The organism is Agarivorans sp. MS3-6 (assembly GCF_054112545.1).
In genome coordinates, this window is sequence record NZ_CM134202.1 from 1,035,618 (window position 1) to 1,150,960 (window position 115,343).

103 protein-coding genes and 1 riboswitch (1 of these 104 only partly in view) are annotated in these 115,343 nt (G+C 44.4%); of the genes, 49 read left to right on the plus strand and 54 right to left on the minus strand.

Annotation, left to right across the window (positions count from 1 at the left end; translation table 11 throughout):
* The first annotated feature begins 166 nt into the window (after window positions 1-166).
* From ACVFI8_RS04780 to ACVFI8_RS04810, 7 genes are all read left to right on the plus strand, one after another.
* Window positions 167-2,482 carry an efflux RND transporter permease subunit gene (locus ACVFI8_RS04780; protein ID WP_457873168.1) on the plus strand — a complete coding sequence of 772 codons (2,316 nt, stop codon included), beginning with the start codon at window positions 167-169 and terminating at the stop codon, window positions 2,480-2,482.
* Window positions 2,451-3,269, plus strand: a complete 819-nt coding sequence (locus tag ACVFI8_RS04785; RefSeq protein WP_457873170.1) for an outer membrane lipoprotein-sorting protein — start codon at window positions 2,451-2,453, stop codon at window positions 3,267-3,269. The genes ACVFI8_RS04780 and ACVFI8_RS04785 overlap by 32 nt, the downstream gene beginning before the upstream one ends.
* Window positions 3,269-4,462: a hypothetical protein gene (locus tag ACVFI8_RS04790; RefSeq protein ID WP_457873172.1), complete on the plus strand. Its 1,194-nt coding sequence runs from the start codon at window positions 3,269-3,271 to the stop codon at window positions 4,460-4,462. Before ACVFI8_RS04785 ends, ACVFI8_RS04790 begins: the two co-directional genes overlap by 1 nt.
* 173 nt (window positions 4,463-4,635) lie before the next feature.
* The gene (locus ACVFI8_RS04795; RefSeq protein ID WP_457873174.1) at window positions 4,636-5,517 is read left to right on the plus strand and encodes a LysR family transcriptional regulator; all 882 of its coding nucleotides are present in this window, start codon (window positions 4,636-4,638) and stop codon (window positions 5,515-5,517) included.
* A gap of 101 nt (window positions 5,518-5,618) precedes the next feature.
* Window positions 5,619-6,701, plus strand: coding sequence for an efflux RND transporter periplasmic adaptor subunit (locus ACVFI8_RS04800; RefSeq protein WP_457873176.1), 1,083 nt, complete (start codon window positions 5,619-5,621; stop codon window positions 6,699-6,701).
* 1 nt (window position 6,702) lies between these two features.
* Window positions 6,703-9,786, plus strand: coding sequence for an efflux RND transporter permease subunit (locus ACVFI8_RS04805; protein WP_457873178.1), 3,084 nt, complete (start codon window positions 6,703-6,705; stop codon window positions 9,784-9,786).
* Window positions 9,773-11,245, plus strand: coding sequence for an efflux transporter outer membrane subunit (locus ACVFI8_RS04810; protein ID WP_457873180.1), 1,473 nt, complete (start codon window positions 9,773-9,775; stop codon window positions 11,243-11,245). Before ACVFI8_RS04805 ends, ACVFI8_RS04810 begins: the two co-directional genes overlap by 14 nt.
* A 171-nt stretch (window positions 11,246-11,416) precedes the next feature.
* Here the strand turns inward: ACVFI8_RS04810 and ACVFI8_RS04815 are convergent, their stop codons facing one another.
* The 3 genes from ACVFI8_RS04815 to ACVFI8_RS04825 all read right to left on the minus strand — a co-directional run bounded on the left by ACVFI8_RS04815 (window position 11,417) and on the right by ACVFI8_RS04825 (window position 13,799).
* Window positions 11,417-12,022, minus strand: a complete 606-nt coding sequence (locus ACVFI8_RS04815; RefSeq protein WP_457873182.1) for a YiiX/YebB-like N1pC/P60 family cysteine hydrolase — start codon at window positions 12,020-12,022, stop codon at window positions 11,417-11,419.
* Between the two features lie 115 nt (window positions 12,023-12,137).
* The gene (locus ACVFI8_RS04820) at window positions 12,138-12,650 is read right to left on the minus strand and encodes a PEP-CTERM sorting domain-containing protein (RefSeq protein WP_457873184.1); all 513 of its coding nucleotides are present in this window, start codon (window positions 12,648-12,650) and stop codon (window positions 12,138-12,140) included.
* Between the two features lie 270 nt (window positions 12,651-12,920).
* Entirely contained in the window at window positions 12,921-13,799 is an 879-nt protein-coding gene (locus tag ACVFI8_RS04825; protein WP_457873186.1) for a LysR family transcriptional regulator, read from the minus strand.
* A 92-nt stretch (window positions 13,800-13,891) separates the two neighbouring features.
* Between ACVFI8_RS04825 and ACVFI8_RS04830 the strand changes: the two genes are divergently transcribed.
* Both ACVFI8_RS04830 and ACVFI8_RS04835 read left to right on the plus strand, forming a co-directional pair.
* Complete coding sequence (locus tag ACVFI8_RS04830; RefSeq protein WP_457873188.1) at window positions 13,892-14,404, plus strand: lactoylglutathione lyase family protein; 513 nt, start codon at window positions 13,892-13,894, stop codon at window positions 14,402-14,404.
* Between the two features lie 139 nt (window positions 14,405-14,543).
* Entirely contained in the window at window positions 14,544-16,007 is a 1,464-nt protein-coding gene (locus ACVFI8_RS04835) for an SLC13 family permease (protein WP_457873190.1), read from the plus strand.
* Window positions 16,008-16,055: 48 nt separating this feature from the next.
* Here ACVFI8_RS04835 and ACVFI8_RS04840 read toward each other — a convergent pair whose 3' ends face one another.
* The 3 genes from ACVFI8_RS04840 to ACVFI8_RS04850 all read right to left on the minus strand — a co-directional run bounded on the left by ACVFI8_RS04840 (window position 16,056) and on the right by ACVFI8_RS04850 (window position 18,550).
* On the minus strand, window positions 16,056-16,544 hold the full coding sequence (locus tag ACVFI8_RS04840) for an anthrone oxygenase family protein (protein ID WP_457873192.1): 489 nt from the start codon (window positions 16,542-16,544) through the stop codon (window positions 16,056-16,058).
* A 60-nt stretch (window positions 16,545-16,604) separates the two neighbouring features.
* Window positions 16,605-17,504: an EamA family transporter gene (locus tag ACVFI8_RS04845; RefSeq protein ID WP_457873194.1), complete on the minus strand. Its 900-nt coding sequence runs from the start codon at window positions 17,502-17,504 to the stop codon at window positions 16,605-16,607.
* A 125-nt stretch (window positions 17,505-17,629) separates the two neighbouring features.
* On the minus strand, window positions 17,630-18,550 hold the full coding sequence (locus ACVFI8_RS04850) for a LysR family transcriptional regulator (protein WP_457873196.1): 921 nt from the start codon (window positions 18,548-18,550) through the stop codon (window positions 17,630-17,632).
* Window positions 18,551-18,721: 171 nt separating this feature from the next.
* Here ACVFI8_RS04850 and ACVFI8_RS04855 point away from each other — a divergent pair, with 171 nt between their 5' ends.
* The 3 genes from ACVFI8_RS04855 to ACVFI8_RS04865 are packed head-to-tail and all read left to right on the plus strand — an operon-like array spanning window position 18,722 to window position 21,268.
* Window positions 18,722-19,411 carry a type 1 glutamine amidotransferase domain-containing protein gene (locus ACVFI8_RS04855; protein ID WP_248714585.1) on the plus strand — a complete coding sequence of 230 codons (690 nt, stop codon included), beginning with the start codon at window positions 18,722-18,724 and terminating at the stop codon, window positions 19,409-19,411.
* A 32-nt stretch (window positions 19,412-19,443) separates the two neighbouring features.
* The gene (locus ACVFI8_RS04860; protein ID WP_248714584.1) at window positions 19,444-20,601 is read left to right on the plus strand and encodes an iron-containing alcohol dehydrogenase; all 1,158 of its coding nucleotides are present in this window, start codon (window positions 19,444-19,446) and stop codon (window positions 20,599-20,601) included.
* A 58-nt stretch (window positions 20,602-20,659) separates the two neighbouring features.
* Window positions 20,660-21,268 (plus strand): glutathione S-transferase family protein, encoded by a 609-nt coding sequence (locus tag ACVFI8_RS04865; protein WP_457873199.1) that lies wholly within the window; start codon window positions 20,660-20,662, stop codon window positions 21,266-21,268.
* 17 nt (window positions 21,269-21,285) lie between these two features.
* Here ACVFI8_RS04865 and ACVFI8_RS04870 read toward each other — a convergent pair whose 3' ends face one another.
* Window positions 21,286-21,549, minus strand: coding sequence for a DUF1127 domain-containing protein (locus ACVFI8_RS04870; protein ID WP_248714582.1), 264 nt, complete (start codon window positions 21,547-21,549; stop codon window positions 21,286-21,288).
* Window positions 21,550-21,767: 218 nt separating this feature from the next.
* On the opposite strand from ACVFI8_RS04870, the gene ACVFI8_RS04875 reads away from it, so the two are divergent.
* Window positions 21,768-23,189 carry an aminotransferase-like domain-containing protein gene (locus ACVFI8_RS04875; RefSeq protein WP_248714581.1) on the plus strand — a complete coding sequence of 474 codons (1,422 nt, stop codon included), beginning with the start codon at window positions 21,768-21,770 and terminating at the stop codon, window positions 23,187-23,189.
* A 29-nt stretch (window positions 23,190-23,218) separates the two neighbouring features.
* On the opposite strand, the gene ACVFI8_RS04880 is transcribed toward ACVFI8_RS04875, so the two are convergent.
* Window positions 23,219-23,443, minus strand: a complete 225-nt coding sequence (locus tag ACVFI8_RS04880; protein WP_248714580.1) for a hypothetical protein — start codon at window positions 23,441-23,443, stop codon at window positions 23,219-23,221.
* Window positions 23,444-24,000: 557 nt separating this feature from the next.
* Here ACVFI8_RS04880 and ACVFI8_RS04885 point away from each other — a divergent pair.
* The 6 genes from ACVFI8_RS04885 to ACVFI8_RS04910 all read left to right on the plus strand — a co-directional run bounded on the left by ACVFI8_RS04885 (window position 24,001) and on the right by ACVFI8_RS04910 (window position 29,798).
* Window positions 24,001-24,363 (plus strand): hypothetical protein, encoded by a 363-nt coding sequence (locus ACVFI8_RS04885; RefSeq protein WP_248714579.1) that lies wholly within the window; start codon window positions 24,001-24,003, stop codon window positions 24,361-24,363.
* A gap of 78 nt (window positions 24,364-24,441) precedes the next feature.
* Window positions 24,442-25,188 (plus strand): sugar nucleotide-binding protein, encoded by a 747-nt coding sequence (locus tag ACVFI8_RS04890; protein WP_457873202.1) that lies wholly within the window; start codon window positions 24,442-24,444, stop codon window positions 25,186-25,188.
* 107 nt (window positions 25,189-25,295) lie between these two features.
* Entirely contained in the window at window positions 25,296-25,838 is a 543-nt protein-coding gene (yjjX, locus tag ACVFI8_RS04895) for an inosine/xanthosine triphosphatase (RefSeq protein ID WP_457873204.1), read from the plus strand.
* Window positions 25,839-26,274: 436 nt separating this feature from the next.
* On the plus strand, window positions 26,275-27,285 hold the full coding sequence (locus ACVFI8_RS04900) for an RNB domain-containing ribonuclease (protein WP_457873206.1): 1,011 nt from the start codon (window positions 26,275-26,277) through the stop codon (window positions 27,283-27,285).
* Window positions 27,263-28,612, plus strand: coding sequence for a ribonuclease R family protein (locus tag ACVFI8_RS04905; protein ID WP_457873208.1), 1,350 nt, complete (start codon window positions 27,263-27,265; stop codon window positions 28,610-28,612). The genes ACVFI8_RS04900 and ACVFI8_RS04905 overlap by 23 nt, the downstream gene beginning before the upstream one ends.
* A 316-nt stretch (window positions 28,613-28,928) precedes the next feature.
* Window positions 28,929-29,798: a glycoside hydrolase family 16 protein gene (locus ACVFI8_RS04910; protein WP_248714575.1), complete on the plus strand. Its 870-nt coding sequence runs from the start codon at window positions 28,929-28,931 to the stop codon at window positions 29,796-29,798.
* Here the strand turns inward: ACVFI8_RS04910 and ACVFI8_RS04915 are convergent.
* Window positions 29,795-30,697 carry a LysR substrate-binding domain-containing protein gene (locus ACVFI8_RS04915; RefSeq protein WP_457873210.1) on the minus strand — a complete coding sequence of 301 codons (903 nt, stop codon included), beginning with the start codon at window positions 30,695-30,697 and terminating at the stop codon, window positions 29,795-29,797. The genes ACVFI8_RS04910 and ACVFI8_RS04915 overlap by 4 nt on opposite strands.
* A 153-nt stretch (window positions 30,698-30,850) precedes the next feature.
* Between ACVFI8_RS04915 and ACVFI8_RS04920 the strand changes: the two genes are divergently transcribed.
* Window positions 30,851-31,834: an aldo/keto reductase gene (locus ACVFI8_RS04920; protein ID WP_248714573.1), complete on the plus strand. Its 984-nt coding sequence runs from the start codon at window positions 30,851-30,853 to the stop codon at window positions 31,832-31,834.
* Between the two features lie 313 nt (window positions 31,835-32,147).
* Here ACVFI8_RS04920 and ACVFI8_RS04925 read toward each other — a convergent pair whose 3' ends face one another.
* The 3 genes from ACVFI8_RS04925 to ACVFI8_RS04935 form a co-directional block, all read right to left on the minus strand.
* A complete protein-coding gene (locus ACVFI8_RS04925; protein WP_457873212.1) occupies window positions 32,148-33,611 on the minus strand; it encodes an alpha/beta hydrolase in 1,464 nt (487 codons plus the stop codon).
* Between the two features lie 301 nt (window positions 33,612-33,912).
* Window positions 33,913-34,566, minus strand: coding sequence for a 3,4-dihydroxy-2-butanone-4-phosphate synthase (gene ribB / locus ACVFI8_RS04930; protein WP_457873214.1), 654 nt, complete (start codon window positions 34,564-34,566; stop codon window positions 33,913-33,915).
* Window positions 34,567-34,722: 156 nt separating this feature from the next.
* Window positions 34,723-34,913: riboswitch (FMN riboswitch) on the minus strand.
* A 125-nt stretch (window positions 34,914-35,038) separates the two neighbouring features.
* Window positions 35,039-36,754, minus strand: coding sequence for an NAD-dependent malic enzyme (locus ACVFI8_RS04935; protein ID WP_457873216.1), 1,716 nt, complete (start codon window positions 36,752-36,754; stop codon window positions 35,039-35,041).
* A gap of 215 nt (window positions 36,755-36,969) precedes the next feature.
* Between ACVFI8_RS04935 and ACVFI8_RS04940 the strand changes: the two genes are divergently transcribed.
* Window positions 36,970-38,193, plus strand: coding sequence for a threonine/serine ThrE exporter family protein (locus tag ACVFI8_RS04940; protein ID WP_457873218.1), 1,224 nt, complete (start codon window positions 36,970-36,972; stop codon window positions 38,191-38,193).
* A 183-nt stretch (window positions 38,194-38,376) separates the two neighbouring features.
* Here ACVFI8_RS04940 and ACVFI8_RS04945 read toward each other — a convergent pair whose 3' ends face one another.
* Window positions 38,377-38,628, minus strand: a complete 252-nt coding sequence (locus ACVFI8_RS04945) for an EF-hand domain-containing protein (RefSeq protein WP_248714566.1) — start codon at window positions 38,626-38,628, stop codon at window positions 38,377-38,379.
* A gap of 375 nt (window positions 38,629-39,003) precedes the next feature.
* Here ACVFI8_RS04945 and ggt point away from each other — a divergent pair, with 375 nt between their 5' ends.
* The 3 genes from ggt (at window position 39,004) to ACVFI8_RS04960 (ending at window position 46,696) form a co-directional block, all read left to right on the plus strand.
* Window positions 39,004-40,743 carry a gamma-glutamyltransferase gene (gene ggt / locus ACVFI8_RS04950; RefSeq protein WP_457873220.1) on the plus strand — a complete coding sequence of 580 codons (1,740 nt, stop codon included), beginning with the start codon at window positions 39,004-39,006 and terminating at the stop codon, window positions 40,741-40,743.
* 96 nt (window positions 40,744-40,839) lie between these two features.
* Complete coding sequence (locus tag ACVFI8_RS04955; RefSeq protein WP_457873222.1) at window positions 40,840-46,128, plus strand: PKD domain-containing protein; 5,289 nt, start codon at window positions 40,840-40,842, stop codon at window positions 46,126-46,128.
* A complete protein-coding gene (locus ACVFI8_RS04960; RefSeq protein ID WP_457873224.1) occupies window positions 46,115-46,696 on the plus strand; it encodes an Lcl C-terminal domain-containing protein in 582 nt (193 codons plus the stop codon). Before ACVFI8_RS04955 ends, ACVFI8_RS04960 begins: the two co-directional genes overlap by 14 nt.
* 40 nt (window positions 46,697-46,736) lie before the next feature.
* Here the strand turns inward: ACVFI8_RS04960 and nqrM are convergent, their stop codons facing one another.
* The 12 genes from nqrM to ACVFI8_RS05020 form a co-directional block, all read right to left on the minus strand.
* A complete protein-coding gene (gene nqrM, locus ACVFI8_RS04965) occupies window positions 46,737-46,973 on the minus strand; it encodes a (Na+)-NQR maturation NqrM (protein ID WP_137672093.1) in 237 nt (78 codons plus the stop codon).
* Between the two features lie 15 nt (window positions 46,974-46,988).
* On the minus strand, window positions 46,989-48,014 hold the full coding sequence (locus ACVFI8_RS04970) for an FAD:protein FMN transferase (protein ID WP_457873226.1): 1,026 nt from the start codon (window positions 48,012-48,014) through the stop codon (window positions 46,989-46,991).
* 3 nt (window positions 48,015-48,017) lie between these two features.
* A complete protein-coding gene (nqrF, locus tag ACVFI8_RS04975; RefSeq protein ID WP_248714561.1) occupies window positions 48,018-49,241 on the minus strand; it encodes an NADH:ubiquinone reductase (Na(+)-transporting) subunit F in 1,224 nt (407 codons plus the stop codon).
* A 32-nt stretch (window positions 49,242-49,273) separates the two neighbouring features.
* On the minus strand, window positions 49,274-49,882 hold the full coding sequence (gene nqrE, locus ACVFI8_RS04980) for an NADH:ubiquinone reductase (Na(+)-transporting) subunit E (RefSeq protein WP_248714560.1): 609 nt from the start codon (window positions 49,880-49,882) through the stop codon (window positions 49,274-49,276).
* 4 nt (window positions 49,883-49,886) lie between these two features.
* Window positions 49,887-50,519 (minus strand): NADH:ubiquinone reductase (Na(+)-transporting) subunit D, encoded by a 633-nt coding sequence (locus tag ACVFI8_RS04985; protein WP_248714559.1) that lies wholly within the window; start codon window positions 50,517-50,519, stop codon window positions 49,887-49,889.
* Window positions 50,512-51,297: a Na(+)-translocating NADH-quinone reductase subunit C gene (locus ACVFI8_RS04990; protein WP_248714558.1), complete on the minus strand. Its 786-nt coding sequence runs from the start codon at window positions 51,295-51,297 to the stop codon at window positions 50,512-50,514. Before ACVFI8_RS04990 ends, ACVFI8_RS04985 begins: the two co-directional genes overlap by 8 nt.
* Window positions 51,287-52,504 (minus strand): NADH:ubiquinone reductase (Na(+)-transporting) subunit B, encoded by a 1,218-nt coding sequence (locus ACVFI8_RS04995; RefSeq protein WP_248714557.1) that lies wholly within the window; start codon window positions 52,502-52,504, stop codon window positions 51,287-51,289. The genes ACVFI8_RS04990 and ACVFI8_RS04995 overlap by 11 nt, the downstream gene beginning before the upstream one ends.
* Before the next feature lie 2 nt (window positions 52,505-52,506).
* Window positions 52,507-53,847 (minus strand): Na(+)-translocating NADH-quinone reductase subunit A, encoded by a 1,341-nt coding sequence (locus tag ACVFI8_RS05000; RefSeq protein WP_248714556.1) that lies wholly within the window; start codon window positions 53,845-53,847, stop codon window positions 52,507-52,509.
* 285 nt (window positions 53,848-54,132) lie between these two features.
* On the minus strand, window positions 54,133-54,744 hold the full coding sequence (locus ACVFI8_RS05005) for a TRAP transporter substrate-binding protein (protein ID WP_457873228.1): 612 nt from the start codon (window positions 54,742-54,744) through the stop codon (window positions 54,133-54,135).
* A complete protein-coding gene (locus ACVFI8_RS05010) occupies window positions 54,698-55,204 on the minus strand; it encodes a hypothetical protein (protein ID WP_457873229.1) in 507 nt (168 codons plus the stop codon). Before ACVFI8_RS05010 ends, ACVFI8_RS05005 begins: the two co-directional genes overlap by 47 nt.
* Before the next feature lie 50 nt (window positions 55,205-55,254).
* Complete coding sequence (locus ACVFI8_RS05015; protein WP_248714554.1) at window positions 55,255-55,560, minus strand: BolA family protein; 306 nt, start codon at window positions 55,558-55,560, stop codon at window positions 55,255-55,257.
* An 18-nt stretch (window positions 55,561-55,578) separates the two neighbouring features.
* Complete coding sequence (locus ACVFI8_RS05020) at window positions 55,579-56,166, minus strand: alpha-ketoglutarate-dependent dioxygenase AlkB family protein (protein ID WP_248714553.1); 588 nt, start codon at window positions 56,164-56,166, stop codon at window positions 55,579-55,581.
* Window positions 56,167-56,265: 99 nt separating this feature from the next.
* On the opposite strand from ACVFI8_RS05020, the gene ACVFI8_RS05025 reads away from it, so the two are divergent.
* The 4 genes from ACVFI8_RS05025 to ACVFI8_RS05040 are packed head-to-tail and all read left to right on the plus strand — an operon-like array spanning window position 56,266 to window position 59,978.
* Window positions 56,266-57,408 (plus strand): methyltransferase, encoded by a 1,143-nt coding sequence (locus tag ACVFI8_RS05025; RefSeq protein ID WP_457873230.1) that lies wholly within the window; start codon window positions 56,266-56,268, stop codon window positions 57,406-57,408.
* Window positions 57,409-57,430: 22 nt separating this feature from the next.
* A complete protein-coding gene (locus tag ACVFI8_RS05030) occupies window positions 57,431-58,012 on the plus strand; it encodes a YajG family lipoprotein (RefSeq protein ID WP_457873231.1) in 582 nt (193 codons plus the stop codon).
* Window positions 58,009-58,587 carry a peptidylprolyl isomerase gene (locus ACVFI8_RS05035; protein ID WP_248714550.1) on the plus strand — a complete coding sequence of 193 codons (579 nt, stop codon included), beginning with the start codon at window positions 58,009-58,011 and terminating at the stop codon, window positions 58,585-58,587. Before ACVFI8_RS05030 ends, ACVFI8_RS05035 begins: the two co-directional genes overlap by 4 nt.
* Before the next feature lie 29 nt (window positions 58,588-58,616).
* Window positions 58,617-59,978, plus strand: coding sequence for an AmpG family muropeptide MFS transporter (locus tag ACVFI8_RS05040; protein ID WP_457873232.1), 1,362 nt, complete (start codon window positions 58,617-58,619; stop codon window positions 59,976-59,978).
* A 6-nt stretch (window positions 59,979-59,984) separates the two neighbouring features.
* On the opposite strand, the gene ACVFI8_RS05045 is transcribed toward ACVFI8_RS05040, so the two are convergent.
* Window positions 59,985-61,241, minus strand: a complete 1,257-nt coding sequence (locus ACVFI8_RS05045) for an RNA polymerase sigma factor (RefSeq protein WP_457873233.1) — start codon at window positions 61,239-61,241, stop codon at window positions 59,985-59,987.
* Window positions 61,229-61,570 carry a YciI family protein gene (locus ACVFI8_RS05050; protein WP_248714547.1) on the minus strand — a complete coding sequence of 114 codons (342 nt, stop codon included), beginning with the start codon at window positions 61,568-61,570 and terminating at the stop codon, window positions 61,229-61,231. Before ACVFI8_RS05050 ends, ACVFI8_RS05045 begins: the two co-directional genes overlap by 13 nt.
* Window positions 61,571-61,838: 268 nt before the next feature.
* Between ACVFI8_RS05050 and ACVFI8_RS05055 the strand changes: the two genes are divergently transcribed.
* Entirely contained in the window at window positions 61,839-62,822 is a 984-nt protein-coding gene (locus ACVFI8_RS05055; protein ID WP_457873234.1) for a TDT family transporter, read from the plus strand.
* Between the two features lie 49 nt (window positions 62,823-62,871).
* Here the strand turns inward: ACVFI8_RS05055 and ACVFI8_RS05060 are convergent, their stop codons facing one another.
* Window positions 62,872-63,354, minus strand: a complete 483-nt coding sequence (locus ACVFI8_RS05060; RefSeq protein WP_248714545.1) for a YajQ family cyclic di-GMP-binding protein — start codon at window positions 63,352-63,354, stop codon at window positions 62,872-62,874.
* Window positions 63,355-63,435: 81 nt separating this feature from the next.
* Here ACVFI8_RS05060 and ACVFI8_RS05065 point away from each other — a divergent pair, with 81 nt between their 5' ends.
* From ACVFI8_RS05065 to ACVFI8_RS05075, 3 genes are read left to right on the plus strand one after another with little or no spacing between them, the layout of a single operon-like run.
* Window positions 63,436-63,795, plus strand: a complete 360-nt coding sequence (locus ACVFI8_RS05065) for a VanZ family protein (protein WP_248714544.1) — start codon at window positions 63,436-63,438, stop codon at window positions 63,793-63,795.
* Window positions 63,777-64,676, plus strand: a complete 900-nt coding sequence (locus tag ACVFI8_RS05070; RefSeq protein ID WP_457873235.1) for a 2-dehydropantoate 2-reductase — start codon at window positions 63,777-63,779, stop codon at window positions 64,674-64,676. Before ACVFI8_RS05065 ends, ACVFI8_RS05070 begins: the two co-directional genes overlap by 19 nt.
* Entirely contained in the window at window positions 64,669-65,229 is a 561-nt protein-coding gene (locus tag ACVFI8_RS05075; protein ID WP_457873236.1) for a DJ-1 family glyoxalase III, read from the plus strand. Before ACVFI8_RS05070 ends, ACVFI8_RS05075 begins: the two co-directional genes overlap by 8 nt.
* Before the next feature lie 74 nt (window positions 65,230-65,303).
* On the opposite strand, the gene ACVFI8_RS05080 is transcribed toward ACVFI8_RS05075, so the two are convergent.
* From ACVFI8_RS05080 to prfB, 7 genes are all read right to left on the minus strand, one after another.
* The gene (locus ACVFI8_RS05080) at window positions 65,304-66,050 is read right to left on the minus strand and encodes a carbonic anhydrase (RefSeq protein ID WP_248714541.1); all 747 of its coding nucleotides are present in this window, start codon (window positions 66,048-66,050) and stop codon (window positions 65,304-65,306) included.
* Between the two features lie 198 nt (window positions 66,051-66,248).
* Window positions 66,249-68,903, minus strand: coding sequence for an alpha-amylase family glycosyl hydrolase (locus tag ACVFI8_RS05085; RefSeq protein ID WP_248714540.1), 2,655 nt, complete (start codon window positions 68,901-68,903; stop codon window positions 66,249-66,251).
* 175 nt (window positions 68,904-69,078) lie between these two features.
* Window positions 69,079-70,503 carry a helix-turn-helix domain-containing protein gene (locus ACVFI8_RS05090; RefSeq protein ID WP_457873237.1) on the minus strand — a complete coding sequence of 475 codons (1,425 nt, stop codon included), beginning with the start codon at window positions 70,501-70,503 and terminating at the stop codon, window positions 69,079-69,081.
* Window positions 70,504-70,806: 303 nt separating this feature from the next.
* Window positions 70,807-71,799 (minus strand): substrate-binding domain-containing protein, encoded by a 993-nt coding sequence (locus ACVFI8_RS05095; protein ID WP_457873238.1) that lies wholly within the window; start codon window positions 71,797-71,799, stop codon window positions 70,807-70,809.
* Between the two features lie 103 nt (window positions 71,800-71,902).
* Complete coding sequence (locus ACVFI8_RS05100; protein ID WP_248714537.1) at window positions 71,903-72,358, minus strand: DUF1499 domain-containing protein; 456 nt, start codon at window positions 72,356-72,358, stop codon at window positions 71,903-71,905.
* Between the two features lie 113 nt (window positions 72,359-72,471).
* A complete protein-coding gene (gene lysS, locus ACVFI8_RS05105) occupies window positions 72,472-73,953 on the minus strand; it encodes a lysine--tRNA ligase (protein ID WP_371923128.1) in 1,482 nt (493 codons plus the stop codon).
* Window positions 73,954-73,993: 40 nt separating this feature from the next.
* Window positions 73,994-75,092, minus strand: a protein-coding gene (prfB, locus tag ACVFI8_RS05110; RefSeq protein ID WP_248714535.1) for a peptide chain release factor 2 whose coding sequence is annotated in 2 segments (ribosomal slippage) — window positions 73,994-75,016 and window positions 75,018-75,092 — 1,098 coding nt in all. Because the reading frame shifts where the segments join, the coding sequence is not laid out codon by codon here.
* A 315-nt stretch (window positions 75,093-75,407) separates the two neighbouring features.
* Here prfB and ACVFI8_RS05115 point away from each other — a divergent pair.
* Both ACVFI8_RS05115 and ACVFI8_RS05120 read left to right on the plus strand, forming a co-directional pair.
* A complete protein-coding gene (locus tag ACVFI8_RS05115) occupies window positions 75,408-76,634 on the plus strand; it encodes a right-handed parallel beta-helix repeat-containing protein (protein WP_457873239.1) in 1,227 nt (408 codons plus the stop codon).
* A 162-nt stretch (window positions 76,635-76,796) separates the two neighbouring features.
* Window positions 76,797-77,225: a hypothetical protein gene (locus tag ACVFI8_RS05120; RefSeq protein ID WP_248714533.1), complete on the plus strand. Its 429-nt coding sequence runs from the start codon at window positions 76,797-76,799 to the stop codon at window positions 77,223-77,225.
* A 59-nt stretch (window positions 77,226-77,284) separates the two neighbouring features.
* Here ACVFI8_RS05120 and tyrA read toward each other — a convergent pair whose 3' ends face one another.
* Both tyrA and ACVFI8_RS05130 read right to left on the minus strand, forming a co-directional pair.
* Window positions 77,285-78,409: a bifunctional chorismate mutase/prephenate dehydrogenase gene (gene tyrA / locus ACVFI8_RS05125; protein ID WP_248714532.1), complete on the minus strand. Its 1,125-nt coding sequence runs from the start codon at window positions 78,407-78,409 to the stop codon at window positions 77,285-77,287.
* Between the two features lie 13 nt (window positions 78,410-78,422).
* Window positions 78,423-79,496, minus strand: coding sequence for a 3-deoxy-7-phosphoheptulonate synthase (locus tag ACVFI8_RS05130; protein WP_248715597.1), 1,074 nt, complete (start codon window positions 79,494-79,496; stop codon window positions 78,423-78,425).
* Window positions 79,497-79,786: 290 nt separating this feature from the next.
* Between ACVFI8_RS05130 and ACVFI8_RS05135 the strand changes: the two genes are divergently transcribed.
* The 3 genes from ACVFI8_RS05135 (at window position 79,787) to ACVFI8_RS05145 (ending at window position 83,839) form a co-directional block, all read left to right on the plus strand.
* Window positions 79,787-81,442: a sensor histidine kinase gene (locus ACVFI8_RS05135; protein WP_305883152.1), complete on the plus strand. Its 1,656-nt coding sequence runs from the start codon at window positions 79,787-79,789 to the stop codon at window positions 81,440-81,442.
* Window positions 81,439-82,188 (plus strand): two-component system response regulator BtsR, encoded by a 750-nt coding sequence (btsR, locus tag ACVFI8_RS05140; protein ID WP_248714531.1) that lies wholly within the window; start codon window positions 81,439-81,441, stop codon window positions 82,186-82,188. Before ACVFI8_RS05135 ends, btsR begins: the two co-directional genes overlap by 4 nt.
* Before the next feature lie 154 nt (window positions 82,189-82,342).
* Entirely contained in the window at window positions 82,343-83,839 is a 1,497-nt protein-coding gene (locus ACVFI8_RS05145; RefSeq protein ID WP_248714530.1) for a carbon starvation CstA family protein, read from the plus strand.
* A gap of 47 nt (window positions 83,840-83,886) precedes the next feature.
* Here ACVFI8_RS05145 and ACVFI8_RS05150 read toward each other — a convergent pair whose 3' ends face one another.
* The 3 genes from ACVFI8_RS05150 to ACVFI8_RS05160 form a co-directional block, all read right to left on the minus strand.
* Entirely contained in the window at window positions 83,887-84,573 is a 687-nt protein-coding gene (locus tag ACVFI8_RS05150) for a TIGR01621 family pseudouridine synthase (RefSeq protein ID WP_248714529.1), read from the minus strand.
* A 67-nt stretch (window positions 84,574-84,640) separates the two neighbouring features.
* Complete coding sequence (locus ACVFI8_RS05155; RefSeq protein WP_457873240.1) at window positions 84,641-88,426, minus strand: DUF748 domain-containing protein; 3,786 nt, start codon at window positions 88,424-88,426, stop codon at window positions 84,641-84,643.
* Between the two features lie 30 nt (window positions 88,427-88,456).
* A complete protein-coding gene (locus ACVFI8_RS05160; protein WP_248714527.1) occupies window positions 88,457-89,083 on the minus strand; it encodes a LysE family translocator in 627 nt (208 codons plus the stop codon).
* A gap of 281 nt (window positions 89,084-89,364) precedes the next feature.
* On the opposite strand from ACVFI8_RS05160, the gene ACVFI8_RS05165 reads away from it, so the two are divergent.
* Complete coding sequence (locus ACVFI8_RS05165; protein WP_248714526.1) at window positions 89,365-90,609, plus strand: diguanylate cyclase; 1,245 nt, start codon at window positions 89,365-89,367, stop codon at window positions 90,607-90,609.
* Between the two features lie 113 nt (window positions 90,610-90,722).
* Here ACVFI8_RS05165 and ACVFI8_RS05170 read toward each other — a convergent pair whose 3' ends face one another.
* Window positions 90,723-93,644, minus strand: coding sequence for an HD domain-containing phosphohydrolase (locus tag ACVFI8_RS05170; RefSeq protein WP_248714525.1), 2,922 nt, complete (start codon window positions 93,642-93,644; stop codon window positions 90,723-90,725).
* A gap of 286 nt (window positions 93,645-93,930) precedes the next feature.
* Between ACVFI8_RS05170 and ACVFI8_RS05175 the strand changes: the two genes are divergently transcribed.
* The gene (locus ACVFI8_RS05175; RefSeq protein ID WP_248714524.1) at window positions 93,931-95,286 is read left to right on the plus strand and encodes a DEAD/DEAH box helicase; all 1,356 of its coding nucleotides are present in this window, start codon (window positions 93,931-93,933) and stop codon (window positions 95,284-95,286) included.
* 104 nt (window positions 95,287-95,390) lie between these two features.
* Complete coding sequence (locus tag ACVFI8_RS05180; protein ID WP_457873241.1) at window positions 95,391-97,184, plus strand: ABC transporter ATP-binding protein; 1,794 nt, start codon at window positions 95,391-95,393, stop codon at window positions 97,182-97,184.
* Here ACVFI8_RS05180 and ACVFI8_RS05185 read toward each other — a convergent pair.
* The 3 genes from ACVFI8_RS05185 to ACVFI8_RS05195 form a co-directional block, all read right to left on the minus strand.
* On the minus strand, window positions 97,181-97,654 hold the full coding sequence (locus tag ACVFI8_RS05185) for a TIGR02444 family protein (RefSeq protein ID WP_248714522.1): 474 nt from the start codon (window positions 97,652-97,654) through the stop codon (window positions 97,181-97,183). The genes ACVFI8_RS05180 and ACVFI8_RS05185 overlap by 4 nt on opposite strands.
* A 228-nt stretch (window positions 97,655-97,882) precedes the next feature.
* Window positions 97,883-98,095, minus strand: coding sequence for a cold-shock protein (locus ACVFI8_RS05190; protein ID WP_248714521.1), 213 nt, complete (start codon window positions 98,093-98,095; stop codon window positions 97,883-97,885).
* Between the two features lie 272 nt (window positions 98,096-98,367).
* Window positions 98,368-98,610 (minus strand): DUF3820 family protein, encoded by a 243-nt coding sequence (locus ACVFI8_RS05195; RefSeq protein ID WP_457873242.1) that lies wholly within the window; start codon window positions 98,608-98,610, stop codon window positions 98,368-98,370.
* Between the two features lie 102 nt (window positions 98,611-98,712).
* Between ACVFI8_RS05195 and ppnP the strand changes: the two genes are divergently transcribed.
* The 3 genes from ppnP (at window position 98,713) to ACVFI8_RS05210 (ending at window position 100,634) form a co-directional block, all read left to right on the plus strand.
* Entirely contained in the window at window positions 98,713-98,994 is a 282-nt protein-coding gene (ppnP, locus tag ACVFI8_RS05200) for a pyrimidine/purine nucleoside phosphorylase (protein WP_248714519.1), read from the plus strand.
* Window positions 98,995-99,000: 6 nt separating this feature from the next.
* On the plus strand, window positions 99,001-99,279 hold the full coding sequence (locus ACVFI8_RS05205) for a hypothetical protein (protein ID WP_248714518.1): 279 nt from the start codon (window positions 99,001-99,003) through the stop codon (window positions 99,277-99,279).
* Between the two features lie 167 nt (window positions 99,280-99,446).
* A complete protein-coding gene (locus tag ACVFI8_RS05210) occupies window positions 99,447-100,634 on the plus strand; it encodes an OmpP1/FadL family transporter (RefSeq protein ID WP_457873243.1) in 1,188 nt (395 codons plus the stop codon).
* A 63-nt stretch (window positions 100,635-100,697) separates the two neighbouring features.
* Here the strand turns inward: ACVFI8_RS05210 and ACVFI8_RS05215 are convergent, their stop codons facing one another.
* The 6 genes from ACVFI8_RS05215 to ACVFI8_RS05240 all read right to left on the minus strand — a co-directional run bounded on the left by ACVFI8_RS05215 (window position 100,698) and on the right by ACVFI8_RS05240 (window position 106,215).
* Window positions 100,698-101,102, minus strand: a complete 405-nt coding sequence (locus ACVFI8_RS05215) for a MerR family DNA-binding protein (protein WP_248714516.1) — start codon at window positions 101,100-101,102, stop codon at window positions 100,698-100,700.
* Complete coding sequence (locus tag ACVFI8_RS05220) at window positions 101,095-103,446, minus strand: heavy metal translocating P-type ATPase (RefSeq protein WP_457873244.1); 2,352 nt, start codon at window positions 103,444-103,446, stop codon at window positions 101,095-101,097. The genes ACVFI8_RS05215 and ACVFI8_RS05220 overlap by 8 nt, the downstream gene beginning before the upstream one ends.
* Before the next feature lie 58 nt (window positions 103,447-103,504).
* Window positions 103,505-104,953, minus strand: a complete 1,449-nt coding sequence (phrB, locus tag ACVFI8_RS05225) for a deoxyribodipyrimidine photo-lyase (protein WP_457873245.1) — start codon at window positions 104,951-104,953, stop codon at window positions 103,505-103,507.
* 133 nt (window positions 104,954-105,086) lie between these two features.
* Window positions 105,087-105,470: an SMU1112c/YaeR family gloxylase I-like metalloprotein gene (gene gloA2, locus ACVFI8_RS05230; RefSeq protein ID WP_457873246.1), complete on the minus strand. Its 384-nt coding sequence runs from the start codon at window positions 105,468-105,470 to the stop codon at window positions 105,087-105,089.
* Window positions 105,471-105,472: 2 nt separating this feature from the next.
* Window positions 105,473-105,832, minus strand: a complete 360-nt coding sequence (locus tag ACVFI8_RS05235; protein WP_457873247.1) for a hypothetical protein — start codon at window positions 105,830-105,832, stop codon at window positions 105,473-105,475.
* A gap of 8 nt (window positions 105,833-105,840) precedes the next feature.
* Window positions 105,841-106,215, minus strand: coding sequence for a hypothetical protein (locus ACVFI8_RS05240; protein WP_457873248.1), 375 nt, complete (start codon window positions 106,213-106,215; stop codon window positions 105,841-105,843).
* Between the two features lie 502 nt (window positions 106,216-106,717).
* On the opposite strand from ACVFI8_RS05240, the gene ACVFI8_RS05245 reads away from it, so the two are divergent.
* Both ACVFI8_RS05245 and ACVFI8_RS05250 read left to right on the plus strand, forming a co-directional pair.
* The gene (locus ACVFI8_RS05245) at window positions 106,718-107,968 is read left to right on the plus strand and encodes an OmpP1/FadL family transporter (RefSeq protein ID WP_457873249.1); all 1,251 of its coding nucleotides are present in this window, start codon (window positions 106,718-106,720) and stop codon (window positions 107,966-107,968) included.
* Between the two features lie 166 nt (window positions 107,969-108,134).
* Window positions 108,135-108,842 carry an SDR family NAD(P)-dependent oxidoreductase gene (locus ACVFI8_RS05250; RefSeq protein WP_457873250.1) on the plus strand — a complete coding sequence of 236 codons (708 nt, stop codon included), beginning with the start codon at window positions 108,135-108,137 and terminating at the stop codon, window positions 108,840-108,842.
* Between the two features lie 135 nt (window positions 108,843-108,977).
* Here the strand turns inward: ACVFI8_RS05250 and ACVFI8_RS05255 are convergent, their stop codons facing one another.
* A complete protein-coding gene (locus ACVFI8_RS05255) occupies window positions 108,978-109,556 on the minus strand; it encodes a TetR/AcrR family transcriptional regulator (protein WP_248714508.1) in 579 nt (192 codons plus the stop codon).
* A 185-nt stretch (window positions 109,557-109,741) separates the two neighbouring features.
* Between ACVFI8_RS05255 and ACVFI8_RS05260 the strand changes: the two genes are divergently transcribed.
* Entirely contained in the window at window positions 109,742-110,392 is a 651-nt protein-coding gene (locus ACVFI8_RS05260; protein WP_457873251.1) for a peroxiredoxin-like family protein, read from the plus strand.
* A gap of 8 nt (window positions 110,393-110,400) precedes the next feature.
* Here the strand turns inward: ACVFI8_RS05260 and ACVFI8_RS05265 are convergent, their stop codons facing one another.
* On the minus strand, window positions 110,401-111,243 hold the full coding sequence (locus ACVFI8_RS05265; protein WP_457873252.1) for an AraC family transcriptional regulator: 843 nt from the start codon (window positions 111,241-111,243) through the stop codon (window positions 110,401-110,403).
* Between the two features lie 11 nt (window positions 111,244-111,254).
* Window positions 111,255-111,848 carry a LysE family translocator gene (locus ACVFI8_RS05270; protein WP_457873253.1) on the minus strand — a complete coding sequence of 198 codons (594 nt, stop codon included), beginning with the start codon at window positions 111,846-111,848 and terminating at the stop codon, window positions 111,255-111,257.
* Window positions 111,849-112,056: 208 nt separating this feature from the next.
* On the opposite strand from ACVFI8_RS05270, the gene ACVFI8_RS05275 reads away from it, so the two are divergent.
* The 3 genes from ACVFI8_RS05275 (at window position 112,057) to ACVFI8_RS05285 (ending at window position 113,914) form a co-directional block, all read left to right on the plus strand.
* Window positions 112,057-112,311 (plus strand): TIGR02647 family protein, encoded by a 255-nt coding sequence (locus ACVFI8_RS05275; protein WP_248714504.1) that lies wholly within the window; start codon window positions 112,057-112,059, stop codon window positions 112,309-112,311.
* Between the two features lie 162 nt (window positions 112,312-112,473).
* Window positions 112,474-113,361 carry a hypothetical protein gene (locus ACVFI8_RS05280; RefSeq protein ID WP_457873254.1) on the plus strand — a complete coding sequence of 296 codons (888 nt, stop codon included), beginning with the start codon at window positions 112,474-112,476 and terminating at the stop codon, window positions 113,359-113,361.
* A gap of 10 nt (window positions 113,362-113,371) precedes the next feature.
* Complete coding sequence (locus ACVFI8_RS05285) at window positions 113,372-113,914, plus strand: hypothetical protein (protein ID WP_457873255.1); 543 nt, start codon at window positions 113,372-113,374, stop codon at window positions 113,912-113,914.
* Window positions 113,915-114,467: 553 nt separating this feature from the next.
* Here the strand turns inward: ACVFI8_RS05285 and ACVFI8_RS05290 are convergent.
* Window positions 114,468-115,343, minus strand: a protein-coding gene (locus ACVFI8_RS05290; RefSeq protein WP_457873256.1) for an IS3 family transposase; it runs 311 nt beyond the window's last position. Within the gene, window positions 114,468-115,343 belong to an annotated coding region that runs on past the window's edge; the region does not span the whole gene.

Below are 115,343 nucleotides of genomic sequence, written 5' to 3' on the forward strand. Positions count from 1 at the left end.
CTACCTTTATTTAAGTAGTTAAAACAAAAGCACCATAGGCAAGCAAGGAAAACCGCGGTAACTAGCGGTTTTTTAAACAACACAAGTGACGATTCGTCAGTTTTAGACCAATCGTCACAATTAACTTTCAACCAACTGAATGGTTCAATTGGTAAAGGACAGGGCTATGGAACAGAAATTTTTTAGTCAAGTAATCGCGCGACCTTGGTTAACGCTAATGCTATTGATGTTAACAGTAATGGCGATGGCATCTGGTGGGCGTTTTCTCACCTTTGTGGGGGATTATCGAATATTTTTTGGCGAAGATAACCCGCAGCTCCAAGAATTTGAAAGCATGCAAAAAGTCTTTAACAAAACCGACTCGGTGACTTTTGTTATTGCCCCAGAACAAGGCGATGTGTTCAACCATCAATCGCTAAGCCTTATCAAAGAACTGACCGATGAATCTTGGCAAATTCCCAACTCAACCCGCGTAGACTCTATTACCAACTACCAACATACCGAAGCGGTAGAAGACGACCTATGGGTAGAAGATCTATTGCTGGAAGCGGATATGTTAGATCCGCAAAAAATCGAAAAAATAAAACAAGTCAGCTTAAACGAGCAATTACTAGAAAGCCGCCTAATCAGCTTAAATGGTCACGTAGCGGTAGTGGCCGCCACCATTACCATCTCTGAAGATGATATGCAGACCGAGGTGCCTAAAACCTCGCAGTTTGTTCGAGACTTACAAGCTAAATACCAACAAGCCTACCCACAACATAAGATACTGCTGTCTGGCATGATCATGATGAACAATAGCTTCATCGAACAGAGCCAAAAAGACATGTCTACCCTTGTGCCGTTAATGTTTCTGCTGATTTTGGTGATGTTAGCCATTTTGCTACGCTCGGTACTTGGCATGTTAGCGACCTTAGTGGTGATTGTGGTGACTATTGCTAGCACCATGGGCATGGCAGGTTGGATGGGATTTGCTCTCAATACGGTTACCGTTAATGTACCCACCATGGTAATGACTTTGGCCGTAGCCGACTGTGTACATGTTATCGCTTCAATGCTCTATGAAATGCGCCAAGGAAAATCAAAAAATGAAGCCTTGGCATTTAGCTTAAAAATTAATAACAGGGCTATTTTCTTAACCAGTGCCACAACCGCAATTGGCTTCTTAACCTTAAACTTCTCCGACTCACCGCCTTTTCAAGCTTTAGGGACGATTGTAGCGGTAGGGGTAATGCTAGCCTATGTGTATGCACTGACTATATTGCCTGCACTGTTAAAAATTCTACCGATTAAGCAAGTCGCCAATACCGCGAGCCGCTCTAACTACGATCGCTTAGCCAACTTTGTGATTGATTCACGCAAGTGGCTAATGCCAGTGACCATTGTGGTAATCGTTGGGTTTATAGCCATGATCCCAAGAAATCAACTTAACGATGTGGCCACCGAGTATTTCAGCAAGCAGGTAGATTTTCGTCAATCTACCGACTTTATGGAACAGAATATATCTGGCATTACCACTATCTCTTACGAAATAAGAAGTGGCGAAAGTAGCGGGATTAACGAGCCCCACTACATGCAAAAAATCGCAGACTTTAGTGCTTGGCTGCGGGAGCAACCAGAAATTGACAACGTAAACAGCATCTCCGACATCATGCGCCGTTTAAACAAAAACATGCATGCCGACGATGCCGCATACTACCAGGTGCCTGAAGGGCGTGAGTTGTCAGCGCAATATTTGTTGATGTACGAAATGAGCCTACCCTACGGCTTAGATCTTAATAATCAAATCAACGTAGATAAGTCTGCCACTCGCTTAACCATTACCACTAAAAACATGGGCTCTATTGGTATGATCGCGCTAGAGCAACGCTCATTAGCATGGTGGCAAGATAACGCCCCCGAATACCGAGTAATAGCCGCCAGCCCTAACCTTATGTTTGCCCACATTGGCGAGCGTAATATGCCACAAGCCTTAAAAGGTGCATTTTGGGCTTTAGTGCTCATCTCGGTACTGATTGGTATTTCACTACGCTCGCTGCGCCTAACCTTTATTAGCTTGTTGCCGAACTTAGTACCAGCAGGCATTGGTTTTGGTATTTGGGCGCTGATAGACGGCAATATCAACCTAGGTTTGTCGATAGTGATCAGCGTAACCTTAGGCATTGTGGTAGATGATACGGTGCACTTTCTCACCAAATATCAATATGCGCGCAAGCAAGGGAAGTCGGCAGAAAACGCCGTACGCTACGCCTTTGTAAGTGTGGGTAAAGCCTTAGCCATTACTACCGCAGTGCTAGTGGTTGGCTTCTCGGTGTTAATAGGTTCAACCTTCACCATTAATTCGAATATGGGGCTACTCACCTCTATTATTATTGCCGTGGCCTTAGTCATCGACTTCTTACTTTTACCATTACTTTTGATCACTTTCGACCGTGCAAAGGGAGCAGAAAATGCAGCAGCACTTCAACAAAAAACCGCCTAACATGTGGATAAACAGAACACTCATTCTTGCGTTAAGCCTGTTGCTACCGCAGCAAGTGTTAGCCGAAAGCCCAGCGGAAAAAGGCCTACGGATAGCCCAAGAACGAAAAGCCTTTGATTTAGGCTGGGTTGATTCGAAAGCCGAAACAGAAATGGTGCTATACAACGCCCAAGGGGATACCAGCACGCGCTCTATTCGCATTCAATCGCTAGAAGTAGACGGTGATGGCGACAAAGCCTTAAGTGTGTTTGACCACCCAGCAGACGTAAAAGGCACCGCCTTTTTAAGCTTCTCTCACGCGCTAGAGCCCGACGAACAGTGGTTATACTTACCGGCATTAAAACGGGTAAAACGTATTGGCTCTCGTAATAAGTCGGGGCCTTACATGGGCAGCGAATTTGCCTTTGAAGACCTAAGCTCATTTGAAGTAGAAAAATACACCTACACCTACCTGCGCGACGAAACCATAGCAGGCCAAGACAGCTACGTAATAGAAAATGTGCCAGTAGACAAATATTCCGGTTATACCAAACAAATAACCTGGATGGATAAAGAGGCTTATAGGGTACAAAAAGTAGAGTTTTACGACCGTAAAGGTCAGCTACTTAAAACCCTCACCATGAGCGATTACCAACTGTATGCCAACAAGCATTGGCGCCCGTCTAAAATGCTAATGGTGAATCACCAAACCGATAAAAAGACCGAGATGTTTTGGAACAATTATCAATTTAAAACGGGCGTAAGCGAGGCAGCCTTTAACAAAAACAAGCTTAAGCGAGCACGCTAATGAAGCCAGCAGCTTATCGAATTCTTAGCCTCGCTAGCAGCCTAGCGCTGGCCAGTTTTAGCAGTAACGCTATGGAGCTACGCGGTAACATTGCCGCGCAGTACCGCGGCTTTTTTGAAGAAGGCGCATTTCCTAACCAACACCAACAGCATCAGGGCTCTATTAGCGTAGAACCAGAGCTATATTGGGAGTGGAATGACGGCATCGACAGCATTACGTTTACGCCATTTGCCCGCGCCGACTCTATGGACAGCGAGCGCAGCCATGCAGACATTCGCGAATTAAAGTGGCTTCATCTAGCCGACGAGTTTGAACTAGAAATAGGTATTGCTAAGGTGTTCTGGGGAGTAACCGAAACCCAGCATTTGGTCGATGTAATTAACCAAACTGACTTTATAGAATCGCCCAACGGCGACGAAAAACTCGGCCAAGCCATGCTGCACTTTAATACTTATCAAGACTCGGGTATTTGGGATGTATTTATTTTGCCAGGGTTTAGAGAGCGCACATTTGCAGGGGTAGACGGCCGTTTTCGCCCGCCTTTACCGGTAGACCAAGACAATGCTAAATATGAATCGGGCGCGGGGAATAAACATGTAGATGTTGCCGCGCGCTGGGCACAAACCTTTGGTGATTGGGATGTAGGTACTGCATATTTTAAAGGAACCAACCGTGACCCCTTGCTAATACCTAGCCAAAACGGCAGCCAGCTTACCCCTTACTACGAGCAAATGGATCAGCTCGGCGTAGATTTACAAGCTACCTTAGGTGATTGGTTATGGAAGTTTGAAGGTTTATATCGCAATACCTCAAGCAACAGCTATAGCGCAGCAGTAGGCGGTTACGAATATACCCTTGTAGGGCTATTTAACAGCAGTGCCGATTTAGGTTTACTCACCGAATACAACTGGAACAGCGACGGTAAAGAGGCCACCTCCACCTTTCAAAACGACCTCTACTTAGGCGCGCGTTGGGTATTAAACGACGCCCAAAGTACCGAGTTTTTACTAGGTGGCGCTATCGATTTAGACTACGACACCAATGTAGTCACCCTAGAAGCCAGCCGACGTTTTGGCGAAAACTGGAAGGGCGAACTCGATCTTTGGTACATCGACGCCGATGATCTCGCCGACCCCACTTATGCCTTTAGCAAAGACAGCTTTGTACAAGTAAACATGGCCTACTTTTTCTAAGTTCATAGGAGGCCTCCGTGGGAATCATTTCCTACCGAAACATCGGTAGGTTGTTTTCCCTCATCAAAACTCGGCAATGATTCATTCCCTCCAATCAGCTGCTAACACTTGAATTGGTCAGAAATGTTGTTAGGCTGCAGCTAGTTTGTATCTAATTTGGAGACAATGAGATTATGCGTGTTGAAGACTTGTCGTTATTTATCAAAGTGGTTGAATCAGGTAGTTTTAGCGCCGCTGCTCACTCATTAGACTTGCCTCGCGCCAACGTAAGTCGGCGTATTAACGAGTTAGAACAGAGCCTTAATACCCGTTTATTCGTACGCACTACCCGTAAGTTAAACTTAACCAATCAAGGCCAGCAATACTACGAAAGCGTGCAAGACATAATGCGTCGCTTAATAGACGCAAACAGCGCCTTACAAAGCCATACATCTACACCCACAGGTCAGGTCAAGGTGGGAGTAAATGTAGGGAGTGATTATTATCTTATCGACATAACTAAATCATTTAAAAAGCTCTACCCCGATATTGATATTGAAGTACGTTATTCTAACGAAAGCTATCAAGGGTTGTTTGAGCATGGGCTTGATATGGCGATGTATATTGGCGATTTAACCGACTCAAGCTTTGTCGCTCGAAAACTCGGCGGATTTAGTAAAATAGTGGTGGCTAGCCCCGCTTACTTAAAAGCACATAACACGCCAAAAACACCGCAAGACTTATTACAGCACAGCTGTATTGTGTATCGCCGTCACGACCAAAAATTAGAAAATCGTTGGCAATTCTCTAATCAAGATATTGAAGTAAACCATCACCACATTAGTAATAACTACACCCATATTGCTCAAGCGGTAGAATCCGATTTAGGCATAGCCTTATTGCCCTATATTTTGGCTTACCCGATGCTTGAAAAAGGCAGCGTATGCCACTTAATGCCCGAGTACTTGTCACCGGCCGAAGACGCTTGGATGGTTTACCCAAGCCGTAATGGTTTAACGCATGCTGCGCGTTTACTCCTAGAACATATTATATCTCGGATCCCTGCCTACATTTAATTGTCATGAAATTCATGACACACATGTTCTGTTTAGCTAGCAGATAGCCACAATCAAACTGTTTACTATGCTCGCTCTAAATTTATCTTTCGGGGCAAGCTATGAAACACTCCTATATCGCGATAGCGTTAAGCGCAACATTACTTAGCGCTTGTAGTAACGAACAACCAGCAGAAACCATTCACACCAAGTTGCGTCCGGTTAAAGTCATTAGCCTAACTGCTGCTACCCAGCTGGAAAATCAACACTACAGTGGAGTGTTAAGCTCTAGCACCAGTTCAAAACTGGCCTTTCGTGTGCCGGGCACAATAGAAGAAGTGCTGGTTTCTAGCGGCGAATCGGTAACTAAAGGCCAACTACTCGCCCGCCTAGACCCACATGACTATCAAGTAAGCTTACTGGAGCTACAGGCAAAACTCGCCGAAGCGACTGCTGCGCAAACCTTGGCACACAATGAGTACCAGCGTGTAGAACAAGCCACCAGAGACAACGCCATTGCTCCGGTAAACTTAAACCGCGCCTTAAGCGGTAAGCAACGTGCTGACGCTATGGTAGAAGTAGTAAACCAAAATATTCAACGCGCTAAAGACGCCCTGCGTTATACCGAACTTCACGCCCCATTTGATGGTGTAATCGCTCAGCGATTTGTGGAAGACTTTGAACAAGCGGTACCAGCGCTTCGCGTATTTACACTGCATAAGCCAGAGCAACTAGAAGCGGTAATTGATGTCCCAGAGAATCAAATTGCCAGCTTTAAACTTGGCCAGAATGCGCAAATCACTTGGCATAACCAAGAGCAAGCCTTACCAGTAGAGCTAACTGAAATTGCCACCGTGCCAGATTTAGTCAAGCAAACCTACACCGTAACCTTCACGCTAAAGCAAGCGGCTAAAGACATTTACCCAGGTAAGTCCATTCACTTATCATTGGCTCAAGATGCCTCTCAACAAACCCGCTACTGCTTGCCTCATTCAGCTTTATTACTGGATGGCTCTAGAGCCCAAGTATACCGTGTTGAGCAACAGCAAGTTAAAAGTGTACCCGTAGAAATTGTTAATCAAACCCAGCAACAAGTATGTGTATCAGGCGATTTACGCCAACAAGACAAAATCATTGTGGCAGGAAGCCATTACCTTAAACACGGACAACAGGTAGGTAAATTGCTTGAAGTGAAGGGGGCTTAAGATGAATTTAGCTGAATTTGCTATTAGGCAACGCACTTTTGTGTGCTTCTTTACCGTGCTTTGCATTATTGCTGGTATAGGCTCTTACATTGGTTTAGGCAAACTAGAAGACCCGTCTTTCACCGTAAAAAGTGCTGTTGTCGTTACCCTTTACCCGGGGGCCTCGGCGCAAGAAGTTGAACAACAAGTTACCGACAAAATTGAAACCCGTTTACAAGAAATGGGCGCGGTGTGGAAACTACGCAGCTTATCTCGCCCTGGTAGCTCGATGATCTTTGTCGATCTAAAAGAAAACACCGCATCAGAAGAGCTGCCCCAGCAATGGGACTTACTGCGCCGTAAAGTAAACGACGTAAAATTAGATCTCCCTGCCACTGCGCAAATTAGCATCGTGCAAGACGAGTTCTCTGAAGTGTACGGTATGTTGTTTGCGGTATACGGAGAAGGGGTAGAACCCGCCGAGCTTAAGCAGCAAGCTAAAGAACTACAACGCCGACTAAAAGCTGTCGACGGCATTAAAAAAGTTGAGCTACACGGTCTGCCACAACAAATAGTTACTATCGACTTACCAAACGAACGTTTAGCCGAAAACAACCTTTCTAGCCTCCAGGTGTTTAACCAGCTTACTACCCAAAACATGGTGCTTGATTCAGGCAGTTTTAAAGTGGGTGAAGAACGCATTCGAGTGAGCCAAAACGGTACATTCAGCAATGTTAATGACATTAAAAACTTACTGATAAAAACTGGTGTAGCCAATGTAGGTAGTGGCTTAATCCGCTTGGGTGACATCGCCGACATTTACTTGGACTACCAAACACCCGCGCTATCGCAAAGCCGCTTTAACGGACAACCAGCAGTTACCATTGCAGTAAGCCCAGTTGACGGTATCAACGTAGTCGCCTTAGGCGATACCTTAAAACAAGTATTAAATGACTACACCAGTGAACTACCCATTGGCAGTGAAATAGGCACAATTGCTTTTCAACCTGACGAAGTAAAAAAATCTATCAATAACTTTGTGAGCAACCTGGTTGAGAGTATTGTTATTGTCGTCGCAGTTTTGTGGATCTTTATGGGTTTACGTAGCGCTGCCATTGTTGGCTCTAGCTTACTGGTTACGCTACTTATAACTCTAATTTACATGCTCTTGGCTGGGATTGATTTACAACGCGTATCGGTAGGCTCATTTATTTTGGCCTTAGGCATGCTGGTAGATAACGCCATCGTCATTACCGATATGTTTAAAGCCAAACTTGCTCAAGGTATCGACCGTTTTCAAGCCGCCACCAGCAGCGTAAAAGAAACAGCTGTTCCTTTATTGGCTGCTACTGTCATCGCTATTGCGGGCGCAACGCCGGTATTACTATCACAAACTGACGCCGCAGAATTTGCTGGGTCGGTATTCCAAATATTGTGTAGCTCACTATTGCTTTCGTGGCTAATTGCCATGACCTTAACGCCACTCATGTGCTGGACATTTATTAAAGTAGACCCAACACAAACAGAACGAGCAGAGTCAAAGTTAGTAAAAATGTCTCGCCGAGTATTAACGTGGGTAGTGGCAAAACCGTTTAGCGCTATTGCCTTAGTGATTCCAGCGCTGTTAGTTACTGCTTTAATCGTGCCAAAAATTGCCATTAACTTTATGCCAGGCTCTGACCGCCCGATTGTATTTCTCGATTATTGGCTACCCAATGGCGGACAAACTGAAATTGTTTCTCGCGATATGCTAGCAATTGAAAAGTGGTTACTAGAACAGCCAGAAGTGACCAGCATCTCTAGTTACATTGGTGCCAGTGCCCCGCGCTTCTCGGTTACCGTTGAGCCAGAACCTTATGATAGTAGCTATGGGCAAATACTCATCAATACCCGTGACTTTGAATCTATTGACAGCTTAGTGGAACGCGGTGATCGCTGGTTAATGCAACAATACCCCAATGCAGAGCCACGCTTTAGAAATCTAAAACTAGCGACCAAAGATAAATTTGCCCTTGAAGCCCGCTTTAGCGGCCCAGATCCAAAGGTATTACAGCAGCTGTCTGAGCAAGCGCAAGCCATTTACAACGCTCACCCCAATACTAAGTATGTTCGTGACGATTGGCGCCAAACTAGCAAACAGTTAGTGCCGTTAATGAATCAAGACAAAATGCGCCGTGCGGGTATTAACCGTAGCGATGTTGCATTGGCTATTCAACGTGCCTCTAGTGGCGTTGTAGTAGGTGCGCTGCGCCAAGGTGATGAAACCTTGCCGATTAAATTACAAAGCACTAACACCGATATTGCGCATTTAAACAATTTGCCAGTGCGCTCACTACTTGGTTTACATAGCGTCCCCCTTAGCCAAGTGATTGACGGTTTTGAAACCCGCGAAGAACAAAGCCTAATTTGGCGCAGAAACCGCGTGCCTATTATCACCGCACAAGCCGCAGTATTTGGTGCCACACCATCAGATGTGCGCAAAGAGATAGCAGAGCAAATTTTAGCCATAGAATTACCTCACGGCTACAGCTTTGAATGGGGCGGCGAATACTACGACGAAAAACGCGCGCTAGACGATACCATTAGCCAAATTCCGAAAGCTGTAATCATTATGGTGATTATTATGGTGGCTTTGTTTAATGGTCTTAAACAGCCCGCTATTATTCTCGTCACGCTGCCTTTAGCCTCTATTGGTTGTGCCTGGACCCTGTTCTTATTTGATAAGCCCTTTGGTTTTATGGGCTTAACCGGCGCAGTGGCTTTATCGGGAATGATTATTAAAAACGGTATTGTACTCATAGACCAAATTGAACTGGAGCGTAAGCAAGGTCGTAGTATTAACGATGCCATTATCGAATCTACGATTAACCGTACTATGGCTATCTCTATGGGGGCGCTAACCACCGTATTAGGTATGGTGCCGCTACTTACCGACCGCTTATTCGACCAAATGGCAGCCATTATTATAGGTGGGTTAGTCGTCGCCACCTTCCTGTCGCTAGTTATTATGCCTGCTTGGTATCGTATCTTTTACCGTAACGAAGAACAAAGCCAACCTGAGCCTGAAGCTGAACCATCTGTGGAGCTTAGCCATGAAAACAACTAAACCTTTTACTTTTAAACCCAGCAAAGCAACGCTGTTACTCGTGTCGGTATTTGCTACAGGCTGCTCAATGGGGCCTGATTATCAAGCGCCAAATCCAGCTATGGACACCGCATACTCGGCACAAACTGAGCAGCTAAGTACGCAACAAACGGTAACCAGTGGTTGGTGGTTACAATTTAACGACAACACATTGAATAGCTTGGTTGAGCAAGCCCAGCAGCAAAACCTAAACATAAAGATGGCAGCCAATAGAGTACAGGCTGCTCAATCTTACCGAAATGCCGTTGCCTCGTTTAAAGTGCCAACGGTAAGTTTAGGGGGCGGCTACACGAGCTACCAGTTAAGTAAAAATGATCCGCTAACTGGTCCAGCTTTTGGCATCGACAACCCATTGGGAGGTGGCCAGCTTGATTTACTGGAACGGCAAAATGGCGGCTTCTTTGCTGGCGCTAACGTTAGCTGGGAAATGGACTTATTTGGTCGTATAAACAAGCAAGTAAGCGCCGCTGAAATTCGTGGTGAGCAAGCTGAAATATACCACCAAGGTATGCACACTTTGGTCACTGCTGAGATAGTTAATAACTACCTGCAGTATCGCGGTGCGCAGCAACGTATTGTTATTGCCCAACGAAATATTAACGAGCAAAAAACCGTACTTAAGTTAGTTAAATCGTTAAGTGCTAGCGGTTATGGTTCTGAATTAGATGTTGCCAAAGCGCAAAGTGCTTTGGCCCTTAGCCAAGCAGCCTTACCGCAGTTAAACAGTGCCGAAAATGTGCACTTACATCGCATGGCATTAGTACTAGGGCAAAGCCCTTCGCAGCTAACCCAGCAGCTTAGTGGCAACAGCGAACTGCCTAACTTTAATGGCCTAATTCCGGTGGGTTTGCCGTCGGATTTACTGACTCAACGTCCCGATATCAGCATTGCTGAGCGCGAGATGGCAGCAGTAAATCAAGAGTTAGCGGCAACGGTAGTGTCAGACTACCCTCGGTTTTTCTTAACCGGTGGACCGGGTTTAAGCGCAGAAAACTTTGATGATTTATTCAAAGCTGATTCAGGTGCTTGGTTAGCTTCGGTTGGCGTGCAATGGACATTGTTTGATGGTGGTCGTCATGACGCAATGGTAGAAATACAGCAACAGCGCTTTGATAATAGCGCGCTGCATTACCAGCAAGCAGTAAACGCCGCGTTTATTGAGGTTGAAACCATGCTAATGGCTTACGGCAATAGCCAAGAATTTGCCGTCAATATTGACCACGCTAGCCAGCAAGCAAACATTGCACTAAGTAAAGCTAACTCGCTATACCGTGCCGGTTTGATTGATCACTTAGCAGTGCTCGATGCCCAGCGCCAGCAAAACCTATTAGAAGATGCGCAAGTGTTAGCCAAGCTACAAACTGCCAACATCATTGTGGGTTTACATAAAAGCTTAGGGGGCGACTGGACCATTAATTAACACCTTTTCGGTGCCTTGGCTCTTTGGATTAGCCAATCGGTTCTCACTCTTGACACTAAGAGCTAAGGCACCACCGCCAACTCATATTCATCACTATCAATCTCATTTAGGCGCTTGGCGAAGATCTTAATATACTGTCTCGCTGATTGTATTTAAAAGCCAAGCGCCCTTTTAATCGCTAGAAAACAAATCAATTTCTTTGGACAGGTAAAATCCGTTGTTAAGGTGTTTAAGCTGATCTTCAGAAAAATCAGCTGGCGTATATTCATTGGAAGGTTTACCGCCAACCAATAGGCCCATCGTTTGATAAGCCGCCGCCACCAATTCACTACAAAATAACGAAGCCAAGTTTTCTTGATTCTCACCCCATGGCCCCTGCCAGCCAGCACGCGCTAACTCCCAGAAGCTCTGCTCATAATGGCGCCCTTGAAAATTTTCCAGCAATTGCATTAATTCAATTAAGGATGCTTCTGTCAGTTCCCCGCCTAACAGTTGGCGAACCGAAACACTGCCCGAGTGCCGATTGATCTTTTCATCTAAGGCTACCACCTGCACACCGTTACTCATTTGTTTACTGTATAAACATCGTTCGCCGGTCATTGGAACGGCTTCCCAAAGGGTGACGAAATCGTAATCGTCAAGTAGTAACACCATGCCTACATGTGACCACTTGCTAAAGGTGCCGTAACGAATGATGTCACTGCTAAAGCCTTTACCTGAAAAAAAAACCAAGTCTCCTGTTTTGAGTTCTGTGGCTAAGTGTTGGTACTTCAGCATTTTGCCTACTCTTCAAATCATCCTTAAGATTAGTTTTATATGATAAAAACCAAAAGCCTGCAATGATGCAGGCTTAAATCAATAAAAATAGAAATGGTTTAGTACTAAGCGCTTATTAGCTGCGACGGCGTAAAACCAAACCAAATAATGCTAAAAACATCATAGCAAAGCTGGCAGGTTCGCTCACTTGCGCAGCAAGCGGCAAGTTATTAAAACGCACTAACAAGGTTTCCTGAAATCCGCCATTAGGCACTCGCTCAATCGGGTTAGAAAAATCACAGTGGTCATGTCGATTATCAAAGTATTGAGCGCCACACTTACCTGTGTCACTAAATAGGTTTGATGCAGGGATATTGGCAAACTCTTCGATGCTAGCAAAACGCCAAATGCTTACGCCTAGCGCAGCATTTAGTACATCATCATATAGTCCACCTGCATATTCCCAGTTATCCACTAACTGACTACAGCCACCTGAACAAGGTGATGCCCATACCCAATCAAAAATATCGCTGGTGACAATCACTTCTTCGAGAGGGTCTATGACAATCACGCTGGCTGTAGATTGTAGGGAAAACAGCATGCTTGAGATAAACATACTTAATAGTGCAACTTTCTGTAAAAACTTCACTTTGTTAACGTCCTTGCATATATATTATTAAAAAACTCACTAAAGCAATAAATATGCCTATTTATTAATATATTAAATTACATGCACTTACAAAAAACAAAGCGAACGTTCTTTTTTTAACTGTAAAAATATCTGACAAAAAAATTATAAAGTTAAAGTAAAATTCATTTAAATCAATACATTAATAATTTACCTGTCAAAATAATGCAGTTAAATATGAACGGGCACCGTAATGCGACATAAATCGCACTTTAGCTGCGCTAGGAAAACTTATTGTTGCGTTAAACATTGCTGCATGTGCTCTGCCACCAAGGTAAACCTAGAAGCCAACAGCTGATAGCGACGCTGCACCAAATAAATGGTCTCATTAACTGGGTTAGCTAAACGATGAATCGCTAACTTTTCAGGCATGGCAAATGCCGCTACCGCATGAGCGGGCAATACCGTAAACCCCAAGCCACGCGATATAGGTTCAAGAATCAAAGATATTTGGTTGGAAAAACCACGTAAGCGAAATTGCTCTAGTTGCTCAAACTCGGGGTAATTTGCTGACAACAACAAATTTGAATGGTGAGCACCATCAGGGTGGCCCATGTAGCCAAGATCTTGCAAAGCTTGCCAGCTAGGTTTGGGGCAACTAGCGGGAGTCACCAATAGCAAAGCTTCTTGAGCAAACGCTTGAGCACTGAGTTCAGCTAACTGTGCTGGCCGCGTAATGAATCCTAAGTCAAGTTGTCGCTCTGCCAGTTGCTGCTCAATACGCGCGTTTGGCGCAAATTGATAATCGAATACCAAATCTGGATGCTGTTGCTGTAGTGCCAATAAACTCGGATAGAGCTTTAAACCTACACTACCAGGGCTGGCAATTCTGCATAAACCTGCGTGAGGGTCGTCTTGCTTCAAGCTCATCTCTAAACTGTTTAACTGAGCCAGTGTGCGCTGCGCCTGGGTATACACTTGATTGCCGGCCTCGGTTAAACTGAAACTTTTCCCCTCTCTTTGCAGTAACGCTGTTTGGTAATACTGTTCTAGCTTACGTATTTGTTGACTGACTCCCGGCTGAGTCATTGCCAGCTTCTCGGCGGTGCGAGTAAAGTGTCCCGTTTCCACTAGGGTGCAGTAGGTTTGTAACCAATCAATATTAATCATAATAAAACCTTATCAAACTAAACCATAAGATAATCTAATATTTTTATTATGCTGCACTACACTTTAAGCATCAAATTTAAGGTGGAACAAAGATGAATTTAACCAATAACCCCTACCCACGCACATTCTCACACATTGGTATTTCGGTGCCCGATTTAGCAGCAGCTGTAAAATTTTACACTCAAGTACTCGGTTGGTACGTCATCATGGAACCCACTGAAATTGTTGAAGACAACAGCGCTATTGGTGAAATGTGTACCGATGTATTTGGCAGTGGTTGGGAACGCTTCCAGATTGCTCACTTGTCAACGGGTGACCGTATTGGCGTAGAGTTATTTCAATTTAACAACCAACTAGATCCAGAAAACAATTTCGAATACTGGAAGACCGGGGTATTTCACTTCTGTGTACAAGATCCAAACCTAGAAGACTTAGCTGAGAAAATTGTCGCCGCGGGCGGGAAAAAACGCATGAAAGCTCCGCGTTACTACTACCCGGGAGAGAAACCTTATCGCATGATTTACATGGAAGACCCTTTTGGTAATATCGTTGAGATATACTCACACAGCTATGAGCTTACCTACTCAGATGGCGCTTATAAATAAGTCCTAAAGTGAACATTAAGAACGCGCATTAATGGCTAGACATTTGGCTTGTTTATCAGGCAATTTGTGACACAGGCTCAATGCTAGTTAGCTGTAATGCACTATGATTAAAAGACCCTTTATTTAGTAGGGATTAATCATGTGCCCGCATGCAAGCCACCCTAAATACCAGCACCAACATTTAGCTAAACTCAGTGGTTTGTTGCTAGGCCCCTTAGTACTTTTTGGCACCCTTATTTTGCCTTCACCTTTTCAAGGCTTATCAGCTCAAGCATGGCATACGATGGGTTTAGCCACCATGATGGCTATTTGGTGGATTAGTGAAGCGGTGCCTATTCCAGTCACCTCATTTTTACCGATGGTGTTATCACCACTGCTTGGAATAACCAGCCTAAAGGCCGCCACCGCTTCTTTCGCCCACCCGTTGATCTTCCTATTCATGGGCGGTTTCATCTTAAGTCTAGCCATGGAGCGCTGGAACTTACATAAGCGTATCGCCTTAATCACCATGTTAGCGGTAGGCGATAAACCGGCACAGCAGGTAGGAGGATTCATGCTCATCACTGCATTTTTAAGCATGTGGATGAGCAATACAGCAACCGCAGTGATGATGCTACCGATTGGTTTATCCATTATCAAAATGATGTCTGCTGGGGATCAACAAAGCGACTTCAGTACCGCTTTGCTACTCGGTATCGCCTATTCAGCCAGTATCGGTGGTCTCGCCACCTTAATTGGCACACCGCCCAATGCGCTATTGGCCGCATACCTAGCAGATTCTTACGATATTCATTTAGGATTTGGCCAGTGGATGCTAGTAGGCCTGCCTATCTCTCTGGTAATGCTAGTCATTACTTGGTTTTGGCTAACAAAAATCAATTACCACCTGCCTAACTGCAGCCAAGGTAATAGCGAGCAAATGCTCCAGCAACAGCTTCAAGGATTAGGCCCCATGCAAGCCCCAGAAAAAGTAGTGGCAAGTGTGTTTATACTGGCTGCTGCTGCATGGATTTTTCGGCCATTAATCGCCAGTTGGAGCGGTTTGCCTCTTACTGATACAGGGATAGCCATGTTCGCAGCTGTTACTCTGTTTATCATTCCGGTAGATTGGCGTAAACAAGTGATGGTTATGGACTGGGAAACCGCCAGAAACCTCCCTTGGGGGGTATTAATGCTATTTGGTGGCGGCTTAAGCCTAGCCGCGCAAATTAAAAGTTCTGGTATGGCCGATTTTATAGGCATGAGCCTTAGCTCAACCTCCCATTTGTCTCCTATTTTAGTGATAGCCATTATCACTACTGCAATCATCTTTTTAACCGAAATAACCAGTAATACCGCCACTGCAGCAGGCTTTCTTCCCTTGTTGGGGCCGATTGCTGAATCTATGGGGCTTAATCCAATGGTATTGGTGGTACCTGCTGCACTGGCCGCAAGTTGCGCATTCATGATGCCGGTTGCCACACCGCCGAATAGTATTGTGTTTGCCTCGGGTCAACTAAAGATTAAACACATGGCAAAGGCCGGTTTTGCCCTAAATCTTGTAGCCAGTATATTGATTACCCTGTTCAGTTATTACTTGGTGGCTAAGATTTTAGTTTCTTAGACGCTCACTAAAGCGTTGTTATCCTCAGCACGTGCTGTAACCGCTGCTTTAGTTTATTCCAACAACGAAAAACAGCATGGCGAGAGCAGATGCCGCTGTACGTATGTGATTCCAAAAAGTCCATGACTGCAAATACTCCTGCCATTGCGCTATATCTGATGCACTTAGTGTTTGCTCAGACTTTGAATTTAGCAACACTAAAGCCTTATTACGTGGCACATTGGCAATGGCGGTAACTGCAAAACATCCCAGCAGATAACTTAAAGCACCAGCCATGAGTAGATACGAGGGAGTAGATGCTTGCCACAACTGTAAGCCAATAATCACTACGCTCAGTACTGCTGTCCCCATAAATGTACCCAAAAAGCCCGGATTAAGCACCGTAATGTTAATGCTTTGCATCGCTGATAAGCCTTGCTCGGGGCTGATTCTGGCTAAAGCTGGCATCACAAAATTAGAAAAAGCAAAAAACACTCCTGCTATTAACCCGCTTCCCAATACTGCCAGTAACACTAAACTGAAATCTATCATTGCCATGGCGACATCCCTAATATTGATCGCTTAAGCTCAGCAGCACACTAAACTTTCATTCCACGTTTAGGCCACCAGCTTAAGGCCAATCACACTGAAACACACTAAACTCATGGTCACCCATTGCTGCATACTGGGCTTTTCTTTTAAAAACCACCACCCCAGCAGCATGCTAAATACCATCATAGTACTTAATATTGCCGCCGCTATAGCCAATGGCCCTAGGGTCATTGCCAAAGCATAACAGGCGGTACCTATTACCGTTGGTGAGGCATACATTAAGATCTGTTTAAAGTTGGCCATGGAGAGCGATTGAAAGCCGCCTTTTGAACTAAACAAACCTCGCCCCACAGCGATGAACATGGCCACTACGCCAATCATTACTTCCCAAGCGTACCCCACTAAAAACGGATGACTACTGCGCGACATACTAGCCACTAACACCAAGGCATAGGACATTAAGCCACCGTAACAAGCGCTAGCCACAATCCCAGTCAGTGGTTTGTATTGAGTATAGGCGGCTTGAGAGGCAACTTGCTTGGCTTTACGCGCTTGGCTGGCGCCCAATAGCAATACTGCAACCAATGTTATGCCACCCATTAGCCACTGCTGCAGACTCAGTTGTTCGTTTAAAAAAAACTGCCCTAACAAAGCAACAAATAGGGCCGTAAATGCCATTGATAAGGCACTGGCAATGCCCACAGGCAAGCGAACAAAGGCAATCGCATTCGCCCAATTTGCCACCGCGGCTAAACTGGCAGCTAATAGTAACCACGCCAATTGGCCTAAAAAATCTGCATAGGCAGAATGCGGTACTAACAGCAATAACGGAGACATGCTTATCAACAAACTTAAACCACGATAAGCCACTGCGCTGAGTTGATCGGATTGACGATATACTTTTGCCATTAAAACACCCTGTAAGGCATAAGCAAAAGTGGCACATAAGGCGATGATAAAAAACAAAGTAACAATCTCTAGCGGGTTTTAAGCGAAGCCTACGCAACTATTTATTGCGCAACAAGCCCTTAGAGAAGCATCAACATAGCCCAACTAAAAAACGTTACAAATACCTGCACTGGTCGGCGAATTTATTGCTGCAATAAATTACTGGCTTGCGCCTGTTTGGCCAAATACTCTTTTAAGTAATCAATGAGCAAACGAAGTTTTTTCGCGTTGGTTGCTCCCTTAGGAAATACGCAGTACACGTCGATATTTTGTAAGAAATAGTCGCTCATCACCACTTCTAGTTTGCCAGCTTTTATCTTTGGTAAGGCATCATATAGAGGGACTCGACCTAAGCCATGCCCGCCTTCGATAAAGGCAGTTCGCGCTGCTGCATTATTGGTACTCATTCCGCCCTTAATTTTAATACTAAACGAGCGAGAACCTTTGGTTAGCTGCAAGGTACTAGAGCCAGCGGTATATATCACCCATTGATGGGCGTCCAAGTCGACCGGGTTAAGTGGCCTACCATATTTATTAAGGTAGTCAGGTGATCCACACAAGCAGGTACTCAAGGTGGTGAGCTTGGACGCTTGTAAACCTGAGTCTTCGAGGGCGGCGCCACGGATCGCCAAGTCAAAGCCATCTTGAATTACATTCACCACTTCATCTGTCAGTACCACTTCAATATTGATTTTTGGGTACAAGCCACGAAACACGTTAAGTGCAGGCACAATGGTTTGTAAACCCGCATTGACCGGGCAGGAAACTTTAAGCGCACCTTCAGGCTCCTGCTTAATGTTCTCTATTTGCTGGTTTGCCGCTTTAGCTTGCTCGGCAATATTATGGCAACGCTGATAATACTGCTCTCCGGCCTCGGTAAGGTGCAAACTGCGGGTAGAGCGATTAAGTAAGCTAACGCCTAAATGTTGTTCGAGTTTTTTGACGTGGTAACTCACTACCGCACGAGTAATACCAATATGTTTAGCTGCAGCACTAAAGCTGCCCTGCTCTACCACCTGGGCAAACACGACCATGCTTTTTAACTGCTCAAAAGAAACGCTCACCCTAAAACCTCATTCTAGTTGCCCATCACTCACACCATTGTATCAATTAATCAACCAATCATGTCTATTTAATCTGCATTGTCGCAATTCGTATTGAGGTCTAGACTGCTTGCCATGGCTACTATTGTTATGCAGTAGTAATACCCAATAACGCACTCAAGGATTAAAGCAATGAGCACAGCTAAAAAGATTTTGATGGTTCTTACTTCACACGACCAACTAGGTACTACCGAGCACAAAACAGGTTTTTGGGTAGAAGAGTTTGCCGCCCCTTACTATGTATTCTTAGATGCCGGTGCCAACATCACTTTGGCTTCACCTAATGGTGGCCAGCCACCTATCGACCCAAGCAGCGAACTTGAAGACTTTCAAACCGATGCAACCCGTCGTTTTGATAAAGACGATACAGCCAAACAGCAATTAGCCACGACTTTGAAACTAGCCGATGTAAACGCCAGCGATTACGACGCCGTATTCTACCCTGGCGGTCATGGCCCACTGTGGGACTTAACCGACAACCCACAGTCGATCGCTTTACTAGAAAACTTCGTACAACAAAACAAGCCTGTAGCTGCCGTTTGTCATGCCAGTGCAGCGTTACTGAATGTTAAACAAGCAGACGGTCAGCTGTTAGTGAAAGGAAAAGCGGCGACCGGTTTTACCAACAGCGAAGAAGCCGCAGTACAACTTACTGAAGTCGTGCCATTTTTACTGGAAGATGAGCTAAAAGCCCGTGGCGCTGATTACCAATCAGTAGCTGATTGGAACCCGTTTGCTATTCAAGACGGGCTAATGATTACCGGACAAAATCCGGCGTCATCAGAAATGGCGGCTGAAAAACTGCTACAACACTTAGCGTAAGCACACCTAACCCGTTTGTTGAAGGAAATATAATGTTGAACTTTTCATTTCAAAATACCACCCAAATCCATTTTGGTGAGGGACAAATCGCTTCGCTAAGCAATGAGATCCCCGCTGATGCCAAGGTATTAGTAACCTACGGTGGCGGCTCTATCAAAAGCAACGGTGTTTACGACCAAGTGGTTAAAGCCTTAGCAAACCATCAGTGGTCTGAGTTTTCAGGTATTGAGCCAAACCCCAGCTACGACACCCTGATGCGTGCAGTCGCTCAAATTAAAGCTGAAAAACTCGATTATATTCTGGCGGTTGGCGGCGGTTCGGTGATTGATGGCAGTAAGTTTATCGCGGCGGCAGCTGAGTATCAGGGGGATGACCCTTGGGACATTATTGCTAAACAACATCCGGTCAACTCAGCGCTACCTCTAGGCGCAGTGTTAACCTTACCCGCTACAGGATCAGAAACTAACCCTGCAGCCGTAGTGACACGCGATGGTACTAAACTGCCATTTTACGCGCTGGCAGTGCGACCTAAATTTGCCGTGTTGGACCCAAGTGTAACCCTGAGTTTATCGCCTCGCCAAGTTAGCAACGGTGTGGTTGATGCCTTTGTTCACGTAATGGAGCAATACCTTACCTATCCCGTGAACGCTAAAATTCAAGACCGTTTTGCTGAAGGCATTTTGCTCACTTTGATTGAGGAAGGGCCAAAAGCGCTGGCCAAAGACAGCGCTCAAGATCTAGAAGTACGCGCTAATATTATGTGGGCAGCGACTATGGCATTAAATGGGTTAATTGGTGCAGGCGTGCCGCAAGATTGGGCAAGTCACATGCTAGGCCACGAGCTCACAGCGGCTTACGGAGTAGACCACGCACGTAGTTTGTCGATTACCTTGCCAGCGGTAATGAAAATTCGCCGTGAAGCCAAAGCCGCCAAATTACTGCAATATGCAGAGCGTATTTGGGGCATAACAGAAGGGAACGAACAACAACGTATTGATAAAGGTATTGCCGCAACTGAAGCATTCTTTAGCAGCATGCAAGTCCCTGTAAGGTTGAGTGAAATTGACTTAGGGACGAGTGACGTTGAGGTGCTATTGAGTAAATTAGAACAGCACCAAATGGTCGCCCTGGGTGAAGACCAGAAAATCACCCTTGAGGTAAGCCGCAACATACTAAGTACCGCTTTATAAGCCGGTAAACAGAAGACAAAGGGCCGCATGGGCCCTTTTTACTGTAAAGGAAGCCACTATGTTAACCGTACATCACTTACAACAATCACGATCTAAACGCGTATTGTGGCTGTTAGAAGAACTCGCCATACCTTACCAGCTAGAAATTCACCAGCGAGATCCCGTCACCCGCTTGGCACCAGCAAGTTTAAAGGCAATCCATCCTTTAGCTAAAGCGCCAGTGATCGTCGATGGCCAAGTGACGCTATGCGAATCAGGTGCGGTGATGGAGTATCTGCTGGATAAAAGCAGTAGCAATGACTTACGCCCAGCTAAAGACAGCGCCAATTATTACCTTTTCTTAGAATGGCTACACTTTGCCGAAGGTTCATTAGCCCTGCCAGTGATCACTAATATGCTGCTGAGTTTAGAGACGAGAGGTGGCAAACAGGCTATGGATGGCTATATCGCCAAAGAGATAGCACTAGATTTTTCATATATTGAAGCACACTTAAACACTCACGATTACTTTGCTGGCGAAGCATTTACAGCCGCCGATATTATGATGACCATTGTTCTTGAGTTTGCCGAACGCCAAGCCCTACTAGCGACGCGCCCCGCAACCCAAACTTACTTAGCTAAAGTACAACAGCGCCCTGCCTATATATGCGCAGCCAAACAAGGCTAGTGTTTACACACTTAGCTTTAACAGTTATCGGCCCGCTGGCGGCGAGTATAATTCGCCGTTTGCTCAAGCTTATCTTGTTTGGCTTTCTCACTGGCTGCACGTTGTTGCCAAAATACCTTCGCCCCTTCGGCTTTAGCTTGTGCTCGCGTTAGACCAATATCTTTTAATAAGTCATCACTCAAGGCAAGTAGCGCTTGGCGACTGCGACGGCGAGCGCGGTATATAGCCGCAGTTTGCAGTAGTTGAGAGAGTATTCCTTGGCAATGGTTAATAATATTCATCTGTCTGCTCCTGTTCCTTGACTAGCGACCTTATTAGCTTAAAATTTAGCCAAGCAAGCATACAGATTCAGAATAATTATATTTTCCCATTACAGATGACAGATTAAGCCATCTGTCATGCTATCTAGCCGATAATCTGTAACGCTACAGCGCTTAGCTTTGCTAATCTGTATTTTTCTGTGATATTACTAATAAATATTTCGGCAATGGATCGGCCCATGACTCTATATGAACAGTTTGCAGAAGAACTCAAAGAGCAAATAAATCAAGCTTATTATCCAATCGGACAAAAGCTCCCCTCGATTCGTGAAATGAGTAAGACCCGTGGACTAAGTATTTCTACAGTGCAAGAAAGCTATCGCTTACTCGAAGACGCAGGCCTTGTCCGCAGTAAACATAAATCAGGCTATTACGTTAAGCAGCCCGCTAATGCCGCATTATTGCCCGAGATAAGCCAACCAGAACAACGACCTGTTCCTATTGATAACTGGCAAGCGGTGTTAGCGCTCACCATGACCGAAAGCAGCAATGGCTTCTTAGCATTGGGGCGTGGCTCTCCTGATACTAGTTTCAGCAGTTTAAAACCTTTACAGCGATTAATGGCCGACAGTATCAAGCACCAAGCCAAGCAGATATTTAGCTGCTCCAAAGGCAATGGCTTGTTCAAGTTACGAGTACAAATAGCGCGTTTGATGCAAAACTCAGGCTGTCATATTCACCCTGACAATCTACAAATTACCGCGGGCTGCCAAGAAGCCCTGTCACTCTGCCTTAAGGCGCTAACTCAACCTGGAGATATTGTGGCCATTGACTCGCCTAGCTTTTATGGCTCTATGCAGGCGATTCGCTCTAATCAACTTAAAGTATTGGAGATCCCCACTCACCCAGAAACTGGCATTAGCTTGCCCGCCCTTGAACTGGCTTTAGAGCAATGGCCAATCAAAGTATTACAGTTAATCCCTAGCTCCAATAATCCGCTAGGGTATGAGATGCCAGAGAAAAACAAACATAAACTGCTCGCACTAGCAGAAAAACATAACTTTGCGATTATTGAAGATGACATTTTGGGCGATACTATTTATCGCACACCCAGACCACGCAGCTTAAAATCTTACGACAGCAACGAACGGGTATTGTTTTGCTCCTCTTTTTCAAAAACTATTGCTCCCGGCTTGCGGGTTGGTTGGGTGGCGGCGGGACGTTATAGTGAAATGCTCACCCACTTAAAATTTATCAGCTCACTGGGCTCGAATAGCTTGCCATTACTTGCCGTAGCCGACTTTATTGAGCAAGGCTACTATGAAAAGCACCTGCGGCTATCTAAACAACAATATCAAGCCAGTCGCGATGTAATGCTGCATTGGGTACAACGTTATTTTCCGCAGGGGACCAAAATGAGCTTTCCGCAAGGCGGCTTTTTTCTATGGGTAGAGCTACCAGACCGAATAGACTGCTTGCAGTTAAATGAAAATCTGAAACCCTTTAAAATCGGTATCGCTGCGGGAAGTTTATTTTCAGCATCAGGCAAGTATCAGCATTGTCTGCGCTTAAGCTACGCCAACAAGCCCAACGACAAAATTGAGCAAGCAGTGAAAACCATTGGTGAGCAAGCAAAGTTATTGCTTAACACTCCACAATAACTCAGCTCGCTGTTGGCCATTTGAATCTCTTACTTAAGCTTTTTCCACTGCAGTTTTACACATTTACCGCTTTCATCATGTAAGCGGCAGCCGAAGCGGTAACCCTCTTTAACCAGGCTTTTGTTATAGTGCTTAGCATTTTTATCAAACTCACTTAAGTCTGGCTTTACACTGGGTTGCTCTGCAGCAACGATGGGAAAACTCGCCGTTAAAGATAATACCAATGCAGATGCTGTAACTAAAATATTGCGCATAACCGTTCTCTCTATTTTGTTGACAAAACTAACTCTTGTGGCTTTATACCATCGAATTAATTAAGTTCAATTCAAGAAGAACGCTTGAAAAACAACAAAAAATCTAAGTAACACTAAAATAGCATTGAAATTATATGTATAAGTCACACTTTAAATAACAATTTAGTAAATAATAAAAATGATAGCGATTTCAACAGCAACAAATTTTTATTTACAAAGACGATTGTTCGCTTATTATTTAGGCAAAAAACACATGGGCAACAAATAAAAATAGAAACCAACAAATCCCTTTAAAATCATAATATTAAAAAAACAATCAAGAAAACGATTTCAAGCAAAAACACCTTTGTTAATTTGTCAGTATCACCCACACATATATACTCAACTAAATTAACAAATACCCTTAATTATTTATTTCGACAGACAATTAGTCATTACAGCAAGGGTTTTTATACTATTCAGTTTGACAAGATTTAAGTCTTGGGATAATTTTTTCAAAATACTAAAATGGATTTAATGGTATTTAGTGGCTTAGGCTTTAAATATCTAAGGTAATAATGAATTTAAAGCATACTGTTAGCGCATCTATAATCTTGTTTAGCTCTACAACTATTTTAGCCGCAGAGGCTATAGATAAGGCTGAATTACCCACCCTTAAAAATTACGCTTTTGCTGCGTGCATGTACCATATCCAAGCTAAAATCGAACCGACTCCCATCGCCACTTTGGAAGGCCTTCGAAAAGAAATGGAAGTTTTTTATCAAAACAGTGTGTTAGACACTCACTACTTTGAAGCGGTATACGCTGAGGTAGAACAAGGAAGCCAAAACGTTCCGCCTTCGGGTTCCATTCGCTATTGTGTGAACTGGATAGTTGAAGATAAGATCGAGCGCATTGTGGCAACGCTGCCCAAACAATGACAATTTGCTGTTGCACTCTGGTAGTTGTAACACCTAATCTGCATCATCCTTAACTATTAGTCAGCTTGGAGATAAATAATGCAACGCGCTTTAGTCACAGGTTTAAATGGTCGACTAGCCCCCTATTTGCAACAAGCTTTAGAGCAAGCAAACGTGGAAGTTATTAGCTTTGACCGTCAGCAGCTAGACATCACTCATCGCCCTCAACAAATTGCTTATATCCGAGCACATAAAATTGATGCCATTTTTCACTTAGCGACGGGCTCTGAAGATTGGCTGAGTATACTCGCCGATATCGCCGATGAACTGACTATCCCAATGGTGTTTACCAGTACAGAGAGCGTATTTAACCCCGACAGCAAAGGGCCTTTCACGCCTGAACATCCAGCCGATGCTGTAAATGAATACGGGCGTTACAAAATCAGCTGTGAACAAGCTGCACTTGCTGCTAATCCCAACATTATTGTTGCTCGCTTAGGCTGGCAAATGTTCGATACCTTCGAACAAGATAACTTGTTGACTCATGTTCGCGATATGCATAATGAAAAGGGGTATTTAGAAGCTAGCACTGAATGGCTGCCCGCCGTAGCTTATGTTGAACATAGCATGCAATGTTTAATCAGTTTAGCGAAACAAGCAAAAGCCGGCATTTACCATATTGGTGGAAACGAGCTAGGTTTGTCATTTTACCAACTAGTAGAACTTATTAAGCAAAAATACCAATTAGATTGGGATGTACGCCCAGCAAAAGTACCTCAGCGTGATGGCCGAATCATCGATTCTAGCGTTGCCTGTGATAGCATTACTCAGCAGCTTCAGCGCTAAAAACCCGTTTATTGGGTCGACTTCCCCCACTTATTTGTTAGCGCATTTTCTTAGTAATTTGTGCTAGCATTTGCAACATCATTATTCGTCGTTTATCTAGAGTTGTTATGTCTAATCGTTCTCTAAAAGTGGTGGTCGGCTCACGTAATCCCGTTAAGATCCGCGCTGTAGCAAGGGCTCTTGCCTTGTATTACCCCGAGCAAACTATTGATTGCCAGGGCATTGATGCCCCCTCTTTAGTGCCAGAGCAACCAATGACAAGCCAACAAACGAGAGATGGAGCGGTAAACCGCTTACGCTTTTGCCAGCAACAGCAAACCGCCGACATTTATGCGGCCATTGAAGGAGGGGTTGATAAGTTTGAGGATGGCCCAGCGACTTTTGCCTATGTAGCCATAGCCAATGCACAGCAAGTGTCTGTAGGTCGAGGCGCTAACATGCCGCTACCGCCCAGTGTTTATCAAGCTCTAGAACAAGGTGAAGAACTTGGCCCACTCATGGACAAACTGTTTAACACCCATAACATCAAACAAAAAGGCGGTGCCATTGGTTTGCTAACCAATGGCCTTGCAACACGTGAAGACAATTACGTGCATGCCCTCGTTTTAGCCTTAGTCCAATTCGCCCATGCCGAGCTATTTTCGCAGTAAGCCTAACAAGCTAAAGAGCCACTCAAAAGGCTAAATGTCACTTCAATTGTGACAAAAGTTGACATTCAGCCACAACACTATAGAGTTAGCGCCATTAGAAAATCAGTCTATTTTTTGAACTCCGCTTTAGGTTGCCTTCATTTAACCTTCGTTCCGTCGTTTTAAATTCCAGCTTGTTTTTCCAATCTTGCTTAAAGCAAACGATTACTCTGCCCATCATATAACTGTCACAAATACAGTTTATAAGTCGGCATACACCCTTGCTAGCTAACCAAAATATGTTGGTGTAAACGCTAGTAACACATTTATTTGGCGACTCGAGCAACGAGCGCTATGGCCTAAAAACCTTGAGAGTTATATCTGAACTGCACATATAGAACATTTCATGATTTTCCTAGAGCAAGGTTATTGGCCCGATTAACAGAGAACAATAACTATGAGTAAACACTCAAGCTCTAGCGAGCAACAATATACCAATCCAATCCCAGATCGCGACGCCATCATTGCCCTTCTTGACGAGCAAGGTGAACCCCTTAACCGCGAACAGATTGCTGTTACTTTAAAGCTACACAGTGACGACGACTTAGAAGCGCTGCGACGTCGCCTCATTGCAATGAGCCGCGATGGTCAATTACACAGCGACAGAAAACGTAACTACTGGCCCGTAGATGAGAGCGAGTACTTAGTGGGCACCGTAATGGGCCACCGCGAAGGGTTTGGCTTTCTAAAATGTAAAGGCTACGACACCGACTTTGTGCTGCACAATAGCCAAATGAGTAAAGTATTTGATGGTGATGTTGTGCAAGCATTGCCTAACGGTTTTAACAATCGCGGCCGTGAAGAAGCACGCATTGTCAATGTTATCGAAAAGAACACCACGCAAATTATCGGTCGTTTCCAAGAGCGTGATGGTTGCTTTAGTGTGCAGCCTGATAACCTGCGAATTACTCAGCAAATCGATGTCCCTGCGGCGCAAACTATGGGCGCGACTGAAGGTCAATATGTGAGTGCCGTTTTAGTAAGCTATCCGCATAAGCGTGATAACGCGATTGCCCATATCACTGAAGTTATTGGTGACCCTATGGCTCCAGGTATGGAAATTAACGTGGCGATTCGTACCCACGATATTCCTTTCCAGTGGCCAACAGAAGCTTTAGAACAAGCAGAGAAGATTGAGCCGGAAGTCGCTGAACAAGACAAGCTACACCGGATTGATTTGCGAGATACCGCCTTTGTTACCATTGATGGCGAAGACGCCAAAGACTTTGACGATGCAGTATATTGCGAACCGACCAGCAACCGAGGCTGGCGCTTAATGGTAGCCATTGCCGATGTATCGCATTACATCCAGCCAAACAGCCCTTTAGATATGGAAGCGCAAAAGCGTGGTACATCAGTGTACTTTTCCTGGGCATGTAGTGCCCATGCTCCCAGAAGCTATTTCTAACGGTTTATGCTCGCTTAATCCGCACGTAGATCGTTTGGTTATGGTGTGTGACATGCAAATTGATGCGCAGGGCGAACTCACTAGCTACCAGTTTTGCGAAGCCCTTATTCACTCTCATGCCCGCTTAACATACACTCAAGTGGGCGCAATGTTAGAGCAAAGCAATTCTTCAACCGGCCAAAAGCTAGCCCAACAGTTTGCTAAGGTTGTACCACAATTACATGATTTACATAGTTTGTACGCGGTATTAAAAGATGCCCGTACCCGCCGCGGTGCGATTGATTTTGAAACCAACGAAAGCCGCTTTGTGTTTGATGACCAGCGAAAAATTGAGCAAATTGTTCCACTGGTTCGTAACGATGCACACAAATTGATTGAAGAATGTATGCTGTGTGCCAACGTTGCTACTGCCCGCTTCTTAGAGCAGCTAAATATTCCGGCTTTGTATCGTGTACACCAAGGGCCTAAAGAGAAAAAGCTAAGCAGTCTACGGGCTTTTTTAGCTGAGCTTGGCTTAAACCTTGGTGGTGGAGACAAACCTAGTCCAGCAGACTACAACCAACTCATTGGCCAAATCCAACAGCGTGAAGATGCCAGCGTTATTCAAATGATCATGTTGCGCTCAATGAGCCAAGCTATTTACACCCCAGAAAACGACGGTCACTTTGGCTTGGCGTTTGAGGCTTATGCTCACTTTACTTCGCCTATTCGCCGTTACCCAGATCTCCTGGTACATCGGGCGATACGTTCAATTATTCGCAGTAAAGAAACTGGCGGTATTTTAACGCGCACCTTTAAAACGCTAAGTGGTAAGGGTTTAGACCCTGTGCAACGAGTCGCTGGTGCATCGCCATTAAAAATGGCTCAAAGCTACCCTTACGATACAGCCCAAATGTTAACGCTCGCTGATCACTGTTCGCTAGTAGCTCGCCGAGCCGATACCGCCAGCTGGGATGTAGACGCATGGCTTAAATGTGAATACATGCAAGATCGCATAGGCGAAACCTTTGACGGTATTGTTAGCGGCGTAAATGGCTTTGGCTTATATGTAGAGCTGCCCGAAATGGCTGTAGAGGGCGCGGTTCATATTTCATCACTGGCGGGAGATTTTTATCACTTCGATGCCAACAAGCAACGTTTAACCGGTGAAAATACCCGTAAGAGTTTTGCCATTGGCCATAAATTTAAGGTGAAAATTGCTCGCGTCGATATGGAGCAACGCAAAATTGAACTGATACCTTTAGAACAAGCTAAATCGGCGGGTTCAGCGAACAAACAGAAAAAAAATAAAGCTAAATCTAAAAGCAAAGCTAAAAAAGTCGCTTAAACACGCAGCTAAGTAGTTTGCCACCAGCTGACTTTCTAAAAGGTAGCTGGTGTGCGAACTTATCCCATTTACCAAGCTTTGACTCCGGTTTAAGCTAAGCCTAAGAACACTTAACCTTCACTGGTATTATTAGTCACGGTGGCGGTGTTACTTTACCAATAACAATCATCTTCAAGCTAAGCAAAACACTTAACTAAATGTCATAAACAAGAAAGCGAAACTTCGTTAACGATCCAGCTCTAAGAATTGAATAACCAACACCGCTGTATATCGAATATGCTGGCATCATCCTCTTTGATAAAGAATGGAGGCGATAATGCAAGGCTGGGTTACAGTATTAATAACGATCAGTTTATTTGCTTTCGACACTCTCGCCAGTGCAACCACTTCCCCGCCGAACAGCAATCACTCACCTGCCGTGAAATGGCAATTAACCTGGAGCGATGAGTTTGAGGGTAAGCAACTCGACCTAAACAAATGGGCATTTGATATCGGCAATGGCTTTATCTTGAATGGCCAATATATCTCTGGCTGGGGAAACAGGGAATTACAGGCTTATACCAATCACTCAAGAAATGTAGGCCTTAATGGTCAGGGGCAATTAGTGATACAAGCGCGCGTTGAGAGCAGCAGCGATTCATACGGAAACTACCGTTATAGCTCAGCCAGATTAAAGACCCAGGGTTTATTTGCGCAACGCTTCGGTCGCTTTGAAGCTAGAATCAAACTCCCCACCGGGCAAGGGCTTTGGCCCGCTTTTTGGTTAATGCCACAAGACAATGTTTATGGCACTTGGGCGGCATCGGGCGAAATAGACATTATGGAAGCGCGCGGCAGCGCCCCTTCACAAATCAATGGCACTATTCACTATGGTGCACAATGGCCCAACAATACTTATTCAGAACGTCACCACATCTTTAGTAATAGTGACATCAGTGAATTTCATGTTTACCGAATTGATTGGAGCCCTCAGGGGATTAGCTGGTATGTAGATGAGCAGCTGTATGCCACTCAATCTTCGTGGTTTACTCAAGGCCAAGCGTTCCCCGCCCCCTTCGACCAACATTTCTATTTAATCATCAATCTCGCAGTGGGCGGCAATTACGATGGTAATCCCATATCAGACCGAATATTTCCAGCCCAAATGGAAGTTGATTACTTGAGGGTTTACCAAGCTCAAGATTAGCTAAATAATTGCAACTGGCTTATCTGTTCTTGCAAATAAGCCACAAAATGTTGTAAGCGGGATGAATGTTCAATCTTCGGTGGATAAAGCATCCAAACTTGCCGAGGTTCAACTTGATAAAGACTTAAAACCCGCTGTAAACGGCCCGCTTTAACATGCTTCCATAGCAAGTGTTCAGGCACTCTAATTAGCCCTTGATGATTCAATGCGGCCTTAATCAAAATGTTATTATCATTTACCGCAAACTGTCCTTGGGCTTCAATCACTTCACTTTTGCCTGCGCGATTAAATGTCCAAGCGCGCCAATTAGGAAAGGCTAAGCACTGTAACTCTGTCAGTTCACTAGGTTGCTGGGGAACAAAATGAGCCGCTAAGTATTCAGGGGATGCACACACCCAATGACTATACTGGGTCAGCTGACGAGCCACCATATTTTGCGGCGGTTGAGCGGTAACCCTTATGGCCAAGTCAAAGTTACGCTCGTGCAAATCTTCTAAATGATGACCAACATCAACCTCAAAGCTCACTTCAGGATAACGCTGGCTAAACCCTTGGCATAATTGCACCAAGAACGAATCAGCAAACGCAGCCGGAGCAGTGACTCGTAAGATACCCGCAACAACTTCGCCACTATGCTCTAAGTCTCGTTCTAAATCTAACAAATTATGGTGCATGGATTGAGCTTGTAGGAACACCTTATGCCCTTCGGTAGTTAACCTCACGGTTCGTGTGGTTCGAATCAACAGCTGAGTATGTAGGTCTTGCTCTAAACTGCGAATTTGTTGCGATAGGTAACTGCGAGAAATAGCCAATTGTTCAGCGGCTTTAGAAAAACTAAGCTGCTGAGCAACCTCGTAAAACAACAATAAGCGCTCTAATTTTTTGTGACTCTTAGACATTAACCACACCAGTAACTAAACATTTATGCACAATAATACTCAAAACAAGCCAATTATACGTTATATCAAACAGTAATTTTGCTTTATGCCTCTTTTTAGCGGGTATACAAACTCTATACTTGAGCTATCTTTTCCCATTTAAGCAGGTACAACATGCAATACCGTCGATTAGGTCGCAGCGGCCTTCAAGTCAGTGAGTTTGGTTTGGGTTCTTGGGTGACCTTTGGCAAGCAAGTCGATTTAACTGCCGCTAAACACATTATGACGCGCGCTTATGATGCGGGCATCAATTTCTACGATAACGCCGAAGGCTATGAAAGCGGTGAAAGCGAACGTTTAATGGGGCAAGCCATTGAGCAGCTTGGCTGGTCACGAGATAGTTTTGTTGTGTCTAGCAAGGTCTTTTGGGGAGGAAACAAACCTACCCAGCGGGGCTTAAGCCGTAAACATGTATTTGATGCCTGCCATGCCGCACTAAAACGCTTACGAGTTGATTACTTGGATCTTTTTTATTGCCATCGGCCCGACGTCGATACCCCGATTTATGAAACAGTACGAGCTATGCATGACCTAGTATGCCAAGGTAAGGTGATGTACTGGGGCACTTCGGAGTGGAGCGCTCAGCAAATTACTGAAGCATGGGCGGTAGCTAAAGCTGAAAACTTGCACGCACCAGTCATGGAGCAACCACAATACAACATGATGGTGCGCGATAAAGTAGAGAGTGAATACCTGCCGCTTTATCAGTTAACCGGATTAGGCACGACAATCTTTTCACCTTTAGCCAGTGGTTTACTCACCGGTAAGTACTTAAATGGGGTACCAGAAAATAGCCGTTTAAGTTTGCCAGGTTACGAATGGCTGCGTGATATGCTAATTGGTGAAAACAACAAGTTAGAACAAATCTCTCAGCTTAATCAACTTGCCCAGCAGCTGGATATGCCACTACACCACTTAGCCTTAAACTGGTGTTTACGTATGCCACAAGTAAGCAGTGTTATTTTAGGCGTATCAAAATTAGAACAATTAAATGATAACCTGCAAGCTCTTGAGTTGTCGCAGCGCTTAGATTCAACGATATGGGATAAAGTCGATACTATTTTAGCCAATAAACCCGCTGGACTTGAGCGCTTCTAACATTAAACAAACAATAACAGGGCTTAGCATTGTCTAAGCCTTTAGATCATTAAAATTAAAGACTAAATATAAAGCCTCATAAAATAATAAAGTGCTTGGTGCTCAGCAAACCCCCTTCCTGCCTGCTAATTAAGTTGTTTCATATTAGTGTTGCTGAGCTCACACTTTTGTCACACAAATGCAAAAAAAACTGATTTAACCTTCCATAATCCAAAGCTTGTTATAGACTAATGTTAGCGCTCTTGCTGAGCGATAACACAACAATAAGTACTAAACGCTTGAACTGATTAGGGGCCTTAGGGCCCCTTTTATTTTATTGCGCAAAAAACGACGATACCTGCTTAAGCACTTGTTCTGAAATACCATTCCAATAACGCCAAGTATGTCCACCCTCAGCGGTCAAGTAAGAAAACTCAACCCCCTGCTGATTAAGTTGTTCAACTAAACGTCGATTAGATGGGTAACTGATTGAGTCATCCTCTCCACAAAACAGAGTAAGCTCAGCATCCAATGTGAAGTTCTGCCAACTAAAGCTGGGATACATTTCCATATCAAAATAACCACTAAGCGGCAACGAAAGGCCAAATTGCTTTGGGTACTTATGTGCTAAATAAAACGCACCTGCGCCACCCATTGATATACCACTAATAGCACTATAACCTGGCCCAGCCTTAACTTTATATTGCTCAGCAACATGAGGCAGCAGCTCCTGCATAATGAAACTTTCATGCTGTCCTTTGTAATAGCTGGTTCCTGCAGAAGGCATTAACACAATAAATGGCTCAATACTCTTATTGGCAATCATGTTATCCATTAAGTGTTGAATTTTACCGTCTATAATCCACTGCTTATAATCTTGACCATAACCATGCAAAAGCATCAATACTGGATAATCTTGCTTAGATGTTTGGTAACCAGGCGGCAAGTACAAGGCATATGGGCTGGCTTGATTTAAACTGTCACTCTTAAACTCGGCTTCAACAATGCTGCCATGAGCAATCCCTGACTGAGCTTTTAACAATGCATCCTCTTCACCAATAACAAATACAGAATTAACGCCACCGTAACCATCGGGCACCGATTGCGGGTTTTGCTGGTCGGCCACCCAAACTCCGTCTATCACAAATTTGTATTGCCATGCCCCAGGTTTTAAGTACAAGGTGATAGACCAGCGGTCAGCTCCGCTTGGCTGCATAACAAGCACCTTACTTCGCCAATCACTCATTTCTCCGGCTAAGTAAACCTGTCTTGCATTTTTTGCTTCCACGGTAAAAGTATGGGCAACAGTATTCTCACTGGGGGAGAGTAAAGAATGCTCAAGCTGTATGGCAGTTTCTCCCAATTTAGCGTTAGCAGCTTGTTGCTCTGTTAAGATATGCCCTTTAGCAGTGACAGTACCAGAACAACTGAAACTGTCGTTACTCCATTGCCAATCATAAGCGCCAGTTATTTCTTTGTTGTTGACTTCACTATACGCTGAGGAATAGCTAAGCGTCCCTCCATCTGTTTCTGTACTAGGCGATGTCCAGGTAATCATTCCCTGACTTATTATTCCGGTAGAGCCTCCTTCAATACTTAACTGACATTGATTCTGAGACACCTCAAATACTTGTTTATAGCGCTGGCCTAAGCCGTTGCATTCGTAATCATCAACATCAACAACTAACTGCCAAGTACCCGCTACGTTGTCGCAGTCTTTTGTGCTGTTGTTAGAACATCCCACCAGCATCCAAAAGGCCAAAAGCGCAGTGACAAGGCATGCTAATTTATTGTTCATTGCTTTACCTCCCTATAAATAGTTCTCCGGCAATGGAAATAAAGATATATATATCAATAGTATTGAAACATAGTGTGAAAACAAGCTGAAGAGGTAAGCGCTACATATGTGACAGAGGTAAATAGTAAGATTAATTTAGCTTATATATTTAATTTGGAGTGAAGAGCTAGCTGCGCGCCTAAAGGTAAACTTGGCTACAAAGTTACATTGGAAATATTCGTCGCGCATCGCAATGCAGTATGGGATGGGAAAGGAAAGCCAAGTAAAAAAGAGGCCCTTAAGCCTCTTATAAAAATTGAGATCAGCTAGCCTTGCTGACTAACGCTTTGCGATACTCCACAATATCTTCAATACTTAATACTGGCATCGCATGCCGCTTAGCAAACGCTACAATCTCCGGTAAACGCGCCATGGTGCCATCTGGCATGGTCACTTCACACAATACTCCGGCAGGTTTTAAGCCCGCCAAGCTCATTAAGTCCACCGTGCCTTCGGTATGTCCTCGCCTGGTTAATACGCCGCCAGGCTGAGCACGTAACGGATAAACATGACCAGGACGCGCTAAATCGCTAGCTGTTGCGCCGTCAGCAATGGCGGTTTTTATGGTCGTCACTCGGTCTGCTGCAGATACACCGGTGGTTACCCCCACTTTAGCTTCGATACTCACGGTAAAGGCTGTACCAAATTGGCTAGAGTTATCACTGACCATAGGGGGTAGATCTAGCTGTTTAACTTTATCGTCAGTTAAACACAAACAGACAATGCCGCTACATTCACGGATTAACATGGCCATTTGAGCATTAGTAAGGGTTTCGGCGGCAAATATTAAGTCGCCTTCGTTTTCACGGTCTTCATCGTCAACCACCAACACACCTTTGCCATCACGCAAAGCGTTAAGTGCGGCGTTAACACGTTCAATAGGGTTGCCATATTCGGCAAGTAGAGACTGATTCATGGTTAAAGTCCTTAATTACAACATTAGGTTTTCCAGAATCAGGGCGTGCAGGAATAGCATCATAAACAAGGTTTATGATTTGTTATCGGCAACTAGTCGCGCGCAGGCGCGCACTAAATACTTAGCATCACACAAAATGAATGCAAAACTATGTTGCTTGATTCTCTTCCATCCGGACTCATTACAGCCAAGCTGCAAATTACCGTCGGCTCTGGACTATTAGCTAAACAAAAAGCTAAGTCACCAGATCTGCTGACCCCAACTGTTGTTGGGCGCTCGCGGGCTTTTAGGGTTAAATAACACTAATTACCGCCGGTGGGGAGTTACACCCCGCCCTGAGAATTTGTTGTATACGCTAAGCGGAAACAACGGAGGCCATGGTGCACCTTAATCTTCATAAAAACAACATTGGAAAAACAATAAAGGAGCGTAAACGCTCCTTTATTCAATTAACTAACTATTTAAGCCTTATCTACACCCTGCGATATGGCAAGTAAATAGGCTCCCACATATGTTCAGCCAGTTCTTTTTCGATATCCTTGCCACTTAAACAGCCTTCGGGGTCGGTTAACTGAATTTGCTCTAAAATGGCTTTTGCCACAACGCTAGACACGTCTTTTAACTCGCGCATTCTTGGGAATACACAACCGCTGTCTAAATCTTCTTGCGATACATACTCTGCCAAAGCAAATGAAGCGGTAGTGAACATTTCCATAGTGATTTTGCTCACCCCAGAAACGATAGTCGCTAAACCTACAGCAGGGAAAATAAATACATTATTACCTTGGCCAATACGGTAGGTTTGGCCTTTGTATTCAACGTCGTCAAATGGGCTACCGGTAGCGACAATCGCTTGCCCATCGGTCCACTTATAGACATCTGCAGGCAATGCTTCACAGTTATCGGTTGGGTTAGATAATGGGAAAACCATTGGACGTTCGGTATATTCCAGCATCTTCTTCACGTGGCTTTCTTTAAATGCACCACCCACGCCGCTACAGCCTAGCAATACGGTAACCGGCGTATTGTCGATAAGCTCGCCTAAGCTGGCTTTGCCTTCTTCGGCCAGTGTCCAGTTTTGTGCTAGCTCAAAAGGCTTGGCGTAGCGTTTTTTATATTCATCTAGATCAGCGCGATTATCAAAGACTACCCCGCGAGAATCTAAAATGAAAATACGGTCTCGCGCCTCTTGATGATTAATGCCTTCTTTAAGAAGGCCTGCAAAGATTTGGTCAGCAACGCCAACCCCACCCGCACCAGCGCCATATACCGCGTATACTTGCTCACCTAAGGTTTCATTCTTTATTTTAGTCGCGCCAATAACACCCGCTAGTACTACTGAACCCGTACCTTGAATATCATCGTTAAATGAAGGCAGCTCATCTTCATACTGAGACAAATTATCGAAAGCGTTAGATTTACTAAAGTCTTCCCATTGCAATACAGCTTCTGGGAAATGCAGCTTAGTTTGCGCCACAAACTTCTCGATGAAATCTTTATACTCTTGACCGCGCATCCGTTTTTTAGGAAGCCCTAAGTACATGGGGTCATCGAGTAAGTCTTGATTGTCGGTACCTACGTCTAGAGCAATAGGTAAACAGCGTGCTGGGTGGATGCCTGCGCCCAAGGTGTATAACGAAAGCTTACCAATAGGAATGCCCATACCGCCAATGCCTAAATCGCCTAAACCAAGGATGCCTTGGCTATCGGTAACAACGATAATTTTAATGTCTTTACCAGCAAAGTGACGCGCCATCTCGCCCATTTGATCTACATTCTCGGCAGTAATGTATAAACCACGGTCTTTTTGATAGCGGTGGCTAAACTCCTGACAAGCTTTTCCTACGGTTGGCGTATAAATAATGGGGGCCATTTCCTCGATATGACGAGATACCAACGCATAAAACAAAGTCTCGTTTCGATCTTGTAAGGCACGCAAATACTGATATTGCTCAATATCACTACAAGCACTAAGAAAACCTTGATAAACACGTTTAAGTTGGTCTTCAAAGGTTTGGGGTTTTGGCGGCAACAAACCGGCTAAATTAAAAGCTTCACGTTCTTCAAAACTAAAAGCCGAGCTTTTATTTAAGGTTCGATCGTTAAGCAAAGCATTACCAGATAGTGAAACAGGGCGAAACTCATTCCCGTTTTCATCTTTCCAGCGTAAATATTTACCAGTGGCCATGACGTCCTCCAAGACAGCGAGTGAAAAAAATCGCGCAAAAGGTAAATGATAAATGATCCCGCTGATTCTGTACGCTATTTCCTTAAAAAACGGCCTTTTTTTTGCACCCACTTCGGCAATATGCAATATCCCTAATTTTTAACACGAAGCAATGACAACAAATTGGCCAAGCTGATATACAATTTAACCTATTATTCTTACTAAATGATTTCGCTTTGAGACAATCTCCTTTTGAAGTTAAACGAAACTTCATCATTAAATTGGGTAAAGCCCTGCACAAATATGGAACCCCTGCATTTCGCTTGGAATCTCACCTACGCAATGTGGCTGAGACTCTAGGTTTAAATGGCTATTTTTTGGTAACCCCAACCTCGCTAACATTTGTATTGTGGGCGCCTGATGATACGCAAGAATATAACTATGTGATGCGGGTAAAACCTGGTGAAATCGATTTAGGCATGCTGGCCAGAACCAACCAGTTAGTCGTTAAAGTGAGTAACGAGGAGATTAGTTTAGGCGAAGCCATGGATGCGTTAAATCGCTGGGAACAATATCCTGCTGTTCATTCACCACTAACCATGTTGCTCGCTTTTGCCGTTACCGGTGGCGCATTTGCTATGCTAATGTCAGCCAACTGGACCACTATTTTGTGGGCTAGCTTACTCAGTATTATTTCATTTTATCTAGCCTACCGCGCTGAGCATTCAAAAGGCATCAATGAAGCCTTGGAGCCGGTAGCTGCGCTGCTCTGTTCATTTATAGCGGTAAGCATCGCCCAACTAAAGCCACAGATAGATATACCGATCGTTATCCTTTCCTCGATTATCATCTTTATACCCGGATTATCACTAACCCTAGGTTTAAGCGAATTAGCCGCGAGAGAGTTAATTTCAGGCACAGCTAGAGTGATGGATGGTGTAATGGTGCTGTTTAAGCTCTATTTTGGCGCCGTATTGGGGATGGCTATTGGTTCGTTGGTATGGGGGCAGGTAGACCTGCATGTTGTAACGGTAAGCGACTGGTGGATAAAGTGGCTAGGGGTAGTGTTATTATCTTTGGGACTCACCATTGTGTTTAAAGTGCGCCGTAAAGATATGGTTTGGGGAGTACTGTCGGGGGTGATTGCTTACGCAGCGGCCTTTGTAGGTAGTTTCTATTTAGGCGATGCTCTAGGCCCCTTTATTGGTGCATTTGTCGTGGGAGTATATGCAAACCTGTTCGCAAAGCTGACCAAGTCGCCTGCATCAGTGGTATTACTACAAGGAATCGTATTGCTGGTCCCAGGGAGCAAAGCCTATATCAGTTTAAATTCGATGGTACTGGGTCAATCGATGGTGAGCATTCCAAATATTGGTTCACAAACGTTTTTGATTTTCATGTCTATAGTGGCCGGCATTCTGTTCGCTAATGTTGCAGTCCCTCAGCGCAGCTCTCTTTAAACATAACAATAAGCGATGATTACCATCGTGAAACAGTAGAAATGAAAAAAACGCTTAAGCTAGCACGGGCTTAAGCGTTGGAAAATTGTCGAACATTAATATGTAAATTCACTAGACCAAATAACTGAATAATTAAGTCCGACATCACCTAAATCGATACTTTAACGAGAACTTCTATAAAAATTACTCTGCAACTTCGCCATTTTCAGGCTGAACGTTGATTTCTATGTTGGCAAATTCGGCTTGACTCAAAACACCATCATTATCGGTATCAAGCTCAGCCCACACTTCTCCCAGAATAGGTAACTGTGCCGCTTCCTCTTGGCTTACTACCATATCTTGGTTGGTATCTAAGTCATTAAATACGTCACTATTTGCTGAAGCAAGGCTTGCGACACATAGGGCTAACATTGGAAAAGTATATTTAATTTTCATGGTAAAACTCCTTTTAAAAATCTATTACATTGGTTTTGACATCGGTATGGCTACTCGCTTAATAAGCAGCGCGGCAATAGACATATAGCAAGGCTTGAACCAACATTTAAAAAAAGATAAAAAACAATAACTTAATACCGAAACTCTAGTTGACAACGCTATAAAGCTGTTGCTGTTTAGAGACACCTTTTTTGCCAAACAAACAAACAAACACGCCAGCACTGACTTAGGGGGTGTCTCTATATTGCGCCACCTTCGTGGCTACACTTTAGCCAAAGGTAAATTACAGCAATAAATTCAATAGCTTAATTAGACCATGGCGAGATAATCACTGAGTGCTACACTGGCTGTAACAGCCTAGTGGAAGGAAGCCCCATGTTGATTCGTAGTGTATTAGCCCTACTACTCACCTTTAATAGTTATGTCGTCGCAGGTAAACAAACTGCAGATTCGTTTGCACCTGAAGCCGCCAGTGGTTTGCAGAAAAAGCCATCAGTAATAGCCCACAAATTTATGGTCTCAGCCGCCAACCCTTTAGCTGTAGAGGCCGGTTACGAGGTATTGAAAGCTGGCGGTTCTGCGGTTGATTCAATGATCGCGGTGCAAACGGTGCTAGGTTTAGTTGAACCGCAATCTTCTGGTATCGGCGGCGGAGCATTTGTCGTCTATTATGACGCAACAAAGAAAGAACTAACCAGCTTTGATGCCCGAGAAACCGCGCCAGCAAATACCAATGGAACATTATTTTTAGATGATAACGGCCACCCCCTAAAGTTTTATGATGCTGTTGTTAGCGGCAGCTCTGTCGGTACTCCAGGGGTGGTAGCTTTATTTGAGAAGCTGCATATGGCTTATGGGAAAACTCAATGGGAGCGGTTATTTCAACCCGCAATAAGCTTGGCCAAGGAAGGATTTAGAGTAAGCCCCCGCTTAGCCTTATTGGTGGCTGGCGATGAACAACGCTTAAAGCGCTTTAACAGCACTCGAGATTACTTTTTAAAGGGCGGAAGTCAGCCAATTAAAGAAGGTGATTTACTTAAAAATACCGATTACGCCACTACCTTAAGCTTAATCGCCTCTCAAGGGGCTAAAGGCTTTTACCAAGGTGATACCGCTAAAGCCATCGTTTCAGCGGTCCAGCAAGCCAGCGATAAATCGGGTTTATTATCTGAAGAAGACTTAGCGAATTATCACGTGATTGAACGGCCTCCTATTTGCGTCAGTTACCACCAATATTCCATTTGTGGCATTGGGCCGCCGAGCTCAGGGGCAAGTACTCTAGGGCAGATAATGGGCATATCTTCCTATTTCCCATTAAAACAATGGGGGCCGAATAATACCCAGAGCTGGCGGATACTGGGTGATGCCTCTCGTTTAGCTTTCGCAGACAGAGCGAAATACTTAGCCGATAGTGACTTCGTAGACGTGCCTACCACTGCTTTGTTAGACAAACAATACCTCACGCTGCGTGCAAAGTTGCTAGAGCAGGATAAGGCTTTAGAACACGCTCTTGCCGGTGACCTACTGTCATTAAGCGCTCAAGCGCTAGACCAATCAATAGAACTCCCCTCAACTAGCCACATAAGTATCGTTGATCAAGACGGTAATGTTCTATCAATGACCAGCAGTATAGAAAATGCCTTTGGTTCTAGAGTGTTGGTAAAAGGCTTTTTACTAAATAACCAATTAACCGACTTCTCCTTTGTGGCTGAGAAAAATGGTCAACTTGTGGCCAACCGAGTAGAGCCCAAAAAACGGCCACGATCTTCAATGGCTCCTACGATTGTCTTTGAGAATGATCTCCCCATTATCGCCATTGGTTCGCCAGGAGGCAGCAGCATTATAGGCTATGTCGCGCAAACCTTAGTAGGGCATTTAAGCTGGGGCATGAGCCTGCAGCAAGCTATAGAACAGCCACACCTCAACAACAGGTTTGGCACCTACGAACTAGAAGCCAATACCTCAGCCGTTCTACAACAAAACGCCTTAGAAGCCATCGGCTATAAAACACAAATTAAAGATATGACATCTGGTTTGCAAGGAATAAGGATCTACCCTGATAAACTAGTAGGAACATCAGACCCAAGGCGCGAAGGCATTGCCAAAGGAGATTAAAAAATCTAAAGCTGGTAGTTTTGCAAAAAGTTGTTACCTTTAGTTAACATGTGCAAGCCACTCCGCGAGATGATTTTGGACAGGCAAGGAAGATTGATGTCAAAAACTAAAGGGTTATACCTGCTAATTTTGCTTTTTACATCACTTATGTTGAGCGCCTGCGGTAACGATGACTCGGCCCCCAAAATCACGGTAGACGCGGGTCAAAACCTAAGTATCAACGAGAACCAAGTGGTTGAAGTAACGGGGGTCTTACAAGACCCGCGAATGAAGCTTTCTGGAGCAGCTTGGAGCCAGCGCTCAGGCATTAGCGTTGATTTAACTCATTCTAAAGACTTACTACTAACCTTTGTTGCCCCCACTGTTAGCCAAACCGAAATATTAACTTTTGAGTTAAGTGCAAGCTCTGAATCCGGCGAGCTCTACTCCGATACCCTTGAAGTAACAGTACTCAACGTTAATCAACCGCCGCAAATTGATTTAGTTGATACCCTGCAGGTAGCAGAACAACGCACAATTAAGCTACAAGCTCAGGTGACCGATGCAGATTCTGATAGTCAATCGATTACTTACCAGTGGCGGCAAATCCCCTTCAACAATCAAGCTCAGCTAACCACCTCTGAAACTAACACCACTGAATTAAGCGTAAATATTCCTGCGCTTAGTTCAGCGCAAAGTTATCAATTTGAGCTGAGTGTAAGCGATGAACAACAAGCCACTAATAGCAAAGTTATTACACTGGAAGCTTTACCTGTATTACAAGGCAGAGTTATAGATGATCCCATTAGCCAATCTACCGTTAGCTTAAAAGATTGGCATAGCGGTGCGCTGATAGCCGAGACACAAAGTGATGAGACTGGGTATTTTGAGTTTTTATTGGATAATACCAGTCGTTATTTTTTAGTTGAATCCAGTGGCGGTTTGATAAACGGTGAAGCTTTTCTCGGCAGATTGAGCAGCGGATGCGAATTAACGAACCGAAAACAATGTAACCTTACGCCAATTTCTAGCCTAATACTGAACTACGCAACAAGAAACGATTTACGAGAACTTAGTCAGCAAAGTCAGTGGGTAGATGATATTGAAGCACTCATTGGTGAGATAAGCCCAGATCCATTCCTAAGTGGCGAAAATAATAATATTAATGTAGCAAGCATTCGCACAATACTCGGAAGCCAAGGGGAAAACATTCAAACGTGGCTCAATCAAGTGGTTGATTACATCGATGAACCCAACAATAGCCAGTTCAAACAACAAATCGAACAATCTTTTAACTACCTGAACTTCCTCCCTATCGTTAACGCCGGTAACGACCAAAGCGTCAATGAACAAAGCATGGTAATACTGAATGCCAATGCCAGTGATATCAATGGCGCTATTGCCAGCTTCGCTTGGACGCAGCTTAGTGGTACAAACGTAAGCTTAAGTAACCCAAATACCGCGATAGCGAGTTTTGCCTCGCCGACAGTGATCGCCGCAGAAACTTTAGTATTTCAAATAACAGTTGCAGATACTGAAGGGGGGATCGCTACCGACTCCGTCTCTGTCAGCGTAAACCCCATAAATACGGCCCCACTAATCGCCGATAGCGCAGCTCAAAGTGTTAATGAGCAAGCCAGCGTAGTGTTAAGTGTTGATGCTACCGATGTTGACGGCCGTATTGTTAGCTACGCATGGACACAACTTAGCGGCACAAACGTAACTCTAAGTAACACGAATACCGCTATCACCAGTTTTACTTCCCCCGCCTTAATCACGACAGAAAACTTGGTATTTCAAGTTCTGGTTACCGATAACGAAGGCATGAGCACAATTGGCATGGTTTCGGTCACGGTAAATCCGATAAACACCGCCCCAATAGCCACTGCAGGCGCAGATCAAACGGTAAATGAGCAAACCAGCGTAGTGTTAAGTGTTGAGGCTACCGATGTTGACGGCCTTATTGTTAGCTACGCATGGACACAACTTAGTGGTAGCAATGTAACCCTGAACGATGCCAATAGCGCTATAGCTGACTTTACCTCCCCTACCTTAATCGCGACTGAAAACTTGGTATTTCAAGTTCTGGTTACCGATAACGAAGGACTGAGAGCTAGCGATACGGTTTCAGTTAGCGTAAATCCAGTAAATACCGCTCCGATAGTCTCTGCCGGCGTTGCTCAAACTGTGAATGAGCAAACGAACGTGGCCTTGAGTGGCGTCGCCAGCGATGCCGATGGCAGTATCACCAGCTACGCTTGGGCTCAACTTAGTGGTAGCAGTGTAACCCTGAACGATGCGAATAGCGCAAATGCAAGCTTCACTTCACCAACCCTGACCACCGCAGACACCTTAGTCTTTCAGATTACCGTTACTGACGATGAGGGGGCTGTAATTAGCGATACGGTTTCAGTTAGCGTAAATCCAGTAAATACCGCCCCGACAGTCTCTGCCGGCGTTGCTCAAACTGTGAATGAGCAAACGAACGTGGCCTTGAGTGGTGTCGCCAGCGATGCCGATGGCAGTATCGCCAGCTACGCTTGGGCTCAACTTAGTGGTAGCAGTGTAACCCTGAACGATGCGAATAGCGCAAATGCAAGCTTCACCTCACCAACCCTGACCACCGCAGACACCTTAGTCTTTCAGATTACCGTTACTGACGATGAGGGGGCTGTAATTAGCGATACGGTTGCGGTTAGCGTAAACCCAGTAAATACCGTTCCGATAGTCTCTGCCGGCGTTGCTCAAACTGTGAATGAGCAAACGAACGTGGCCTTGAGTGGCGTCGCTAGCGATGCCGATGGCAGTATTGCCAGCTACGCTTGGGCTCAACTTAGTGGTAGCAGTGTAACCCTGAACGATGCGAATAGCGCAAATGCAAGCTTCACTTCACCAACCCTGACCACCGCAGACACCTTAGTCTTTCAGATTACCGTTACTGACGATGAGGGGGCTGTAATTAGCGATACGGTTGCGGTTAGCGTAAACCCAGTAAATACCGCTCCGATAGTCTCTGCCGGCGTTGCTCAAACTGTGAATGAGCAAACGAACGTGGCCTTGAGTGGCGTCGCCAGCGATGCCGATGGCAGTATCGCCAGCTACGCTTGGGCTCAACTTAGTGGCACAAACGTCAACCTGAGTAATCCTAATAGCGCAAATGCAAGCTTCACTTCACCAACCCTGACCACCGCAGACACCTTAGTCTTTCAGATTACCGTTACTGACGATGAGGGGGCTGTAATTAGCGATACGGTTGCGGTTAGCGTAAACCCAGTAAATACCGCTCCGATAGTCTCTGCCGGCGTTGCTCAAACTGTGAATGAGCAAACGAACGTGGCCTTGAGTGGCGTCGCCAGCGATGCCGATGGCAGTATCGCCAGCTACGCTTGGGCTCAACTTAGTGGTAGCAGTGTAACCCTGAACGATGCGAATAGCGCAAATGCAAGCTTCACTTCACCAACCCTGACCACCGCAGACACCTTAGTCTTTCAGATTACCGTTACTGACGATGAGGGGGCTGTAATTAGCGATACGGTTTCAGTTAGCGTAAACCCGGTAAATACCGTACCGACAGTCTCAGCCGGCGCGTCCCAAAGTGTTAATGAGCAAACTAGCGTGGTGATATACGCAGACGCCAATGATGCCGATGGCAACATTGCCACCTATAGTTGGACACAGCTTAGTGGTACGAACGTAAGCCTGAGCACAGCAGATAAAGCAATAGCAAGTTTCACCGCCCCTACTCTCTTATCTTCTGAGACCTTAGTATTTCAAATAACAGTGACCGATAATGAAGGCGAGAGTGTTACCGATACCCTTTCAATTAGCGTAAACCCAATAAACACTGGGCCAATAGTGACTACTGGAGCAGATCAAAGTGTTAATGAGCAAACTAGCGTGATGTTAACCGTGAACGCTAGCGATGCCGATGGCAATATTGCTAGCTATACCTGGACACAGCTTAGTGGCACCAATATAAGCCTGAGCGATGCAAACACCGCAATCGCTAGTTTTACCTCCCCCACTATAGTGACATCAGAAAATTTGGTCTTTCAAGTACTCGTTACCGATAACGAAGGTGAAAGTCAAATCGGTTTGACACGAGTAACTGTAAACCCGGTAAATACCGCCCCAACTGTTTCAGCAGGTAACGACCAAACTATTGATGAACAAAACAATGTATCGCTGAATGCAACAGCCAACGATACCGATGGCAGCATTGCCACTTATCAGTGGCAGCAAACCGCTGGAGTGACAGTTAGCCTACAAGATGCCAATACAGAAAATGCCAGCTTTATAGCCCCTGAAGTGAGCGGCGATAGCGTTGTACAACTTGAAGTAACCGTAACAGACAACGAAGGGATTAGCGTCAGTGACAACGTAAGTATTACCATTGCTAATAACTTCTCCCCCACGGCTGACATTATCGCTCCCATTCTGGTAAGGGAAACTGAATTAGTTGTATTAGACGGCAGCGGATCGACTGACACTGAAACAGCAAATTTGCAGTACGAATGGCAACAAACCGACAATAGCGGTATTAGCATTGCTTTTGCAGATAGTAGCCTTGAACAACTTCAATTTACTGCTCCAAATGTTACCACTTCGATAGTAGTCGCTATTTCCTTAACAGTCAGCGATGAAGGTGGCAAAACCGCGACTAACGAAGTAAGCATTGCGCTAACGCCAAGTAATACCAACTTAGCGCCAATTAACGATACTGGGATTAGTACCTGTGCAGATTATGCCTTCGGCGCCAGTGAGTCTCATCAAAATTCAGTTGATTGTAATCTGACCACCGATGCCGATGGTGACTCGGTCCCTCAAGATCAAGACGGTCACGTTGGAAGAGACATTAACGCCTCAAATAACGATGATGGAAAACTCGGCTTTAGCTTTATTAAATTAGATAGCCAAGGGCAAGCTCTTAATGCAGATGCCACCTCTTGGTCCTGTGTATTAGATACTGTGACTGAGCTAATATGGGAGGTCAAAACCACCGACAGTGGCTTACAAGACATTCACCATAACTATAGCTGGTTAGACAATAACAATAGCCAAAATGGCGGCAACAGTGGTGGCGCTGATGCAGGTAGTTGCGTAGGTACATGTGATACCGAAAGTTATGTGAATAGCGTAAATGCCCTAAGTTTGTGTGGTTTAACTAACTGGCGAGTGCCTGCATATCCAGAGCTACAATCCTTAGTTGACTATAGCCAAACTAATTTCGCCATAGAAAACGATTACTTTCCAAACACAGATAACGATGGGTACTGGACATCAACCACGCTATCCCAATTCAACAGTGCAGCATGGAGAGTGAATTTCAATTTAACTATTGATAGACTTCCATTTGCGCTTAAGTCTACCACTTTCCCTGTGAGGCTAGTTCATGACCTTCCTTAAACTGAAATTGAACCCCGCGAATTCCGATACGCAATTATCAATAAATTACTCTCTTGGATGCTTAGTCATTGTTACCGCTTGTTTGTTAACACCTCTACCCGCTCTCAGTGCTAGCATTTGCTTGGCATCATCACCATTAACTGCGCCAGATAGCCGCTTTGTTGATAACAACGACCAAACTATTTCAGACCAAGAAACCAATTTGATGTGGGCACGCTGTAGCGTAGGAAGAACTTGGGATGGCAGCACCTGCACTGGTGCAGCGCTAAGCCTAACCTGGAAACAAGCCGTTGAAGAGGGCCCCAACTCAACACTCGCTGGATACAACGATTGGCGCCTACCTAATGTAAAAGAACTCAGCCACCTAATAGAATACAGCTGTTATGACCCAGCGATCAACGAGAACATCTTTCCCTCTGCTTTAGGGGTTTCGATACCTTATTGGACAGCAACCCCTGATAGCCTTACTACAACCAAAGCTTGGTTTATCAAATTTATTAGTGGCGAAATAGACTTAGATACAAAAGACGATGATTATGCAGTGCGCTTAGTAAGAGGCGGATTGTAAATCACAAGATATAAAAAAAGCGCCGTGAGGCGCTTTTTATTTAGATGATTCGATGTTCATCTAACATCGCTTGGCGAGCCTTTTTCTTTTGCTCTACCAAGGCCATTTTAGCTTTACGTTTATCGCAAGGTTCGGGGCAGTCGCAGACTTTCTCAATACCTAAAGCAGCAATACCACCACAGCTTCCGCTAATGGTTTTCTTTTGAAAAATGTAACCCACCGCCATAGCAGTGATAACCACTAAAAAGAATACAAAGGTCACTAAAAAATACGCCATCATGACTCCTAACTGCTATTGAACAACAAAGGGCACAAACGCCGAGCTGATATGCTCCACAAATTCATCTCCTTGTTTCTCGATAATATACACTGCTAACTGTTTATTTTCAGCAAAACGCATTGCCTGCTCAACCCCCATCACTGTAAACGCCGTAGCATAAGCATCGGCCATCATACTGGTGGGCGTAATCACACTGACCGAAACAATATGGTTAGCGATAGGCTTACCCGTATTCGGATTAATAGTATGTGAATATCTGACCCCGTCTTGCTCAAAATAATTTCGATAGTCACCGGACGTGGCTAAACCATTATTGCCAGGCTCAATAATTTTTTGCACTGCGCGCTGCTCTGCCGAGGGTTTTTCAACCGCGATACGCCAGCCCACACCTTTGTCGTTGTGGCCTTTTAGGCGCAGCTCACCACCAATATCAACCATGTAGTTATGCAGCCCTTCGGCTTCCAGTAGATCGGCAACGCGGTCTACCCCATGGCCTTTAGCAATCGCTGATAAATCCAAATACAACTCAGGAAGTTCCTTAGAAAGGTTGCCATTGCTTAAGCTTAAATGCTGATAACCAATCTTGGCTTTAGCCTCTGCTAACTCTTGGTCACTTGGTCGCTGCTCAGGTCGCCCTTCAGGCCCAAACCCCCACAAGTTAACCAGTGGGCCAACAGTTACGTCAAATGCGCCACCAGAGTCCTCTGAGAGCAGCAAAGAGGCTTCAATCACTAAGGCTAAGTTATCAGATATGTTTAAAGCTTGATCACTACGATGTTGATTAAAGCGGGACAACTCAGAATCAGGCATGTAGGTAGACATCTCTTGATTTACCTGCTGCAACACCTCATCAATTTTAGCCTGCATTACCTCACCAGCAGGCAAACTTGCAGTTGGTTCAGCTAGCTTCACTTGGTAATAGGTTCCCATAGTGCGCCCCTCAATTTGTAAGGTATACAAATTGTTTTGCTCACTACAGCCACTAATAAAAAAGGCTAGCCCAAGCAAGGCTAGCCAATAATGCTTAACGAAACTCACCGTTTAGCCACCAAAGTCATCAAGTAGAATGTTTTCGTCTTCCACACCTAAATCTTTAAGCATGTTAATAACGGCAGCATTCATGACAGGAGGACCACACATGTAGTACTCACAATCTTCTGGGGCGTCGTGGTCACGTAAGTAGTTTTCAAATAACACGTTATGGATAAAGCCTGTTTTACCTTCCCAGTCATCGCCTGGTTGTGGATCTGACAAAGCAACGTGCCATTCAAAGTTCTCATTTTCGCGGGCTAACATATCAAAATCTTCTTCGTAGAAGATTTCACGACGTGAACGCGCACCATACCAGAAACTAATTTTACGCTTCGAGCTTAATCGCTTAAGTTGATCAAAGATGTGTGAACGCATTGGGGCCATACCCGCACCACCACCAATAAAGACCATTTCAGACTCAGTCTCTTTAGCAAAGAACTCACCAAATGGACCAGAGATAGTGACTTTATCACCCGCCTTAAGGTTAAAGATGAACGAAGACATTTTACCACATGGCAGGCTCATGTTATTTGGCGGTGGCGTAGCAATACGCACGTTCAACATGATGATGCCTTCTTCTTCAGGGTAGTTAGCCATTGAGTAAGCACGAATGGTTTCTTCGTCTACTTTTGACTCTAAGTTAAAGAAACCAAAGTGTTCCCAGTCGCCACGGTATTGTTCTTCAACATCGAAATCTGAATACTTGACATGGTGAGCAGGGGCTTCAATTTGAATGTAACCACCGGCACGGAACGGCACCGATTCACCATCAGGGATCTGCAGTTTAAGCTCTTTAATAAAAGTTGCTTTGTTATCGTTAGAGATAACTTCACAATCCCACTTTTTCACACCGAAGATTTCTTCAGGTAAAGAGATCTTCATGTCTTGCTTAACATTAACCTGACAAGCTAAACGTAAGCCAGTGGCTGCATCGCGCTTACTGATGTGATCCAATTCAGTGGGCAAAATATCACCACCACCTTCATGAATATGCACATGACACTGACCACACGAGCCACCGCCACCACAAGCAGAAGAAACAAAAATACCTGAATTACCTAGTACGCCCAGTAGCTTGCTACCTGCTTGAGTGGTAATCGCTTTAGCCGGATCATCATTAATTAAAATATGTATTTCACCAGTACTTACCAGCTTAGACTTAGCAAACAAAATGATTGTTACTAAAGCCAAGACGAGCAAGGTAAACATGGTTACGCCGAGAATAATTTCCATCGACTAATTTTTCCTTGTAGTTATTGGCCGTCTTACAGCTGAACGCCAGAGAACGACATAAACGCCATCGCCATTAAACCTACAGTGATAAAGGTGATACCTAAACCACGCAGACCATCAGGCACGTCTGAATACTTCATTTTTTCGCGTATACCCGCTAGCGCAACAATCGCCAACATCCAGCCGATACCACTACCAATTCCGTATACCAAAGACTCGCCCAAGTTGTATTCACGCTGCACCATAAACGACACACCACCAAAGATGGCGCAGTTCACTGTAATCAACGGAAGGAAAATCCCCAGCGCTTGATACAAAGCAGGAAAGTACTTATCTAATACCATTTCAAGTATTTGAACTAAAGCAGCAATAACACCGATAAAGGTAATGAAGCCCAAGAAGCTTAAGTCTGCATCAGGTAATCCTGCCCAGTCTAAAGCGCCAGGAGCTAATAGATTAAAGTAGATGATTTGGTTCACTGGTACCGAAATACCCAGAACTACAATCACCGCTACACCTAAACCAAATGCGGTTTTAACTTTCTTAGATACCGCTAGAAAAGTACACATTCCTAACAAGAAAGCTAAGGCCATATTTTCAATGAAAATAGAGCGAACTAAGAGACTAATATAATGTTCCACTCGATTACTCCTTCGGCTCTACTTGCTCTGGGTATGCGGTACGCAAAGCCCAAATCAATAAACCAATGATGAAGAATGCCGAAGCAGGCAATAACAATAAGCCGTTGGGTTGGTACCAACCGCCGTTGTTAATTAGCGGCATAATCTCAATACCGAATAGCGAGCCAGAACCAAAGAGTTCACGCACAGCGCCTACCGACATTAGAATAGCGCCATAGCCTAAACCATTGCCAAGACCGTCTAAGAACGATTTGAAAGGAGGCTCTTTCATCGCGAAGGCTTCAGCACGCCCCATTACGATACAGTTGGTAATAATCAAACCAACAAATACCGAAAGCTGCTTAGAGATATCGTAAACCACCGCTTTAAGCACCTGGTCTACTACGATTACCAACGAAGCAATAATTGCCATTTGCACAATAATTCGCACACTGCTCGGAATGTGATTACGAATCATTGAAATAAATAAGTTGGAAAACGCAGTCACTACCATCACGGCGAGTGTCATTACAAATGCAGTTTCTAACTTACTGGTTACCGCTAATGCTGAACATACACCTAATACCTGTAAGGCAATTGGGTTATTCGCTATAACCGGTCCAAATAAAACCTTTTTGGTTTCCTTAGCATCAGCCATTGTTTAGTCCTCCCTGTTGCAATTTGGCCAGGAACTTACCAAAGCCTTTATCACTTAACCAAAACTTCAAGGTGTTATCGACACCATTGCTGGTTAGCGTTGCTCCTGATAATCCGTCGATTTCAGAAAGAGAATCAGCTGGCGCAGTACCTTTAATCACAGTGATCGCTGTTGCGCCACTATCATCAAATAACTTTTTGCCAACAAACTTTGCCTGCCATAGAGGATTAGCAACTTCACCGCCTAGACCTGGTGTTTCACCTTGGTCGTAATAAACGATCGCATCTACTGTATTACCGTCGGGCTGGATAGCAAGAAACGCATACATAGTTGACCATAGACCGCGCCCATGAACTGGCAAGATGATTCTACCAATATCACCCTGTGCATCTTTTACAAGATATACACTGGCTAAGTTTGAACGACGAACAATGCCTGCGGTATCTTCTTCACCAGATAAACGAATACTAGTGTTAGGATCTTTGGCTGATTTTCGTTGTTCAAAAGTAGCGGGGTCAACCTGACTAGCGTCGACAAATTCACCGGTGTCTAAATCAATAACACGCGGTTCAATCACCTCAAGGTAAACGTCAGCAACCTTGCGGCCCGCCAGTTCAACACCAGAAACGGCTAGAATATTTTTTTGTTTATCTTCTACAGCGTTCTGTTGCTGCATACCGCGCAAACCTACAGCGGCAAGCGATACAACAATTGAACACACTAAACTTACGCCAACCACAACCTTGATGGTTTTGGCTAAGGAATCATTACTGGCCATCGCGAGCAAGCCTCCGTTTGATATTGGCTTGAACTACAAAGTAGTCAAAAATAGGAGCAAACAAATTAGCAAACAAAATAGCCAACATCATGCCTTCTGGGAACGCTGGGTTAACCACTCGAATTAACACCACCATCAAGCCAATCAAGCCGCCATACCACCACTTACCTTTATTAGTAAATGAAGCCGATACCGGGTCAGTCGCCATAAAGAACATGCCAAGCGCAAAACCACCTAGAACCAAATGCCAATGAGGCGGTAGTTGGAACATTAAGTTACTGTCTGAACCCACAAGATTCAGTAGTAAACTGGTTGCCACCATACCCACTAATACGCCAGCGACAATTCGCCAAGAGGCAATGCGGGTGAAGATGAGGAACAAACCACCTAAAGCGAGTAAAAACGTTGACGTTTCGCCACTTGAACCTTGAATGAAACCGAAGAAAGCATCACTCCAAGTGATTCCCTGTGCGACGAGACCTTGCATACCTTCAGCAGCGACTACACTTAGTGCGGTTGCACCAGAGTAACCGTCTACAGCAGTCCAAACAGCATCGCCTGAAATTGCAGTAGGGTATGCGAAGAATAAAAACGCTCGACCAGCCAATGCAGGGTTTAAGAAGTTTTTACCGGTTCCACCAAACACTTCTTTTGCCACCACAACACCAAAGGTAATACCTAAGGCGACTTGCCATAAAGGCATCGTGGCTGGAAGGGTTAAAGCAAATAAAATCGAGGTAACAAAGAAACCTTCGTTAACTTCATGACCACGAACCGAAGCAAACAGAACTTCCCAAAATCCACCCACAGCAAATGCGGTAAGGTAGATAGGCAGGAAGAATATTGCGCCATAGATCATCGACGCTATCCAGCCAGCGTCAGCGCCAGTAGGCACACCTAACATAGCAATTAGCGCACCATGCCAATCATCAGGTACAGTTCCCGCCCCAGCAATAACGGCTTCGTTTGCTTGAATGCCCGCATTGTACATACCAAAAAACATCGCTGGCATGAGAGCGACCCAAACAAAAATCATGATACGTTTTAAGTCAATAGCATCACGAACGTGCGTGTTTTTCTTGGTAACTAAACCCGGCGAATATAAGAATGTCGCTGTAGCTTCGTATAAAGCAAACCACTTTTCGTGCTTACCACCCGGCATAAATTGTGGTTCAATCTTTTCAATATAATCTTTAATACTGCTCATGCTTAACCTTCCTTCTCAATCTTGGTCAAACAATCACGAAGTACGCTGCCGTATTCGTATTTGCCAGGGCAAACAAAAGTACAAAGAGCTAAATCTTCTTCATCAAGCTCCAAACACCCTAACTGCTGCGCACTGTCGGTATCGTTTGACAACAAATCGCGAAGTAACAATGTTGGAAGAATATCAAGCGGCATCACTCGCTCATATTGACCAATTGGCACCATTGCTCGAGAACTACCACCAGTGGTTGTAGTGAACGGGAACAATTTGCTCTTATTTAGGCCTGAGATAAATATGCGCGCTAGAGAGAATTTATTAGTACCAGGCACAGCCCAACCCATAAATTCTTTTTCATAGCCTTCTTCTAAAGCCACGACTTGTTGATGGTATCGGCCAACAAAAGCATGAACTCCAACAGCATGATTACCTAGCAGTACACCACCTGAAATCACTCGATGTTCACCATCGACCAATTCACCGTCAATTAACTGCTGAATGTCTGCTCCCACTTCGGTGCGGAGCAAACGAGGCTCTTTTACTACAGGCCCTGCTAAAGCAATCACACGTTGATTGTACAGTTTACCGCTTGTCACTAAATGACCGATAGCAATCACTTCTTGATAGGCAACAGACCATACTGTGCGTTGGGCACTAGCAGGTTTAAGAGTATGGATGTGGGTGCCGGCTAAACCCGCTGGGTGAGGGCCTGCAAATACATGTTCCTCTACTCGAGCAGCGTCTGACTGAGGTAAACTGTAGTCACCTTTACAAACGAAGACCTCACCATCAGTTAAGCGAGACAAAACACGTAAGCCGCTAAGATAAGCGCTTTCGTTTTGCTCAATAATCACTTTAGGATCAGCCGCAAGGGGGTTAGTATCGATGGCGGTAACAAAGATAGCTGAAGGTGTTGAGCCTACAGCAGGTACTTTGCTATAAGGACGAGTTCTAAAGCCAACCCATTGGCCAGACTTCACTAACTTGTCCACAATCGTTGAGCGCTCAGCGCTATCGATTTCTGCATCGCTTAAAGCGCCAAAATCTATGCTATCGCCTGTTTGTTTTTCAATAACAACAGACTGCAATACACGTTGGGCACCACGGTTAATTTCTTGAACAACGCCAGCGCTAGGTGCTGTAAACACCACTCCGGGGTTCTTCTTATCTTCGAACAACGCCTGGCCTTGGCTTACCACATCACCCACTCGCACTTTCATAGTTGGGCGCATGCCCACATAATCTTCGCCGAGTACAGCCACTCTGGTAACAATAGACGCGTCTACTATTTGCTGTATGGGACCGCCTTTAATAGGCAGATCTAATCCTTTTTTTATTGTAATCATACTCTCTTACACATGTGTTGGGTCGGAAGACGAGCGATGATTTCCGTTTAACTTTTGCACTAAAAAATAAGTACTCAACTAACAAGTCATAGACAATTAGCTAACAAGCCACAGAAATCGTGTGTATTCTAGCACCAATTAAACCTATTTCTCCAAAGAAAAAGGCCAAAAATATAACCTATTCGACTTAAGTGTTAGAGGTTTGTTAACAGAGTTAAACCATCAGCTAACTATTGAGCAAACCAACCTTAAGTCTAATTGTCATTTTTAATCACTACACCCAGCCTATTCTATGGCGGCCGGTAGCAATTCAATTTGGTTATATTTTTTAACGCCGAATTGAAAACGCTGGTAACTATTTAAAACTTTCTCAAAAAATGGATCCTTTGCCGCCAACTGTTCCAGCACAGTATTACTGAAGCCTTTAAGCTCCTGCAATATTTGTGGAGAGAACGGCAACAGTTCAACGCCGTGTTCATTTGCCAGTACATCTAATGCTTCAATATTGTAGGCAACATACTCATTTAGCGTAGCTTGATTAACCACTTTAGTGGCATTTTCCACAATTCTTTGCAAGTCAGCAGGCAATGAAGCCATCGCCTTGCTATTAATAATAAACTCTAAGGTAGTGCTAGGCTCATGCCAACCGGGATAATAATAGTATTGAGCCACCTTATGAAAACCAAAGGCTAAGTCATTGTAAGGGCCCACCCACTCTACAGCATCTAACTCACCCGATTGTAACGCTGTATACAATTGTCCTGCGGGCAAATTGATAGCCTGCCCTCCCGCCAACTCCAGCACCTTTCCGCCTAGACCCGGCAAACGCATTTTTAGGCTTTTAAAATCACTAATGGTGGTGATTTTCTTGTTGTACCACCCCCCCCATTTGCGCATCGGTATTGCCACCTGGAAAGGGTATCAGATTGTGCGGGGCGTATAATTCGCGCCATAGCTCTAAGCCACCGCCTAAATATAGCCAGGCATTTAGCTCTTTGGCCCGCATGCCAAAAGGTACCGAACTAAAAAAAACCGTAGAGGGTAGCTGATCCTGCCAATAATAAGCAGCACTATGCCCCATTTCGGCCTCGCCTGCCGATACCACGTTAAAAACATCCAGTGCAGGATATAATTCACCCGCGCCATAAACATTTATCGCTAGGCGACCGTTACTCATGGCGTTCACTTCTTCAGCGAAGCGGTCGGGGGCAGATCCCAAACCCGGTAAATGCTTGGGCCAAGACGTAATTAAGGTCCAAGTAAAATCAGCGGATTGCTGTTGTGAATCGATACCTTGGCGATCATTGCAAGCACTTAAAAATACACTAAACAGAACAACCTTTACATATACCCGCATTAAACATTCCTTATTTGATGCAGCAATTGTGTGTAGCTTCAGCTATTAGTTTAGCTGCCTCCGCGACATTGCGGTGAGTCTGGTGTCTGTTGTTGCTCTGCCCATTGGCTTGAAGTGTAAGTGTGCATAGCTAAAGCATGAATGTCATTTTTTAACTCTTCGGCTAAAACTTGATTGACAGCTCGGTGGCGCTGCAACAATCGCTTACCCTCAAATTCATCGCTGACAATCGTAACTTTGAAATGACTTTCAGATCCAGCGGGCACGTTATGCATGTGACTTTCGTTTTTCACCTCGAGATAGCGAGGTGAAAATTGTTGCTGTAGCTTTTCATTGATGAGTGTTTCAACACGCATAGTTTGTCCCTGTAATATTTAGCTCACTGGCATTGTATAACGAAACGTAAAATTGATCCTTGGCTGTTTCACTCGCAAGGCTTTGGGCAAACAATGCTGCCACTGCTGTTGGCATAATCGGTTCATAAGCAATAGATCACCACTCTCCAATTGATACTCTATTTTTTGCTTATCCGCTCTATGGCGAAACAAAAAGCGTCGCGATGCCCCTATACTCAAAGAGGCGATTATCGGTCTTGTTCCTAGCTGTTTTTCATTGTCGCTATGCCACCCCATGTAGTCGCTACCATCACGGTAGTAGTTGAGCAGCACGCTGTTGAACGGTTGCTTTGCTTTTTGTTGTACCGCTAACTTTATTGGCAACAAAAAGCTGGGCCAAGGCAAAGGTTTACGCCATTCGCCAGAATAACGATAGGCTGTATCAGCGTCCCCTACCCAAAGCGATAAACGCGGCTCTAAGCAAGATTTACCAAACATCTTGATGCTGTGTTGTTGCCATGGCAGTTGTTGACGCATCTTTTGATAAACCAAAGCGGCACTCTCGGCGCGCAGCCAATGCTGGTAATGAACCAGCTGTTTTGTTGCAATGTCTTCTGTTAGCGCCACTTACCACAACCTAGATTCTACAGGGGTGTTACTTTAGTTTAGCCTTCAACTTAGTTACACTGCAGCCACTATTCAAGGTCCGTATCTTACAAATCCACTATGAGTCAAAATTTGCAAATAAACACGCTCAATTTACAGCTCTCTCGCTACCCCCAAGCAGCCTCTAGCGATTTACGAGCTTGGAATGCTGCCGACGAATTACTGGTAGAGTTTATAGATAACTTGGATGAAGCGCCGGCAACTATTTTGCTGCTTAACGACGAATTTGGCGCTTTGGCCTGCGCCCTAATGGCCCATTATCGTTTTGCCAAGACGAACATATACTGGCTAAGTGATTCATTTGTTGCCCGGCAAGCACTGATGCAAAACCTGCATGCTAACCAACTAAACAGCGATCAGCGTTTAACAATCCTTGCTAGTACCAGCGCTATGCCAAAAGCTGATTTGGTGTTAATGCGCTTACCAAAAAGCCTGAACTATCTAGAACAACAGCTCATTGGCCTACAAGCCAGCTTGTCCGCAGAGTCACAATTTGCTTGTGGGGCGATGTTGAAAGGCCTGCCAAAATCGGTATTTGGTTTATTTGAAAAACACATCGGTAACGTCAGCACCTCTCTGGCTAAAAAGAAAGCCCGCTTACTATTTGGTCACTACACTGGTGTACAATCAACATCGCCCTATCCTAAACGTTGGCAAATTGCCGATTATCAATGGCAACTCAATGATCACGCTAATGTGTTTTGCTTTGGCAAACTGGATATAGGTACACGTTTTATGCTGGAAAATTTGCCACAAGGCGAATTTGAATCGGTCATCGACCTAGGTTGCGGCAATGGTTTATTAGGTTTACGCGCTCTAAGCCTATACCCAAGGGCTACTGTCAGCTTTTGCGATGAATCTCTGATGGCGCTAGCATCGGCAAAAAACAACATAAACCTAAACCTACCAGAGCAACTTGAACGTTGCTCATTTAATCATGATAATGCGCTGCAACATCAAGCCGACCAAAGTGCCGATTTGGTGCTGTGCAATCCCCCCTTCCATCAACAAAACACTATTTCAAGCCATATCGCTCAGCAAATGTTTACAGATGCCAAACGTTGTTTACGCTCCGGCGGCAAGCTGATTGTGGTCGCCAATCGACACTTAGGCTATCACCCACTACTAAAATCTTACTTTGGCGGTTATAAGTTGCTGGCGAGCAATAACAAATTTGTTATTCTGAGCAGCACTAAGCGTTAAACAACCCATTAAGGTGGACTACTTGAACAAGCAATTATTATTGCCAGCCCTGTTGCTAGGCGGATTATTAGGGCTTAGCGCCTGCAGCAGTACGCCCCAGCAAGTGCAGTTAACCCCGCAGATTCAACTCGATGGCGTGCCGCAACATTCAATTATTGCAGCCATCAAATCACAAGATCTTCGTCCTAATCGCTTTTTAATCAGCATTCATCAACAGGGTGAAGAACAAGCTGAGCTGATCGCCAGTGGTGATAATCTGCGTCAAACGATCGAGCTACAATTATCCGCTGCTTGGCAGCAGCAAGGCTTGGGTTTTGTACCTGAATCGCCAAACACCATCACTATCGACATACTCGAACTGGCTAGCGAAGTCGAAGAAAGCAGCGTAAAACATACAGCAAGCTCTACCATGCGGCTTAAGGTCACCGTTGATACGCCGCATAAAACCTTGGCCAAACAGTTTCGTTCTACCCACACCAACGAAGGCGCGTTCTCGGTTAATGTAAATAAACAAGCAGTAGCCATGAGCCAACAGCTTTCTGAATTACTGACTCAAATAGTCAACGACCCCCAACTAATTGAAGTTTTGGAGTATCAAAAATGAATTGGCGTCTAATTCGCAGTACCTTTATATCTTTATGTTTAGGCCTAGCAAGTCTTCCTAGCTTGGCGCAAACGATAAAGTTTGTGACTAACCAAGGTGAGTTTGAAATGGCGCTAAACGCAGAAGCCGCCCCAAAAACAGTCGCTAATTTTCTACGTTATGTTGAAGACGGCAGTTATAAAGGGACTTTATTTCATCGCACTATCCCCAATTTTATGGCGCAAGCGGGTGGCTACTCGATCAATTACGAGCAAATTGATGTATACAATCAAATTGAAAATGAATCGAAAAATGGCTTGAGCAATAAACGAGGCACCGTCGCCATGGCCAGAACCAACGCGCCTCATACTGCAACTCGCCAGTTTTTCATCAACGTCATCGACAATGCCTATCTTGATGGCAGCCCTAATAAGTTTGGCTATACCGTATTTGCCGAGATAACGTCAGGTATGGACATCGTTGATAAAATTGTAAACCAACCTACAAAAACTGGTCCTATCCCTGGAATGCGTAATGTTCCCATGGAAAAAGTCATTATCGAAGATGTTGTAGTGGTTGGCGCAGAACAGCCTTAACCCCGTCCCTAAATCAAACCGAGTAATAAATGAACTCATCGCTAAATTGGTCACAAACCTTACGTTCTTATTTAGATAAGAGATTGCTTTGGGTATTTATGCTCGGTTGTGCCAGCGGATTTCCGTGGGTACTCATTGGTTCCAATATGTCAGGCTGGCTCACCGATGCAGGTTTATCCCGCTCAGCTATCGGCTTCTTCGGCTCGGTATTTACGGTTTACGCCATTAATTTTTTATGGGCTCCCTTAGTTGATAGAGTAAAGCTTCCCGTATTACATGCTTGGCTCGGTCAACGCCGCAGTTGGATCTTCCTCTGTCAGGCCATTGTATTAATCTGTACCTTTGGCATAGCCCAATTCGACCCTGCCAATAGCTTGATGTTTACGTCTTTATTGGCCCTATGCATCGCCACGGCATCTTCTACTCAAGACATTGCCATTGACGCTTACCGAATCGACACTTTCTCTAATGGTGACTCACATCAACTCCCACAAGCCTCAGCGATGGCAGTTATTGGTTGGTGGACCGGTTATTCGCTGCCCGGCTACCTTGCCTTTGTCAATGCCGATCAAATTGGCTGGAACGGCGTGTACCTAGGCATGTGTTTTATCGTGGCGCTGTTAATGCTGTTTACAGTATTAGTTAAAGAACCCGTTACTAACCGTGACGCGCTGCAGCAACTAGCCGAAGCTCGCCATGCCGAATATCTTGGAACTAAATCCCCCTTAGTCGCTTGGCTAACCGTAACCGTAGCCGAACCCTTTCTCGACTTTTTCCGTCGCAATGGGGTACGCGTAGCCATTACCCTGCTGTTATTCGTCTTTTTGTTCAAAATTGGCGAAGCCTTCTTGGGAAGAATGTCGATCACCTTTTACCGTGAAGTGGGCTTTAGTAATGAGCAAATCGGCTATTACTCAAAACTAATAGGCTGGGGAGCAACCGTATTATTCACCTTAGTCGGCAGCGCCTTTAACGTGCGCTTTGGTATAATCAAAGGTCTAATTATTGGTGGCGTGGCAATGTCTGCCAGTAATTTAATGTTTGCCTGGATAGCCTCAACTGGCCCTAACGAACAGCTGTTTTTAGCCACTATTATCGTAGACAACTTTACCAGCGCATTTGCTACAGTGGCCTTTGTGTCATTTTTAACCGTTCTTACAGGCCAAGCCTTTTCGGCAACGCAATATGCACTGCTGGCGAGTTTAGGAAACCTAGGACGAACAACGCTGGCTTCTTTCAGTGGCAGCTTAGCCGATTATTTGGAGTCGTGGCCGCTATTTTTCATACTGACAGCGGTGATGGTGATTCCGAGTCTAATCATGCTAATAAGCTTGCGTGGTTACTTCACTAAAATATTGCAGCATAACGAAGACAGTAAACGGAACGCTTAACCGGCTTTAAGTTTTGTTGGGCTGCAAGCGCCTGCGTAACAACTGCCTAATACTGTGGCTAGGTGCTGCTTGTATTGCCAGTTTGGCATTTCTAGCAGCGGATGCGTTATCCCCGCAGCGGTATTGCAAATCAGCAACTACCGCATACCAATGATAAGACTGCGTCAACCAACTAGGAATATCGGCCAATTGCAGGGCTTGTAAGCCTGCTGCTGCGCCCTGCCACTCGGCCAATGCTATCGCCTTATTCAAACTATGCATTGGCGATGGTGCGAGCTGCTCTAAAAGTTGGTAACAATCGACAATTTTATGCCAACGAGTTTGCTCGAAAGAGCCGGCCAGACAATGCTCGGCTGCAATACTCGCCTCCAGATGATAACGGGATAGTCGCTCACCTTGCGCCGACTGTTGTAGATAAGCAACCGCTAGGCTTATTTGCGATTGACTCCATAGGCCTCTATCTTGCTCGGCCAGCAATAATAACCCCGAATCATCTTGCCGAGCATTCAGTCTGGCGAGATTAAAATACATCAAGGCTAACAAGGCATAACTATCAGGTTTATCTCCCACTCTACTGTCAGCGAGTAAGCCAAGTAAACGGGTTGCTTCTTCACACAAATCTTGACGAATAGTGTGATCGACATGAGATGACAAATAACCTTCAGTAAACATCAGGTATAACACACGGTATACGTTGTTTAACCTAGCCTTCATGTCTTGGTCGCTCAAATGGTCTACATCTATGGCTTGGTTTTTCAGATACAGCTTTGCGCGGCTGAAACGTTTATAGGCATTGTCTTCACTTATATACAAACGTATCGAAGCCTCTTTGATGCTAAACCCACATAGGCTTTTTAGGGTAAACACTAACTGTGATTCAGGGGGGATTGCATCGTTACAGGTTACGAACAACATGCGTAACAATGCGTCACTTAACTCTCCGGCTAGTGGTGGTTCTGGAAACTCTTCTTGAAGATTTTCAATGCTGATAGAAAAAGCCGACTGTTTGTCTGCTTGACGCTGCCTCGAACGAAACTCAGACAATAGAAAGCGATGAGCGACCTTATACAGCCATGCTGAAGGGTTATCGGGTATTCCATCTTTACGCCAATGATCTATCGCTTGCACCATTGACCACTGCACAGCATCTTCAATCAACTCGACACCCGCTATTCCAAATCGACGCACTAATAACGCCACAAGTTGTCCATACTCATGGCGAAATAAGTGGTCTATTTTTGAAATGTGGCTCAAAGGCGACAAATTTCTCTAATCTCAATACTGGTTCCTTCATTACCGACCATTGGGCTAGCTTGTATGACGGCTATAGCCTGCTCCAAACTTTCGGCACTTAATGTCATATAACCTCCGATAATTTCTTTTACTTCCATAAAAGGGCCATCTTTTAAACTATCCTGCTGCACCACCGCTCCACTCGCCCCCAGCTTGCTCCCCATATCTAAAATATTGTCGGCAAACTGTTCCTGCCAAGCCTGATACTTAGCAAACATCAACTCCATGTCCGCCGGAGAAGGCTTTTCACAACCACCAGAACTACTGCGCAGAAGACACATATATTGTTTATTGCTCATAATTTAACTCCTTTAAATGTTATGTTCAGTCAGCCAGTTAAACGCCTCTGACACACTAATGACGCCTGGGCGTTAATAAGTTGGACAGATACATAAAAAAACTCACTAAACCTAAGCCGTGATACCAGATAAAAACAATCTAGAGCATTAAGCCTACTCACTGTCGTTAATGATGATTTATTAAGCTTAGAGAAAATGACAAAAAGCTTTCAAGTATTTTCATGTAAAATAGCCACTGGCTGGTAAGTACATTGATTAGGCCAAACACATGTCTCATTCTGCGCGACCATTTGGAGAGCTATCTAGGGTGTCATTGATAACCGCAAAAATTTTTTCTTACCCTACTGCACTGGCGGGTTTAGCGCTGGCAATAGCCAGTTTAGGGCTAACTTGGGAAGGCTTGCTTGAGTGGAATGGTGCGATACAGCATGCTACCGCGATAATCGCCGGCCTATTGTTACTGCCAATATTAATTAAGTTTGTACTTAAGCCTTCACTGTTTTTTAAAGAGCTCGCTCATCCCGTTGCTGGAGCTATGCTACCGGTCATCACCATGAGTATTATGGTAATGGCCAAGTCATTGGCAGATATTGAGCAAAACTTAGCAGTAGTTGTCAGCTTTTCAGCCTTCGTGATTCAAATTGCGCTGTTTGTGGCCTTTAGCTATCAACGCTACCAAGACTTTCAATTAACTCAACTAATCCCTTGTTGGTTCATCCCTCCAATAGGTTTGGCGTTATTTGTGGTGGTAGCACCTATCGCTTTACCACAAACCTTAAAGGCGATTATTTTGTATGGCGCGCTCATCGCTTACTTAATGTTATTGCCGCTAATTGTTTACCGACTTTACACTTACCCTATACCCGCAGAGTTAAAACCCCTTTTGGCGATTATGGCAACCCCCGCCAGTTTAATCTTGTTGGGCTTTTTGGTTTCAGGTTTACCTTTAACAATCACCTTAATGGCTCCGCTTACCTTATTGGCCTTGGTGATGACAATCGCCGTTTACTTTGCTTTGCTATCCCTGCTGAAATTACCCTTTAGTCCTAGTTATGCGGCTTTTACTTTCCCACTAGTGGTAAGCGCTACCGCTTTATTTAGTCTTAAGGGGTTTCTACAAGAGCAAGTGAATGGGTCTCGTTGGCAAATATTAGCAAACGTTGTGCCCAACTTAGAGTTAATTATCGCAACAAGCATGGTGCTATATGTAGCGGCTTGCTATATCAAACATTACACCTTAACTCGCGCATAAAAAAAGCCGCTCTACGCGGCTTTACAACAACTCATACGCTAAACAATAGTTAATCGCGAAAGTTCTCAAACTGAAATGGTTGGTCATATTCACCGCTGCGAACCAAGGCCATCGCCCCCTGTAAGTCATCACGCTTCTTACCGGTAACACGCACTTGTTCACCTTGAATAGAGGCTTGTACTTTTAGCTTGGCGTCTTTAATTTGCTTGACCACTTTTTTAGCCGTGGCTTGTTCTATACCATTTTTAAAATTAACCACCTGAGAGTGGGTTTTACCACTGCGAGTTACCTTGGCTAAGTCGATAGACTTAGCGTCTATGGAGCGCTTAACCAACGCGCTGCGCAAAATATTTAGCAATTGGTCTAGCTGAAACTCAGTTTCAGCGGTCATTTTAATAGATTCGTCTTTGTATTCGAAGCTCGCTTCTACTCCACGAAAATCAAAACGCGTATCAAGTTGACGAATGGCGTTATCACAAGCATGGCGAACTTCGTTAGCGTCTATCTCTGAAACAATATCAAATGAAGGCATGTTTTATCTCCCCTAAATTTTTTCCGTATGCGAAAATGTTTGCATTATATCCCTTTGTGGCCAAAAGAGTATTGTCGAGTGATGAGTAAAGGCGGATTAATCTTTCGCTGGTTGTTTTATGCCAGCTTATTGGTGGTATTAGTACTAGCCCTTTGGCCTTTGAGCATTCAAGGCCCCGTGGTGCACACCGATAAAGGCCTGCATTTTTTATGCTTTTTTATGTTGGCTTGGTTGTCACAATTAGCCGCGTTTAGCCGTTGGCATAGCTTTGGGCTACTGCTTGTTTTCGGCATAAGCATAGAGCTCGCTCAGGGCCTTAGCAGCTATCGACAAGCTTCGTGGTTAGACTTGCTCGCTGACGTATTAGGCACTATCTGTTATTTGGCTTTGAGCTTTAACTCTACATTTCAAAAGGTGAATCGATGTATCACTGCGCAATAATTGGTGCAGGTGCGGTGGGTGGCTTGTTAGCGAGTCACCTAGGCCAACAGCAAACCGTTTGTTTTATTGACTCAAGAATCGCTCAGCCGGCCCAATGCACAATTAAGGTTAACAGCTTAAGCCAAGGGAAGATTGCTTTTGAGCTAGCAATACTACCAGATGTGCCTCGCTGCCAATGGTTGATTATTTGCGTTAAAGCCCATCAAGTAGACGCCGCCATACAAAGCTTGGATCTCTCGCCCGCCACCAATATTTTACTGATGGTGAATGGCATGGGTTCACATCATCAAGTATTAAAACATGTCGATGAGCATCGCTTGTATTTAGCCAGTAATACCCACGGTGCATTAGTTAACCTTAAAAGTTCAAGCGTATTGAGCGTTGAACATACCGGTTTAGGTAAAATCGATGTAGGGACGTTCAATAAACAGCAATACCCTCCAGCCGAACTAGCCAGTTTACAAGCCTCTCTGCCGCCACTGCATTGGCACCCTGATATTTATCAAGCTTTATGGCTAAAGCTTGTGATTAACTGCTGCATCAATCCTTTAACTGCATTAAACAACTGTAAAAATGGAGAACTACTTCAACCAAACTACCAAGCTAAGCTTAAAGCCTTATGCCAAGAGTTAAGCCAAATAGCCTTGTTAGATGGCGTTGTTCTGAATTCAGCATTACTGCTCAGCACAGTGCGAGAGGTCGCCTTCAACACCGCCGAAAATTATTCATCAATGCAGCAAGACATAAGCCACCAAAGACTCACTGAAATAGACTACATTAATGGATATGTGGTGAGCTTAGCGAAAACTCACCACGCGGTTTGTCGACACAATGTTGCCTTAGTACAGCAAATAAAGTTATTGGAGAAGCAATATGAATAAAGTGATGGTGGCCATTGCACCCGGTAGCGAAGAAATCGAAGCCGTTACCATTATTGATGTACTGCGCCGAGCAGACATTGAGGTGGATGTTGTAAGCATTTGCCCACAAGGAAAACTAGAGGTGATTGCCTCGCGCGGGGTAAAACTCGTGGCTGACTATCCGTTAAGTCACATTACAGCCGCTAGCTATGGCATGCTAGTATTACCTGGCGGAGTACCGGGCAGCGAAGTATTTCGCGACTCCCCACAACTGATTGAAATTATTAAGCAACGCAATACTCAGCAGTGGTTAGCCGCTATTTGTGCAGCCCCCGCAGTGGTGTTGGCTCACCATCATTTATTAGCCAATGCCCAAGTAACTTGCCACCCCGCATTTCAACATCAGTTACCCCCTGCACAATTGTCAAACCAGCGAGTCGTGATTGATAGCACCAACCAGTTAATTACCAGCCAAGGTCCTGGTACCGCTATTGAGTTTAGCTTAGCCTTAATAGAACAACTTAAAGGTAAAGCTTGCGCTGAGTCGGTAGCTACGCCGATGGTGCTGGCTTAAGAGATCAACAACCTACAATAGCAAGCCATGCATGACAGGGCTTGCTACTTTTTCGCTTCAAAAAAGAGAACCGACTACTCCACAATTAAACGGGCATTAAGCGGCTGTACAGGGCGGTTATTGTTATGTCCCATTACTGCAGTAAAATCAACAATTTGCTGCTTTGAAGCGCTGACAGGTGTTTTAAGTACTAACCAAGTTACCCCTTCGCTACAAGGTGGTGTGGTTAACGAGCCATTAAAGCGGTAGTAGTCTTGATTGGCAGGCCACAGTGCTGCAGCACTAACCGGCGCTGTTAATGTGGCTTTATCACCTGCCTCAAGTGGTAGCTGAGCCCACGCTTTAGCCAATTCTTTATTAGCCTCACCTTGGGTAAACATTAAGGCTACCACCGCTAGCTGACCTTGTGCATCAGCATGTACAAAATGCGCTTCCAAGGGAAAAGACTGTCCTTTAACCGTATTTTCGCTAGGAGAGTGAAAGTGAAATTGTTTTAGCTCGAACTGCTGTCCGGCCAAGCTAACATAGCTACCAGGCGCATAATTCACTTGAATGCTATGGCCATTATTGAGTATTTTCTCGCCAGCCACTTCATAATTTGCTTCAAGCTTAGCAAGATCGCCTTTAGTGGTTTGACTAATATCGATAGGCGATTGATTTTTTCCGCTTGAACAGCGGGCAAATTCTGGTGCTAATTCGCCCCAATGCTCGGGCCCTTGGTGACCGGAATATCCCCAAGGTTCAGCGCTATCGCTAGCTGCCAAAGCAGAGAAACAAGTAAGATAAACTAACAAAGAGCTTTGAATCTTTTGGCGGTTCATTGTGTTTTTCCTTTAACTACTTAAAAAAGCAAAACAAATCCTTACTCGCCATTTTCAAGTAAGGCTGCGCACCAATCAAAGGTGGTAAATAGGTTTTACCACCTTAGTGATATAAAGATCAATATAGAAATATAAAATGCTTATAAAACAAAAAAGCCTTACACAGTAAGGCTAAATATTTAAACTATATCGTTACATTTATTCACTTAAGCTGAGAATAGGTAATTCATCCCAAATTTTGGCTTCATCAGCGTCGCCACCCGAAAAGTTCCATGGGCCGGCATCAGCCGCTAACGGGCGATATACCGCAGACAGTCCATCTAAATCCCACGTGCTCACATAGAAGCGAATACCATTTAGGCTTTCTGGTCTACCCAAAGCTTCGCTGGCAAAATCCAAATATATAATTTGATTTTCTTTATCTACGGTAACTTTGGGTGCCGGCGTGACTGCTTCCCCCCAATTGCTAGCATCAGCACCCTCAGCATTATAAATCGAGCTCTGCCAGCCAAATACCACCGCATTTCGGTTCCAGGTGCCATCCGGCATTGTGGCGTTTATTTTTGGTAATACCGTTTGAGTACTGCCTTGGTCTTCAGGTAAATCAATAAAGATTGAGAAACCAACATGATCAAAGCCATTGGGTGGTAACCAAGTATCGGTCAGTTTATCCATCACCATTTTTAAACGAACATTGCTGCCCACCGAGTAAACTTCGAGCTGATTTACTGCCAGTTGGCTGTTTACTTTGTCAAAGCTGGGATCTTCCGGTAACGAGTAAGTGCCGTTTGGCCCTCCGCTCCCTTGTTGCACATCAGCACTATCATCAATAGCGATATCAGGCACACTAGACCATGCTAAGTCAGAGGTGAAATGTACATCGGCTAAACCTGCTTGCTCACTGGGTGAGTAAATCGCGAAACGATGCTGTTGCTCACCGATGGCAAAGTGGCGAGTAGACAAAAGTGCAGACCAATCACCGTTGCTGTCTACCTCGATATTCGTGGCGGTGCTTAAATTACCATTAACCACCAACTGTAGCTCTGCATTTGGCTCGGCTTGGCCAGTAATCAAGGTATCTTGAGTCACTGTGCTGTCGCTCCAATCACCGTCTAGGCTGATGCCTAAGTCGGGGGTGTCTACCGCAGTACTAGTCGCGGTTTTGAAGTAAATTACTGCAGATTTTGCTGGTAGCTCTAAACTTATTTCCCCGTTGCCATCGGCGACTAAGCCTGCTGGTGCTTGTAGCCAATTGGCTTGAATTTTCTGCTCAAATACGGTGCCTTCCGCTTGCTCTACATCTAGGCGATTAAGCAACATCGGGACGTTCGCTGTGTTCATCACCACCAACACATCTTCGTCGGCTAAATGACGGGTAAAACTAAACACTCCAGCGCCCGATTTATCACTGGCAATCACCTTAATGTCACCACGGGTCATCACTGGATTTTCACTACGTAACTTGGCGAGATCTTGAATGAATAAGTACATCTCGCTAGTACTGTCAAAGGAGTCTTTTGAACTGGCATCTTCTCTATAACCGCCTTCAAACATAGCGTCGCGGCTAGCGCTCATAGCTTGCTCGGTACCTTGATAAATAACCGGAATACCGGGAATACTTAACATCGTCATGAGTGCTTGTTTTAAGTCAGCTTGGCTAGCTTGAGACAAAAACCGCGGCATGTCATGATTGTCGATAAAGTTAGGCATGATGTAAGGGTTTGGAAATAACTCCATCATCTTCTCTATCCGAAAGCGCAAGTAATCGGTAGGTTGGCCAGAAGCAAATACCCGTGTCATTGTGGTTTGCATAGGGAAGTTAAGTAAGGAGCCAAGCTGCTTATCATCTCCTTCACCCAAGTAGCTCAGCATTTTCTGTTCACCTTCGGTGTTATAGGCACTTGAGCTTTCAAATACTTCGCCAAAGGTTAAAAAGTTCTGCCGCCCAGTTTGTTCCGCCTGCGAGATGACGCCATCATCCGCATGCAAAAAATCAGTCCAGAAATCGTGGTCTACAAACTTAACCGTGTCGATCCTAAAGGCATCAACCCCCACTTCCCTAATCCATTTGCGATAGCTATCTTTCAAGTAAGCTCGCACGGCTGGGTCGCTAGTATTTAAATCATCTAAATCAGATAACTGCCAGTTTTTTTCCTGAACAGGATCGTTATGGTCGGTAATGCTTGGAGTCCAATGGAAGCTACCCGAACCATCGTCTTGGCAAGTATTTTGGTTTAGCGGAAAAGGGAGTGTCTGCCCATCGGCAAGTGGTTTTTCGATTAAGCGAAAGCCTTCACAAGGTATAGAAGCATCATATTCCCAAGGCTTATCATAGGTAAAATAATTGCCAACATGGTTAGTCACAATGTCCTGAATCAAATACATACTGCGGCTATGAACTTCACTCGCGAGGTGTTGATAGCTGGCTAAATTACCAAAATGCTCATCTACCTTTTGAAAGTCTCGCGCCCAATACCCGTGGTAGCCGCCATAATTTTGCTGGTTATCCCACCACTGGTTCGCCACAGGAGGTGTAATCCAAACAGAAGTCGCGCCCAACTGCTGAATATAATCGAGTTTGTCGCTCACGCCCAGCAAGTCTCCACCACTGAATTTCTTATCAGAGCTTGGATCATATTCACCATAACCTTGGTCACTCAAGCTGGGATCACCATTGTTGAATCGGTCGATCATCAAAAAGTAAATAATCTGATCCTGCCATTCAGGTGACGACACATGACTACCTGCCTGCTGACTTACTTCGTCGTCAGAGTTACAGCCAGACAGAGCTAAAACCACAGAAAATGACAAAATATTAATGGGTTTCAATATATGACTATTGAATAACAACATACTGCATTCCTTTATCTTTTATGTTTCGCCAAACAATAAAGGAATAGCCAGGTTAATTTAGTGTCATGACACGCCAAAATATTGGTAGTTGGATGCCAGCTTAATGATTACGTGAGCAAGTTAGCAGTTATTGACGCCAACGGTTAGGCTAACCATTACACCGATTACACAGTGCCTATAGAAGCGGTGAAATAAACTGATAACTTTGGGGGTAATGCTGAGTCGCTAACTCTTGGTTTTGCTGGTCGAACAAACGAAACTGGCACTGTTTCACCAAGGCAGGGAACGGACTAGACAAGGTCCAAACCGTATATTGTTGGTTAGAACTCACTTTCTGTAAGGCCAGCGGATCTATATTTTCACCGACATAACATAGCACTTTAGCCACCGCGTCTAGTTGGCAGGCAAGCTCAACAAACAACTGAAAAGCAAAGCCGGTTTTAATGATATTTAAGGTCGGCACAATATAAGCGGGTGAGCCAAATAACAAACGTTCGTTTACTTTGTAATCACGCTGCTGGTTGTCATCAATATACTTTTCACCGTCGACTTCATAACATAACCTAAACTGCAAAGGCTGCGCTACAGGCAAGTTAGCGGTCGACCACAGTTCGGTCCCATCACATAAGAAGTCGTCAAAAAAAGCAGGATAATGGCGCCACACACCATCTTGGTCTTTACACTCAACCGTTACCACTTTTTCAAATGCAATATTGTCTACTTCTAGCCGTACTTGACCCTCTTGGGTATGTAACTCCCCTTCTCCGCCCACCGGTCCTCGCGCATAATGCAGGCGCACCGGTTGATCTTTTCGTTCAGCGCGATTTTGCAGGCATTGCTGGCGAAAAAAACTTGGTGTAAAGCGAAACCAACGGCGAAATGAGCGATGAAAATTAGACGGGTCGTCGTACCCTAAACGCAAAGCAATACTGGCAATAGGCATCGGTGTATCGGCTAACAGATTAAGCGCCAAGGTTTTCTTTTCGTCTTCGATTAACTGAGAAAAATTAAGCTGTTTGTCGCGTAAACGCCGCTGTAACGTGCGGGTTGATAGGCCCATTTTTTTCGCCACATCATTAATACTGAGAGGCTCGACTAAGTGTTGTTTGATAATATTTTTAAGCTGCGAGTGTATATCAGGCGAGCTTATCGTCTGGTGCTGTAGTAAGTGATACACCTTTTGAGCAAAGCTATGAATAGCAGCATTAGGCTCGACACTTTGCGTTAGTCCTTTACTCGGGAATTGCAAAGCAAGTTGATTGTTTTTGCTGGAGAGCGTGGCGAAGCTAAGATGATTGAGCTGCTGTTGTAATTGCTCTAGCCGGAGTTTGCTCCAAGCCGGCAGAGCCTGTTGCTCGCGAGAATATAATGAGAGTAAAAAACTATCAGCCGATTCACTCACCTCAATATAGACCTGACGATCGAGTAAAGAGATACTCTTGCTCCACCAAATCAAGCCCTCTCTTAGTGACTCAGCGTGCTCTAGCAACATAGCTTGTAAGCGCAATAAGTCGCTGAGATGCCAGTACTCTCCTGCCACGCGAAGGTGCGAGTGACCGAGCTTTTTAGCAAGTATCGAAATATCCGCAGATTGATTCAAAATTCATAACAAGGAGATGAAATATTGATGCATTTTCTTACAATAAAGACCAATAGACAACCAAGCTATAATAAAATTGAGCAAGCAATCAATAATGTTTTGTCTTAGCACAAACATTTCACAGGGCAGCGGTTGCCAGCGCAGTGAGCAGGCCTAAACGGCAATAACTTGATCACTTTTCTATTTATCCGATTTTTCCGCATCTCAGTCAACACACCTAATGAGGGCATTAGCCCTCATACAAAATGCAACGTTCAGCTGTCGATTGATTTGCATGCGTCGTTAACAAGCAAAAGAACGCCACTATTGGCACATTGGCTGCAGCCCATAAACACAGCGCTCTAATTTGGTATGGATGATGGGCTCTACCGCTTTACCTTGGTGAATATTATGTAAGGTGTAAATCGACTGATACCCCATATCATAAGGAGACTGTCCCACATTGCCGTGAGCTAAGCCCTGCGCCAGCAGTCTTTTTTGTACCGCTAAAGTATCGCCGAAAATTAGCAGCAAGTTTTGTGAAGAAAGCACATCGATATGCGGGCTAACCAGCTCGGTATATTGAGCTTCTAATGTTTGTGGCCAAGCCCCTACGGTAATAATAACATCTAATAACCTAGGCTCGTATTTATGGAGCTGTATCATCCTGTCTAAGTTGTTTAACGTGCGCTGAGCATCGTCATCGGCATAAATCGGACAACGTGTATGTTCCTCCCATAAGTCACTGTTGTCGCTGTTGTCGCTACCAGTAAAACCTAAACCGGCATATACACCGTTAATCCTCTCTATTAAGTTGGCTGCGCTTTTATTGCCAGTTAGTATACAAAAGGCTCCACCTTGCGGCTTAAGCGCTTGAGTTAGCCGGCCCAACTGAAAGCCAAACTGAAAGTTGTCGGTACCAATGTAGCTGTGACGCAACCTTGGATTCTGCTCCAAAGCTTTATCTGAGAAGTCAGAATCAAAGGTAACAATGGGAATATTGTTCTGCTGAGCTAACAGCATACTGCGGTGTGTAAGCACTCGAGAGTTAATCACCGACACCGAAATACCGTTTACGCCCTTTTCGATTTGTTGAGTAATAATTTGATCTTGATAGCGAGCATCGGCTTCTTCCGGCCCTATGTAAATACACTCAACATTTAGCTCAGCGGCGGCTTGCAAGCAGCCTTTCTCTACATCATCAAAAAAGGGATTACTGACAGCTTTAGGGACCACCAAGTAACGAGGTTTACTCGATTCGTTAGCCGATACTTGACTACTAATCAGAACAAAAAAACAAACGAGGAATACTTTCACAGCTTCACCAAATCAAGCACTGGATAACTGTAAGCTAAGACAATAAAACGCGCTAGGTAAAGCTAAGCTGCGCTAACTGCAACTTAGCTCACGCTTTTTCGAATTAATCCGCTTCGTTATACAATTTAACAAACTCTTGATATCGCTGCTTATTTATACCCATGTCTGAGTAGCCGACGCGTGATTGAGAGCGAAAGTGCAGCTGCTGATTAGCTTCATCAAAAAGGAGTTCAACGTCATCACGATACCCCACGGTTGGGCTGAAAAAAACCACATGAACATACTCACCATTGCGGGAAATAACTTTGTTATTTGGCATATGTGCAAAGGCGCGAAGCGCTGCTAACTGAGTGGCTTTTAAATCTGCTTTAAATGGCAGGGCGGCTACTTTTTTGTCCGCTTCTTCAGCAAAACTTGATACACCATTTGGCGAGCTTGCTAACGGTGCTAAGCGGCCATTTTGTAAGCCTAAGTTATCAGGGGTATTGAGGTTTTTATATACCATAGCCCCCGGCACCACCAACAATACGATGACTAATCCCCACACTAGCATTTTCATTATCCTTCTCCAAAGCCGTTGCAATTATAATAGCTGCTACTATAACCAAAAAAGGTAAAAAAAAAGCCACACACTTAAAAAAGTGTATGGCTTTAACCATTTTTTTTCAGCGACTAGGCTTGTGGGCGCATCGCTGGGAATAAAATTACGTCACGAATAGTGTGGCTATCGGTAAATAACATCACTAAGCGGTCGATACCGATACCTTGCCCAGCGGTTGGCGCTAAGCCGTGCTCTAGAGCAGTAATATAGTCTGCATCGTAGAACATTGCTTCGTCATCACCCGCATCTTTTTGAGAGACTTGGTCTTTAAAGCGCTGGTCTTGATCTTGCGCGTCATTTAACTCTGAGAAACCGTTAGCGATTTCACGGCCACCAACGAAGAACTCGAAACGGTCGGTAATGAATGGGTCATTATCGTTACGACGAGCCAATGGTGAGACTTCTGCAGGGTATTCGGTAATGAAGGTAGGCTGAATTAAACGATGTTCAACCGTCTCTTCAAAGATTTCGGTAATCACTTTACCAAGACCCCAGCTTGCTTGTACTTCAATGCCCAGCTTTTTGGCTACTGCACTGGCAGCTTCCAGCGATTCTAGTTGCTCAGCGGTTACATCCGCGTTGTAGTCTAAAACAGACTGTTTCATTGGAATACGCTGGTAAGTACGACCAAAATCAAACTGTTCGTCACCATAAGCCACTACGCTGCTTCCCAATACTTCTTGAGTAACGGTGCGTAGCATTTCTTCAGTTAAATCCATGAGGTCTTCGAAGTTGGCGTAAGCCATGTAGAATTCCATCATAGTGAACTCAGGGTTATGGCGTGGCGATAAACCTTCGTTACGGAAGTTACGGTTAATTTCGAATACTCGCTCAAAACCACCTACTACCAAACGCTTCAAATAAAGTTCAGGGGCAATACGCAAGAACATTTCTTGGTCTAAGGCGTTATGATGCGTAACAAATGGACGCGCTGCAGCACCACCAGGAATCACCTGCATCATTGGCGTTTCAACTTCCATAAAGTCACGTTGGGTCATGAACTGGCGAATAGCATTAATGATCTTAGAGCGGATCATAAAAGTAGTACGCGAATCTTGGTTCATGATCAGGTCAACATAACGCTGACGGTAACGTTGTTCTTGGTCAGTTAAACCGTGGAATTTTTCTGGCAAAGGACGCAATGCTTTAGTCAGCAATGTGTATTCGTCCATATTCACGTAGAGGTCACCCTTACCTGATTTATGCAACGCACCTTTAACACCAATAATGTCACCGATGTCTAAGCCGCCGATCTCTTTAAGATCTTTCTGCACTTGTTTAGGCGCATAAGCTTGGATACGACCAGAAACATCTTGAATCACCAAGAATGGACCACGCTTGGCCATGATACGGCCAGCTATCGCCGCAATATTGCCTGCCGCTTCCAAATCTTCTTTAGACTGCTCTCCAAATTGTTGCTGTAAATCGTCAGCTAGGTGCTCACGTTTAAAGTCATTAGGGTGGCCGTTGGCCGAGCAAGTTTCGCGAATTTTGTCTAACTTAGCGCGACGCTCTGCGATCAGTTTATTTTCTTCTTGTGCTGCTTGTTCCAGACTTTTTTCTGTTTGTTCCGACATGTGAAAACCTTGCTCGTTACAGCCCTGATTTAAGGCTAGCTTCTATAAATTTATCTAAATCACCATCTAGCACGGCTTGAGTATTACGGTTCTCAATTCCGGTGCGAAGGTCTTTAATTCGTGAATCATCTAACACATAAGAGCGAATTTGACTGCCCCAGCCAATATCTGACTTGTTGTCTTCTGCCACTTTTTTCTCGGCATTTTGTTTTTGTAACTCTAATTCAAACAACTTAGCTTTGAGTTGCTTCATTGCTTCATCTTTATTCTTGTGTTGCGAACGGCCACTTTGACACTGTACAACTGTGTTGGTCGGCAAGTGAGTAATTCGTACTGCCGACTCTGTTTTGTTTACGTGCTGACCACCCGCTCCCGAGGCGCGATAAACGTCAATGCGTAAATCACCTGGGTCAATGTCAACCTCAATGCTGTCATCTATTTCTGGATAGATAAATGCAGAGGCAAACGACGTATGGCGACGCCCGCTTGAATCAAAGGGCGATTTACGTACCAAGCGATGCACCCCAGTTTCGGTGCGTAACCAGCCATAAGCATACTCGCCGCTAACTTTAATGGTGGCGCCTTTAATACCGGCAACATCACCATCAGACACTTCCACCAGCTCAGCTTTGAACTGATGCGCTTCACACCAACGCAAGTACATGCGTAACATCATGTTGGCCCAATCTTGCGCTTCTGTACCACCAGAGCCAGATTGGATATCAATATAGCAATCGCTTTCGTCCATTTCGCCTGCAAACATACGGCGAAACTCTAACTTTTCTAATTGCTTAAGCAGCTCTTCGGCTTCAGCTTGTGCTTCGTTAAAGGTTTCTTCATCTTCTTCTTCAACCGCCAGCTCAACCAATCCAGCCACATCTTCAATGCCTTGAGTGAGGTTATCAATGGTATTCACCACCAACTCTAAGGCCGAGCGCTCTTTACCTAGGGCTTGAGCCCGTGCAGGATCGTTCCAAATTTCTGGTTGCTCTAATTCACGACTAACTTCTTCTAACTGCTCTGCTTTTGCATCGTAGTCAAAGATACCCCCGGAGCACTTGGGTGCGCTCTTTAATATCAGCTAGAGAATTGTTAACCGAATTAATTTCAAACATCGTGTAAAAACCTGCGTTGATGTACCAAAAACGCGCAATTTTAACCAATATAGCCTCGAATAAACATAGCTTGTGACAAGGAATACACGAAATAAGCGACTTTTTTTATATTGATTGGATTAAACCTTCACCGTTGTAGCAAATTGCAGCCTATAAATAGCTATTCACAAAACGCTGACCGCTATTACCTCTCACACCAAGCCACGTTCTTATACTGTGTTAAGCCTCTCAAACCTATAATGCTAAGCAGCTGAATATTTTCACTTTCAGTTAAACTACTCGCCAGCAATTACTTAAGCAGATCTCTTTAGCACTATGCTTGCATGTTTATCTAAACAACTTGTTTTGCCATTTTATGCCTTTGTTTTGATGATGCATCACACTAGCATCTTTGCCGCCGATTATTACGTCGATAACACCAGTGATAATCAGTTACCGTTTAGTGAAGCAACAGGCAGCCAAGAGCGCCCCTGGACTCAGCTACAATTTGCTATTGAGCAGCTAAAGGCTGGCGATCATTTATGGGTAAAACCCGGAACGTATCAGTTAGATAAACCACTGCAAGTTAATCAATCTGGACAGCCCAACCAGCCGATAGTAATGAGCAGTTTACCGGGAGAGCGGGCCAATACCGTATTGGTGGGCGCAGGCTTCTCGGTTAAACAGCAAAGCCATATTACGATTCAAGGTTTTACCATTCGCCAGGCGTTTAACGGTATTTACATTGAAGGCTCAGCCAGCAAACCAGTTAGTCATATCACTCTTCGTAATAACCATACCTTTCAAACGGTTCAGTCGGGCATTGCAGTATGGGGGGTTGCTTGGCAACAAAACCCTCACAACTATCAAAACTTAAGCCACCTGCTGATTGAAGGAAATCTTATCCAGCAAGCTTGTGTCGGAAGCGATGGGCACACAAGTAACGGTTATAACGAAGCTATCACCATCGCCAACGGCGTGCACCAATTTGAAATTAGAAATAACCACGTTTTTGATGGTGGTAATCCTCGTGTTGGCGGCGAAGGCATCGATTTAAAAGAAGGGGTTAAAGATGGCAGCATTCATCACAACCATATTTATAACTTACATCGTCGTGGTATTTATTTAGACGCTGGCGGCTTATTGGGCTTCACTCCGCCCTTTGTTAAGAACATCCTCATTCATGACAATCAGGTATATAACATTCGCGAAGCCTTCGATAAACAAACGGGTGAGCGCATATTTGAAGGAGCTGGCGCCATGGCGTTGATGACTGAGGGTGACGGCTCTATAAGCGATATACACATCTACAACAACCAATTTTATGATACGGACGAAGACGGCATTTTAATTTATCAACATCCCAAAGGTAGCGGTTTAGTCAGCGACATACGTATTTTTGATAACCACATTCATGCCAACAAACGCGCAGGTATTTTAGTAGATTTTGCTGAAGCGACATCCATTGAAATTAGCAATAATCACCTCTATAAAAACCAAACGAATTTACTATTGCTCAAAGGTTCTGCTCAGCAATACAACAATCTTTTCACCGTGCCTTGAGAAAGGGCCTCACTTCACAATGACGATTACGCCTTAATCTAAATATTGGTGCTCAATTTAGTCGAAATTGTCACTTGAAACTTGCCGAACTAAAGATCTCGCGTTAACTTGAAAGAGTAAACAAAAAGATATTCTGATTGATGAGTTTTTCAGGAGACAGCATTGCGAGAAGCACACGGCACTATTGAGTTCGCATTGAACGGTCAAATCATGGAGCTAGAAGGAACAGGCCCTTGGAACCTCCAACAAATGGAACAAAGCGGCGACGCCGCCGCTCCGCTTATAAATCAACTGCTCGATTCACCATGGGCGGTGTTAGCGACCTTTCATGGTGACGCCTTTTATACTGAAGATGCTGCAGACCAACTGATAGAGTGGCTAAAGCTTGAAAAACAACGTGGCCGAGTAGCCACCGCGTTGATACTGACCCATGCCAGCGTGCCAGAGTTAGCCAAATGGCACTTAAGTCAGATTTATGTCCGCGCTGGAGAGACCGTAGAAATATTTATTGAACGCGAAGCAGCCCTCGAATGGTTACAACAACAAATAGCGGTATATAAGCCAACACTAGAGTCAGCCAAATCATCCTAAATTAGCCAATAAAAAAGCCAATCAAATGACTGGCTTTTTTGATAGTAGATAGTACTACGCTAGGTGCGTCGACTATCGTTGGCTTGTTGCAGCAAACTACGGCTTTCTTCTAAGAACTCTTGCGAGTAATCTCCAAACCAGTCACTGACTCGCTCAAAAGATTCAATAAATCCAGCACGGTCTTTATTCTCGATCAGTGTAACCAATTCGCCAAAGTGTTGGTGATAGCGCTTGATCATGGCGGTGCTTTGATCTGAAGCCATAATAATATCAGCATACAAATCCGGCGATTGAGCAAACAAACGCCCCACCATGGCTAATTCCAAACGATAGATTGGCGAGCTTAGGTTAAGCAACAGCTTTAAGTCTGCATCTTCTTGCGCTAAATGCATACCATAGGCAAACGAGGTAAAGTGACGCAAAGACTGAATCAAAGTCATCGCTTTATCATGGCTTTCAGCTTCAACTGAATGTAAACGTGCTCCCCAAATCCCCATTTGCTGCAGTAACCATTGATACTGTTCACTGCCGCGGCCATCAGCATAAACAATCACTTGTTTCGCCAGGCTGGGAACATCAGGGCCAAACATCGGATGCAACCCCACCACAGGACCTTTATGCACTTCTAGCATCTTACTCAAGGGTGCAGCTTTAATACTGGTAATATCAGCCAACACACAATTTTCAGGTAAGTGATCTAGCTGCGTAATAACTTGTTCGGTGAGGTTAATCGGCACCGATACCAGCACCAAGCCTGCGTTCGCAAACAACTCAGGGGCTTTGTCCCAATCTTCTTTGCCTAAAACATCGACTTGGTAACCCGACAAGCTAAACATTTGCACAAATAAACGGCCCAGTTGGCCACGCCCGCCTATCACTACAATATTGCCCAGTTCTGGCTTTATAGTTTTAAAGCCACTGTCTTTTTCACTGGTATAAGATTCACGCATCACTCTGCGTAACACATCTTCAATCAGTGCTGGCGGAACACCTTTATTTTCAGCTTCGGCGCGACGTTTAGCCAACATTGCAGCTTCGCGGTCAGGGGCATAAATAGGCAAACCATGTTGCGTTTTTACTTCGCCAACTTTGTGTACTAGCTGAATACGTTGTTGTAGCAAATCAAGAAGTTGCTGATCCACTTCATCGATTTGGTCACGCAAGAGATTAAGAGCTTGAACCATGTTGCTTCCGTTATTATTCTGCCAAGCGTTTAGCTAAGCTATCACCAAGATCGTTAAACATCTTATCAAGTAGCGTCGCAGTAGATGTCCAATCAATACAGGCATCAGTCACAGATACGCCGTATTTAAGATCTGATTTAGGAGCTTCACTTGGCTGATTACCTGCTTCCAAGTTACTTTCTAACATTAAACCAATAATTGATTTATTGCCTTCTTCAATTTGATTAATCACGTTAGCGGCAACCAGCGGCTGAAGTTCATGGTTTTTGCTTGAGTTAGCATGACTACAGTCAACCACTAACTTCGGCTCTAGACCGGCTTTTTGCATTGCCTGTTCGGCCAAAGCTACGTTTACTGAATCGTAGTTAGGCTGTTTACCACCACGTAAAATCACGTGGCCGTCAGGGTTGCCTTGGGTTTGCAACAAAGACACTTGACCTTGTTGATTAATCCCCATGAAACGGTGTGAATGGGCAGCAGACTGCATCGCATTAATAGCCGTACCCAAATTACCGTCAGTACCATTTTTAAAACCAACAGGCATAGACAAACCACTGGCCATTTCACGGTGAGTCTGTGATTCAGTAGTACGCGCACCAATCGCTGCCCAAGAGAACAATTCTGATAAGTACTGTGGGCTAATTGGGTCTAGTGCTTCAGTGGCTACCGGTAAACCTAATTCAGCGGTCCAGGTAAGTAATTCACGAGCGTTATGTAAGCCCGTCTCTACGTCAAATGAGTTATCCATGTGCGGATCATTAATAAAACCTTTCCAACCGACGGTTGTACGAGGTTTTTCGAAGTAAACACGCATTACAATAAACAAGCGATCGCTATATTGGTCGTGAAGTTTTTTTAGTCGCGTGGCGTACTCTTTCGCTTGTTCCAAATCGTGGATTGAACAAGGGCCTGTAATAACCAGTAAGCGCGAATCACGATGATGACAAATGTCTGCAATGGTTTTACGTGATTTAAGTACAAACTCCAGCGCGTCGTCTGAAGCGGGAAGTTTTTCACGTAATTGCTCAGGGGTGATTAGAACTTGTTCTGACGAGATATGAATATCGTTAATTGGATCTTTTTGCATTTGCTCTTTTACTCCGGTGGTGTTTTTCACCACACTTTCCATTCCCTTAAGGGATTAATTATTATAGAAACCCATCACAATACCAGCGCTAACGCCATTTGCAAGCAGACAAGCGTTACCAGCTTGTTACAAGCTTTATTCCTTCGTTTGGTAAGTCCTATTAGTTGGCGTAAACTGTATGCTAATATCCGGCTAACATCATCGAAAACCAGATATCATGTCGCCAACTTGCGAGGCTTTAATAGCTGATGATAAGTGATTTTTCTTTACTATTGTCTTTAGCTCAACAGATGAGCGTTTTTCTGGTGATTGCTTATTTACTGAGTAAAACTCCCGCTTTTTTACCTCTCACTAATTTATCGCCTCGCTTACCCAACACCCTAACCATTTATTGTTTATTTTCAGGCTTTTGTATCCTAGGCTCATTTTTTGGTTTAGCCATAGACGATGCTATCGCGAATACCCGCGCAGTTGGGGCTGTGCTTGGCGGTATATTTGGGGGGCCGGTGTTGGGGGTATTGGTTGGTTTTACCGGAGGGATGCACCGTTACTCGATGGGAGGGTTTACCGATGTAGCCTGTGCAATATCCACCACTTTAGAAGGCTTAGTAGGCGGCTTATTCCACCTATGGATCCGCCGACGCAGTCACCATAACGAACACTTGTTTTCACCTAGCATTGCATTTATTGCTACCTTGCTTGCCGAAACCATGCAGATGCTAATCATCTTAGCGATAGCTAAACCTTTTGACCAAGCATTAGACTTGGTCGAAAAAATTGCTCTACCGATGGTACTGGCAAATTCTGTCGGCGCCGCGTTGTTCATGATGATGATTCGCGACCGTCGTCGTTTATACGATAAATTTAGCAGCCACTCTTCCGCTAAGGCGCTCAATTTAGCCCAGCGCATGGTAGGTGTTTTTCACCAAGGCTTTAAACAAGAAGACGCTGTACGTATCGCCAATATTATCCACGAGGAAACGGGCGTTTCAGCCGTCGCAATTACCAATACCCAAGAAGTATTGGCATACAAAGGCTTGGGGAGTGACCATCATCAAGCCGGTAGGCCCATCTCATCAAAACAAACCTATCAGGCTATCAGTGAAAACCGTGTAGTGTTTGCTGATGGCGTAGAAGAGCCTTACCAATGCAGCTCTAGCGATAAATGCCCCTTAGGCTCAGCCTTAGTGGTGCCGATTCGCGGCAGTGACAATGAAGTAATTGGCACGGTAAAACTGTATGAGTCTAAACGGCGTTTATTTCTGCACATTAATCGCGCCTTAGGCGAAGGCATCGCTAAAGTTATCGCCGAGCAGTTACGAGACAGTCACGTTCAGCAACAACAGCAATTACTTACCGAAGCAGAGCTAAAGCTGGCTAGGGCTCAGATTAACCCCCACTTTCTGTTTAACGCGCTGAATACGATTAGCGCAGTAGTAAAAAAAGATGCCGGTTCAGCCCGAGAACTCATTGCCGATTTAGCCCTATTTTTGCGCATTAATTTAAAGCGAAATAGCCAAACTAGCTTAGTCAGTGTTGAACTCGAACATGTAAATGCTTACTTACACATAGAGCAGGTTCGCTTCGCCGACCGCTTGGTCATAAAGCAAGATATTGCGGCAGATTTTTTTGACTTAGAGCTACCTACTTTCACCTTACAACCCTTAGTAGAAAATGCCATTAAACACGGAACGTCTCACCTGCTAGATACAGGAGAAATAACCATTTATAGCCGTATTAAAGAGGGCTTGAAGCAAATTGTTGTAGAAGACAATGCCGGTTTATACCAAAAGCCTGAACAGGCCACCAGCGAGGGGCTAGGCATGCACATTGTGGATACTCGCTTACGCAATGCCTTTGGCTCAGCTTATGCCTTAAAAGTTGAATGCTTACTTAATCAATATACTCGCGTCATCATATCCATTCCTCAGGAGACACACCTATGAGAGCCATCATTGTCGATGATGAACCCTTAGCGCGTGAAGAACTGCTAGAGATATTAGAACAATTTTCAAGCATTGAAGTAGTAGCCCAATTTGGTAATGCCATCGAGTGCTTAAAGCACCTAAAGTCATTACAGGCTGATGTGCTTTTTTTAGATATCGAGATGCCGCAAATTAGCGGCTTAGAACTTGCTAACATGCTAGATACTGATTCCGCCCCAGCGATTGTGTTTGTTACTGCCTACGATCAGTTTGCGCTGGACGCGTTTGAACAAAACGCAGTAGATTATCTGCTTAAACCTATCGATGAAAAACGCTTAGCAAAATCGATTGTCCGCTTACAAGAGCGTTTTCCTAACACTCCCACCACTGAGCTACACCAAGAGCAGCGAGTTAATCATAACTATCAAGACATGCTGCAGAACCAACAATTACGTTTAATCCCTTGTTATTTTAACCAGCGAGTCAAGTTGATCCGCCTCGAAGATATTGAATATGCCTCAAGCGATTTAAGCGGCGTACATGTTGCCACCGAACAGGGTATAAACCATACCCAGCTCACCTTAAAAGTACTAGAGGAAAAATCTCCATTGCTACGCTGTCACCGCCAACACCTGGTAAATGTTGACGCCATTTTAGAAATATCTCTAGAAGAAAATGGCGGCGCGGTATTATTTACCAAAAGTGGGGCTCAGCTACCCGTTAGCCGCCGCTACTTTAAAGCGATTAAAGATCATTTTGGTTTATAAATATAAGCGCTTTGACAACCAAAGCCTTATAACCACTCAATGGCTATTGCAACCGCTTAAGGCCAAATATTACCGCTAGCTTATCCTCTAACTGCTAAGCCTAAATGGCTGTTTTACACTGTTCTCGATTACAACTAAGTACTGAGAGGATCACATGCTTTGGTTTCTAACTTGCGTCGCAGCTCTGCTCGGCGGCTACTTCATTTATGGCGCTTTTGTCGAAAAGGTTTTTGGCATCAAAGAGCAACGAAAAACACCCGCATACACTAAGCAAGATGGCGTCGACTTTGTGCCAATGTCGAAGAAAAAAGTCTACTTAATCCAACTACTCAACATTGCTGGCGTAGGCCCTATTTTTGGCCCTATTATGGGAGCCTTATACGGCCCAGCCGCTATGTTATGGATTGTAGTGGGATGTATTTTTGCTGGCGCAACCCACGACTATTTTTCAGGTATGTTATCGGTGCGCAATGGTGGCGCTTCTGTTCCTGCCCTCTCTGGGCGCTACTTAGGTAAAAGCGCGCGTCACTTCATGAATGTTTTTGCCATCGTATTATTGCTATTAGTGGGAGTGGTATTTGTTTCAGCCCCTGCAGGCATGCTCACTAATTTAATCAATGATCAAGCCGGTGTAAACATCGGTTTAGGCACCATGGTTTGCATTATTTTTGCTTACTACATCATTGCTACCATTGTTCCAATTGACAAGATCATTGGCCGTTTCTACCCACTGTTTGGCGCACTACTAATATTTATGTCGGTAGGCTTGATAACTGCAGTGGCATTTTCTAGCGAGCACCAAGTGATGGGGAGCTTTGAAGTCAGCCAAATGTTTAGCAACATGAACCCAAATAATTTGCCATTATGGCCGGCACTATTCATTACCATTGCCTGTGGGGCGATATCAGGTTTCCACGCGACCCAATCACCACTAATGGCGCGTTGCGTTGAAAATGAAAAAAATGGTCGCTTTGTATTCTATGGAGCAATGATTGGTGAAGGTGTGATAGCCCTAATTTGGTGTGCTATAGCCTTATCATTCTTTGACTCAATGGAAGGGCTTCAAGCCGCGGTTGCTAGCGGAGGCCCCGGCAAAGTTGTATACGATGCATCGTTTGGTTTATTGGGCGTGTTTGGTGGTATTCTGGCATTCTTAGGTGTGGTTATCTTACCGATTACTTCTGGTGATACAGCCTTCCGTTCTAGTCGCTTAATCTTGGCTGAATACTTCAACCTTTCACAGAAGCCAGTGAGAAACCGCTTAATGATTGCCCTACCGGTATTTATCATCGGTGGCATTCTGACCCAAGTAGATTTTGGGGTAATCTGGCGCTACTTCGGTTTTGCCAACCAAACCACTGCGGTGATGATGCTGTGGACAGCCAGCGCTTATTTATTACGTCATGATAAATTCCACTGGATAACCACCGTACCGGCAATGTTTATGACTACCGTGGTCATCACTTTCATCTTAAACTCAAGCACCCTTGGTTTTGGATTGCCAATGACAATCTCAACCCTTGCTGGCTGCATGACGACCTTAGTGATTACCGGCCTAATGATTACAAAACTGAAAGGGATAGGCGAAAGCGACTTAGACGGTGACGATGACCAAGAGCAAGCTGAGCTTAAGTCAGTGAAGCAAGTTTAATCAAAAGATTGTTGATTTTGAGCCGCTGATGCGGCTCTATTTTTTTCTTATTTTGTAGCAACCGTGGGGAACTTAGCTAACCAAGGTTGCGCTAAGCTAGCAATTTTTTGGGCGATGTCATACTGACTAAACTCCCCATCTAAGTTATCGCTAGCAATAAACTCTTGTTGCTCACCCTGCCACAAAAACCGCAGGCCATAAGCGTGCAAGTAACCGCGGTCTGCGGGTTCACCCGCGTAACGTAAATCCCCTAAAATAGGCGCGCCTAAGCTTTTTAAGGCGACCCGTAACTGGTGAGTGCGCCCTGTTAGAGGCTTTAATAGAAACAACCTACGCTTAGGGACAATCGAGTAGCTAAAAAATTGGGTGACAGCGGGATTATTGCTACTGTGCCCCAATTTCCAGCTGCCATTGCGCGCTTTGAGCATGTCCCCTTTAACCAAGCCTTGCTTTTTCTTTGGTTTGGCCACTGCTATCGCCAAATAATACTTCTCCATTTGCCCTTGACTAAACAAGACCTGAAATTGCGCAGCCGCAGTGTTGGTTTTAGCTAATATCAGTAAACCAGAAGTCAGTTTGTCTAGACGATGTACAGGCCATAACTCAATGCCAAATTGTTTTCGGGCTAGCTCAACTAAACCTAATTGATTGTTTTCCGTGTGGAAATTAACCCCAGCAGGCTTGTTAACTACGATGAAATCAGGCCTTTCGGCCACTAAACTCAAGGTTTGCATGATCTAATTCCTTACCAACATGCCGGCATTATCCGTAAGGCTCCACTTAAGGCAATAGCTATAACGCTTACTCTGCAATAACACTTATGGTAACTAGCATTTTGTCCGCTTGCTTCTCAAGGGCTTGGCGCTCAACAAAGGCACGATCAATCGACAAACCATATTGCTCGGTTAGCGCATCTTTTACAGAAACGGCTCGCTGTTCGGCTAAGCTGGCCACGTCACCCTCTGCTAACTCGATGGTATCCACCAAGCGTTGATACCAAAGACTGTGCAAATCAAGGTTTAACTGTTGAGGGCTTAAGGCTTCTTGCTCAGTCAACTTGAGAGTGATTTGTTGCTTGTCTATATCTCGGCTTGCTTGCTCTAATTGCTGCTGAGCCAGATTAACTAATGCTGTCCGCAAACTACGGTTATCCAGCACAGCACTTAAATCAACAGATTGAACCGGCATATCTAGACCAGAATTGGCAATTAATGTTGTGGCCAGTTGTTGACGCTTTAAGGCGGGAATATCTTGAGACGGTTCTACAGAACCTAGTAAGCTAAGTTTCAATTGAGGCCGTTTTTGCAACGCTACTGCTAAGGTAGAAAGTTGCTTGAGTTGCTCGTCACCCAGCTCACTGCTGCCAGCCACAAAGCTCACTTCATTAAGGGTTTCTTCACTACCAATCAACGAACCAATTAACGCAAAAGGAGAGGTAATGATCTTTTTCAAGGCCCCACCTAACGCTTTAAACACCAATCCTGCAACATTAAAATCAGGGTCATTGACATCACCACTTACCTCAAGGCCTAGGTCAATGACCCCTTGGTCATCTTCTAACAATGCAATCGCCAACTCTACGGGTAATGAAGTCGCCTTATCACTGTCGGTACGTTTGCCCAACTGCAACTGCTCAATGTACACATTGTTGCTACCCTGCAATTGGTTTTGATTGAGTTTATAGGCCAGCGCCAAAGACATTTGGCCGCGCTCTATCACGTAACCGGCATAAGTGCCGGAATACGCATTTAAGCGAGTAAGCTCTAAATGTTTAAAATCTAAGGCCGCATCAAAAGCGGGTTGCGGTGCGAGAGGAGCGACTTCTCCGGCAAATTTTACAGGCGCATAACCATCAACTTCACCGCTTAAACTGACTTTGGCTGGCTGCGTAGGATCTTGACTCAAGGTGCCGATTTTGCCCTCCACTTTTTCAATTTTAGCGGTAAAATTCGGACTTAAAGAATAATCGGCAAAGTCTACCAAGCCTTGGCTAAACTGGGTGCTGGCGATACTCACCTGCCATGGTTTAGCACTGGGTTTTGGCGCATCGCTGTCCACGACTTCTGTTTCTGATTCTGATTCTGATTCTGATTCTGATTCTGTTGATGATTTAACAATTCCCGCTAAGTTTGTAGAAAAATCCTCAGATATTTGAATCAAAAAGTAAGGCTGAATAACATTGAGGTCACCCAACACTAATCGCTGTTTAGCCGTATCTAAGTCCAATTGACTTAAGTTAAATTCAGACCACTTAAGTAAGTCAGACTGGGCACGGGCATCTTTTAAATGCAATTGTTCAATACTTAATGGGCCACGCATGGCGATATCAAAGCCTTGCTGCCAATTAAGCTGCAACTGTTGCTCAGTAGAGAAATCAGCCGACTCCATTTTAAGCTCTGTATAACGGGCCAGATAAGGCTGATAAAATGCCAATCCAAGTTGCTCAACCACTAGCGCTAACTCTGCTTTATGTTGGGCAATGGCTAGCTCTCCTTCAATACTCACTTCGCCCCCTTGCTGGGCTTGCAGGTTCAGGGCAATATTAATAGGTGCACTCAAGCTTGATTCAATATTGTTCACGGTGATTAATGGTGCGGATAACTGATGATTTAATCGCTCCCCAGAGAACGGCTCACTTAAACTAAAACTTGAATTACTGGCCTTTAAAGCATCAATGCTTACCTGCCAACTGGCTTCAAGCTCTTGGCTAGGAGCTAAAGGCTCAGCAGAGATCTTATCTTTAGGTAATTCTACTGCCGTTTCAATAGCAGCAGCGGTACTATCCGGTAAAGGTTGCTCAGCCCCCATTGAGGCATCGCTGGCCGCCAATTGGAGTTGCTCAATGACATCTAGCTTGCCAGCTTCATCAACACTAGCGATAAGGGCCAAGCCCTCACTAGAAATACTGGCGATTGACAGGTCTTGCTTTGCTAACTCAAATCGAATGCCTTCAGCTTTGAGCTGTTTAGCCTCCAACCAAGCGGGCTGCTCGGCTTGCTCAGGAGCAACCAAACTCAGCTCAGATAATTGCAGCACCCCCTGCTCCGAACTAAGCTGAAAAGCATCATCAACAAAATGCATAGCCAATTGACTACTTAAGGCTAACTGGCCACTGTTAATCTGTAGTTGTACAAATGGGTCATACCATTTTTTGAGTTGACTCAAGGCCAAATTATCAAGACTTACTGTGCCTTGTAACCGTTGCTCGGGGCCGTTGAACGTTAGTTCACTGCGAACCGGGCTGGCTTGATACAGTTGCGCCTGCAAAGATAATGCTGTGGTTTGCTGCATGTCGCTAGAAAAGCCACTAATTTGCAGAGAGTCTAAGGTCAAGGGGTGAGTTTTTTTCTGGCCTAACCACGACTCGTTTAACAGTAAATCAAACTGCTTTCCGCTAAAGCCATTTAGGGCAATAACCCAAGGCGGGCTAGACGCTTCGGCCGAGTCAGCTACCGCCCCAGCTTGTGCAGGCTGATTGGTAGACTGCTCAGTATTTTGAGTTTCAGCAAGTAACTTTTCAAAGTGAAACCAAGAAGCCCAATTAAGCTGGGAGTGTTCATCAAAAGCAGCGCTAAACATGCCATCTGACAAGCTAATATCACCAAGGTTAAGAATCTGTTGCTGCAGGTCGAAGGCGATATTGTCTAGCCCAAGTAAAACAAACTCACTGCGAGTCTGTTGCATAGCTTGAACCTCAAAATCACTAATCGACAAATGACCTTGATCAGTTGAAAACTGAAACTGCTCTTTAAAGTCAATCAGGTAATTAGAGCTGAACGTCACTGCACCTTGAGTAATACGTAAATCAGTATAAGGGCGCATAAAAGCAAATGCGTTAGGCAATGGGAACTGTTCTAAAGCGATATTGCCCGAGATTAACGAGGCAGGTAAATCTACATTGCCACTCCAAGACAATCGACCCTGCTCTCCCACTTGCGCGTCGATACTGTAACCATTAGCAGCTTCCCCTGTCTTTTGGGTATAAAAGTCACTCAGTGAAAAATCGATGTTAGAAATGGCAAAATCAACGGCGTCTTCCGGTAAGTAATCACTCACTTTAAACTGGGCATCACGAAGCACAAAAAGGCCAATCCGCAGCCGTGGTACGCTAGCCTCTTGGTCATCGTTACTATCAACTGGTGCTACTTGGCCATCCGAGGGAAATAAACTATCAGTATTTATTGAGCCGTCTTTCAGCCTGCTTAGATGAAAAAACAAACCATCTAACTCAAGTTTTTCAAAATTCCAACTCCAGTAAAATAACGAACTGAGTGTGAAATCTACATACAAGCGGTCAAAGCTAAAAAGATCTTGGTGTTGCTCTGGAGCAATGTCTCGAATAGCAAGCTGTCGTAAGGTCAAAGAAAGCTTTAATGGGTGGTATGCCACTTGCTGCACACTCACAGGGTGGCCACTGATAGCAGAGAGTTGCTTCTCAAGCTGTTGCTTTATCAGCCAGGGCACCAAGCTTAAAGACAAAATAATATAAAGTACGAAAACCGCCACCAAGTAAACCGTAGCTTTTTGCCAGCGATTAACGTCTAGCCAACGTGTTTTTGTTTGCCCGAACCATGCGGCCGCTTTCATAGCACTCCCTTTAGAATATGCAGCTGTATATTACTTCTGACTGCTAAATAGCAAACGAATTCCCAAACTCACTAAAACTAAACCCATAGTTCGGTCAAACCAATGGCCTATCTGCAAAAACTTGGCTCTTACACGTTGAGTACTAAACAACCATGAAACCATCATGAACCACAAAGCGGTAGCGGCGACCATATATATACCATAGCCCAATTGCACTAATGTAGGGGTACTTGGGCTAATCACTACAGTAAATAAAGACAAGAAAAAAAGCGTGGCTTTTGGGTTCAAACCATTAGTCATAAAGCCGCTTAAAAATGCCCCCTTATCACTGAGAACTAAGTTTCTACTCACAGTAATATTGTCAGCATTTTGAGGTTTAGCCCGCAAGCCTTGGATGCCGATCCAAACAAGGTAAGCTGCGCCTAACCATTTAATCAGGTTAAACAGCCAAATAGATTGAGAGATAATCAAGCCAATCCCTAGCAAGCAATAAATAACATGTACCATGATGCCACTCCCGACCCCTAAGGATGTGAAGATAGCGGCTCTGCGGCCAACGGATACGCTATTTTTAAGCACTACAGCTAAGTCTGGGCCGGGTGAAGCCACAGCCAATAGGTGTACCAGTATAACGGTTAAGAATTCAGCCCAATACATCAATGTCCCTCTTGAAAAAACAAACCTTTATGTCTTAGCATAGTGCAAAGTTATAATACTCTGGCGCAAATAAAAATCGATAGTAATTTTGTTATAAATCATAAAACTATTTTATTACTAAGCACGTAAATTTAATCTAAAACCTGCCGATAAGTTAACGACTAGGATATAGCTACCATCAAAGTAGTTAAGCCATATTTGCAATACTCATCGAGCTTATACCTCAGCTTAAAGTGAGCCTTTGTTCTACAATTAAACGAGACTAATTGGGAAAGTACTATATGCAAAAAGTTCTTATCGTCGAAGACAGCCCTACAGTGTTGAAAATTCTCAGCCATTTATCTTCACGCCTGAACGATTTAGAGCCCGTATTTGCCTCTAGCTTAGCGCAAGCCAAGCTTGCCTATTTTGAAGAACCCGATAACTACTTCGCAGCCCTCGCAGATTTCAATTTACCCGATGCTCCCAATGGCGAGTTAATCGATTTTTTGCTAGAGCAAGGCCTCCCTACTGTTGTGCTGTCCGGTTCATTTGATGAACAAACTCAATCACTATTGATCATCAAAGGTGTGGTGGATTACGTATTGAAAGAAGGCCGATATTCTTACGAACTGGCTTTTGATTCCATCAATCAACTCCATCAGAATCGCCATACAAAAGTACTGGTGGCTGAAGACTCAGATCTCGCAAGAAAACACATTTGTGGTTTATTGCATCGTCATTTGTTTCAAGTGATAGAAGCCACTGATGGCCTTCAAGCTTACCAATACTTACAACAAGACCCAGAGATTAAGTTGTTAATCAGTGACTACCAGATGCCAAATATGGATGGTTTCGAATTAGTCCAAAAAATACGACATGAAATGGGCCAGCGTCGACTGAGCATTTTAGGGCTGTCATCTGCCGATAATGCCACTGTTTCAAGCAAATTCATTAAGAATGGCGCAAACGATTACCTACATAAACCCTTCTCAATTGAAGAATTTCAATGTCGAGTTAATCACAGCTTACATACCCTAGCCCTAGTAGAAAGACTCGAAAAAGCAGCCTATCAAGATTACCTAACTAAAATACCCAATCGCCGCTACTTCGTTGAGCACGGTCGAAAATTACACCAAACGGCGCACGACAAAAATAGCCAACTAGCCGTGGCGGTGCTGGATATTGATCATTTCAAAAACTTTAACGATCAACATGGTCATGAAGCCGGAGACGCCGTTCTGAGCCACTTTTCTGCAATGATGAAATTAGGTTTAGCTAACTTTTTATTTGCCAGAACCGGCGGCGAAGAATTTAGTGTAGCGTTCGCCGGCTTAAATAACGAGCAAGCTTACCAACTGCTCGATGCATTTCGAGCTAAAGTGGCGGCGACCCGCTTTACCTATAATGATATACCGCTATCTATCAGCGTTAGTATTGGCGTAACCAATCAACTACAAGAACATCTAGAAGCCCAATTACACCATGCCGATGAGCGACTGTATAACGCAAAAAGTGCAGGGCGTAATATCGTTGTTGGTGATTAAAGCTTTAGTTAAAGACTGCTAAATATTGCTGAACAGTCTTTACTAAACCCATAAACAGAGCACCAAAGGCTGTGGCTATAAAGGCTTAGGTATAAACAGCATAGTCACCGCACTTAAGCTTCTTCAGGTAAATAGTCCTCGATGTTTACCGTATCTATTTGCTCCGGTTTCAGATATAAATTGGCGTATTCGAGATATACCCCCGACTGTAAAAACAAACGGAAAATATCTGAATCGATATGTTGGTCCTTACACATAAAATGCATAATTTTTAGCGACTGACTTAAACTCTTGCCTTTTTTGTAAGGCCTATCTACCGCCGTTAAAGCTTCAAATATATCGGCAACCGCCATCATTCTTGCCGTAGCTGGCATTTGTTCCTTAGTCAGCTGCATTGGGTAACCACTACCATCCATTTTTTCATGGTGCCCGCCTGCAATCTCAGGAACTCTACGTAAATGGTCGGGAAAGGGAAGTTTATCTAACATAATGATCGTTTGCACAATGTGATCATTGATTTTATAACGCTCTTCTTCAGTTAAGGTGCCACGGGCAATACTGAGGTTATACAACTCACCGCGATTATATTTATATTCCGGCACCTTAAGTTTGAAACCCCAAGGGTTATTCTCCGCAATCTTCTCATCTTCCCGTCGAAAAACAATATGCTCGGCCTTATCGTCTAACAGTTTCTCTTCTATTGGCAGCGTGTGCTGCACTGAGCTACGGCGGTCTAACTCCATGTGTGACAGACCTAAGCGGTCGTCGATGGTTCGCAGCCAGGTGCGTTGTGCTATTTCATGTAAACGCTCAATATCGGCTTGCCCCATAAACTCACCACCTATATTAGATTGAGCTACAAAGGCAAACTCTTCATCTAGCTGTCGTAAGTGCGCATCCAAAATTGCATGCAATGATGCCTGCTGCGCCTCATCAATGCCTTTGGCTACTTCTTGCCAGTAGTTTAACTGGGCGTCGCGTTTTAATACTTCAAAACGCATTCTCACTTCATGGATCCGGTCATAAATTGTTTCTAACTTGGTCGCTTTATCAACCACATATTCAGGCGTAGTCACTTTGCCACAATCATGCAACCAACTGGCAATATAGAGCTCTTCCCACTGGTCATCGCTCATGGTGAAATCTGAAAATGCTCCATGTTGTTGCTCTACCGCGGCGCTAGCCAGCATTTTAGTGAGCTCAGGTACGCGTTGGCAGTGTCCGCCCGTATAGGGTGACTTAGCATCAATCGCACCAGCGGTCAGTTTGATGAATGCTTCCAGTAGGTGTTTCTGTGATTCAATGAGGTGTCGGTTTTCAATCGCGATGGTAACCACACTGCTTAAGGCATCAATAAACGACATGATCCGTGCTGACACCGTGACAGTTTCAAAGCTAAAGCTCGCGATCATCCCCACCAGTTTTCCATCGCGGTTAATCATAGGGCAAACAACTAAGTTGAGTTTTTTGCCTTCATGTTCAAACTGCTTAAACTTCGTTTCGGCAGTGCTAGTAGCATCTAAAAGGTGCTTCAACAAAGGCTGAGATAAACTATCACTATCAACAAACTGTTTAGGCAAAGAAAGTTCATCTGGCGAGGGCGTTTGCAATACAAACTGTTGATCGTGCACTAACCAAATTGCACCATTGCTCATCCCCAAGACCGTTTGCATCTCTTGAACACTTTTCTCTAATAAGCGGCTAAAGTTATCTTCTTCGCCCAACATCGTTGAAACATCTGCAAATTGCTGAATGGTCACCTTCAGTTTTTCGGTAATTTTACTCAGTTGATGCACTTCTAATACAATGGAATTAACCGGCTTAGTTGCGTCAAAATCGAAGGCCATTATGGCTTCATTTTGATTCATTAACTCTCGAAGTGGTTTAGCGACAAGTCTTGATACGTACCAGGCAATAGGAATCGAAATTAAGACAATAAAAATATTAAAAATTATCGACTGATCCCGCGCCGTTCTGGCTTCCATTAATATTTCATCCTCGGGTGAGGCTAAGCCTAGGTAAAGCCTATTTAGCGATAAATGTTCACGTTCTGATTTGACATCTAGGGTCAGATTGATGATTTGGCCAATCCAATCCTCCTCCTTTCCCTCAATAATAAAACTATCGGCATTGCCACTTTCTGTATGGCTAGCCAGTTGAGAAAGTAAACCAAAATCTTGTTGGTCAAGACGCGGTAATACCACCCCTTGTTCGTCAATCTGCAGGTGCTCAGCGATCCAAGAAGGATTTTGGTGCGCGATAACTGAATAGTCTTCATCAAACATCACTAACTGAGAAGAGCGACTAATTAAATTATTGTTTAAACTTTTGGAGACGCTGGCAAGCGTAATATCGGCGCCGACCACCATATCGCGGTCGTTGTTAGCGTGGGCAAAGGTAACACCAACTTCTTTGGTGGTATAAAAAACATAGGGGTCGGTAGCCACTAAGTCTGACTGTTCCATGGCCAATTGGTACCAAGGGCGCTCTCGCGGGTCCAGCTGATACTCCCGCGAAACAAGGTCGACTAAGGGCTTCAATTGTTCATCGAAAAAGTCGTAGCTCGATATACCATCAACCACTTTAGTGACTAATACTACAGCCCCCTCGGGCGCGTTCACTACCCCCCTTTTGGCTTCAGTGTTTAGTGGCCTAACTAGATAAAAATCCCCATCGGCATAACCCATATACACCGCAGATAAACTACGTTGTTGGCTCAAGGCTGAATAGAGCATTGGTAACCAGCTATGTTGTTCACTATCAAGCTGCTGCATAGATAGATTCATCGTTGCCAAGCTATGCACAAAGTTCTGAGCAGGGTACATGATCCCTTCAAGTTCAGACACCGTTGCACGCCCCACTTGTTGCAAAGCTCGCGCTTGGTTCTTGGCAACAATATCGCTGGTATGGAGATAATTTAAGGTGCCGATCACCAAACCACTAGCGATAAGCATTAAGATCATCACGCTGACTAAATGAAGATGGAAAGAGAACCTACGTTTTGATTTAAGCTTATCCTCTGAAACATCAGCCATTTCCAGTCCTTTGATTATGCTTAATATTAATAATCTCACTATGGCAAGACAGACCCTTATAGGCAAGTGGAAACGTTTATTTCTTGAGCTTTCATCGTTAAAGTCGATCTGCCCATGATGCTCATGTAAGGCTGGTCATTGACGGGGGTCTTCACTGAATAACACGGTTTACCATTTCAATTGGCATGAAACCAAGATTAAAAAGCAATTAAGCCTGAATCCTTAATGTGAGCGTAGCCATTTACGGTTATAATCTGAGTCACATTTATCATTTGAGAGTAACAACTTGCAGTTTTCTGAATTTGGCTTAGATCCTCGCTTAAACAAAACCATTGAACACTTTGGCTTCGCCGAAGCTACCGAGATACAAACCAGAGCTATCCCGGCAGCAATGGCAGGCAAGGATCTGCTAGCGTCTTCAAAAACAGGCTCAGGCAAAACCTTGGCTTACCTGCTTCCCGCTATGCAGCGAATGTTGAAAACTCGAGCGCTCTCTAAGCGAGACCCACGAACCCTTATTTTGACGCCAACCCGAGAGCTAGCAAAACAAGTGTTTGCTCAACTGCGTCTGCTGGTAGCCAATACCCAGACGCGCGCTTGTTTAATTAGCGGTGGCGAAAACTTTAACGACCAAAGCAAGGTGTTACGTAAAGACCCGCACATCATTGTTGCGACTCCCGGCCGGTTGGCTGATCACCTAAGTAAGCGTCATTTATATCTTGAGGGTTTAGAGTTGCTGATCCTAGATGAAGCAGACCGAATGCTAGATTTAGGTTTCTCAGAACAGCTTAACATCGTTAATCAAGCGGCAAATCACCGTAAACGCCAAACCTTGATGTTTTCAGCAACCCTTGATGATGCCGCCATTAACTCATTTGCTTTGAAGTTACTTAATGAACCAGAACGAATCGCTGTAGGCTTTAGTTTCACTCAGCATCAAGATATCAGCCAACACTTTGTTCTCAGTGATAACTTAGACCAAAAACAGCTTCAGTTGAGCCAACTGCTAAAGCAAGATCAACTGAAACAAGCCATTGTTTTTACCGCAACTCGCGCCGATACCCAGCGTTTAGCCGACGCCTTTAATCAGCAAGGTTTAACGTGCTCAGCGCTTAACGCAGACTTAAGCCAAGGTGCTCGCAACAAAATCATGGATGAGTTTAGTCGAGGTCATCAACAAGTCTTGTTTACCACCGACTTAGCCTCGCGAGGGCTAGACATTGTTCAGGTATCACACGTGATTAACTTCGACATGCCCAAGCATGTTGAAGAATATGTGCACCGCATTGGCAGAACCGGTCGAGCAGGAAACCTTGGAAAAGCCTATTCCTTGGTTGGACCAAAAGATTGGAATAGCTTTAAGAGCTTAGAGGCCTTACTAGAACAAAAAGTCGAATTTACAATACTAGAAGGTGAAGGCCTAGCGGCTAAGTTCAAAGGCTTACGCGCCCCTACCAAAAAACAAGCCCAGCTAAAAGCGAAACCAAACAAAAGCAAAAAGCGCAGCAGCGTGAAAAAAGATAAGCCGGTTAAAGCCAACCGCACCTTTGACGTTGGAACAGATATGGGGGATGCCCCCATTGTTCGCCAAAAGAAAGCCATCAATCCCATCGATATTGATAGCGACGACATCGAAGAATAATCTTCAAGCCGCAGCTAAACGATTAGCTGCGGCAACGCTAGCTTTTTCATGTCAGTCTTCGTAGACTTAGCTTATCGCAAATGAAAAAGATTCTTATTTAACTTATGAACTCAGGCTCAGCCTCTCCCGCTTTTACTTGGGCAACTATTCGCCAACAAATTTTTCAATATAAGAAACCCTTGGTATACGCTCACCTCATCGCCATTTTAGCGACTTTAGTCAGTGTACCTATTCCATTAATGATGCCGTTATTGGTAGACGAAGTACTGCTTAACCAACCCGGCAATGCAATTGCAATGATGCAAAATCTACTGCCAGAGGTGTGGCATAAACCCACCGGCTACATCCTCACCATCTTGGCGGTGGTAATTAGTTTGCGTTTGTTGTCACTGATAGTCGGGGTACTGCAATCTCGACAATTCACTTTTATCGGCAAACAAATCAGCTTTTTGATTCGCCAACGCCTGGTTGAGCATTTACCCAAGGTAGAACTTCGAGAATATGAAACTCAGGGGTCTGGCGGGATCAGTGCCCGTTGTATTACTGATGTTGAAACCCTCGATAAATTTATCAGTGAAAGCCTGTCGAAGTTTTTGGTCGCTTTGTTCACCATTATCGGCACCGCGGCCATTTTATTATGGATAGACTGGCAGTTAGGTTTAATAATTCTGCTATTAAACCCTGCGGTTATTTATTTCTCTCGATCGTTTGGCAAGCATGTTAAAGAGCTAAAGAAAAAAGAAAATGCTGCTTTTGAGTCTTTCCAGCTAGCACTGATTGAAACGCTAGATAGTATCCAACAGCTCCGAGCGACTCAGCGTGAAGGGCATTATTTTGCTCGCGTCGTCAGCGCTGCCAGTGAGTTAAAAGATCACGCTATTTCGTCGCACTGGAAAACCGATGCGGTAAACCGCTTAAGCTTTACCATCTTTTTAGTAGGTTTCGAAATATTCCGCGCTATCGCCATGTTAATGGTGGTTTTTTCAGACTTAACTGTTGGGCAAATTTTTGCTGTATTTGGCTACCTATGGTTTATGATGGGTCCCGTACAAGAAATCCTCAGCATCCAATACAGCTATTTTAGCGCCAATGCAGCCATGGCTAGGCTCAACCAATTATTCGAGCTGAAACAAGAGCCCCATTACCCTTGTGAAGTCGACCCTTTTGCCAGCAAGCAAAATTTTGATATTCAATTTAAAGACGTCAATTTTAGCTACACCCCTGACTCACCAGTACTCAAGAACATTAGCCTTGTGCTACCAGCGGGTAAGAAGGTAGCTATTGTCTCAGTAAGTGGTGGCGGAAAATCTACCCTGGTTAACTTATTGCTGGGCCTCTATCAAAAGGATAGTGGCCAAATACTCCTTGATGACACGCCAATAGAAAAAGTCGGCTATGCCGCTATTCGAAGCAATGTTGCCACCGTGCTTCAACAGCCGATCCTGTTTAATACCACCATAAGAGAAAATCTTAATATGGGCAAACAGCATAGCGATGAAGAATTGTGGCAAGCTTTAAGCTCAGCCGAGCTTAAAGCAACAACTGAAAAGCTACCAAACCAACTAGATACAGTCGTTGGCCGCAGTGGCGTGCGTTTATCGGGGGGGCAAAAACAACGCTTAGCCATAGCCAGAATGATTTTAGCTAAACCGCAAGTGGTGATTTTAGATGAAGCGACCTCAGCGTTAGATACCGACACCGAAGCTAAGTTACACCACAATTTACAGCGCTTTTTAAGTAATCGCAGCACTTTAATCATTGCCCATCGCTTAAGTGCGATTAAACAGGCCGATTTAATTTATGTACTTGATGACGGAGAAATTAGTCAAGTTGGCGAACACCAAGACTTGATTGAACAGGCAGGCCTATATAAAACCCTTTATCAACATCAAAACTAAGCAGACTGCTGGCTAGCCATGCTTATGCTGTTTAGGTATTGAGAGGCTGCATCTATTTGTTCGAGGTAGTCTTTGAGGGCTGCCTCAGCAGATTGACCGCCTGGGTGGCGTTGTTGGCTTAGCACTAGTAAGTGCTGCTGACGACGCTCTAACTTTAATTCATGTTTAAGTAATAATTGATATTGAGTATCACTAAGGTGAGGTTTCATCGCTCGCCGATGCAAGCGAAACGCTGTTAGCTTATGTTCGCTACAGCGGATATGAGTGAGTAAAAGCTCTAAATTAACCGTCCAAGATTGCTGTTGGCAAAAACTCAACCACAATAATAAGTTCACATTTCGGTGGTGTTTATCTTGTAAGCATAAACATAGCTTTTTGACCTCAGGGGCCGAATAAACTTGCTTAGAGAAATGCCAAAACCGATCCGCTACACTTTGTAATCTCGGAACTAAAGATGAATTTAAAACCACAAGCTAGGTTACTCCACAGCAAACTTAATAAAACATGCTAATTTGGCGCTATGACGACATAGAACGCTTCTAGAATATTTAAGTTTAAGAGTCAGCAGCTTAACAAAGCCCCTAGGCCGCTGACAACAGTATCACTATCGGACCTTAGTCTAAGCTGTAAAGAAAAAAAAACGCCATCTGGTGCAGATCGCGTTTTTGACTGAAACTGTGAAACGGTGAAACTAAAACTTATAAAGGCGTTACATTTTCAGCTTGAGGGCCTTTCTGACCCTGTACAACGTCGAAGGTTACCGCTTGGCCTTCAGCCAAAGTGCGACGACCGTCACCGTTGATAGCGCGAAAGTGAACAAATACATCTGGACCTTTTTCTTGCGCAATAAAACCAAAACCTTTCTCGTCATTGAACCATTTAACGGTTCCTGATAATCCCTGACCTGACATTATCGTCCTCTCATATTTCGTGTGTAAATTAACGTATTAGCTAGGCAAGCCAGCGACAAAAAGTTAACCACACCTAAAACTAGATAGGCCAAAACCTTTGGAATATCAACAAGCATTGCTACAGCGACTCATACTATCTACTAAATACTCAGTAATTTCACCCCTTAATCATATATTTAATATTAAATTTTGATTAAAGTTCTCAATAAAAGCACTTAGAAACAATACGCTAGCAAAGAGCTGTGTGAAAAACAACCAGATATAGGCGAAAATTACTGCTCTTTTTTGTCCATTAGAGGCCAAATGATCTTTTCCAAACCCGCAATTTGAATCTCTAAAGCGAGTGCCATCAACTGACCTAATTCACCCGCGGGAAAACCATCATTATTAACAAACCACAATAAATACTCCTCAGGCAGTAGTATAATGGCTCGGCCCGCATACTTACCAAAAGGCATTTTATGGCGGGCAACTTTAAGTAACATTGCCTTATCGAAAGGTTCATTAGCATTCATAGGGTGCTCATTCATTGTGCATTCAACCAAGAGATAGATCCAAATAGCGTCACATTATGCTAGCCTGCTCTTTTCTACAATCACTTCAAACAAGGAAATTTGATGTTACAGAGTAATGAGTACTTTAATGGACAAGTAAAATCTATCGGTTTTGCAGGTAGAGAAAAACCATCATCGGTTGGCGTTATGGCCGCGGGCGAATATGAATTCGGTACCGCCGAACCTGAACTCATGGTCGTAGTAGCCGGTGAGTTGATTGTTAAGCTACCCGGTGAAAGTGATTGGACAAGCTATAAAGACGGTGAGCAATTTAATGTCCCCGGCAACGCTAAATTTCAATTAAAAGTACCCACTGAAACCGCTTATTTGTGCGTCTACGGCTAAACCAAAATGTTGAAGAAAGATCCAGAGACCCTGCTAAAAAAACGCCCTCAATTGTTTCATTCAGAAAACATTAAGGTGTCCTCGCATGTTCAACGTGAAGAGCAGGACTGGATCTTACATACCCTAATGATTAGCGGCCATGATGTGCCGTTCATTTACAAACGTAAGCAACGTTATCAAGACTTAACTGGGGCTAGAGTTAACCTCAGTTACTATCCTAGCGTACAAAAACGCGCGGGCTTTGATTTTGAAATAATGAAAGTGGTCCGCTTGCGCCGCAGTTAATCACTTCACTCTCTTTAAGCATTGACTATTTCTCCGCCGCAAGAAGACAACTTAAATCACTTTTTACCATTTATTGATACATTGTGTGATAAATAAGCACTGCTAAATCTCATTCCTTTACACTCCCCGCGCACTTCAAAATTACTATCGATTGTAAAGGCTATTTCATGAAACAAACTATCCAAATAGTGCTGTTTGGCTTAATGCTAAACGGCTTTTCAGCGAATCTTTTTGCTGGCGGCTTTCACCTACCTCAGGCAGCATATGCCAACTTAGGCACCGCCGGCGCGGGTGATGGTGTCTACCGAGATTCGGCGGCGGCTATTTGGTCCAACCCCGCCATTATGTCCTTTATGGAACAAGATCTATTTACCGTGAATGGCTTAGCCTTAAATCTATCTAATACCTATTATGATAGCCAAAACGCATCAGATAACTCTAGAGACTCTGGTGGATGGCTAGGCGCTGTCGGCTTATTTTATAATAAAACCTTAAATGAACAGTGGGCTGCAGGCATAGCAATTACGACCATTGGCGGTGCCGCATTAGACTATGGATCGGGCTGGAAAGGCTCTACTCAAGTGGTAGATACAAGCTTAATAACATTTCAAATTAACCCCTCAGTGAGTTACAAAATTAATAATCAGCTATCACTTGCTGCCGGTATGCAGGTCAACTACGCATCGGTAGATATGAGTACTCAATTGATAGGGCAACCCTTAGCAATGACCCCCACTAGTGATTGGGCATTGGGTTACAATTTAGGTGCAGTCTATCAATTTAACCAAGACACAATAGCAGGCTTAAGCTATCGCTCTAAGTTAGAGCATCAATTTAACGACAGTGTGAGTTACCTCAATCAAGTCGCCGACTATTCAATGAGAATCGATGCCGTTGCTTTTGCTCGTGCAGATCTAAGCCATCAGCTTAATTCGCAATGGGGAGTATTTAGCACCCTATCTTGGTACCAGTGGAGTGATTTCGACACTACCGAGATCATCATCGCTTCTTCTGATCAAAGCATCGCCAGAAACTGGCAAGATACTTGGGCATTAGCACTAGGTACAGACTATCAAATCAACGATAACTGGCGCTTAAAGCTAGGCGTTTCTTACGAAACGTCACCGTTAGATGAAGCGCAATTTCAATCACCAGATCTACCGGTAGATCGCCAAATTCGTTATTCTGTAGGTCTGAGGACGACTATCAATCAAGTGCCCGTGGACTTGTTTTACGAATACTCTGACGCAGGAACCCCGGGTATTAACCAAGACAACCAACTATTACCAGGCAACAACCTACATGGTCATTTTGATATGTATCTTCATTTCCTAGGCTTTGCGGTGAGCTTCTAACTATAATGAAACCTAGGATAACCATCGCTTACCCTAGGTTTCATCTAAGCCCGCATGTTAAGACTATTTTTCTAAGCCTTGACCACTGGCTAAGCCTTCGATAATTGGACAATCTGGCCGTTGGCCACCTTGACAACACTCCACCACCACCGCCAAACTGTGGTGCAATTGCTGTAATTGTTCAATACGCTGCTCTATTTCCAGTAAATGTTGCTGAGCAATCTTTTTTACTTCTCCGGCACTTCTTTGTTTATCAACATACAACGACAACAGCTGCTTGCTTTGGGGTAGGCCAAACCCTAACTGCCGACAATTGGCAAGAAATTGCAAATGGGCAATCTGCTCGGCGCGATAATAGCGGTAGCCATTATCGGCCTTAAGGGCTTCGACTAAACCAATGTCATGGTAGTAACGCACGGTTTTTACCGACAAACCACAACGCTTTGCCATTTCACCAATTTTATACATCACGCACCCCTTGCCAGTAGTTTAAACGTACAGCATTACTAACTACACAGGCCGAGCTCAAAGCCATTGCAGCCCCGGCCAGCGCGGGATTAAGTAAGCCCATGGCCGCAATTGGCACCCCTATCAGGTTATACACAAAAGCCCAAAACAAATTTTGTTGTAGTGTTTGCCAAGTGCGCTTGGCTAGCGCAATCGCCTGCGCTATCAGCAAAGGATCATCACGCATCAATACTACATCGGCGCTGTTTAAGGCTATATCACTTCCGCCGCCCATTGCGATACCAACATCAGCCTGCGCAAGGGCTGGCGCATCATTGACACCATCACCGACCATCATTACCACACCGCTGCCTTGCAGCTGCTTAACGTGCTGTAACTTGTGTTCAGGGAGTAACTCAGCTTGCCAGTCGCTAATCCCCATTTTATTGGCGAATTCCTCTGTCACGCCCTCAGCATCACCACTAAGCATATGTACTTCAAGTTTTAATCGATGCAAGGCTTTTACGGTAGCTTTTGCATTGGCTCGCTCAACATCAGCCAGACCAAGTACCGCCAAGACCGCTTCAGGTTTCGCCACAAACACAACCGTTAAACCATGTTGTTGCCATTGTTTAGCTAGTTGCAACTGCGGCTCACTCAACGCTAAGTCTTGCTGCTCGATAAAGCCTTGGTTTCCGATAAATAATAAACCTGCGTGCTCACCACTGATTTGCGCTTCAATGCCTGCCCCAGGATAACTATTAAAATGGTCTAAAGGTAATAGCTTAGCGGGATCGACCTTGGCTAACATTGCCGAGGCTAAAGGGTGCTGACTGCCCTGCTGAGCACTAGCACATAACACTAACAACTGCGCGTCACTCAGGTCACTATCGTTATGAATATTCACCAGTTTCGGTTTGCCTTGAGTAAGAGTTCCTGTTTTATCCAGCACCACTTTGGTTACTTGATGACTGCGCTCTAAGGCTTCGATATTGCGATACAAGATACCCAGCTTTGCGCCCCTTCCCGTGCCCGCCACTAATGCCGTGGGCGTCGCTAAGCCCAAAGCACAAGGGCAAGCAATGACCAATACCGATACCGCCGCCACGATCCCTTGCGCAAAGTCACCCAGCATACTCCACACCACTAACGTGCTTAAGGCTATCAACAAAATACTCGGCACAAAATAATGGCTTATTTTATCAACCAAACCTTGAATAGGCGCTTTACCTGATTGCGCCTCGTTGACCAATTGAATGATTTTATTAAGGGTACTGTCTTTATTTTCGGCGCTCACAGTGACTTGCAATAAACCTGAGCCATTCAAACTGCCAGCCAAGACTTTATCGCCTACTTGCTTGGTTAAGGGTTTGCTTTCACCAGTGATCACCGCTTCAGACACTTCACTGCTTCCCCAGTGCACCTGTCCATCAGCGGGTAGTACTTCACCAGGCTTAATCAATAATCGATCACCTAGCGCTAAACGCTCTACGGCTATTGACTCGGCGATACCTTGAGCGTTAATTCGAGAAGCGAGTTTAGGGCTTAAATTCACCAGCTCTGCAATATTTTTAGCGGCTTGCTGCTTGGCGTTTTGCTCTAAGTGTTTACCCACCAATACTAAACTAATGATCACTGCAGCGGCTTCAAAATAAAGATGCCCCCCCGCCCCACTTAACCACAAATACAGGCTGTACAAATAAGCGGTGGATGTTCCCATCACCACTAAGGTATCCATGGTGCTGGTGCGATGTTTTAGCGCTAGCCAAGCTCCCCGGTAAAAAGGGGCAGCAAGCCAAAACTGTACCGGCGTAGCCAATAACCACTGCCATACAGCTGGCAAATGTAGTTGGCTAAACAACATCGGTAATACTAGTGGGATAGACAAAAAAAGGCTGGTGATTAGCCGCCAAGGCAAGGCCTTGGCTTGAGCTTTGGGTATGTTTTCGCTTTGCAAAGCCACTTTAAAACCACAGCGTTCAACCGCTTGTTTCACTGCTGCCAAATACTGCGCATCAGGAAGGACTTCAACACTGAGCTGATTGAGCGCTAGGTTAACCGCAACCTTGTCAACGCCATCTAGTTTGTTCAGTGCCGTTTCAAGTTTGGCCACACAGCTGGCACAATTTAGCCCTTCTATTTTCAGCGTATGCTGCTCAAAGGGTATCTCAAAGCCAGCATCGCTAAGCTGCTGCCGCAGTGCAATCAGCACCCCGCTTTGATTGGTGGATAAGCGCACCTTGTTTAAGGCTAAGTTTACCGAGCTATCTAACACCGCGGTTTGTTGTTTTAAGATAGCGTCTACTTTTGATACACAAGAAGCACAGCGCAACCCTTGTAAAGGAAACTCCAATGTAATGCTCATCACCTACTCCACCAGTCAGCATGCAGAGTATAGTGTAAAGTCTCCTACAACTGGAGGGTCAAGTGCTTTTTTTAGCCTGTTCAAACAAGCTCAATGCTAATTTACGCTGAATCGCGTGATCCACTATCGGCAGTGGATAAGCCAATCTGTGCCCATTTTTTTCAGCCCAACTATGCGGTTGATGGACTTTTTTACCGGGAATGTCGCTAAGCTCAGGAACCCAATGGCGAACAAAATCGCCATTGGGGTCAAAACGTTGCGCCTGAGTGGTGGGGTTAAATATACGAAAATAAGGCTGAGCGTCGGTGCCTGTTGATGCGGCCCACTGCCATCCTCCGTTGTTGGAAGCAAAATCACCATCAATTAAATGCTGCATAAACCAGCGCTCGCCTTCGCGCCAATCAATCAACAGATCTTTAGTTAAAAAACTGGCCACAATCATACGCAGGCGGTTATGCATCCAACCGGTATATTTAAGTTGGCGCATCGCCGCATCGATAATAGGGTATCCCGTTTGCCCTTGTTGCCATGCTTGTAATAGATGAAGGTCTTGTTGCCAAGCAATAGATTGAGTCCACGCCAAAAAGGCCTCGCCTTTACATAACCTGGGATTGACCGCAATTAAGTGGCGATAAAACTCTCGCCAAACAATTTCACTTAACCAAGTAAACGCTCCTCCTTCTTGCGCGTCTAAGCAGTGAGGATGGTCGAGATAAATCCGCGCTAAACATTGGCGTGGAGACAACATCCCCAAGGCTAAATAGGCGGACAAGTTACTGGTCGCAGCCAAGGCTGGGAAATCACGATCTTGCTTATAATCGGCCGCTTTACTGGCGCTAAAATCACGTAACTGTTGAATAATCGAGGGGTCATCACAAGCCCATTTGCTGCTATCAGCTCGTTCATAGGAACAAGGTGGTAGTGGCGTGTTGTTTTTCAACAACGCTAAAAATGCTTCAGGAAGGAGCGCTTGATCAATCGCTGCAGGCGCAGCAATGGGACTAAATTCTCGTTCTGTTAAGCCTGACACCCACGTTTTTCGAAAGGGAGTGAATACCTTAAAATTTTCTCGGTTTTTAGTCAGCACACTGCCCGGCGGCATGACACATTCACCATGATATTGCAGCAAACTCACGTTGTTAGAACTTAAGGCACTCAATACCGCATTGTCGCGCTGCTGCTCATTAAGTTCGTATTGGTAATGACAGTGTACATCGCTAATTTGGTACTGCTGGCAAAGCTCGGTTAAACACCGCGGCACATGATTGAAACTGTCAATTTCAACCACCAATAATGGGATATTGAGTAAGGCTAAATCTTGCTGTAGTTGCGCCAAACGACGCATGATTAAATCAGCTTGAATGGGGGCTAAGTGATGTTGTTTCCATTGATGTCGGCACACAAGATAAACCGCTAATACCGGCTTACCGCTAGCGACTGCGGTAGTTAAGGCCTGGTTGTCTTTAGTTCGTAAATCATTTCGAAACCATACTAATTGCTTGCTCATCAAAAAACCTTTACTACCTTATTATATTCCTATGCCTACGTTAAAAAATAAGTTTAGGATCAATAAATTAAGAGCGACTATTGTAACAAGGACAGTCCATAAGGCGGAAACAGAGGCCCAAAGCAAGACACAGCTATAACTGGTACAACTCTAAGGGCAAACCGTCAGGGTCATTGAAAAAAGTGAATTGTTTACCGGTATAAGGGTCTACCCGAATGGGCTCTACCGCTATGCCCTTGCCCGTTAAATACGCCACTACCCGCTGTATATCATCGACAGCAAAAGCCAAATGGCGTAAGCCCTGTGCCTCAGGGTAACTAGGCCTAGGCGGAGCGTCGGCAAAAGAAAACAACTCAATTTGTTCACCATTAGGCAAAGCTAAATCCAGTTTGTATGAATTTCGCTGCTGACGATAATGCTCTGCCACAATCGTTAAGCCCAATATTTCAGTGTAAAAATATTTCGCACGAGCATAATCAGCACAAATAATCGCCACATGGTGAATCGCTTTCAACATCGTTAATCCTTATCAGAAATGGCTTCAGCAGCCCGAGCCACCCAGAAAAAACCACTCAAGCCGAATAGAGCCATAAGTAGCATCATGCCAGCCATTAACCAATTGCTCGGAGATAAATGAAACGAACCACCAACAGTGGCCGCAAGCATCAATAAGGCCAAGCCCAGCAGCGCTAATACGCCGCCAACTCTAGCCAATAAAATAGCAATATAATCAATGCTTTGAAAATAAACAGAGGCAGCAACAAACAAGGCTAAGCCAATAAACAATAGCGGCCACCAGCTAACACCAAACGCCAGTAAACTAGAAAGGCTCGCGGCCACAGTAACAAGGCTAAATAAGCATTTCAAAATAGACGTCATCGTCATCCTTAACTTGATGGAGTGATACCCGCTTTGCAGCTGGGCGGAATAGCAAGCTGCCATTTAAGCACTTCGGTCACTTGCAATACCGCTGGATAGTCAGCCGCAAAACCGTCTTTAGCAGCAGGCAATAACTGCCCCCGCCAACTCACATAAATGGCTTGATAAGGGCTTGAAGTATTTGCTTGATAGTAATCGGCTAACTCATCGACTAAACCGGAGTCGCCTTGCCACCAAACAGTCTCGCCATTGCAGGGGCTGAATTCTCTCACCTCATGCCCCCAGACAAAATGACCGTGAAAGGTCTGGCTTTGTTCTGCACAGGCAACATTAATCAGCGTCCCCAGCAAAATACCCAAAGCACAACCGTATTGTTTGCGCATCACTGAGCGCCTACATCGATGAACGAACCCGCTTAAGCAGCAAAAATTATCAATAAAACACCCCAAAAAACACTATCACTTAGGAACCGCACCATTGATAAAACATGATCGGCCACTCCATTAATCAATAACAAAATAGCAATAAACTGGCTCAAATAGATAGCTGATTTAATGCGATAACGAGCCAGTCAGCCTTAGCGAAGCTCGGTGCGTTAATTCGCGATTTTGCTTACTAGATCAAAGTTTAGCAAATTACTACAATGCTCTTAGTTTGCATTTTTGTTAACAAATAGTAACCAAATAATTAGCTGAAAACTCAGGTTTTATCTAGCTTAACAGCCACAAGTTAACTGCGACTAACAGTTTTCATATTAGAATATTCGCTCTGGTCGGAGTTGTAGAGGACCGATCAGTTACCTAAGATGCCCTCGATTATTACAAAAATAAAACAATACAGTTACGCCCAGCGGACTGAAAGCAACTATATTAGAGACCAGCAGTTATGAATAAACGTAAATTAAGTCTACTTGCCCTTAGCGTTTCGCTAGTCACTGGCCAAAGCCTAGCGGCTGGCTTCCAACTTAATAGCCAATCAGCAACCGGTATCGGCCGCGCTTTTTCTGGTGATGCAGTCATTGCTGATAATGCCTCGGTATTGTCACGTAACCCTGCCGCCATGGCGATGTTTGATCGTAAAGCCTTATCGCTGGGTTTAACCTATGCTGAAGTAGATGTGACCATTAAGGATGTAAGTTACGGTCCAATTGACTACGGAAGCGAACCAGACGCAGCCGACAATAAAGTCATTCCTAACATCTACTACATTCACCCCATTAACGACGCCTTTGCGGTGGGTGTGGCAGCCTTTAGTAACTTTGGTACGGGTACCGATATTAGCTCGCTAAACAACAGCGGCGCACCAATTACCCCAGTAGACCTATTTGGTAAAACCGAAATCGTTACCTCTAACCTTAACCTAAGCCTGTCTTACCGCATTAACCAACAATTTAGTATTGGCGCGGGTTTAGATATGATTTACGGTGAAGGCACACTCAAACGTAATGGTGAAATTCAAGGCGGTTCAGGAGTTCAGAGCTCTTTGGTAGATGTTGAAGCCGATGGTTGGGCCCTAGGTGGCATTGTTGGTGCCACTTACGAAATCAATGATAAAAACCGCTTAGGTTTGAGCTACCGCATGAGCCCGACTTTTAAGGCTGACGGAAAAGTAGAGTATCAAGGCCAAGCCTACGACGAAATTCACATTCCACTTCCCAACATTTTCCAAATTGCCGGTTACCATGAGCTAAGCCCTAAATGGGCAGTTCACTACACTGCGCAACATACTAGCTGGGGTGATTTTGAACATATTACCGTTACCGGTTCAGCACCAGACGCTACGGTAAAAAGCTACCAATGGCAAAACTCATGGTTGTTTAGTGTTGGTGGTACTTACCAAATTAACGATACCTGGACAGCCCGTGCCGGTTACATGCACGACAAGGGTGTAGTTGATGAGATTAGCTCGCTGTCTATTCCAGACTCAGATCGTAACTGGTACACCGCTGGCGCGAGCTACCACTTAAGCAAAAACGCGACTATCGACTTTGGCCTAGCCTTTGTTCGTGGTGAAGATGTTGAAGTTCGAGAAGACAGCGCTGTTCTAGAGGGTGCTGGCTTCCCAAGTTCAACCGTAGTTGGCCACACTCGCTCAGATGCTATTTACTACTCTATGCAATACAGCCACTTGTTCTAAGCCGGCTTAAGTGGCAAGCCTACAGCTTGCCACTTTTATTACTCCTTCCTGTTCTCTTCTGCTTCACCCCACTCATTATTTTGCTTAATGCTTGTCACAGCCAGCAAACTTCAGGCTCTGTTTATGCGTATAGCTATTAACGACAGTGACAAACAGGGTACATTTAATGAAGGTATTGGTGGTAGGTGGTAGCGGTGGCATTGGCCTAGCGTTAGTCAAGCAACTTTGCCAACGATCAGATATACAACAAGTCATTGCCACTTGGCATGTCAATCCTCAACACTTCCAACACCCTAAACTTAATTGGCAACCGCTTGATATAAGCAACGAGCAGAGTATTGCCCAACTATTTAGTCAAATAGATAAACTAGATTGGTTGATCAACTGCGTAGGGGTTTTACACTCATCAACACTTAAGCCCGAAAAAAGCCTGGCCCAATGCCAAGCAGACAACTTCATGTTAAGTATGCAGCTCAATGCTTTGCCCAGCCTTATGTTAGCCAAATACGCAGCAAACGCCATAAAAGCCAGTACAACAGGTGTATTTGTGAGTATCTCTGCCAAAGTAGGATCCATTGCCGATAACCGCTTAGGCGGTTGGCACAGTTACCGCAGTTCAAAGGCGGCGCTGAATATGGTGTTGAAGAACATTGCGATAGAGTGGCAACGTAGTCATCCCAAAATATGTGTGCTCGCTTGGCATCCTGGTACTACCGACACCGAGTTATCGAAGCCATTTCAGCGAAATGTTCCGGCGGTTAAGCTACTCAGCAGCGAACAAAGTGCCGCTTATTTATTGAAAAAAATAACAACGTTAACCAGCGAACACACTGGACAATTTTGGGCTTGGGATGGCACACAAATAGCGTGGTAGCAAAGGAATACGCATATTATTACCCTTGAGCACAAGCCAAAACTGACATCAACAGGGTGTACAAATGACACGTTGGACTAGCGCTTAGGCTCTATTTAAGCCCCAATAAAGCTGACCACTGAATAGGAGACAGCCTTAATGCTGGGTATTAAAACTGTGCCAAGGTAGCCACGATAAGCCCTCCTCTACAGCTTGACGCATTTGCTGAACCCCAGTGTTGTGGTAGCTGTACACCCGAATACCAAAAATATGTAGCATTAAGCTGCACGCCTTGGCTTTTGCTTCGGGTTCATCATAAAGCGACATTAAAAACTCAGCATACAAGGCTTCAATTTGCTGCAGTTGCTCACTCACATAACCTTGTAGTTCAGGCTCATTGCTAAACTCCAACTGGCTCTTCACTAAAAAACAGCTGCAATAATCACTATTAAGCGACTGCTGCAACATAGTATCGAGAATTTGGCATATACCTAGCTCAATGCTACTAGCAGCGCTTAAGCATTGCTGGATACCCTGTCGAGTGGTGTGCGCATAATGCGCCAAAGACTCTTTAAACAAGGCTTGTTTATTGCCAAAGGCCAAGTAAACACTGCCCGGTTTTAAACCAGTCTGTTGAAACACCTGTTGCATTGACGCAGCGTGATAACCTACACGCCAAAATAATTTGGTCGACTGCTCTAATACCTGTTCTCGTTGAAATTGCACCTTTGCCATGGGAATTCTCGTTACCTTCATCTCTAGCGTTTAACACCCACATTATACCTTGCTTACAACGATTAGACAGCTTTTTGAATGTTTGTTCAAAATTAACTTGAATGAACATTCAAAAACTGTTTGAATACATCCAACTTGAACGAACATTCAAGAAATGTATTCAACATACAACCAAAGGAATAGTCATGAGTTTGCAAACAGAAATCGCCGATTACATCGCTTCATTTGTCCAAAAAGCGCCATTAGATGTACAAAAGCTAATGAAACAAGCCACTAAAAATTTAGCAGAAAGCGAAATAGCGAAAAAGGCACCGCAAGCAGGCCAAGTGTTACCTAACTTTACCCTAGCTAACCAAACCGGTGAACAGGTGTCACTGAGCAGCTTGTTAGCCAAAGGCCCGCTTATCATCACTTTTTACCGCGGCGGTTGGTGTCCATATTGCAATTTAGAGCTGCGTGCATACCAGCAAATATTACCGGAAATAAAAGCCTTAGGCGCTAACTTAGTGGCAATAACTCCCGAGTTACCCGACGCCTCACTAAGCACTACCGAGAAGAACGAATTACAGTTTCAGGTATTAACTGACACAAATGCAGACTATGCAAAAAGTTTAGATATTGTATTTGCCTTACCCGAGGAGTTGCGCCCTATCTATTCTTCTTTTGGTATTGAGGTAGAGAAGCACAATGGTGAAGGTCAATTTGGCTTGCCGCTAGCCGTAACCTATGTAGTTGCTCAAGACGGTACTATCGCCAGCGCCTTTATTGACGCAGATTACACCAAACGCCAAGAGCCTAGTGATTTGTTACCAGTACTAAAGTCTTTAAATAACTAAGCGTTAAGCTATACAAAGAAGCCTTGGTACTGCCTTGGCGTTAGTGCTAAGCGCTTCTTAAAATTACGTTGAAAATGGCTCTGGTCAGCAAAACCTAACGCCAAAGCCGTATTTGCAATACTATCGCCATCTCTTAACAAGGCTTTAGCCCGATTGATACGTTGATTAAGTTGAAAAGCATGCGGCGACAAACCGTAGATTCGCTTGAAGCTTCTCACTAGGTGGTAACGGCTTAAACCTGCGACGTCTGCAAGTTCAGTCAAACTTAAGTGCATAGCCAGCTGATCTTGAATACACTCTTGCACTCGCTTTATTTGTGGCTTTGCCAAACACGCTAAATCAGCACGCAAGTTCTGTGGTTGACCAAATTGTTGCTCGCAAAAACTGACCAATAAACTCTCTTGCTGCAAGCAGCTTTGATCTAAGTGGACGGCAGAAAACAACTTATCTAATAAAGAAAACGTACTAGAACAATCTAAGTACTGGTGGGTAAATGGCCGATAATCACTCGCCGGTTTTGCCAGCATCTCTTGTTGTAGCTGACCAAGCCACGCGGTATCTACGAACAGCATCCGATAAGACCAAGCACCTTGCTTAGGGTTACATGAATGTACGTCTCCTGGGTTAATGGTCACGCTGTGGCCGGCACTAATGCTATTTTGCCGTTGCATGTTCTTATACACCGCTTCACCTGTGTCAATAAGCCCAAAAGAAAACTCATCATGAGAATGGCTGTGGTAACACGCTTCAGAATGCACAGCTTGGCGTAGTTCAACAAAAGGCAAACTAGCACTTCTTTTCAGTAACACCTTGGCTTGAGTATGCACATTACCGTCCTCATAAAAAACCATTAAACACTTGGCTAAACAAACAACGAAACCACTGAGCCCGCTAGCAATAAGGCCATTAAATGATTAAAGCGGCGCATCCTAGCGGGTGAACGAAGATAGCGCGAAATAAATGTGCCTATGGCAGCCCATACGCCCACACCAATAAAGCAAACCAGTAACGAAATAGTACAGAAAACCAACAAATAATACTGTGTTGATGGGTGCGGAGATACAAATAAACTTACTCCCGACATCGCCACCATCCACGCTTTGGGGTTTAGCCCTTGCGCTAACGCTCCCTGCAGGAAATTTGGAGGTGTTGCCAAAGCCTTAGTCAGCTGCTGATTAACTGGCGCTACGGCTATTCTAAAAGCCATATACAACAAAAAGGCCGCCCCAAAATACTGAAGAATATCACTTAGCTTTGGCAACAACTGCACCATCTCATTTAGCCCTACCCCCACAATAAATACCACTAAGCTGTAGCCTACGCTGGCCCCGATAACATGAGGTAAGGCCAACCGAAAGCCAAAACTCGCGCCCGCCCCCGTCGCGATGATGTTAACCGGCCCTGGCGATATTGCGCCAATTAAGGCAAATACAAACATTGATATAAACAGGCTCACCACGATGTCCTTGTTCTGCAGAAAATCTAACTATATGCGCTAGGTCGCAAATTTTATTGAACAAAATTGCGCGAAATCATTGAGAGTTCCTTGTCCTACAAATCAGATAAAGAAAACGTTGCGCTAGGTATCACTTCTCAAGCTGATGACTTGCGCAATAGCTATGGGCTTTCTAATGTGGGGTAACAAAAATATATAGGAAGGCACAATGAAATTTATTCCCAATAACATCGCCGAGCTCAATTTACTGCTGCAATTTGATATGAGTAGTTTACAAACAGGGATTAAGGTTCACCACGATGCAGCCCCTGAGATCATTGCCGCTGCACAAAGCTTATTCGACAAAGGGCTAAGCACACTCCCTGACGGTGGTTACCTCACCGATTTAGGCATCGAAGTCGCCGAACACGCGCAAAAATTATTAGCCATTCTTTCAACAAAATCGGAACACGTAGCCGCTTAATAACCGGATTTGTTATTCACTAACCAAGTGCTAGCCACTTGGTTTTTTTTACCGCCATTTTTATAAGCGCAGTAAAACCTCCGATATAGCCCCCTCTATTGTTTACTTTGTCATTATTGGTAATTACAATCCTATCAACATAAACAAGGAGAGAATTCCCTGGTGAAAAATAATTTTCAGTGTTTATCACAACGCCATAAGCAAACAAGAGATAAATGCCTAACAGAATTAAAAGCCTCAGCAATGCCTGAAGCTGATTTGTATATATTGCATGGGCCTGAGCTTTTCTCACTATGGGTCGCCAAACAAAAGAGCCAAGGATTTGCCCAAAGTGCAATAAGTCAAAAATTGGAAGGTTTAGGTTTACCTGAACTCGCACAAAATGTACTTGTCACCTCGCTAAGCTTGGTGAACCAATTTGGCGGGCAAGTTATTGATGTAAAGACGATGGGTATTTTAGCCCTAGACATGCATCGAGGGGGTAGCATATTAGGTAAATACGAAATCACTCAAAAAGGTGCTAAAAGCTACATTAGCTTTAAGGGGAACCACAAGCTAAGAACAGTAATTAAAGGCACCCGCTACCTATCTACTAATACTAAAATGTTGACTTTAGGCATAGGTCAACAAGGGCTAAAAGCATCCGCTCGTGGCGGAGTATTAATCACTGTGGTGTTTTCAGTATCACACCACACGCTAGAATTGGTACTTAAAAAAGACTATTTGATAACCAATTGGGTAGTTGATGTAGCGACCGATATAACGATTGCTTCTGTAGCTGCAGTCTTCGGTTATGCCGCAGGTACTTTAGCAGTATCATCAATAAGCATCGTTGTTATACCAATATTAGCAGGAGCTCTAGTTGCTTTTGTAATTCAAGGGGGACTAAATGAAGTTGAATCATACTACGATGTAAAAGAAAAATTAGTAAAAGCGCTTAATGACTCAGCGAAGCAATCTTTTGAAAAAGATATCGACCGCATGAATCAAAAAATAAACCAAATGAAAGCAACAAGTAGCATGAGAAACTCTGCTTACAGTTTCTTTTAGGCTACCCAAAATGACTAAACAAACCGCCAAAAAATCACTCCTAGGGTTCTTATTCTTTAGCTGTATATTTGCTATAGCATGTTCGATTCTTTTTCTAACTGATATGCTTACTTCGCTTCAGACCCAATTAACTGGTGGTTTTCCAGTTATCTATTTAGACGCAAAGTATAGTGGATACATCGGTGGAGCTATTTCAACTCTTGCAGGAGCATTGTTCATGCTTTGGCAGTTTAGGAATACAACAAAAGGTGGCCCTCCACTTAGTTTAAAAAATAACTCTACCAAAGCTTTTGCATTGGCAATAATAATCGGCTTTCTTTTCATCTTTCCGGGCCAATCAATTGAAAAAAAACGTATCGAAAAAATTGCAGAGCAACATGGCTATCAAGCCTGCCCTCCTTTCACATTACTCATGAGTTCAGCAACCATAGACGCTTGGGTGAATGATTTTAGTCTATGTAGCGATCCTGAAGTTGATAAGTTAGCTAGATATGGCTACAGAAGTGAACCCGCCAAAATAGCTAAACTCCTTGCTGATAGAGACTCCGAATAAGTCTCACCAACCAGTTCGCAGGCCAAGCATTAGACATGAAGCTATGGGAGCGCTAGCGCTAAATATACAACGTGCGGGAGTATTTTAGGTAAATACGGAATCACTCAAAAAGGTGCTAAAAGTATTGTAGTAATACCTCTGGCAGTAGGCTTTAGCATAGCCTTTATAGTCCAAAAAACATTAGGTATCGTAGAGGACCAACTTAAACTAAAAGAAAAAATAGTTGTTAGTTTAAATCGGTCTGTCGAAATTTCAGCTAAGAAAGAAATTGAAGGGCTTAGTCAGAAAATAAATACCATGAAAGCTATTTCAAGTATGAACCAATCTCCATATCGATTCTTTTAGGAAGTACTGTGGTAAAACTCTCCCCCCAAAAAGCAATAATAACTTCACTGACTTGCTTCGCTTTGTGTCTACTATCTTTTTTCCTGTTAGTAAGCTCTGGCATGCTTGGATATTTAGATAATCAACTGAACAACAAATATAATGTGATTTACTTAGATTCCCAATATATTGGTTTTATATGATCTTCCCCCGATAAAGTAGACACGGGTTACGCTTCCTTTGCTCTGCCTTCGTATTCTACTGGACTTAAGTATTTTAAACTTGAGTGCAGTCGAAATCGATTATAAAAATGTTGTACATATCCTGCTACTTTATCTCTCAAATCCCATTCACTTGTAAAGTGATTCGATTTAATGAGTTCTCCTTTTAAGGTATGAAAAAACGATTCCATTTCTGCGTTGTCTGTACAATGCCCTGGTCGATTCATACTCGGTGTTACGCCGTACTTACTCAACAGTGCTTGAACTTCATGAGCGCGATATTCTGCTCCTCTGTCAGTGTGAAACACCAATCCAGCCTGTGGCTTTCTATTTCTAAAGGCCATTTGTAACGACGCCATCGTTACTGCTGTTGTTTTACGGTGATTCATCGACCAACCAATCACTTTTCGTGAATATAGGTCTATGACTACTGCAAGATATAACCAGCGGTTTCCCTGTCGTATATAGGTTAAATCACCCGCCCATTGTTCATTAACTGCGGTAGGTTTTGGCATATCTTTACGTATGTTTTTAATCGATTGATAGAATCGATGTAGTTTAGCCATTTTAATGTAAACCCTAGAACAGCGTGCTTTCAAGCCATGCTCTCTCATCAACCTAGCCACCCGTTTTCGACTGGTGTAAATTCCGCTACGCTTTAACTCCGCATGCACACGAGGGCTACTGTAAGTCTCTCTACTCTTGGTGAATATCTGCGCAATACGATAGGCCAACTGGTCATCAATGAGCTTATGGCGGCTCACTTTTCGTTTACAGAAGGCATAGTAACCAGAGCGAGACACCTTAAGAAATCGGCACATCATGGTGATGGGAAAGCGTTGCTTATAATGGCTTATGAATCGGAATCTCGTCGACTTTCCTCC

What these genes read in the sequence shown, in the direction of transcription:
- ACVFI8_RS04780 (WP_457873168.1), top strand. Translation starts at nt 167, where the DNA reads ATGGAACAGAAATTTTTTAGTCAAGTAATCGCGCGACCTTGGTTAACG.
- ACVFI8_RS04785 (WP_457873170.1), top strand. Translation starts at nt 2,451, where the DNA reads ATGCAGCAGCACTTCAACAAAAAACCGCCTAACATGTGGATAAACAGA.
- ACVFI8_RS04790 (WP_457873172.1), top strand. Translation starts at nt 3,269, where the DNA reads ATGAAGCCAGCAGCTTATCGAATTCTTAGCCTCGCTAGCAGCCTAGCG.
- ACVFI8_RS04795 (WP_457873174.1), top strand. Translation starts at nt 4,636, where the DNA reads ATGCGTGTTGAAGACTTGTCGTTATTTATCAAAGTGGTTGAATCAGGT.
- ACVFI8_RS04800 (WP_457873176.1), top strand. Translation starts at nt 5,619, where the DNA reads ATGAAACACTCCTATATCGCGATAGCGTTAAGCGCAACATTACTTAGC.
- ACVFI8_RS04805 (WP_457873178.1), top strand. Translation starts at nt 6,703, where the DNA reads ATGAATTTAGCTGAATTTGCTATTAGGCAACGCACTTTTGTGTGCTTC.
- ACVFI8_RS04810 (WP_457873180.1), top strand. Translation starts at nt 9,773, where the DNA reads ATGAAAACAACTAAACCTTTTACTTTTAAACCCAGCAAAGCAACGCTG.
- ACVFI8_RS04815 (WP_457873182.1), bottom strand. Translation starts at nt 12,022, where the DNA reads ATGCTGAAGTACCAACACTTAGCCACAGAACTCAAAACAGGAGACTTG.
- ACVFI8_RS04825 (WP_457873186.1), bottom strand. Translation starts at nt 13,799, where the DNA reads ATGATTAATATTGATTGGTTACAAACCTACTGCACCCTAGTGGAAACG.
- ACVFI8_RS04830 (WP_457873188.1), top strand. Translation starts at nt 13,892, where the DNA reads ATGAATTTAACCAATAACCCCTACCCACGCACATTCTCACACATTGGT.
- ACVFI8_RS04835 (WP_457873190.1), top strand. Translation starts at nt 14,544, where the DNA reads ATGTGCCCGCATGCAAGCCACCCTAAATACCAGCACCAACATTTAGCT.
- ACVFI8_RS04840 (WP_457873192.1), bottom strand. Translation starts at nt 16,544, where the DNA reads ATGGCAATGATAGATTTCAGTTTAGTGTTACTGGCAGTATTGGGAAGC.
- ACVFI8_RS04855 (WP_248714585.1), top strand. Translation starts at nt 18,722, where the DNA reads ATGAGCACAGCTAAAAAGATTTTGATGGTTCTTACTTCACACGACCAA.
- ACVFI8_RS04860 (WP_248714584.1), top strand. Translation starts at nt 19,444, where the DNA reads ATGTTGAACTTTTCATTTCAAAATACCACCCAAATCCATTTTGGTGAG.
- ACVFI8_RS04865 (WP_457873199.1), top strand. Translation starts at nt 20,660, where the DNA reads ATGTTAACCGTACATCACTTACAACAATCACGATCTAAACGCGTATTG.
- ACVFI8_RS04870 (WP_248714582.1), bottom strand. Translation starts at nt 21,549, where the DNA reads ATGAATATTATTAACCATTGCCAAGGAATACTCTCTCAACTACTGCAA.
- ACVFI8_RS04875 (WP_248714581.1), top strand. Translation starts at nt 21,768, where the DNA reads ATGACTCTATATGAACAGTTTGCAGAAGAACTCAAAGAGCAAATAAAT.
- ACVFI8_RS04880 (WP_248714580.1), bottom strand. Translation starts at nt 23,443, where the DNA reads ATGCGCAATATTTTAGTTACAGCATCTGCATTGGTATTATCTTTAACG.
- ACVFI8_RS04885 (WP_248714579.1), top strand. Translation starts at nt 24,001, where the DNA reads ATGAATTTAAAGCATACTGTTAGCGCATCTATAATCTTGTTTAGCTCT.
- ACVFI8_RS04890 (WP_457873202.1), top strand. Translation starts at nt 24,442, where the DNA reads ATGCAACGCGCTTTAGTCACAGGTTTAAATGGTCGACTAGCCCCCTAT.
- yjjX (WP_457873204.1), top strand. Translation starts at nt 25,296, where the DNA reads ATGTCTAATCGTTCTCTAAAAGTGGTGGTCGGCTCACGTAATCCCGTT.
- ACVFI8_RS04900 (WP_457873206.1), top strand. Translation starts at nt 26,275, where the DNA reads ATGAGTAAACACTCAAGCTCTAGCGAGCAACAATATACCAATCCAATC.
- ACVFI8_RS04905 (WP_457873208.1), top strand. Translation starts at nt 27,263, where the DNA reads ATGCTCCCAGAAGCTATTTCTAACGGTTTATGCTCGCTTAATCCGCAC.
- ACVFI8_RS04910 (WP_248714575.1), top strand. Translation starts at nt 28,929, where the DNA reads ATGCAAGGCTGGGTTACAGTATTAATAACGATCAGTTTATTTGCTTTC.
- ACVFI8_RS04915 (WP_457873210.1), bottom strand. Translation starts at nt 30,697, where the DNA reads ATGTCTAAGAGTCACAAAAAATTAGAGCGCTTATTGTTGTTTTACGAG.
- ACVFI8_RS04920 (WP_248714573.1), top strand. Translation starts at nt 30,851, where the DNA reads ATGCAATACCGTCGATTAGGTCGCAGCGGCCTTCAAGTCAGTGAGTTT.
- ACVFI8_RS04925 (WP_457873212.1), bottom strand. Translation starts at nt 33,611, where the DNA reads ATGAACAATAAATTAGCATGCCTTGTCACTGCGCTTTTGGCCTTTTGG.
- ribB (WP_457873214.1), bottom strand. Translation starts at nt 34,566, where the DNA reads ATGAATCAGTCTCTACTTGCCGAATATGGCAACCCTATTGAACGTGTT.
- ACVFI8_RS04935 (WP_457873216.1), bottom strand. Translation starts at nt 36,754, where the DNA reads ATGGCCACTGGTAAATATTTACGCTGGAAAGATGAAAACGGGAATGAG.
- ACVFI8_RS04945 (WP_248714566.1), bottom strand. Translation starts at nt 38,628, where the DNA reads ATGAAAATTAAATATACTTTTCCAATGTTAGCCCTATGTGTCGCAAGC.
- ggt (WP_457873220.1), top strand. Translation starts at nt 39,004, where the DNA reads ATGTTGATTCGTAGTGTATTAGCCCTACTACTCACCTTTAATAGTTAT.
- ACVFI8_RS04955 (WP_457873222.1), top strand. Translation starts at nt 40,840, where the DNA reads ATGTCAAAAACTAAAGGGTTATACCTGCTAATTTTGCTTTTTACATCA.
- ACVFI8_RS04960 (WP_457873224.1), top strand. Translation starts at nt 46,115, where the DNA reads ATGACCTTCCTTAAACTGAAATTGAACCCCGCGAATTCCGATACGCAA.
- nqrM (WP_137672093.1), bottom strand. Translation starts at nt 46,973, where the DNA reads ATGGCGTATTTTTTAGTGACCTTTGTATTCTTTTTAGTGGTTATCACT.
- nqrF (WP_248714561.1), bottom strand. Translation starts at nt 49,241, where the DNA reads ATGGAAATTATTCTCGGCGTAACCATGTTTACCTTGCTCGTCTTGGCT.
- ACVFI8_RS04985 (WP_248714559.1), bottom strand. Translation starts at nt 50,519, where the DNA reads ATGGCTGATGCTAAGGAAACCAAAAAGGTTTTATTTGGACCGGTTATA.
- ACVFI8_RS04990 (WP_248714558.1), bottom strand. Translation starts at nt 51,297, where the DNA reads ATGGCCAGTAATGATTCCTTAGCCAAAACCATCAAGGTTGTGGTTGGC.
- ACVFI8_RS04995 (WP_248714557.1), bottom strand. Translation starts at nt 52,504, where the DNA reads ATGAGCAGTATTAAAGATTATATTGAAAAGATTGAACCACAATTTATG.
- ACVFI8_RS05000 (WP_248714556.1), bottom strand. Translation starts at nt 53,847, where the DNA reads ATGATTACAATAAAAAAAGGATTAGATCTGCCTATTAAAGGCGGTCCC.
- ACVFI8_RS05005 (WP_457873228.1), bottom strand. Translation starts at nt 54,744, where the DNA reads ATGCGCAAATGGGGGGGGTGGTACAACAAGAAAATCACCACCATTAGT.
- ACVFI8_RS05010 (WP_457873229.1), bottom strand. Translation starts at nt 55,204, where the DNA reads ATGCGGGTATATGTAAAGGTTGTTCTGTTTAGTGTATTTTTAAGTGCT.
- ACVFI8_RS05015 (WP_248714554.1), bottom strand. Translation starts at nt 55,560, where the DNA reads ATGCGTGTTGAAACACTCATCAATGAAAAGCTACAGCAACAATTTTCA.
- ACVFI8_RS05025 (WP_457873230.1), top strand. Translation starts at nt 56,266, where the DNA reads ATGAGTCAAAATTTGCAAATAAACACGCTCAATTTACAGCTCTCTCGC.
- ACVFI8_RS05035 (WP_248714550.1), top strand. Translation starts at nt 58,009, where the DNA reads ATGAATTGGCGTCTAATTCGCAGTACCTTTATATCTTTATGTTTAGGC.
- ACVFI8_RS05040 (WP_457873232.1), top strand. Translation starts at nt 58,617, where the DNA reads ATGAACTCATCGCTAAATTGGTCACAAACCTTACGTTCTTATTTAGAT.
- ACVFI8_RS05050 (WP_248714547.1), bottom strand. Translation starts at nt 61,570, where the DNA reads ATGAGCAATAAACAATATATGTGTCTTCTGCGCAGTAGTTCTGGTGGT.
- ACVFI8_RS05055 (WP_457873234.1), top strand. Translation starts at nt 61,839, where the DNA reads ATGTCTCATTCTGCGCGACCATTTGGAGAGCTATCTAGGGTGTCATTG.
- ACVFI8_RS05060 (WP_248714545.1), bottom strand. Translation starts at nt 63,354, where the DNA reads ATGCCTTCATTTGATATTGTTTCAGAGATAGACGCTAACGAAGTTCGC.
- ACVFI8_RS05065 (WP_248714544.1), top strand. Translation starts at nt 63,436, where the DNA reads ATGAGTAAAGGCGGATTAATCTTTCGCTGGTTGTTTTATGCCAGCTTA.
- ACVFI8_RS05070 (WP_457873235.1), top strand. Translation starts at nt 63,777, where the DNA reads ATGTATCACTGCGCAATAATTGGTGCAGGTGCGGTGGGTGGCTTGTTA.
- ACVFI8_RS05075 (WP_457873236.1), top strand. Translation starts at nt 64,669, where the DNA reads ATGAATAAAGTGATGGTGGCCATTGCACCCGGTAGCGAAGAAATCGAA.
- ACVFI8_RS05080 (WP_248714541.1), bottom strand. Translation starts at nt 66,050, where the DNA reads ATGAACCGCCAAAAGATTCAAAGCTCTTTGTTAGTTTATCTTACTTGT.
- ACVFI8_RS05085 (WP_248714540.1), bottom strand. Translation starts at nt 68,903, where the DNA reads ATGTTGTTATTCAATAGTCATATATTGAAACCCATTAATATTTTGTCA.
- ACVFI8_RS05100 (WP_248714537.1), bottom strand. Translation starts at nt 72,358, where the DNA reads ATGAAAATGCTAGTGTGGGGATTAGTCATCGTATTGTTGGTGGTGCCG.
- ACVFI8_RS05115 (WP_457873239.1), top strand. Translation starts at nt 75,408, where the DNA reads ATGCTTGCATGTTTATCTAAACAACTTGTTTTGCCATTTTATGCCTTT.
- tyrA (WP_248714532.1), bottom strand. Translation starts at nt 78,409, where the DNA reads ATGGTTCAAGCTCTTAATCTCTTGCGTGACCAAATCGATGAAGTGGAT.
- ACVFI8_RS05130 (WP_248715597.1), bottom strand. Translation starts at nt 79,496, where the DNA reads ATGCAAAAAGATCCAATTAACGATATTCATATCTCGTCAGAACAAGTT.
- ACVFI8_RS05135 (WP_305883152.1), top strand. Translation starts at nt 79,787, where the DNA reads ATGAGCGTTTTTCTGGTGATTGCTTATTTACTGAGTAAAACTCCCGCT.
- btsR (WP_248714531.1), top strand. Translation starts at nt 81,439, where the DNA reads ATGAGAGCCATCATTGTCGATGATGAACCCTTAGCGCGTGAAGAACTG.
- ACVFI8_RS05145 (WP_248714530.1), top strand. Translation starts at nt 82,343, where the DNA reads ATGCTTTGGTTTCTAACTTGCGTCGCAGCTCTGCTCGGCGGCTACTTC.
- ACVFI8_RS05150 (WP_248714529.1), bottom strand. Translation starts at nt 84,573, where the DNA reads ATGCAAACCTTGAGTTTAGTGGCCGAAAGGCCTGATTTCATCGTAGTT.
- ACVFI8_RS05155 (WP_457873240.1), bottom strand. Translation starts at nt 88,426, where the DNA reads ATGAAAGCGGCCGCATGGTTCGGGCAAACAAAAACACGTTGGCTAGAC.
- ACVFI8_RS05160 (WP_248714527.1), bottom strand. Translation starts at nt 89,083, where the DNA reads ATGTATTGGGCTGAATTCTTAACCGTTATACTGGTACACCTATTGGCT.
- ACVFI8_RS05165 (WP_248714526.1), top strand. Translation starts at nt 89,365, where the DNA reads ATGCAAAAAGTTCTTATCGTCGAAGACAGCCCTACAGTGTTGAAAATT.
- ACVFI8_RS05170 (WP_248714525.1), bottom strand. Translation starts at nt 93,644, where the DNA reads ATGGCTGATGTTTCAGAGGATAAGCTTAAATCAAAACGTAGGTTCTCT.
- ACVFI8_RS05180 (WP_457873241.1), top strand. Translation starts at nt 95,391, where the DNA reads ATGAACTCAGGCTCAGCCTCTCCCGCTTTTACTTGGGCAACTATTCGC.
- ACVFI8_RS05190 (WP_248714521.1), bottom strand. Translation starts at nt 98,095, where the DNA reads ATGTCAGGTCAGGGATTATCAGGAACCGTTAAATGGTTCAATGACGAG.
- ACVFI8_RS05195 (WP_457873242.1), bottom strand. Translation starts at nt 98,610, where the DNA reads ATGAATGCTAATGAACCTTTCGATAAGGCAATGTTACTTAAAGTTGCC.
- ppnP (WP_248714519.1), top strand. Translation starts at nt 98,713, where the DNA reads ATGTTACAGAGTAATGAGTACTTTAATGGACAAGTAAAATCTATCGGT.
- ACVFI8_RS05205 (WP_248714518.1), top strand. Translation starts at nt 99,001, where the DNA reads ATGTTGAAGAAAGATCCAGAGACCCTGCTAAAAAAACGCCCTCAATTG.
- ACVFI8_RS05210 (WP_457873243.1), top strand. Translation starts at nt 99,447, where the DNA reads ATGAAACAAACTATCCAAATAGTGCTGTTTGGCTTAATGCTAAACGGC.
- ACVFI8_RS05215 (WP_248714516.1), bottom strand. Translation starts at nt 101,102, where the DNA reads ATGTATAAAATTGGTGAAATGGCAAAGCGTTGTGGTTTGTCGGTAAAA.
- ACVFI8_RS05220 (WP_457873244.1), bottom strand. Translation starts at nt 103,446, where the DNA reads ATGAGCATTACATTGGAGTTTCCTTTACAAGGGTTGCGCTGTGCTTCT.
- phrB (WP_457873245.1), bottom strand. Translation starts at nt 104,953, where the DNA reads ATGAGCAAGCAATTAGTATGGTTTCGAAATGATTTACGAACTAAAGAC.
- gloA2 (WP_457873246.1), bottom strand. Translation starts at nt 105,470, where the DNA reads ATGTTGAAAGCGATTCACCATGTGGCGATTATTTGTGCTGATTATGCT.
- ACVFI8_RS05235 (WP_457873247.1), bottom strand. Translation starts at nt 105,832, where the DNA reads ATGACGTCTATTTTGAAATGCTTATTTAGCCTTGTTACTGTGGCCGCG.
- ACVFI8_RS05240 (WP_457873248.1), bottom strand. Translation starts at nt 106,215, where the DNA reads ATGCGCAAACAATACGGTTGTGCTTTGGGTATTTTGCTGGGGACGCTG.
- ACVFI8_RS05245 (WP_457873249.1), top strand. Translation starts at nt 106,718, where the DNA reads ATGAATAAACGTAAATTAAGTCTACTTGCCCTTAGCGTTTCGCTAGTC.
- ACVFI8_RS05250 (WP_457873250.1), top strand. Translation starts at nt 108,135, where the DNA reads ATGAAGGTATTGGTGGTAGGTGGTAGCGGTGGCATTGGCCTAGCGTTA.
- ACVFI8_RS05255 (WP_248714508.1), bottom strand. Translation starts at nt 109,556, where the DNA reads ATGGCAAAGGTGCAATTTCAACGAGAACAGGTATTAGAGCAGTCGACC.
- ACVFI8_RS05260 (WP_457873251.1), top strand. Translation starts at nt 109,742, where the DNA reads ATGAGTTTGCAAACAGAAATCGCCGATTACATCGCTTCATTTGTCCAA.
- ACVFI8_RS05265 (WP_457873252.1), bottom strand. Translation starts at nt 111,243, where the DNA reads ATGGTTTTTTATGAGGACGGTAATGTGCATACTCAAGCCAAGGTGTTA.
- ACVFI8_RS05275 (WP_248714504.1), top strand. Translation starts at nt 112,057, where the DNA reads ATGAAATTTATTCCCAATAACATCGCCGAGCTCAATTTACTGCTGCAA.
- ACVFI8_RS05285 (WP_457873255.1), top strand. Translation starts at nt 113,372, where the DNA reads ATGACTAAACAAACCGCCAAAAAATCACTCCTAGGGTTCTTATTCTTT.